We start from the raw sequence: 115,343 nt of genomic DNA, 5'->3' as shown, positions 1-115,343 counted from the left end.
CTCTAATTCTGTTGAATTAGTAAAGCAATCTCTGGCAGAGGGGGCAACCTATGTAGGTGGTGTCGATCCATACTCCGTGGATGGAGATATCGAGAAGTCACTCCAGACCATGGTCGAGCTAGCGGTAATGAATAATGCTGGCATTGATCTTCACTTACATGATGGAAAAGAAGCAGGAAAACAGACATTGTCGCGTTTGGCTGATCTCACAGAAGAAGCTGGCTTACAGGGCAAGGTGACCGTTAGTCACGCATTCTGGTTCGCAGGTGCTCCGCAGCAGGAAACAGAAGAAATGGCTACACGGATGGCATCACTTGGTATGGGTATTGCATCCACAGTTCCTATTGGAAGAATGATGATGCCATTACCGATGCTGCACAGCCAAGGTGTACAAGTGAAACTGGCAACAGACAGCCTTACGGATCACTGGTCTCCTTTTGGAAATGGAGATCAATTGGAGAAGGCGGGACGGTACGCAGAGTTATATGGGTGTAGTGATGAACGGTCACTATCGCAATCCCTTAGATTCATAACAGGAGGGATAACGCCTCTTAATCTTAAGGGTGAACAGGTATGGCCAAAAGTAGGAAACACTGCAAGCTTTGTGTTACTGCATGCCAGCTGCTCGGCCGAAGCAGTAGCAAGAAGAGCGGACCGTCAAGCGGTATGGTTCGAAGGGCGTCTCGTGAGTGGATCATTATAGGGATATGAGAGGTGGATGACATGCTCATCTCTAACCATTTACAACAGTATAAAGCAGCGATGCTCTCTCTTCCGAAGGGAACCGCGCTATCGAAAGACGATCTGCAGGTGGATGAGCTTCTAATGAAGCGAAGCGGGAAGCTTGAAATGTACTATGCACCCCACAATGAATACATCAATCCCTCTGCAAAGGTGATTATTATCGGGCTAACACCCGGTTTTACACAAATGAGAATAGCCATACAAGAAGCAGTCATTGGGTTGAAAGCCGGGTTTTCAGATGAAGAGGTATGCAGAAAAGCAAAAGAAGCGGCGAGATTCGCAGGCTCCATGAGGAGGACGTTAATTCGCATGCTAGATATACTTGGCCTTCATCAGTATTTGAACCTTACCTCTTGTGACCAATTGTTTCAGGAGCAGCAAACGAATTTGCATACCACCTCTTTACTGCGTTTTCCTGTATTTGTAGAGAAGAAAAATTATAGTGGGGCACATCCTAAGCTGCGATCAGATTCATTCCTTAGAGAATGTGCATTATTGTCGTTAGAGCAGGAGCTGGGCATCCTGAGCCAAGCTTTAATTATTCCTTTAGGAAAAACGGTGGAGGAAATGCTTCAGCTGTTGGTATCTGAGGATAAGCTCGATGATCACCGCTGTTTATGGGGATTTCCTCATCCTTCTGGAGCGAACGGACATAGATTTAAACAGTTTGCCAGCCAGCGAGATAACATGACAAAGACGCTCCAAGATCATTTATGGAACGGCTGAGTGATCAATCTTATCGCAACATTTGTTCTGGACCTCCCGTCAAGAATGATAGAGTAACACAATTTCATTCATCTCAGGAGGTATAATTCACTATGAAAACATTCAAAGTAATCGGAGCGGTTCTGGCTGGCACGCTCATAGCATCGAACGTCATCTCTGCTGCCCCAATCCAGCCAGCTCCAGTCACACCAGCGGCTAATTCCTCAGTGCCGCAGGATTCTTATGGTGGTCTAAAATATGTGCTAGTCATTGATGGTAACGGCTTCTCCCCAGTCGATGTTCCGCTATACGTAGGTTCAAGTAAGGAAGTTATGATCCCTATCCGTACAGCAACGGAAGCGCTTGGATATAAGTTAACATGGACTCAAAGCCTTCAATCGCTAGGCCTTGAGAAAGAAAGCCAGTCGATATCCTTTCAAATTGCAAAAGATGCTTACCGTAATGGCACATCAATTCATTCGCTAGGTGCTGTACCAGAGCTAAAGAACGGTAAAACCTATGTTCCATTATCTTTCTTCGAAAAAGTATTGGAGCTTGAAGTAGTCGCAGGACCAACTGGAACCATATCGATTAATTCCAAGGAACAAGGAAATGGAGAGACTGCCTCAGACACGATCAAGCAAGGATCAATCACTAGTATCTATAAGGGCGAGCAAAATGCTGAAATCGGCCTCAACGGCTATGGTCATGGCGTTCGCTTAGGCATTTCTGATGAAACGGAAATCGTATCTGCTGATAATAAGAAGCTAACCTTTGCTGATCTGCAGCTAGGCATGTCCATCGAGGTTGAGCACAGTATGGTCATGGCTATGAGCATGCCGCCATTGGCGGGCGCGATCAAGATTGTTGTGAAAGACCAAGCTCCGGATCAGCAGACCCTGGGAACGGTTGGCGTGATCGAAGAGGTTACTTCTTCAGATAATGGCATGACCCGCGTTGTAATTAAAGGCGATAAGCTCAGTGATTCTTCCTTCGAGACGATTGTTCTAAATACTACAGACACTACGACTATTCTCGGCACGAAAGATAATCAGAAGATTGCCACAAGTGAGCTGAAAAAAGGTGACAAAGTGTATGCGTTCTACGGTCCGATGTTAACCAAGAGCTTGCCACCTATCGGCCAAGCGACCAAAATCGTTGTAGAAAACTAATTTACATGAAATCGAAGAAATAACGGATGACATGGAAAAAGACCGGCGAGGTGTAGGTCAAGCTGTCTACACGGCTTAAATAGCTTTCTTTTAAAGCTACGAATTTATCACCATCACCGATGAGCAAATCTCGCTTCAGCACGGAAACCGTTAAGCTACCCAAGAAGCCGCTCAAACTGATTAACATGCCTGACAGGAAACCGAAAATTGGGTTGAGCGGCGTCAGGTAGGGATAGATCAAATAGGAGACCCCGGTTGTTACGACAAATGCACAGGCAAAACCTTCCCAGGTCAAATACGGGTTGGCAGTTGGGACCACTTTGCGCTTTCCCATATAGAGGGATGCGAGATAGTGGACCACATCATTCAGCTGTGTCAGCACTACTAGGAATAATACAAGCCCCGCCCCATACTCCGGTGTAGCAAATTGAAAATAGGCTAAGTGACTAAGTCCGAAAACCATCAGCATTAATCCCCACTGGGTTGAACTAACACTACGCAGGAAGCCAACGGTCCCTTTATTAATAAGCCTAGGTAGCGGTAGGAGTAAGAAAACATAGACTGGAATAAACACAATAAACATCCCGTACCACTCGATATAAATCCAGTAGAACTGTAGAGGAATGGATAAGTACGCCCACAGAAATAATCTGCGGTCGGATTTTCGTGACTTTATCATGGAGAAATATTCTTTGAGTGCGAAGAAGGTCAGCACCATTAGTGCCAACAGTGAGACGACTGGATTAAAGAGAGTAGCTAAACAAAAGATAAAAAGCATGCCCCACCAGGTTTTGATGCGGAAGCCGATACCCGTATAGTCTTTACTGGGCTGTAATTTGCCTATAACTACATACATCAAGTGAATGGCCGATAAGGCCGCAAAAATCAGGATTACCGTTAATAGAGAGCGGTCGATAGCTAATCACCAACTTGTCGTAGAGTAGATTCCATTAATGGGTTCATATGTTATTATGAAGGAAACGTTCAATCTTGATAAGGGGAAAATTGTAAATGGCAGATGATCCATCGGTCTTTATCTTGCTTACGAACACCGGAACGCTCTTTACGAAGCTTATCCAAGGCTACACGAGAGCTCCTTATAATCATGCCTCGATCTCCTTTAATCGGGAGCTTTCCGAGTTATATAGCTTTGGCAGAAAGCACCCAAGCAACCCTCTAAACGGAGGGTTCGTGAAGGAGAATATTAAGACGGGCACGTTCAGCAAATATCCAAATACGACGTGTGTTCTATATGAACTTCAAGTTACAGCCCGTGAAGTGGAGAAAATGGAGCGGGTACTCAAAGTCTTTATCCGAAGCCGGCAAAAGTACCTCTATAATATTCTCGGCGTGATTGGTATCGCACTGAAAGAACCTGTCGAATTCAGCAACTCCTACTTCTGCTCACAGTTTGTAGCGGAAATTCTGGAGAGGTCTGGCATTAAGCTATGGAACAAGCTGCCCGCGCTCGTAACGCCGGATGATTTTCGGCAAAGCGATCGGCTGAAGCTGATTTATCGAGGCAAATTAAGTGAGTACGAACCTAAAAGCTAAGGGAGAGTATTGGGATGAATAACAAAGAACGTTTCTCAAATCGGGTAGATTCGTATGTGAAATATCGCCCGAGTTACCCTAAAGAAGCCATTGATTATTTATACAATACGATTGGGCTAAAACCGAATTGTGATATTGCGGATATTGGCGCAGGAACAGGAATATTTTCGGCACTGCTTCTGGAGCGCGGGAGTCGTGTGACTGCCGTTGAACCAAATCCGGAAATGCGTACAGCTGCGGAGGAGATGCTCGCAAAGGATAACCATTTTCGCGCATTGCCTGGGTCTGCCGAGAAGACAGAATTGCCAGACCAGTCTGTAGACTTTATCGTATGTGCCCAGGCGTTTCACTGGTTTGATAGGGACGCAGCGCAATTAGAATTCAAGCGGATTCTTAAACCGGGTGGAAAGGCAGTTCTGATATGGAATTCTCGGCGTACTTACGGTACCCCATTCCTGGAGGAATATGAGCAGCTTGTGCAAACCTTCGGCACCGACTACACTGGGGTTAATCATAAGAACATTACCCCTGAAATCCTTAGCTCCTTTTTTAAGGCAGGGCAGATGCAAGTAGCGCACTTTAGCAATCAGCAGGTGTTTGATTTTGAGGGATTAAGCGGACGGGCGAGATCATCTTCCTACATTCCAGCCCCCGGAGATCCACGTTTCGAGAGTATGATGACGGAGCTGAGGAACCTATTTGAACGAAATAAACAGGATGATAAAGTATTTTTTGAATATGAGACCGAGGTCTATTGGGGCGAAGTATAGTATATGATCAGCATATTAAAAAGACTCAAATCCTAGTGATAACAGGGATTGAGTCTTTTTTTACTTTTAGTCATGAAAGATGAACGTAAAAGGTGGTGGATTCGCCGACCGTGCTTTTGGCGTAAATTTTTCCTTTATGTTGTTCAACGATGGATTTGGCAATCGCCAGCCCTAGGCCATAACCCCCTTGTGTACGCGCTCGGGAAGCATTCGTACGGTAGAAACGGTCAAAGATTCTCGCTAAGTGCTCCGATGCAATGCCCTCACCCGTATTGGTGACCGATAACACCATATCATTATGGTGGTTTTTAAGGGATAAAGTGACTGAGCCTTTAGGATTCGTATATTTTACAGCGTTGTCTAAAAGGATCATAATCACTTGTTTAATTTGTTCACTATTCCCTAGCACGATCAGGTTAGGTTCAATGTCATATTCAAGCGAAATATGCTTTTCGAAGATAACAGCTTCCATTGTTAAAATAATATTCTCAACCGCTTCGCTCAAATTGAATTTCGAATAGATCAGGGTCGATCTGGAATCGTCCATCTCGGTTAGGTATAGCAGATCATTGGTCAGACGGGTCATTCTCTCTGTTTCCGACTTGATATAGTGCAGCCACTTCGATTGATTGTGAATAGTATCATCACTGTTGGAGAGAAGAACATCCGCATTGGTGTTAATAATGGTCAACGGCGTCTTCAATTCATGGGAAGCATCGGCAATAAACTGCTTCTGTTTATTAAAAGCCTCCTTCACCGGTGCGATAGACCGATTAGCGAAAAACCGGCTTGTGAAGTATAAAATAATTAGCATCACCGAGCCAACTACAGAGAAGGCATAGATTAGATTGGTGAGGATTTTCTGCTGGGCAGTGATGTCCAGAAATACAAGCATCGCTCCATCATTCGTATGCTGGATGTTGAAGATCCATTTGCTGCTGTCCAAGGTGAACCTTCCGGTATCTTTATCAGCACTTAGAGCCTCTTGCAGAGCTGTAGTATAAAAATCATCATCCATCGTAAATTTGGAATCTTTCCCGATGAGGTTCGACGCTGTATCTATCTTCAGCATAAATGAGACAGACCGTTCCGGAGGTGGAGTTCCGTTATCGATACGTTTATTATCAGCATGGGGTAACTGGGAACTTCCCTTAGTTGAGCCCATTCGTCCTGTATCACCGCCGGGAGACTTGTAGTTCTCCATAATTCTGTGAAGATCCATCTGAATATTGTTTTGGACATCTTGGTACGTAATGACATAAATCGAGATGAAAGCCACCAGCATTATTACGGATATAGTTACTAGATTAACAATAAGAAATCGATTTCTGAGCTTCGTGAACATTAGGCTGTCACCTCTAATACATACCCTACATTTCTGATCGTACTAATGCGTACAGTGGAATTTAAGAAGGTCAATTTTTTTCTCAAAAAAGAAATATACACTTCTACATTGTTGTGCTCTGCCTCCGAATCAAACCCCCATAACTTCTCAATAATTTGTTCCTTGGAGGTTACGGCTTGTTTCCTCAGAATCAGAAGCTCCAATAATTCACTTTCCTTAAGATTCAGCTTGATCTCTTTGCCACCTACGGTAAGCTTCAGAGTCGATGTATTCAATTCAATATCCCCGAACTTTAAAGCATCATCTGGAATAACCTCGTTTTTACGTCTTAGTACAGCCCTTATTCGTGCCAGTAGGATCTCCGAGGAAAAAGGTTTGGCGATATAATCATCAGCCCCATAGTCTAGTCCAGTGACCATATCTGTTATCTCACCCTTTGCTGTAAGCAGGATAACGGGAGTGGATACCCCCTTCTTACGCAGCGACTTGAGGACGCTAACCCCATCCATCTCAGGCAGCATAATATCGAGCAGCAGCAAATCATAAATTCCGCTCAGTGCATAATCCAGACCCGATCTACCGTCATGGACTGCGTCCACCGAATAATTATGTTTTTTTAATATTTGAGTTAAGGCTTCGGCGAGATGAAGCTCGTCTTCTACGATTAATATTCTCATGGTTCTGCCATCCCCTACATAAAACGAGTATTTGTTATTGAGGTCATTATATCAGTATTACCTTTACTGAACCTTAATGAAGGTTGGTATAGAACTGTATTGTGAAAATTGAACAGGTGGCAAGTAACGGAGGGGAATTTTGGAACTGTAGGAGCAATAGCGTCCGCCTTTGTCTGCGGAAGTTCAACATTCACCGCAGTTACGATTTACACCTCTGTTTGTGGGATGTAAAACCATTTAAGATTCATTAAAGGTTTGGGATCTAAGATACATTCATAAGCACAAGAGACAACGATAAACAGAAAGGAATGGTCCCATATGGCGATTGAGGTATTCAACCGTTATGAGAACAAATATTTACTGGATAACGAAGCCTACTATAAATTTTATAACCAATTACTTGAATACATGGAGCTAGACGATTTCAACAAGCAGCATGAGTTTTATTCCATAACCAACTTATATTATGATACTGCGCACAATACGCTGATTCGTAACAGTCTTGCGAAGCCGAAGTACAAAGAGAAGCTGCGTTTAAGAGCTTACGGTGTGCCAAATCAAGATACAAAGGTTTATCTGGAAATCAAGAAGAAGGTGTTCGGGCTGGTGAATAAAAGAAGAACGTCGCTCAAATTGGACGAAGCTTATGCTTTTGTTGCCACAGGCAGGGAGCCAGAATTCGAGGACTACATGAACAAACAGGTGATTGAAGAGATTAAATACTTTTTAACGCGATATGAATTGCAGCCTAAAGTGTATCTGTCTTATGACCGCAAAGCGTTGTTTTGTAAAAATAATCGTGATTTAAGAATCACGTTCGATACGAATATCCGAAGTCGGCGGTACGATCTCAAGATGGAGCATGGCGTTTATGGCGAACCATTACTAGAGCCGGGTCAGTGGCTGATGGAAGTAAAGGCTGAAAATACGATTCCGGTCTGGTTAGCAAAAATGCTCTCAGAGCATCAAATGTACCGTACAAGCTTCTCCAAATACGGTAATGAATATAAAAAAATGCTGAAGAACAGTAAAACAGATCGGGGGAGTGCTCTTTATGCTTGATTCATTATTTACCGTAGCAACGAGTACAGAGCTAACGTTTATCAACGCAATTCTAACTATTTTTATAGCTATCGCCCTTGGCGGGATCATTAGCTACACCTATATGAAGACAAATTCCGGCGGGTATTCGCAAAGCTTCACACTCACGATGGTACTGCTGCCCGTAATTGTGGCCATCATCATTCTGCTTATTGGCAGTAATGTTGCCAGAGCCTTCAGTCTTGCCGGAGCATTCTCCATCATTCGGTTCAGAAGTGCGCCTGGCGATCCGAAGGATATCACCTTTGTATTGTTCACCATGGCATCAGGACTTGCCTGCGGGGTAGGTTCTTTCGGATACGCGGTGTTGTTTACCCTTATTCTGTGCGCCCTGATGTTTATTCTTAATCGGACTAATTTTGGGGTAAGAACAACATCGCAAAAAACACTAAAGGTAACTATTCCAGAGAGTCTGGGGTATGAAGAAGCCTTCGCAGAAGTTTTCAATACATTTAATGTAGGGTATGAGCTTAAGAAGATTAGAACGACTGAGCTTGGCAGTTTATATGAACTGGTCTACTCCGTTACGCTGAGTGAGGCTGTGAACCAGAAGGAGTTCCTGGATGCGATCCGTACTCGAAATGGGAATCTAGATCTCTCGTTAACCATGACTCCCACTGTAAATGACTATTAAAATGACCGGAAGGATGGATGGAATATGAAAAATTATATAACAGTCAGTAAAATAGGGATTTTGTTATTGTGTGCGGGACTCATGTCGGCTTGCAGCAATAATAATACAACAGCACAGTCTGAAGCTACGTCGAGTGAATTAACGTTGAGCCAGAGTGGAGCTGCTACTGAAGTACAATTGGCAGGTGCTAAGCTGTCGGACTTGGTAACGTTCGATGAAGACGATTCTAATACAAGTTGGACGGCGGACCAATCCACGGATATTGCCCTGGCTGGCACGAGCGCTGTTGTCGAAGGTGCGGGAGCTGAATCCAAAGATGGGTCAGTGGCGATTACTGCAGCAGGAACCTATGTGCTTTCGGGTAAGCTGAGTGATGGGCAGATCGTAATTAATAATCAGGATGACGGAATTGTACATCTGGTGCTGAACGGTGTGAACATTACGGACAGTGACAGCGCTGCAATTTATATTAAAGAAGCGGGTAAAGTGATCATTACCTTGGAGGACGGAACAGAGAACTCCGTATCGGATGGGGCAACTTATGTCTATGCTGATGACACTACAGATGAGCCTAGTGCAGCTATCTTTAGTAAAGCAGACTTAACAATCAATGGCACAGGGAAGCTGTCTGTTTCTGCTAATTATAATGATGGGATTACAAGCAAGGATGATCTCAAAATCATGAGTGGCATCCTTGAAATTCAGGCTGCTGATGACGGGATTGTCGGTAAAGATCTAGTTGCTGTGCAGGATGGAAGTATCAGCATTACAGCTGAAGGTGACGGAATCAAATCGACCAATGATACCGAAACGGATAAAGGCTTTATTGGTATCACAGCAGGAACGTTTGATATTCAGGCTGGCAATGACGGAATTCAGGCGGATACTGCACTTGTAATCGATGGCGGAACGTACACCTTGGTTACAGGCGGAGGCAACGAGAATGGTGAAGTGAAGACAGGTGATCCAGGGACAGGCATGGGCATGAGAGGTAATCGTGGACAAGGAACAGGTGGCCAAGCACCAGGAACAACAGATACATCGACATCAGAAGCAAAGCCAGAGACAATGCCGGAGGCGTCACAGCAGGAAGCGTCAACTACATCAACAACGGCAGAATCCGAAACAGTAAGCACTAAAGGGTTGAAGGCTGGAGGAGATATTAGCGTAAACAACGGAACATTTAACATTGATTCTGCTGATGATGCAGTGCACAGCAATAGCAACGTTGCGATAGCCGCTGGAGAATTTAACATCAAAACTGGCGACGATGGAATTCATGCGGATGCCTTGGTGGCGATATCCGGTGGCAAAATTGATATTACGAAGAGCTACGAAGGGATTGAAGGAGCGAACATCGCGATGTCCGGAGGCGAAGCTCACGTAGTCTCTTCTGATGATGGAGTGAATGTTGCAGGAGGTAATGATGAAGTGACTGTAGGAGGTGGCCCTCAGGAGCAGGATCAGTTCAGCGATGCTGCAGCTAATGTACTCACGATTAGCGGAGGAACATTAACGGTCGATGCCACAGGTGACGGATTGGATTCGAACGGCTCTATCGTGATGTCCGGTGGTACAGTAATTGTTAACGGACCTACTAATGGTGGAAACGGCGCTCTCGATTACGATGGCAGCTTTGAACAGAGTGGCGGTACTCTAATAGCCGCGGGAAGCTCGGGTATGGCTCAGGCAACGTCTGACACCTCCAACCAACATGCAGTCAGCATGACGTTCCCTCAGATCCAGAAGGCCGGAGCATTGGTCCATCTGGAGGATAGCGAAGGAAACACAATCCTAACCTTTGCTCCATCGAAAGATTATCAGTCGCTCGTGATGAGTTCCCCTGATTTGAAAGACGGTGGATCATACACCCTCTACTCGGGAGGTACCTCGACTGGCAGTGAAGCAAATGGATTGTATACGGATGGCGAGTATACTGGAGGAACGAAAGTAGTAACGTTTGAAATCACCAGTAGTGTAACTTGGCTGAATGAATCCGGAGTAACCACCGCGAACACCAATCAAGGCCCAGGTGGCGGTGGTGGTGGAAAAGGAAGACCATAATCTATAAAATGCATATTAAAAGCCACTCCAGCACATTGGAGTGGTTTTTTGGTGGTTGAGATAATTAGTCGCTATTAATAGAGAGCAAATTCTGCTTAATGGGTTGATTTGAAGTCTTTATGATCACATTATGTGAATTAAAAGACAGAATTTGAATCAGCTGCTCGGCCATATGGTTCGCAGTATATTTGAACCCTCCTTTTACCCATTCCATGATTAATCCAAATAGAGCATAGGCCGTATAGCTAGAAAATAATTCGATATTTATATTGTTATTAGTATGATTAACCGCGACTAAGTCCTGCTTGGTTAGCTCCTTTAAGATGTCACAAATCTTATTTTGAAACCCAGGCAGAACATTGGAATTTACAATGATGGTATAAAAATTAGAATAGGAAACGACATGCTCAAAAATTTTGATGCTAGAGGTAGTAAGCTCACTCACCATAAATTTATCGGTATGGAGATAGGGATCTTTATAAGCCTTAATTAAATCCTCCAGCACATCATCAATTAACTCATTCAGAAGTTCTTCTTTGGTTTGATAATGCTTATAGAAGGTTCCACGGTTTAAATCGGCTAGGGTAACAATATCGGTTATCGTAATGGTGCGGAAATTCTTTTTTTCCATGAGTAATATCAATGCATTTTTTAGTTCTTTCCTCGATTTACTTGTTCTTCGATTTTTAAGCAACAGAAGACCACCTAACTGTCTATTTTCTAACCCTATTTCAACACAATCCTGCTTTATATTTATTTATGAACATTTGGTGTCCCGTTTGTATATTGATAGTTAAATTGCAGATGATTAAACTTAAGTAGAATAAATTTTAATCGTTTTAGAGATTTTATATATTAATACATTATAGATAAACGTAAAGGAGACTTCCAACATGAAACTTCAAGACAGAGTTGCAGTTGTTACCGGAGCAGCATCGGGTATGGGGAAATCTATCGCAGAGTTGTACGCTAAAGAAGGTGCTAAAGTAATAGTAGCCGATCTTAACCTGGAAGGTGCGGAACAAGTCGCAGCAGGAATCGTTAGTAATGGTGGAGTAGCTAAGGCGTTAAAAGTAAATGTTGCTCTAGTCGAAGATATCAATAACATGATTGATACCGCAGTAAATGAATATGGAACGCTAGATATACTAGTGAATAATGCGGGTATTATGGATGGATTTGAGCCAGTTGGTGATATTAATGATGAGAGATGGGATCTTATCTTTGACATCAATACCAAAAGTGTAATGCGGTCCACACGTAAAGCGCTACCTATTTTCCTCGAAAAAGGAAAGGGCGTTATTGTGAATACCGCTTCTACAGGTGGCGTAAGTGGTGCTCATGCTGGAGCAACTTATACTGCCTCCAAACATGCAGTAGTAGGCTTGACAAAAAATACAGCTTTTATGTATGCCAACAAAGGCATTCGTTGTAATGCCATCGCACCAGGAGCTACTGCCACTAACATTAGTGCTTCTATGAAAAATATTAATGAGTTCGGCATGAGCCGTACTCAACTTACACAGGCTGTAATTCCTCGGGTGGGTTCACCCGAAGAAATCGCACAAGTTGCGTTGTTCCTGGCTTCCGATGACTCCAGTTTTGTAAACGGAGCAGTCCTCGCTGCCGATGCGGGATGGACTTCTGCATTCTAAAATTAGATAGCATAAAAACTCCGCTAGAGATTACTCTAGCGGAGTTTTTTATGCGCTTGATATTTCCAGGCCAACCCTTCAAAATAGAGAGAATGCTAACTATAAAGGGAGTTATATGAAATGAACGATGTTAGGGTGCGGAATCACGTGAAAGTGATTGGAGAAGGAGAACGAACCATTGTTTTTGCACATGGATTTGGGTGTGACCAGAGCATGTGGCAGTTTATTACGCCCTCTTTTGAGAAGAAATATCGAATCGTTCTATTTGATTATGTAGGCTCAGGTAACTCTGATTTAAGTGCATATACAACAGATAAATATCATACGCTCCACGGCTATGTACAGGATGTATTGGATGTCATCGAAACGTTGGAACTCAAAGATATTATTTTTATAGGTCATTCGATTAGCTCTATGATCGGGATGCTTGCTTCGATTGAGCGGCCGGATTATTTTGATAAAATGATTATGATAGGTCCTTCTTCATGTTATTTAAATGAGGGGAATACTTATTTCGGAGGCTTCGAGAAGAGTGATATTACTGAGCTTCTGGAGATGATGGAGATGAATTTCGCTGGCTGGGCTAGCTTTATGGCACCTCTTGCTATGAACAACCCTGACCCGATGTTAACGAAAGAGCTGGAGCGCAGCTTTATCTCGGCAGATCCTGTTATTGCAAGGGAATTTGCAGAAGTTACGTTCTTTTCAGATCATAGGGAAGATCTACCTAAGGCTACAATCCCTACACTTATTCTACAATGCTCGGATGACAGTATCGTACCTATAGCGGCTGGAGAATATCTACATAAACACTTGAATAATAGTACCTTCCGTTTAATGGAGGCTAAAGGGCATTACCCACACATTAGCCATCCTGAGGAGACCATCACTTTAATTAATGAATATCTTACGTAAGCTAGATGAGATTATGCTGTGTTGAAAGGATATTTAGATCATGGATGACCGATTAAGATATGCGCCTTGTGGCTATGTTTCTATTACCCATGAAGGAATAATCAAGGATGTAAATCAGACGTTTTTGGACCGTATGGGGTATAAACAGGTTGATTTGGTGCATAAGCATTTTGAATCTATCATGTCTACGGCAAACAAGCTTATTTTTCATTCATACTTCTATCCTTTTATTAATCTTAATGGACAGGTGGAAGAGTTATTTATAAATCTGAAAGATAGTGATGGTAAAGCGGTTCCCTATTTATTGAATGGCAGAAGGCTCGAGTGTGAAGGTGTAGAGGTCATTGATTGTATCCTGGTACAGATGGGAAAACGTATTGACTATGAGCTGGAGCTTCGGTCTGCCAAGAAGCAAATAGAAGTGGCTTATTGGGAAAAGGATCAGGCGCTTGCCGAGCTCAAGCGAATTCATTTAGAAATTGAACAGAAACAAGCCGAGCTGCTGGAGATGAATGCCGTTTTAGTAGAGTTATCTAATACAGATAAGCTGACTGGGCTGAAGAATAGAAGGTTTCTTCAAGAGAAGCTGGAAGAGCAAATTGTAGGGTACGGCCAAGTTCAAACAGCATTTTCGCTGTGTATTATAGATATTGATCATTTTAAAAAAGTGAACGACACCTATGGGCATCAGACAGGTGACTATGTGCTGGAGAAAATGGCGAGTATCTTGAAACTGCAATCTCGTAAAGAGGATATTGCGGCTAGATATGGCGGTGAGGAATTCATACTTCTTTTACCTAATACAGACATCTCGGAGTCAAGGACTATAGCTGAGAATTTACGGCAGTCTATCGCGTATTCAACTTGGGAAATGGGCCGGATAACGGTGAGCATTGGTGTAGCTACATTTATTCCAGCCGATTCAGAAAACACCCTGCTGCAAAAAGCTGATCAAGCGCTCTATGCCTCTAAAGAACAGGGGAGAAACCGCGTTACCCACTTCATAGATTTGAATGAAAAGCTTCTTTAACAGGGGGCTTTTTTGTTATTTATAGACGATACATCCTCTTTGCTCTAATTGCTCTAAAATGTCTGTTTCCTTCAAGCTGTGATTCCATCGGAGATCCAGTTTCTCTAATCGTTCTAGTTGTAGAAGGGAATTCGGAATTTCTTGCAGGTTATTATCTCTTAGGTCAAGCTCAACAAGGCTGCTTAATTGACCTATTTGCTCAGGCAGCTGATTCAGTTTATTTTTTCGAAGGTTCAGTTTTCTTAACTTGCTTAGTTTACCGATGGATGAAGGTAGTTCAGTGATTCGATTATCATTTAAATCAAGTATCCGAAGTTCTTCTATAGCACCCAAATGCTCGGGTAACAAGACCAGTTGATTACCATACAGATGGATCTCTCTTAGCCCTTTTATTTGTGTGATTGAATCTGGCAGACTTTCTAGCTGATTGTAATATAGCCGCAATTCAATTAGACTGCTCATTGCGCCTAAAAGAGTAGGCAGTTGCTTGAGATTATTATCTGTTACATTCAGATACTTGAGTTTCTGGAGATTACAAAGCTGCTCCGGCAGCTGCTCGAACTGATTATTACTTAGGTATAGAAAAGAATCCAACCCCCGTAGTTCTCCAATACTCTCCGGCAATACCTTGAGTTGATTATGGCCTAAATCAAGCATTCTTAAGTGAACTAAACGACCGATGTTCTCGGATAACCGTTCGATGTCATTACCCGCATAATTTAGTACCTCTAATTCATCATGAAGGAAGAGTTGATCGGGAATCTCTTTAATATGGTTGTTGTACATGCTCAGTTCTAGTAGAGGATTGCTCTCAAACACGATCTCTGGCGTTTCTGTAAGTCCTTTTCCGTCAAAATTATATCTCATAGAAGGTTCTCCTTTGTTATTGGTATTGGCAATCGTTACGATAGAATATAACAGGATAATGATTTATTATCTGTATGTTGGTATACAAAACTATGGCGTGTTTTAGAAAGGAATAATGAGATGGAAGCTTCTTTTTGGAAAAGGGGATTTCTTTGGCGATCTGGATGTGATCCATCCCTCCAATGCAAGAGTGATATCAGCGGTGGCGATGAACGATACACTACCCGTTAGTTAAGGAACAATTGATGCTGCTGCAAATGGATCGTTTATTTTTATCGAATCGGTTATTACCCGAAATGAAATTTCATGCTGCGAGAGCGCGTGCAATTTTTACTCTAAGAAGACTATACCAAATATTCGGGATAGAGGAGCAAGGCGAGATGAGGATTAATCTCCGGCTGACCCATCAGCAGTTCGCGGATATAATCGGAACGCTCAGGGAGACGGCTACCCTTGTGCTTAAAGATCTGCAAGAGCAAAAGATTATTGAGATTCAACATCAACAGTTAACCGTGTTAGACCTGTCGTACTTACTGGAGTAAACGGATTTTGATTGAGAATAGTAGTTCTGGGAGCTTTTTAAGAGAATCGAAGATGAAAGGGGTTATGAATGTGGCTTGTAATCATTGTGTAGTAAGAGAGCTGAATTTTGAAATTAAGGCTCATGGCGAGCTTAATCTAAGGATGTTACCTGAGGTTATTCATCATTTGAGTAGAAGCAATACGATACATAAGGTAGAAGAAAATGTGATTACGATTAAAGAGGCTGGGGCGCGGGATTTTCTGGATTTCTGTAATGATCATATGGCGTCGAAGCAGATTGAATTCCGTATAGATGACCAAACATGGAGACCTCTATCCGAGATGCCCACTGTACTTGATATGGAGTGGATTGATGAGGTTATCACTAAGGGGTTAGTGATTTGTCACTTCCAGCCAATCGTGAATGCAAAGGAAGAGATTTTTGCATATGAGGTCTTATCCAGATTTAAAAAAGAAGATGGAGCCCTTATCTATCCTAATGAGATCTTTACGGCGGCACGCAATCGTGGCCGTTTATATGCTTTAGACCGGTTATGTAGAATGACTGCTGTAAAATGTGCTGCACCCTTAAATAAAAAAACGTTTATTAATTTTATCCCAACGTCGATCTACGCTCCAGAGTTCTGCCTAAGATCAACAGTTGAATTGGCCAATCAATTAGGCGTAGATCCCTCTCTTTTTGTCTTTGAAGTTGTTGAGACGGAGAAAGTGGATGACCTTGCTCATTTGAAAGCTATTTTGACATATTACAAGGATCGGGGATTTGAATACGCTCTAGATGATGTTGGCGAAGGCTTCAGCACAATCGAGATGTTATTGGCACTTAAACCCCATTACATGAAGCTGGATATGAAATATGTTCAGGGTGTGTCTAGTGATCCGAGCAAGCAGAAAGTAGCAGAACAGTTTTTAGAAAAGGCATTAGAAATCCAATCCGTTCCCTTAGCAGAAGGAGTGGAATTTAGAGAGGACTTTGAATGGCTTAAGCAGAGTGGTTATCAGTTGTTTCAGGGATATTTATTTGGAAAACCTGACCCTATTCCCAAACAGTGATCCTAATGAGTAGATCTCCGTCTAGAGGATGAGATGAATTCAGGTCAGAGTCTGATTACAGGTGAGCCCCGGGGCTGTACAATTTAGGTAATTGAGAAGGGGGTCGGATGAATATGGAATGGCATAAATACATCACACGTTGGGCAGATTCCAGGGGCTGGGAAGGGCGAGAGATTGATTATCAGTGGCCTTCTCCCTCATTTCCAGTGGTAAGTATTCGCAGCAATTTAGGTCGCTACTCTGGTCAGGGTTATGGCAGCAGACCTCGTGTGAAGACAGCTGTTGGATTAATTGCTATTGGAGATATAGCTGTAGGCTTGATTTCCATAGGTGCGATAAGCGTAGGGGTTCTATCCGTGGGTGCAATATCACTAGGAATGTGGTTAGCACTTGGAGCGATAGCACTTAGCTGGCTTGGCTTCGCAGCTGGGGCGATTGCTATTGCAGGAGTGGCTGTAGGAGCGATCGCGATAGCCGAAAAAGCGTTGGGTGCTGTCGCCATAGGGGATACGGCATTTGGAGCGGTAGCCATAGGACGGATTGCTGGGGGAGCCGTAGCTATTGGACAATGGGCATATGGTCTAATCGCGGTTGGCGAGCATGGCTTTGGGTTAATTCCGATCACAGGTGATGTGTGGAATTGGTTTCGGCGACTATTTGGAGGTTGAACGCTCCTCCAGTCCTAAAGTATCACTCTTCGTCTGGGACAGTTGATAAATAATATCGATCAGTTAGAGGAAATTGATTGCAATTACCTATGTCGATCAAATATCAATTTCATACCAAATAATCATGCAATAAGATGCATAGTTATGTTAACCTTTGTAATGTAATCGAAACTTCATAGGCAAACCTATGGAAATGTAGGGACGCAAAGCTATAGGGACTAAGGTTATCACGACTATTGTCAGCCAGCTGCCAAAGAGTGTATAACGCTTTTTGTTTTTAAGGTTTAATAAAAATTAAGTCTTAATTTTTATGCAACTTTAGCTGCAATCAAGCTACTCTTTCGGGGTAGTTTTTTTTGTGCCCATTTTTAGGCATTGAAGAGATTCATATTACATCTGGGGGGTAGAAAAGATGAAAAAAATGATTGCAATCGCTACATCGGCAGCCATGTTAGCTAGCTTTTCGAGTGAGGCAGGTTATGCTTTAGCAAGTGATGTAAGCAAGGTAACTGTAGTGAACACTGTAGTACAAAGCAAGGCTGACCTAATAAGCAATGCGTCAGTTATTCCGTTTGATCTGTACGGCAAGGCTATCCTAGGCGCTTATAATGATGTTTTTAGAATGAATCCTGCGAATATTAAATCCATTACCAATAACGGTGGTAACTACTCAGGTTCACCTATAGCTAAGGCTATTGATGGCGATATGAGTACGCATTGGGAAACGGGCAAACCGAATAGTTCAACGTTTACGAATGAGGTTGTCTTTGTATTCAATGAGTCCACTGAATTAAATAGAATTGTATATGCTGCAAGACAATCCAGCGCAAAGGGTAAGGGGTTTGCCCAGGAATTTGATATTTATGGCTCAACAACGGATGCAGGCGATTATACGCTAGTATCCTCTGGAGAATATAAAGGCGGAGCAGGTGACGTAGTAGAGGTGCAGTTTGACAGGGCAACCTTTAAGAGACTTAAATTTGTCTTCAAAAAAGCTAACCAAGATTGGGCGAGTGCGGCTGAGTTTTCTTTTTACAAAGAAGATGCCGTATCCGCTAAAATGAAAAATTTATTCACAGATGACAGCTTGAGTCAAGTTAGCGCAGCATTTAATACGATGGAGAAATTAACGGCTTTAGAACAAGAAGTGCAGACACATCCACTGTACGCGCAGTTTCAAGCAGATATAGAGAATGCAAAAGTACTTCTGGAGAATCATCAAATAGAGGCAACAGCGGCTAAGGTTTCGAAGCTAAAAGGCTATGGTACAGCATATGAAAATGCCTATAGCGAAGCTTATAGAATGCCCAACTCAAACGTATCAAAAGTAACGGTGAACGGCGGAAGCTACCCAGGTACGAAACCGGAATACATGCTCGATGACCAACCGAATACACACTGGGAAACCAATAAAAACAATGACGACAGCTTCACGAATGAAGTTGTGTTTGAGTTAGCGCAAGCGAAAGTATTAGATAGAGTGGCTTTCCTGGCTAGAGATAACCGCAAAGGCTTCCCAGAGGCTTTTCAAATTTATGCATCAGAAACAAGTAAGGGAGAGACCTTCCAGCTCGTATCTAGCGGAACCGCGACTAGTACGAATGACTTTCTGGAGTTTAAATTTGAACCTACGAAGTTTAAAAGATTGAAATTCAAGTTCACAAAAGCCAATATCAACAGACCCTTTGCAGCCGAATTTAGATTTTATACAGAGGATAAAGTAAGTGAAGCTGTAAATGGTATTTTCACAGATGGCACGATGAGTGCGGTTGTTCCTGCTTATAATAGCGTCGAAGCAATCAACGAATTAGAAGAAGCGGCAAAAGTACATCCGCTCTATCCAATCCTGAAAGATTCTTTGGATTTAGCTAAGAAGCTAGTGAATGGTGAAATTCAAACCGAAGGCACCATCATTGAGGCGGAACAACGTGGAGATATGAAAAAGCATGCGCAAGAAAACCTGAGAATTGGTTTCGGTACGAACAACCAGCCTACAGGTCTCGTTGCAATGCCTGGAGATACGATCAACGTTTATGTGGACGCAGCTTCGAGCGATAAATTGCCTTCTTTAGTCTTTTCTCAACAAGAGGCGGCTTGGAACGTTTGGGCTAGCAGTGTGAAATTGCGTCCAGGTAAAAACACAATAACCGTTCCTGAATTTGCGACGAATAGTTATTATGCACATGAAGTGACTAAGGGCGGTACAGTGTATATCGTCAATCCATATACAGCGGAGGAACAAGGTAAAGCACCTATGATCCGGTTCGAGGGGCTTACCAAGATCCCTATGATGACCAAGATTACAGATCCTGAACAATTCAAAGCCTTCTTAACCACCTATAAACAAAAAATAGATGAAGATAAGGCAGCGCATCCGAATGTTCAAGATCGCAAGCTCATTGATGTGGTGGAAATGGTCAGCGATCATGTTATTTTCACAGGCACTGCGACAGAAGCTTATAACATGTTTATTACGCAAGGAAATGATCCGCTGGGTACCGTAACCGGCTATGATACTTGGATGAAGACGATCTTTGACTTCTATGGCTTGGATGGCAGTAGTGTGATTCATGATGCCAAGCTAATTCGTGAGAATATCCGATTGATGCAGCCTTATGGTGCGATGTATGCAGCGGGGGACCATACAGGGATACAACTTGGAACCGTGGGGACAATGTTAGGTGATTTTAACAAAGTCTATCCAGGCTGGGGATTGAATCATGAAATAGGGCATCGCTTGGCGATGGGCGAACGAGAATATGGTGAAGTAACCAATAATATGGTGTCTATGCTGATGTCAGTCTATGCGGACTCGATGGATACTCGTATTCCTTTTGAAAGTGATATATATAAATATGTAATCGAAGAAAATAAAGTGGTTATGAATCAGCAGGGCTTATTTGCACAGCTTGGTGCCTATTGGCAGTTAGAATTGGCGCATCCGGGTTACTGGACAGAACTGACCAAGCTGTACCGCGAGCGGAAGGTCTCCCTTCCGAACGGCGACAATTCCAAGCAGCAGTATTTGGTGGAGTTCTCCTCTGAAGTGCTGGGGTTAGACTTAAGTAGCTATTTTGCCAGACATGGCTTCACTGTGAATCCTGAAACAAAAGTGAAGTTAGCTAAATATCCAGCACCGAAAAAGCTCTGGTATTTAAACAATTCAGTGGTTCATTATGAAGGAACAGGAATAGCAGATAAGAATGTTGCGATAAAGGTTAATATCACGCCTAACACTACTGCTAAATCGAACACACTAAGCTTCAGTATGGATACGGATCTTAAGAAAGATTTCTTAGGTTATGAGGTGTATAGAGACGATAAGTTAGTAGGGTTTACAGGGACTGACCAGTTCGTGGATACGAATGTAGATAACAGCATCAATTATACGTACAAGATCGTTGGTTATGATAAGAAGCTGAACTCACTGAAGCCGGTACAGGTTAAAGCCTTCAAGCCAGCGTTATCTGTTGAAGATCAAATCACGTTAAAGCTTAATCAAGCTTTTGATCCGATGAACTATGTAAAAGCGACTAACTATCAAGGAAACGATATTACGGCTAATGTCACCCTGAAAGCAAATACCGTTGATGTAACGCAAAAAGGCGACTACGAAGTGGTGTATGAAGTGAAGAACGAAGGGGTTACAGAAACCAAAACAACACTGGTTACGGTAACGAGTGACTATGCTTATCTTTCGGATCTTAATGCCAAGTCAGTCGTTGTTGGTTGGGGTGAATTAAAGAAAGATAAAGCCGTTTCTGGTGGAATCATCAGCCTTGTTCGACAAGGGCTAGCTGCAACCTATGCCAAGGGAATCGGTGTACATGCGAACTCTGAAGTTGTTTATGATATTGAGGGTATAGGTTATGACTTCTTTGAAAGCTACATCGGGATCGATCAAGCGATGAAAGGAAAGCCATCCTCTGCAACCTTTGAAGTGTATGTAGATGGAGAGAAGAAATTCGCGAGTGATGTTTTCCGGGCAGGGACAGAGCATGAATTGGTGAAAATACCTGTGACAGGTGCGCGCGAAGTGAAGCTGGTTACCACAGATGCTACAGATGGCAATGCTTCAGATCATACGGTATGGGCCGATGCGAAGTTTACGAATACTTCAAGTAAGCCGACCATCACAGTGCCGGAAGAGACAACTTTCGTTAAGTTGAATAGTGAATTTGATATTTTGACTGATGTCATAGCCGTTGATAAGGAAGATGGTAACTTGATTGGAGCCGTTGAGGTAAACCCGAATGGTTTCACTTCAAGTAAAACAGGCACTTACACCGTCGAACTGTCAGTTACAGACCGGGATGGGAATACAGCTGTGCAGACCCGAAAGATCGTTGTGTACAGCGCTAGTAAATACTTGAGTGATACAGCTTGGCAGTCGGCAAGAACGGATTATAATGTGGTTCGTAAGGATAAGGCAAGTTCTAACAATCCGATTAAACTACTTGTAAATGGCATAACCAAAGAATTTACGAAGGGCTTAGGAACGCATGCTAACTCTGAAATTGTGTATAATCTGGCGGGTGCTAATTTCGAATATTTTGAAACATATGTAGGGGTTGACCGAAATATCCCAGAGCAAAATAATTCTAGTGTGATCTTCAAAATCTTTGCCGATGGGGCAGAAGTATATAATAGCGGACTGATGAAATTTGGCACGGAAGCTAAAATAGCTCGAATCCCTGTGAAGGGTGTAAGTGAATTGAAATTGGTATTAGATAATGCAGGTAACGGAAATGCATCAGATCACGGTGATTTCGCGGATGCGAAGTTTATGATTCTGAACAGTACGCCGGAGCTTACGATCCCTAAACCTGTATCCACCAAAGTAGGGCAAGCCATAGCCATAAACGAAAGCTATTCGGCAACGGATTCAGAAGATGGTGACTTAACGGCTCAAGTAAAGGTTACGGGTGAAGATCAGGTTAAATTCAACAAAGCTGGAAAGTATCCGATCACTTATATGGTAACCGATAGTGATGGAAATACGACCACGAAGACTAGAACTATAGCCGTAGTAGACATGACGGATTTTACGTATCTGACGGATTACGACTGGAACTCTACTCAGAACAGCTATACCGCACCTTTGAAGGACAAATCTGTTAGTGCCAATACGCTGAGATTAACAGATAAGGGCAATCAAGTGGTGTCTTACGAGAGAGGGATTGGAGCGCACTCCAACTCGACGATTGTATACGATCTAAGCGATAAGAACGCGGACTACTTCACTTCCTATGTGGGTGTAGATCGGCAAATGTACGGTACGGTTGGTTCGGTGAGCTTCGAAGTGTTCGTCGATGGAGAGAAGAAGTTTGATAGTGGACTTATGAACTCCAGAGATCCACAGAAATTTATCGAGTTAGATGTTAATGGAGCCCAAGAGCTGAAGTTAGTCGTTACAGACGGTGGAAATGGCAACGGATCTGACCATGCTACATGGGGGGGGACCAAACTACATTTCGCGAATGGAGATCACCTATTCACTGGAGATCTGGAACAAGCGATTGCTGTGGCGAAAGCAATTTCTCTTGAAGGTTTCACAGCCGAGAGTATTGCGGTGTTTACGGCCAGTCTCTCGGGTGCAGAAGCAGCTTTGGCTAATCCTTCGGTCACACAAAGTGAGGTAGATGCAGCCGTAGCGGCGTTACAACAGGCAGCAGAGGGTCTGACCGAAATAGACCTTAAGCAAGAAATCACGATTGCAGACCCATATTTAAGTGCCTCAATCAAGGCCGCACTAGGCGTATCTGGACAGCTAACGCTAGGGGACATGTATAAACTTACGACGTTAACGAGCGTAACTGGAAGAGCTAAATCTTTGGAAGGTCTTCAGTATGCTAAGAACTTAGAAACACTTAATATTGCTGGAAATGAAATTACGGATTTCTCTCCACTACAAGGATTGACTAAACTGACTAGCTTATTGGCCGACCCACAAGTGATTGAGATAGCACAATTAGAGGGTCCTGTAGTTGAATTGACCAATCTGGTGAAAGGGCTCGATGGCAGTAAAGTAATTCCTAGTTCAGCAGGGGTTAGAAACACTGGGACATTTAAAGAAATTATGTTTGATATGAATGAATGGGCAGCTAATCCAGAGGTGTTCACCCTAGATCTATCGAACGAAGAGAAGGGAACTTACATGCTAGGGGTAACTTATCAAGTTGCAGGTAATCTCGTGCAATTGATTTCTTTTATTAATAATCCTTAAATTCATAGGCACAGGAAAACAGGCGAATTGTGGTGTATTCAACCATGACTCGCCTGTTTTTTATTGAGCTTATCTAATAAGCCTCACTTTTATTTGGTGGCCGTCTGGGTAGGCGTTAAGCGCTTTTGGCTCCGCTGCTCTGCTAGTAGATGGTTCATCCATTGCTGAATACTTCTGCTCTGCACTGTTGCTAGGGTGGTGTGAGCAAGGTTGCGAGCTTCTAAAGGATCTTCAGTTAAGTTGTAGAGCTCAAACTCCTCAGGTACGGGTACTGTTTTAACTTTTGTAGTCCATTCACCGGGTTTTCCCTCCACAGGCTGGAGCGTGACATCCTGTACCCCGGGCTCACTCCAAAACTTAGGATTATCGAAATAGCGGGAAAATTTCCATAGCTCTGTCCGACCCTTTCTTTGGAGATACGTTAGAATCGTTTCAATATGGTTCGGCTGAACGACGGAGGAATAGGGTTCTCCCAAGGGATTTGTCTGATGCTGGCCGCGAGTCACATCATCGTCGGTCATGAAATAGACGGGGGCATCAGCAATCGCAGAGGAATCGTGCCCCAGTATCTGAGGTGCAAGATTACGGCCCACAAAAGGGCGGGCATCACTGAATCTATTTTGCATACGGCTCTGAAGGTTTGTGATGTCCAGATTGGCGAGCCCCAGCATAGTAGGAATCAGATCTACATGGCTTGTTAGGGCATGGGCATCCTGAGATTTGGGAAATAAGCGTCTATTATGGATGAGAAAAGGGACATGTAGAAATTCTTCGTAGGCAGAGTACCATTTTTGATGGAGATCGCCATGAGCTCCTAATAAATCTCCGTGATCGGAAGTAAAGATGACGATGGTATTGTCATAGAAAGAAGAGCGAGTTAGAGTCTCGAAGATCTTTCGCATTTGAAGGTCCGCGTTTTTTTGAAGTTGATAATACAGTTGGCGATAAAAAGGCTGGTCAATAATAGGCTGCAAGGCTTTTGGATAGAGGTCCCGGTAGCTGGCTTGGCAGCGCGGCTTGGTAGCTAATGATTCATTTTGCGTCGGAGAGGGAGCAACCTCAGGCATAGGCTCGACCTCAAACCTAAAATTAGGCAAATGTGCAGTGAGGGCTCCGTATAGAACAATATCATGTGGATTTACAAGGGAAGAGACGAGAAGCCAGGGTGGAGCGTTGTTGTTCTGGTTTTTTTGGCGATCCAGTGCTTGAATGATTTCTACAGTTTCTGCACCATATACCTCGTCGCGTCCACTTAATCCGATCGCGGCTGAGGAAGCAGAGTTTCGCGGATTTTTTCCAATCGGATCAGGTCCCACCCAACCAGAGAACCCAAAGTTATCTAAACGGTTCGCTCGTAAATAAATTTCTTCAAGCTGCCTGTCAGGGACGCCAGTCACCGAATTATAGCTGGGCAAGCTGTCATGGGTACCGGGAATGATAATATCCTCATTGGAGATATGCCACTTCCCTTTATAGTGGGTTTGGTAACCGGCTTCCCGGAAGTAGTCACCCATTGTAGGTACAGTGTTACTATCCAGCCAAAACATATTGGAATCAAAGGATTCTTTGGCAATTCCTACTGTTTGACTGACACCATGGAGCGAAGGATAGTGACCTGTAAACAGGGTTGCCCGGCTGGGACAGCAGGCCGTAGTTCCGATGTAGTGTCTGTGGAACTCAAGGCTATGGGATTTTAATAATTGCTGTGTGACTAGATTCTGACGTCGCCATTCTCTGATTTCGGGATGTTCATATATGGGGGCATATCGCTCCTCATCTACGAGAATAACAAGAAAATTGGGCCTCTCTAAACGGCGTGATGATCCTGTAGTGCCACTCATGGCAAACACATCCTTGATTAGATTATTTACTTAGACTATGTGGGTTGACTCCAAAACAGTAGCCTATCAGGAAGACCTTTTTAAAGTTTGTTTTGCAAAAAAATCCAATTTGTCATATGACAAAAGAAATGACAACGCTCACTATAAGCAGACTATTCTTTTCACTATACTTAATCAGAAGTAAATGAAATTAAATTAAATTTCTATTTTTGCTATTAAACGGTATCAAAAATATAAATATCTAGAGGTGATGCAAATGTTAGGAATCGGGTTGATCATCGTTATTATAGCTGGAGCCTATTTAATCGTTGCTTGCAACCAATTGATCATGATGCGTAATCGTGCGAAAGAGTCCTTTGCTACCATTGAAGCCTATTTACAGCAACGATTTGAGGCGCTGATGGAAGTATCGGAAATGGTTATCTTTTATGCCGTAAATGATCGTGAGACATTGGCGTTAGTGAATAGAATGCGTGCGGGCTTAAAGGATCATCAGCTACCTGTTGAGAAACTAACTAGATACGTGGAAATGGAGAAGTATCTTCATACCATAAATGTTCAGGTGGACAATTATCCCGAGCTAAAGGCTGGTGATGAGTATATTAAATTGCAACGAAGTATAAATATTTTAGAGGAAAAATTATCAGCCAGTAGACGGATCTATAATACAAATGTGACAAGCTACAATACGATAATTAGCACCTTGCCTTATCGTTTATTTGCAAGAGCTGCGGGGTTTAAATCAGAAATCTTACTCAAAATGGAGGGAGCCAAGCGGTCAGAGGTTAATTGGAAGGTATCCTAAGACGCTTTGCTCTGGAAAATTAAAGAATGCATGATTGTTTGAGGGAGTGGTTTCTATGAAAATCGTTATTGTGGATGATCATCCGTTAGTTAGAAGAGGGTTGGCATCTGTCATTTCAATGCAGCCAGGTGTGCAATTCGCTGGTGAAGCTACGAATGGTCAAGAAGCATTTGATGTGATTGAAGCGACAAAGCCGGATATTGTTCTCATTGATCTAAAGCTTGTTGATGAATCGGGCTTGGATGTCATTAAGACAGCACGTGCTCGCGGCATGGTTAGTAAGTTCATTCTGCTGACTTCCTCTGCAAGCAGAGAGGATTTTTTGAGGGCTGAAGAAGCAGAAGTAAACGGATATGTCCTAAAAGAGGCACTGCCGGAAGAGTTACTCTTTGCTATCCAGTTAGTGCATAAAGGGAGAAAGTACTATGATCCTGGTCTAATGGAAGAAAAGATGCGTATTAGCGGCAGCAGCCCGGCGGATGAATTGACATCGAAAGAGAAGGAAGTATTGATTGAACTTGGACAAGGTGCTTGCAACAGAACGATTGCTACACGTCTCTTTATCAGTGAATTTACGGTGAAGAAGCATGTCAGCCAGATTTTAGCGAAGCTGCAGGTTAATGATCGGACACAGGCGGCATTGTACGCAAACGCGATAGGGCTAACGAAATATGAAATGTCTTATGAGTAAAATATGTCATCAGCATTATATACGAGGAGGTGTCTCAGCAGCCAGTTCATAGCTCCTGGGGCACCTCCTGAATTTTTCTTTTTTGTATGTAATGTATTTAGGAAGCGGCTATGTAGTCCTCCGCATCCTTAAAGCTGATTCGTTTAAGTCCAGTTCAGTGAGTACTCACCTTTAGGTAAGTACATGAACTAAATGTGCGTACTTACGCATTTCCTTGATGTGGGTTACACTCAGTTTCAGAAACAGATACCGCTCAAGGAGGGAAAAACATATGAAAACACTTATTATCGTCACGCATCCAAACATGGACACGTCCATCGTCAATAAACGCTGGATAGAGGAGCTCCGCAAATACCCGGAAAAATATACGGTTCACGAGCTTTATAAAGCCTACCCGGATGGAAAGATCGACGTGGAAAAAGAACAACAGCTGGTTGAAGCTCATGACAAGCTGGTCTTACAGTTTCCCCTCTACTGGTGGAGTTCCCCGCCGCTGCTAAAACAATGGTTCGATGAAGTATTCACACACGGATGGGCGTACGGATCGAAGGCCAAAGCATTAATAAACAAAAAAACGGCTCTGGCCGTAACAGCCGGGGGAACGGAGCATGATTTTAGTGTGGAAGGAACCTTAGGAAAGACTCTTGAACAGTACCTGGTTCCCTTTGAAACGACTTTGTCGTACTGCAAAACTAATTACCGCTCTTTCTTTGTCTTTTATGGCGCTGAACACTATTTAGCAGATAACAGCGATTTACCACTTATTTTGGACCGCAGCGCGCAGGGGTACGTGGAGTTTCTTGACAAGCTTTAATGTAACAAAAAGAAGCAGTATTTCTATCAAAGGAAATGCTGCTTCTTTCCATGTTAAATTTGGAGCGGCTCTGTCTCCGACTTAACATCGGATACGATGTTTTCCTCTCCCCATATGCATATCATATCAAGCACGGAATAATCGCTAGAACTAGCTCCTATAGCTTCTACAGTAGGCAGATCACCAATTGCGTAGGGTAGTCTATGTAGAAAAGATACAATTTGAATCCTCCGTATTCTGGGATGATTGAGTGTTTTTTTCTATATTATCACAATGAAATTTTATAGATGTCATATGACAAAATAGATGACAAAGTTAATTACAACATAGGATTCTATGGCGAGATCAGATGATATAATGAGTATAACTACTTTTCGATATTGTGTATTCTGTCTACCTAATTGTAACTAGGGAGTGCTGTTAATGTTTGAGTTGCCAGGATACCAAACTTTAGATTTTATAGAGACTACCTCAGATATCAAGCTGTACAGACTGCTACGTCAAGAAGATGGCCTTAAGTTTATCGCCAAGACAACTACAGGCGAGTATCCAGGGTCTACTATGGTTGATGCTTTTCGTTATGAGTATGACATACTTAAGCGACTTAACGGTCGTGGAGCAATCGAGGCGTATAGTCTGGAACTCACACCGGAACGGCCAGTCCTTCTCTTGAAAAATATAGAGGGGGTGACGCTGGATCAGATACTGCATACACCTGATTCACTGGAGCTTCCAGCGCTACTTCGTATTGCCATAGCTATAGCCGATTGTCTTATGCAAATTCATCGTGAGAAAATAACACTAAATGAACTAACCCCCGCTCATCTAATCGTAAATCCTAGCACCTTTGAAGTGAAATTTATTGATATCCGTATGTCCTGTACCGAAAGTGTTTCCAGTCCTTTGTTAGCATTAAGTGGCCGACCGGATGCTTTGCTTCCTTATATATCGCCAGAACAAACGGGCAGAACAGGGGTGAACCCGGACTACCGTTCTGACTTTTATTCGCTTGGCGTTATCATGTATGAGTGCCTGTCAGGTAGTCTTCCCTTCGAACTTCATGATGTGGTTGATATTGTATATCGTCATCTTGCAGATACACCGGAGCCTATACATCGCAGGTTTCCCACTATCCCTCTATCTGTCTCAGACATTGTTGGCAAATGCATGGAGAAAATGCCTAGTGCGAGATATGCCAGCGCCTTTGGAATTAAGTCGGATCTTGAGGAATGTCTAACTCACCTAGAACAATTCGGGTACATCGAGCCTTTCTTGTTAGGAAGCTGGGATATTCCGGAGCACTGGATGGTATCGGAAAAATTCTACGGAAGACATTTTGAGAAACTTAGCTTACGAGAAGCGCTGAAACGAGCATCACAAGGTGCTGTAAAGACGGTCTGGCTTAGTGGGGAGAGTGGTATCGGCAAAACAACCTTTCTAAAAGAAACGCTTAAAAATACGATTTCTTTGGATGTTTTTTTCGCCAGAGGCAAATTTGAATCTCTACATACCTCACTTCCTTATGGCATCTGGCATCAAGTGATAGAGGAATTGGTCAGTCAACTGCTGATGGAAACGAAGCTGCAGCTGGAGGTTTGGAAGCTGCGTATTTTACAAGCGGTGGAGAATTACGGGCAGCTGCTGATCCAGTTTGTTCCTAAGCTTGAACTCTTGATTGGCCCACAGCCTTCCGTCCCTCCGTTGCCTCCGTTGGAAGCTCAGCATCGATTTCGATTAATCATGAGCCGATTTATTCAACTCTTTCCTCATGAAGATCATCCTTTGATCTTGATATTGGACAATCTGCAATGGGCGGATGAAACATCGCTGCAATATCTCATTTCGCTTATAGAAGACACGGCCACGAGTCATCTGCTAATCGTTCTATCCTATCGTGATCGGGAAATTACGAGGCTGCATCCGCTTAGTAGATTGGAAAAGCATCTGATCGACCGTAACGCAGCGATGAGCCGAATCAATTTACAAGCGCTTGAACTCACGGATATAAAACAACTGCTACTTGATGTGATGCGTTATGAAGCTGCAGACTTGGACGAGCTGGCGCGGGTGCTGCTACATAAGACTGATGGAAATCCGTTATTTATTAAGCAATTCCTTCAAGATTTAATTGATGATCAGCGGGTGGAATTTGATGAAAATATGCGAAGCTGGAAATGGGATCTCCAGCGTATTACTGAATTGAATGTTCCTGATAATGTAGCAGCATATCTAACAAGTAAATTACAGCAATTTCCTGAGCAGACGGTATATGCACTTAGTAGAGCCGCTTTACTAGGCAGCATATTTGATGTGGGTACGCTTGCCGAAATAACGGAGATTCCGATAGAAATATTGACCGAAGCGTTGGCAGTAGCTGTAAATGGACGCTTGCTACAACCTGTTAGCGGGGAGAAATATACGCATTTTAAATTCCAGCACAACCACATTCATCGGGCGGCTTATGCGCTTGTTCCCGAAGAGGAGCTCCCAGAGTTGCATTGGAGGATTGGATCACTATTGCTGGGTCGTCACCCTGATAGTGAGGGAACAGTCCTATTTGAAGCTGTCCATCATTTGAATCAGGTACTTACCTGGATAGATAACCCTGAACAGAGGCTTCAACTGGTAGAGCTGAATTTAGAGGCAGGGATAAAAGCCAAACAAACAACCGCACATGAGACAGCCTTACAATATCTGCTTCAAGCGACGGCGTTATTAGAGGAGCAGAGCTGGGAGCAGCATTATGTGCTAACCTTTCGGGTATTTCGGGAAAGGGCTGAGCTCGAATACTTATGTTCCCATTTCGGCACGACTAATGAATTATTCCATTTGTTAATCCATAAAGCTACAACAGATATGGATAAGGCTTATGTCTACGCGATGAGGGTTCAACTGGAAGCAAGTAATGATAACCATGAAGAGGTTATCTCTTTAGGGAGGCATACATTATCGTTACTGAAAGTGAAACATCAATTTGATCCGAGTTATGTTCAATTGACGCTCCAGTGGTTACGATTGCGGCGTAGGCTAAAGAAGGTTTCTATTGAGTCGCTTAAACTGTTACCTCCAATGACCGATGAAGCACGTAGAATCGCCATGTCTACTTTAGATCATTCGAGCAATTCCTGCTTCTATGTTAATCGAGAAGGTTGGCTCGCTTCTTCTCTCACCATGATTGAGTTAACGCTCGACTATGGGATGACTCCGGAGGCTTCTCTTGGATTCATAGGCTACGCCATGTTTCAATACTATTACTTCCGTAATGATGAAGAGACATTCAAATGGGCCATGCTGGCTTGCAGCTTATCAGAACCTTATCCGAAACTTCATGTGACAACCCTGTCTGCATTCGCCATGTGCTATGATAGCTGGCGGAAATATGATCCAGCTATGCTCCAAACATTTACCGAGCATGCAGGTAAAGTCGGTTTGGAATCGGGCGATCTATGGAAGGGTAACCAGAGTATACTGATCAATTGTGCTTCCCTTTTACAATTTGGTCACCCACTCGGTGATATCTATAATCGGTTAATTACTCATTCTGGAGCTTTGCTGCGCCATAACAACAGCCTCCATTGTAAGCAGGCTATCATAGCAGTGGCCATTCTTGTTCGATTGACAGGTTATCGCTCTGTGGATGATCCATTTAACATCACAGAGATTAGCGAATCTGATTTTGCACAGTCGGTTCATGGCGACACCTTTGATTTTATACAGGAAATGGTCTGGATCTATCAGTATTTGACAGGTTATATATTTGGGGAGTACAAAGAAGCCAGTGAGGCATTAGCCAAATCAGCAGCCATTATAAAATCACGTGAGGATGGGTTAGACACTCCTACACAGACCATGTACGAAGGTTTAGTTTGGGCGCAGTTGTATGAGGAATATGACGCTGAAGAGCAGCGCATATATCGGAGAAAAATGCGCGGTTGCCTGGAGAAAATGAAAAAGCTTGCTAGGCGTAGCCCGGAGAATTATCAGCATAAATATTTATTGATGAAAGCTGAGCTTACTCGTCTATCACGAGATCCTCGCCAAGCTGAAGTCTTCTATGAACAATCCATTGAGACCGCTCGTATTTACGGACATATCCATGATTTAGCATTGGCAGCGGAGTGCTATGGCAAATATGGGCTTCGCCATGGCAAATTACATCTGGCAAGAATCTATATGACGGAGGCCTACGAGGCTTATCTGCAATGGGGCGCAAAGGCTAAAGCGGATGAACTGGAGAAGCAGCACAGCTATTTGTTGCATATTAAACGCGAGCCTGGGCTCGATCGTGTGGATTCTCTTTCCGTGGTAATGTCTGCCCAAGCTTTGTCGGGTGAGATGGAGATGAGTCGATTATTGGCCACATTGATGCGAATCATGCTCCATAATGCTGGGGCCGAATATGGAGCCGTTATTTTTGATCATGATGGCAAATGGATGGTTGAAGCTTATGGTACCTCGGAAGCTCAGCATATAGAATCTGTACCGCTTGGGGAAGAATCGTCGCTGGTTCCGGCAGCAATTATAGCTTATGCGGCAAGAACACATGAGCAGGTTGTATTACATGATGCACTCAGTGAGGGAATATTTACGCGTAATACTTACGTTAGGAATCATAAACTGAAATCCGTTCTTTGTCTTCCGATCATGAATCAGAATAAATTGGTTTGCCTGCTCTATTTGGAGAATAATCTATCACCAGGTGTATTTACTCCGAGCAGGCTTGATGTGCTCAAGCTGCTTGGCTCTCAATGCGCCATTTCTATCGCCAATGCTAAGCTTTATTCAGGAATTCAATATCTTAAGAAAAATCTAGAAGACCAAGTCATAGAAAGAACCCGTAGTCTGGAGCGTTCAATGCGTGAAACGTCTGCAGCTTTGGCTGAAGCTACCGTCTTTGAGGAACGTAATCGTATTGCCCAAGAGATTCATGATATTGTCGGGCATACACTTACGTCGACGATCCTGCAGATTGAGGCTGGAAAGCGGCTACTCCATAAGAAGGACATTGACAGTGGATTTCAGCGTCTGGCTGAGGCCCAGGATCTTGTGCGGCATAGCCTGAATGAAATTCGCGGCTCCGTCCATATGCTGAAGGAGGACCGGTATTCTGATTTAACCGTTATGCTGAAGCAGCTGATTAGAGATACAGAGCGCAATACAGGCGTTGTTATCCATGCAGTTATTTATGATCTGCCGGAAGCCATGTCAACAGCCTATAAGAAGGCACTGTATCATGCTCTACAGGAGGGATTAACGAATGGAATTAGACACGGGAAAAGTACACAGTTCCATTTTAGCCTGGAGTCTGTTGGAGCGAATTTGCAGTTTAGGCTAAAAGATAGTGGGCTAGGGGCTAGTCCTATTGTGATGGGATTTGGTCTAAGAACGATGAAAGAACGGGTTGAGCAACTAGGGGGCAGCTTATCCATCGATTCAGAAATGAATGAGGGCTGTTTACTGGAGATCGATCTGCCAATGCGAAGGGTCGTGGATAGAAATGAGTAAGATTAAGATTGTAATTGCCGATGATCAATTGTTTACGCGTGAGGGACTTCGCACCATTCTAGATCTGGAAGATGATATGGAAGTGGTTGGTGCTGCCAAGAATGGGGAAGAGGCCTGCGAGATGGTGGAAGCATTCCAGCCTGATCTAGTACTTCTTGATATTCAAATGCCGGTTATGGATGGAATTAGCGCCTTGAAACGAATAAAGCAGATTCGGCCAGACATCTTTATTTTGATTCTGACTACTTTTATAGAGACTGATTATATTGTTGAGGGGATGGCCTACGGAGCGAGCGGCTATATGCTGAAGGATATGGACGCAGATAAAATGATCGCATCGATTCATGATACGTTATCCGGTCAGTTTATTCTTCCAGCTCCTGTAGCGGCTAAACTCGCAGCAAGGATGAATAGGCTAACAGAGGAGTATGAGCATTGGCAAAGATCTAGCCTAGATCGCATCAGTCTGACAGAACGGGAGGAGGAGCTGGCGCAGCTCATTATCCGGGGGCTTAACAATCGCGAAATTGCCGATACACTGCATATTGCGGAGGGGACAGCCCGTAACTATATTAGTAATCTTTATAGCAAATTAGAGGTGGTTGACCGGGCTCAAGCGATTGTGCGACTTCAAGCTATTATGTAAACCTGATTGATGCTAGCCAATTACTGTTGGAGCCAAGTAATAAAACATTGGAAAATTTCTCAGTATTCCAAATGTAACGGTCAGGATCAACATTACAGCCATAATACAATAGCTAAGTGGTTGAATACGCTTCTTTTCTGTAATCAAGTACAACATATACAAAGGTGCTAGAATAAATAGTAACGGGTTAAATCTAAACGACTGAATGAAGTCGAACTTTAATAAGGATAAGATAGCTCTTGTAATTCCACATCCCGGACAATAAAATCCGGTCCATTCATGAAACAGACAAGGAATACCCATATGGGTTAAGGGCAGCCATACAGTGAAATACAGTAAGCCAAGGAGACTTAAGGACACACTCCAAAATAGTTTGGGCTGTGTCCTCTTTTTAATCGTAAAATTATACCATTTTATTAACATCTGATTGCACCAAAGCGTATGTAACAATACCAAAACTAAAGATTGTGAGGATCACATAAAGAGCTGAATTATCGGACACGAGTTGGCCGCGTTGTCTTTGAGCTTCTGCAACATGTTTACCGATCTGGTAGGCCCAAACCAGGCTCCATATCCCGCAAGTAATCAATGTCAGAAGAAAATGCTTTCCTCCAGTAAATGTGTAGTCCCCACTTAACTTGCCTACGTCATTCGTTAGAACGATAAACCAAAATATTCCGTATATTCCACATGTAATTAATGATAATATAATGGAAAATGCGACACTCCTTTGACTAATCATTGTTCACTCTCCTATGTATTTATATGAAAATTTTACAGTATTATCATAGTCAATTGTGAAAACATATACAAGATAATATTTGGTAGTTTGTTTTCTAGGAGAAAATCAGGAAACGTGGAACAAACTTACTATCTGGATATAGTGGAATCATTACTCCATATGAAATATACTTTTAAAGATTAGCCGCAAGACAGCTAGAATTTGAACTACGATTGGAGAAAATGAAACAATGTCTAATTTACCGAACTGCCCGAAATGTAATTCTGAGTACACTTATGAAGATGGAAGTCTACTAGTCTGCCCGGAATGTGCACATGAGTGGACATTAGAATCAGAGTCTGAGAATAGTGAAAGTCAAAAGGTTATCAAAGATGCCAACGGCAACGTACTAAACGACGGCGACTCAGTAACTGTAATCAAAGACCTTAAGGTAAAAGGAAGCTCATCCGTTCTGAAGATAGGCACCAAAGTCAAAAACATCCGTTTAGTGGACGGAGATCATGATATTGATTGCAAAATTGATGGGTTTGGAGCTATGAAATTAAAATCCGAATTTGTTAAAAAGATATAAAAAAATATAAAAGAAAGAATCAGCCTACCTTCTATAGAAGCAGGGCTGATTCTTTCTTTTTTTAGGTAATGTTTAAAGGCGTGTCATCTTATGATCTCGACAATTTGGTTTCGTCCTGCATTTTTGGCTTGATATAAAGCTTTGTCCACTGATTCGAATAAATCATTTAGTTGATTGGTCGGGCTTTCTGCATACTGCTCTGCAAAATTATTAATAGACAGTAGTCCCATGCTTACAGTGATGGATACAGAATGAGCAACTTCATCCACATGTACTTTATTGGCCTCTATCATGAATTTGATATGCTCTGCCCAGAGGTTTGCTTGTGTGTGGTTCGTATTTGGTAAATAGACGATAAACTCTTCCCCACCATAGCGTGCCAGAATATCCGTCTCCCTTAGTGAATGCTTAATGACCTCCACCGTGCTGCAAATTACAACATCGCCGACTAAGTGGCCGTAATTGTCATTCACCGTTTTGAAAAAGTCGATATCCAGTAGAATGATGGCAAAAGGCTGCTTCAATATCATATTTTCTATAATCTCTCTTTCTAAGTACTGCGTTAAGTAATGACGGTTATAACAACCAGTTAAGCTGTCCGTTATGGCCATCTGCTTAAGTTTTTGGTTGGTCTGAGAAAGCTTATTCTGGATTTCAATTAATGCCAGATTACGCTCTTGCAGGATCTCGTTCTGCTGATTAGTCTCAGCAATGAGGCGATGCAGTTCACTTCTATCCTGAAAGGTGAGAATCCGTCCAACCATGATCTCGCCTACGACAATGGGTGCCGCTGTAATATTGATGTATGCTTGGAGCGAGGTGTAGAAGACTTCAACTTCGGTTCTCTCCATGGGCTGTTTAAGATATGTATGTTGAAACAATCGGAAAGCGCTGGCAGTCTGCTCCAGGGGTGTTAGCGTTGATAAGTCGAAGCGGTCACCGATCTGTAGGTTGATTTTTGGCAAAAGCGATCGATTGATCTCTACCACAGTCTCGTTATCATCAAGTACAAGAATACCTACTGTGAGTGTGTCAATGATATCCTGATGGGCAATGGTTACGAGATCAAATATTTTATCACGATGGATGGCAATGACGAAAAAGATCGCAGAGATTAGTATCCCCAGAGAGGTCATCCCCGGAATCACCGGCTGAGATTTAAACAGTACTACATTAAGAAAGACATCCAGTAATACAAATACAGTCAGCACTAGCACACCCTTAAGTACATGCGTAACCTGTTTTTTGATCCGCTGTGTGGCGTTCGATATAAGCGCTGAATAGATGATATACAGAGAAATAATAATAGTGCAGATCAAGAAGAGAATAAACAGCCAAAAAAGCGGACCATAAGATCTTTCAACATATCCACCATGCATAGGCAGTACAAAGCTTTGCTTTGGATTGACGATCACTCCTATTAAGATCAATGCTGCGACAATGTATAGGAGCAGCGTTTTCTTTTTTCGGAGAAGGTATGATTTTCCAGTTAGAAATATCGTAAAAAGAAGCCATCCAATCGTTAACAGTATCGAGTCAATAAAAGCGAGCTTCACATAAAACAATTGAACATCGGGATCAGCTGTAGTTTTGAGAGCGAATTGACAGAAGGGCCATAACATCATCGTGAAATGGAAAGTCAAGTAAACCTTATGTAAGTTAGTGATGGTTACAGTAACAAATATGTAGATGAATAGAACGAAAAGAACGAAGAATAATGATAAGTCAATCCATGTCATGATATTCAATTTGGTAACACCTTCTTATATAAAAAAATAGGTTCATCTTTATTCATTTATGCTCGAAACCTTCTCCCACTCGGTTAGCAGCTCTTGTACACTCTGTGCGGACTGTGGCTTACTGAATAAGTAACCTTGAATTTTATCGCAGCCTTGCTCCTGTAGGTAATCGAGTTGTACAGTTCGCTCTACACCTTCTGCAATAACACACATATTCATGCGTTTACCAATCATAATAATTTGTTCGACGAGAACGGCTTGATGTGTCCCTGTTCGAATGGAATCAATGAAGGACTTGTCTATTTTTAATGTCGAGATCGGCATATGAGTAAGATAGCTTAAGGAGGAATAACCTGTACCAAAGTCATCCAAGGCAATTTTGATGTTGTGAGCTCTGAGTTCAGTCAGTTTGCTGTTCACATATTCGTAAGATTCAACCAGAACACTTTCTGTGATTTCTAGCTCTAAGAATTCAGGGTCTAGCTCGTAGGCTTGCAAGGTGTCTAGCACTAACTCATTGAAATCGCTTTGCAGGAGCTGCAGCATTGAAATATTAACAGACATGGTCAGATGTGATAATCCTTGCTCATGAAGACTTTTTAAAAAGGCGCAGGCCGTTCTGAGCACCCACGCTCCAAGAGGAATAATGAGATGGGAATCTTCTGCTATTTTGATGAACTTATCCGGAGGGACCATGCCTAGTATAGGGTTATTCCAGCGCATAAGAGCCTCTAGTCCCGTCACCCTGTTCTGAGTCAGATCAATCTGGGGTTGATAGAATACTTCCAGCTCATTTTTCTCTAAAGCATTATATAACTGCTTCTCAATGTTCATTCGCTCAGTGAAGGTATCGTTGAGCAGTTGATCAAAGACAATAATTTGCCCCTTACCAGCGTCTTTGGCTTTATACATAGCGATGTCTGCGCATTTAAGGAGTTCCATAATATTACTTCCATGTTCGGGGTGAGCACTGATTCCGATGCTTAGGCTAACATGCAGCAGACTGTCATCCATCTCAATCGCATCTTTAAAACCGGCAATAATGTGGGTGGCTACGCTAGTTATACACTGACTGTTCTCAATAGAATATAAAAGTATGATGAACTCATCCCCGGCGAAACGATACACTTCCCCACTACTCCCAACCAGGGACACCAATCTCTCACTAACCTTAACAATTAGCCGGTCACCAAATTCATGGCCCATTGTATCATTTACATATTTGAAGTAATCAATGTCGATAAACATTAAGGCTGCAATGTTATTCCTTTCCAAAATGTGAGGCCCATTCTCATAAAATGCTAATTTGTTGGGCAAGCCGGTTAATAGATCATGATACGCCAGATAATGCATCCTTTCTTCATTCATGGCTAGCTTCTCTTGATTCTCAATGAGCTGATCATATTGTTGTCTGAGTTCTTCTTCCGTAGCTGTGATTTCCTCATAGGCGGCCTCTAGATTTTCGTGGGCACTCACCTTATCCCTATAGGCAAGATCCAGTTTCTTTTCGATCCTTTTAATCCGTTTCAGAGTACCTAGAATTAACGCAAAGATAAGCAAAGCTGTTATGAGGACAAAGAACCAGCCTTTAATTATATTACTAAGTCTTATCCACTCCGGATCTCGTGTAAAAGCGGAAACGGCTTTATCTGTTAAAGGGATCCATAAGCACCCTATAATAAAATATATTACGGCGATTTTTAAGGAACCCCGAACAGGATTGAAGGATTGTTTGGATATGGAATTTTTGTGTTTATTTCTTTGAAGCATATGTCCCTCCTATATTAAGCATGAGATGCGCGAGAGCTACTTGTTTTAGATCATTTCAACATATTTCATCAAAATCCTCTATTTGTCAGCGAGGTTCTGCAAATTTTAAGAATGAGTTTTTGGACAAGCTGAGGCTAGGCATTAATGCCTAGCTATGCTTGAACGTAACTTGTGTTATAATCAAACAAACAACTCGAAGAGAAAACTATAGTTAAGGGGGAATAGTAAGTGGAAATAGGTATCAGTACGTTCGTAGAAACAACACCGGATGTTCAATCAGGGGAGTTAATAAGTCATGCACAGCGATTGCGCGAGGTAGTAGAGGAGATTGTTCTTGCAGATAAGGTGGGCTTAGATATATTCGGTGTGGGTGAGCATCATCGAAAGGATTATGCTGCATCTTCTCCAGCAGTATTGCTGGCTGCGGCTGCCTCCCAGACGACACGAATTCGGCTGACCAGTGCGGTAACTGTGCTGTCCTCTGCTGATCCAGTACGTGTATTTCAGGATTTTGCAACACTTGATGGAATCTCAAATGGACGGGCAGAAATCATGGCAGGCCGGGGTTCTTTTATCGAATCTTTCCCGCTCTTTGGATATGATTTAAATGACTATGATGAGTTATTCGATGAGAAGCTGGACCTGTTGTTAAAAATAACGGCATCCGAAAAAGTAACATGGAGTGGAAATCACCGTCCAGCCATTAATAATCTGGGGATTTATCCGCGCCCTGTTCAGAATCCATTGCCCGTATGGATTGGCAGTGGAGGCAATACAGAATCTGTAATTCGTGCTGGCCTGCTCGGGCTACCACTTGTGCTCGCGATTATCGGAGGAAGTCCGTTGCAGTTTGCTCCACTGGTGAAGCTCTATAAGAAAGCGGCGGCCCAAGCAGGACATGATGTGTCGAAGCTTCCGGTTGCCTCACACTCGCACGGCTTTATTGCAGAGGATAATCAGCTTGCGGCCGATATGTTCTTCCCCTCTACGCAGGCTAGCATGAATGTGATTGGTCGTGAACGTGGCTGGGGTCATTATAGTCGGGCGAGCTTTGATGCGGCACGTAGATTTGAAGGTGCCTTATATGTAGGAGATCCAGACACCGTTGCAGAGAAGATTATTCACCTGCGCAAACACGTAGGAATTACACGCTTTATGCTGCATGTGCCGCTAGGTACGATGCCTCATAAGGATGTAATGAGAGCCATTGAGCTATTGGGGACTGAAGTAGCACCCATTGTTCGAGCTGAGATATCGAGATGGGAAGCAGAGGTCGAAGCAAAATAGGATTGACCCTTTCTAGATTAACCAGTATGATCTTACCAATTATTGTACTGATGGGAGGAGGGGACTGAAGTGGCGGATCGAATCATAGCGGACAGGCTTGAGGAATTAGGTATTGTTCTACCTAGTGCCAGTGAACCGGCGGCAAAATATGCTAACTACGTCATTGTTAATGGATTATGTTTTGTATCGGGAAAAGGCCCTGCCGGGCACCCCAAAGGCAAGCTGGGACAAGACTTCACCACCGAAGAAGGTTATCATTTTGCACGTCAGACTGGTATAGAGATCCTTGCCGTCCTTGAGTCAGCTTTAGGTTCCTTGGATAAAGTGAAGAGAGTGGTCAAAATTCAAGGATTCGTGAATGCAGATCCCTTATTCGAAGAACATCATAAAGTGCTCAATGGCTGTTCGGATTTAATGCTGGAGGTATTCGGAGACAAGGGCAGTCATGCTCGTTCGGTATTGGGCGCTGTTTCTGTAAGGGATAATCTTCCCATTATTATCGATTCTATTTTTGAAGTGGAATAACAAGAGGGCTGTGGCACCGAAAGGTGACCACAGTCCTCTTGTTTTAAAAATATTGGCTATGTTAAATCTTAATGTGGGACCGGGATTTCTTTTTCCATAACAAAATCATCCATGACGAATCCATGTCCGATATCCGCAATTTGCTCTCGTACGGTCCGGAAGCCTTTTTTCTCATATACCGCTATACTCGATTCGTTATGACGATTGACCGTCAGCCAAATATGGCTTAGGTTTCGATCTTTGCGCAGCTTCTCAAGGAATGCCAACGCTTGGCTGGCATAGCTGCGTCCCCTGTACTCCTTGCCGATATAAAACTTGCTCAAGAAGAGCTTTCCCTCTTCTTGTCTGGCCGAAATATATCCGACGCGGAGCCATCGTTATGGAGCAAGTAATATTCGTAGCCCTGATGCTGGATCTGATCCGTAATCGCTGGAACCGATTGGTACTTGTCAATCATGTAATCAATCTGCTCGATTGTAATAATGGAAACATAATATTCGCGCCATATTTCTGCCGCCAATCGCGCAACCTCAGCGGTTTCTTCCGCTGTATTCACGTGTGAAAACATAAGCCTCATGACAGGTGCCTGCCTTTCCTGGATCTTTCGCTTCATCCAATCAATAGAATATCATAAATTAATATATATAGAAGCGCTAGTCGCAACTAGCGAAGCATGAAAGGTAAGTAACGCTTCCAGTTGCTTTTGTAGGCTTCCACCAATAATTGTAACAGAACTAATTACCCTTTTTTTAGTAATAATAATTGAACATATCAATCAACGAGGTGATGACATCATGAGGATTCATAAGAAAGCAACACTACTTGTACTACTTACATCTATACTTTATACAATTCCAGCCCATGCGGCGGTGACGCCTCAGAATCAGGTTACGGGCGTTTTTCTGGATGATCGGCAGCTTGAATTAGAGGTTCAGCCCTTGCTCATAAACGGTACAACGCTTATTCCCATGCGCAAGCTGTTTGAAGAACAGGGAGCAAAGATTTCATGGAACAACGATACCAAAACAGTTAAGGCCACTAAGGGAACGCTGCTGCTGACTTATCAAATAGGAGATTTAACTGCGAACAAAAATGGACAAGTCTTAAGCTTAACCGTTCCGGGTCAGGTTGTCGGTGGAAATACGATGATGCCGCTGCGTTTTGTCAGCGAGGCTCTAGGCAGCACAGTAAAGTGGGAGGCCAACACTCGGACCGTCCGCATCTACTCAGCGATGAATTACGATACAACGATTCGTTACGGGGTTAACCTCCGCAGTTCGCCGAATTCATCGGATCAATCAGGTGTCCAGCAAATGTTGTCCGTAGGTGATAAAGTCCATATCGTTAGAGAAGTGGATGCTCTCTGGTTAGAAGTGCGGACGCAAGACAACAAGACGGGATACATATCTGCTAAACCGAAATATAGCGATTATACTAGTGAGTCGCTCGCTGAGAAGCAGGGAAACGAACTGCTTGCATACGGAGAGAAGTATCTGGGAACCCCTTATGAATTTGGTGCAGCAACAAACCAGACGTCTACCTTTGACTGTTCTTCTTTCGTAGGGCATTTATTTGAGAACGTGTTGTCGGTGGATCTGCCACGTGCCTCTTATAATCAAGCCAAAGAAGGGAAGGAAGTTGGGATCACCGAACTGCGTAAAGGTGATTTGTTATTCTTTAGTGCACGTGGCCTCGACATTGGTCATGTTGCCATGTATGCGGGGAATAATCAGATATTGCATACGTATTCGAAGGAACAAGGCGTCCATTATGAAGCCCTGAGTGAGAAGTGGAAGAAGCGTTTTGTGACGGCCCGTAGAATGTTTTGATTGGGTAGCGATTAAGCTATAATGATCACAATGAAGCAAACAGTTCTATTTATTCCTCATAGATTTCATCGAAACCACTCCATCCTAGGAGTGGTTTTTAAATTTGGGGTATAATGGATGTAGATCATATAGTATAAACCTACAGGGGTGAAATATAGATGAAGCGCATTACGATTTTGATTGCGGATGATGAGGCGGAGATTGCGGATCTTGTGGCTTTGCATTTGCAAAAAGAAGGGTATCATATCATTAAAGTATCCGATGGGCGGGCAGCGGTGCAAGCTATTGACTCCCAAACGATAGATTTGGCGATTCTCGATATTATGATGCCAGGGCTGGATGGCTATGAGGTAACCCGTCACATCCGGGAGCAGCATCATCTGCCGATTATCTTTTTAAGTGCGAAAACTTCTGATCTCGATAAGATCACGGGACTTGTCATAGGCGCAGATGATTATATGACCAAACCGTTTAATCCCATGGAGCTAGTAGCCCGCGTTAATTCTCAACTACGGCGCTCTATACAATTCAGTCAGCCCGCAGCCATTCTTAAGTCGGTCCTTGAAGTAGGTGGGCTGACGATTTCACCAGATGAGCATACCGTCACTCTTTACGGCGAGATAATAGACCTAACTCCGAAAGAGTTTGATATTCTGCATTTATTGGCAAGCCATCCTAAGCAGGTGTTTAGTGCGGAAAGTATCTTCCAGCAGGTATGGGGAGAAGCTTATTATGAAAGTGGCAACACGGTCATGGTGCATATCCGTACCTTACGCAAAAAGCTCGGTGAAGACATCAATAAGAACAAATTTATTAAGACGATCTGGGGCGTAGGATATACCTTTACTGGGTAAGACCACTGAGCTCTTATACATTTTAAGAAAAACTTTATAATTGTCCTGCCTTTTCTTTAAAGTGTCTTCGTTATTCTATTCCTATCAAGCATAAACGCTTTAAGGAAATGGGAGGACATTACGGATGAAAAAGTGGGGCTTTTTGGTGATTGTTGTGTTATTTCTCGGTTACGCTGCAGCTCGTTATTTACCGGATACGGGTAATTTAGCTGATAAGAATGATAAGGTTCAAAAAGGATCGATTAGAAATAGCGATAGTTTAAAGGTGGTTACGCAAGATCAGGTATATCAAGGGGATTTATTGCTGGTGAACAAACAATATCCGGTACATGAGGACAGTGTGAAGTCCGATATTGTAACCTTATCTGATCAGAAGGAACTGGTTCAGGGCTACGGATTACTAGATACCTCGATTCGGTTGTCTGAAAGTGTAACCCATAAATTTATTAAGATGATTAAGGCTGCTGAGAAGGATGGCGTGAATCATTTTTTAATTAGCAGCGGGTACAGAGACTTTGAGGAGCAAGAGGAATTGTATAAGGAAAAAGGTTCAGACTATGCTCTGCCAGCACAATATAGCGAACATAATCTAGGATTATCGCTGGACATCGGGTCGTCCCAATCGGAAATGAGCAAAGCACCTGAAGGCAAATGGTTGGAAAAGAATGCGTGGAAATACGGCTTTATTCTACGCTATCCGAAAGACAAAATGGAGATTACGGGGATAAAATATGAACCTTGGCACTTCCGTTATGTCGGCTTACCGCATAGTGCGATCATTTATGAGAAGGGAATTGTGCTGGAACAATATTTAGATCTTTTGAAGGAGAATAGAGAAATTTCAACGGTTGTAGACGGCAAAACATATACGGTGAACTATTATCCAGTATCAGGATATACAAGTATTAAGATTCCAAAGGAAGGGCAATATAAAACGTCGGGCGATAATATGGACGGCGTAATTGTCACTACATTTTGATGAGTACGAAGCCTAAGAGCGAGTCTACTATGAAATTATTGCTGGCAGCCGTATTTATTGTCTATATGTATTTCTTGATCCGAATTATTGTATTTAAAGGCGCACCTTTTAGCTTGCCATCACTTTGGGAACAGGCTGGGCGTATGCTTGAGCATCCCGACAGAATTTTTAATCGACAGGGCAACTATATACCTTTTAAAGAGATCTCGCGGGGGATAGAACATCTGTCACTTTCAGATCCTTTTTCATCACTTAATTTAGTGGGCAATCTTCTGGCGTTTATTCCTTTTGGAGTCATTGTACCTATGCTGTTATCGCAAAAAGAAAGGTTATTCCAAAAGGTCTTCATGCTCTCTTTTGCGCTGAGTCTGAGCTTTGAAGTTACACAATTAGTATTGTATATCGGCACCTTTGACGTAGATGATCTGATCTTAAATACTTGCGGTGGGGTAGTCGGTTACGCCATGTATAGAATGCTGGTTTCTTCTGGATTGTTTACAACTATATCGAAGCGGTGTTAGTATTTGTGGATGGTAGATATAGACAGGAAATAGAAGGGGCATGGTATGAAAAAACGTATTTCGGATATTGTTTCCATCATTGTAGGAGCATTGCTGTTCTCCTTGGCCGTTAACTTGTTTGTGATTCCGAACGAATTCGGTGAAGGCGGGGTAACGGGACTGACTATGATTACATACTATTTGTATCAATGGTCACCGGGTATTGTTAGCTTAATTCTTAATGCTTTATTATTGATTATGGGTTATAAATTTTTGGACAAAACGACGACGGTATACACGATTATTGCGGTGTTTTTTAACTCGTTATTCTTGATTCTTACGAAGAATTGGCATATCGCCAGCGATGAGTTGATCATCAATGCAATATTTGGAGGCATCTTGTCTGGTGTGGGTATCGGAATGATCATACGCGTGGGTGGGACGACCGCAGGTTCAACCATTATCGCCAGAATCTTGCATAAATTTTTGGATTGGAACGTTAGCTACGCTCTTCTTCTGGTCGATTTAGTTGTGGTATTTGCTTCGTATTTCATCATTGGTGTTCAAAGTCTGATGTTTACGATTGTGATGCTCTATATAGCGACTAAGGTGATGGACTTCATTATTGAGGGAGTGAATCCTAAGAAGGCCATTACGATTGTATCCAAGGAGCAGGACAAAATTGCTGAACAAGTGAATCGGATCATGGATAGAGGGGTCACAGTCATTTATGGCCGGGGATATTATACTAAAGAACCCAAAGAGCTGCTTTACATTGTCATTAGCAAACAGGAAGTGACCATGCTTAAGAAAATCGTAAGATCGATTGATAAAGAGGCTTTTATCGCCATTCACGATGTAAGAGATGTGTTCGGGGAAGGCTTTGTGGAACTGGCAAAATAAGAGCTAAAGTGCTGTCCGGTAGCTACCTGAGCTGCTTGGGCGGCTTTTTTTTGGTTGGGTATTCGAATGTGATAGATATCATTGCGTTTTCTGTTTGTTCACATTTTATTAAATTTTAAAGTGATTCAGCGCACACTCGCTCATTTGCAGCTTCTATATGCTTGTTATAGAGGCATTATCTAATTGCAGGAGAGAGGGTATTCATATGTTAGATCAACAAACGATTGCTATTATAAAATCAACAGTTCCTGTATTACAGGTTCATGGAACAACCATTACTATGACGTTCTATGGCATGTTATTTGAAAACCATCCAGAGCTATTAAATATATTTAATCATGCCAATCAGCGGCAAGGCAGACAGCAGACAGCGCTTGCTAACGCAGTTCTAGCAGCGGCTATGAATATTGATCAACTAGAGAATATCTTACCAGTGGTGAAACAGATTGCTGAGAAGCATCGCGCGCTAGGTGTATTGCCTGAGCATTATCCGATTGTGGGTGAGACCTTATTAGCTGCGATTGGGCAAGTGCTTGGCGATGCGGCAACACCGGAAATCATAGATGCATGGGCCAAGGCCTATGGTGTGATCGCAGATGCTTTCATTGGTGTGGAAGCAGAAAAGTATCGTGAAGCTGCGGAAGCTCCGGGGGGCTGGAGTGGATTCAGAAACTTTGTCGTCACTCGGAAGGTTAGAGAAGGTGAGCTTATTACTTCTTTTTACCTGTCTCCTGAGGATGGAGGGGAGATCTCCTCTTATGCCCCGGGTCAGTACATCACGGTTCGTGTTCAGCCTACGGGCGAGGAATATTCCCATATTCGCCACTACAGTTTGTCCAGTGCTCCGGGACAGATGTATTACCGTATCACTGTTAAACGGGAAGGCGAAGGGTTAGACAGACCCGCAGGCGTCGTATCTACTTATCTGCATGATTTCGTCCAAGTGGGCTCTATTTTAGAAGTGGGTTCTCCAGCGGGCGATTTTGTACTGGATCAGCGTAGTGATACTCCGGTGGTTCTAATCAGTGGGGGTGTGGGCTTAACCCCAATGGTAAGTATGCTGGAGACAATAATTGCTGCACAGCCAGAACGCGAGGTAACCTATATTCATGCAGCCATCAATGGAAGTTTGCATGCTATGAAAGATAGGGTGGCAGATTTAGCGCAATCTCATTCTTCTCTTCGGTCTTATGTATGTTATGAATCTCCAAACGAAGAAGAACAGTACAATAGATCTGGTTATATTGATCTTTCTTGGCTTCAAGAAATAGCAGATGTGAACTCTGAATTCTATTTCTGTGGGCCGACCCCTTTTATGAAGGTCATATATAAGGCGCTCAAGGAATGGCGGGTACCTGATGACAGAATTCATTTTGAATTTTTTGGCCCTGCCGGCAGTTTAGAAGAATAATATATAACAAAAAGCGCTTCAGCCGATTGGCTGAAGCGCTTTTTGTTTTGCTTTAGTATTTATTTGAAAGAAGCAAATGGATCGGTGCCTTTAGGCAATATTGAACTGAAATTAAAGGTGTAGGTAGGAATTCCAGCTGCATAAGGTGCGATTTCATATTGTTGATAGAAGATAGCTAAGCCACTTTCACTGACGTAGAAGGCTGGTTTATCTGTGAGTCCACCCGTTGACTCCGGAAAAGCAATATCCTTAGTGCTTGCCTTCAACATTTTATCTAGCTTTTGTTTGTAGTTTGGTTCTGCCTTTAGCAGGTCTTTAAGCTCTATCTTCTTACCATCCTTCAGCGAGAAGGTATGTCCCTCGCGCATGGTACCGCCGTGTGCTCCACCGCTGTAACCATATTGATCGACTACAATACTAAGTATGCCTTCACGGTTAAAGGTGACAACATAATTTTGAGAATAGTCATATTTATTCTCTATCGTACCATCTCTACGGCTAGACTCTTTCTCAGCCTCTGACACGAATACTTCAGCCTCTTTTTTGAAGGTAGCATTAATCGTGTTTTGCACTTCATCGGTTAGACCGCTGATTTTTGGATATTGTACTTTAATACTAGCATTCTTATTGCTCTTGTCTAAGGCAACAGAGGTGATCTTGATGTCATTCATCACCTTATTGCTAAGCTCAAGCGATTTCTGAGCTGGATTATATACGCCTTGAACACCTAAATAATCATTTAACAGCTTGAAAGGAACATATAAGCGGTCATTGATCATCTTCACTTCATGATTTCCGGTCATGCTATAAATGTAATATCCGTTTAAATCGGTACTGACGCCATAGTCAGAGACCTCCATGTTCAGCTTCGCCGAGTCACTACCTACACTGTAAGTCTTTGTGGTTGAATTGTATTGAATAGCAAGGCCGAAGGCATCACGCAATACGGTTAAAGGGATCATGGTATTTCCATCTACGATTTTTCCTTGCTGCGTTAAGACTTGGCCTTTATATTTAAGCACCACAGAAGGCTGCTGAACGGCTTGTTTAACCGTTTTCGTGGTCGTTGCAGCCTGAACAGAATTCCCTCCGATGAGTCCAGTACCTCCAAGTAATACTCCAGTTGCTAATACAGCAGACGTCCATTTCATAGTTTTGTTCATGATTTAATTTCTCCTCTCCAATGATGGGCTTATGTAGTTCATTATGATTTTTGATGTTGTCTATCACTCCTACAATTATACCTAGCCCCCCAATAGATTTGATTACAAACAGGGTTACAGTGTTGTTGCATAGACGTGCAAAAGGTATATACTTTTTAACCATTTATTAATTTTTGACACAATCATAAGGACTTTAAAGTAATTACGGTAAGCTCGGGGCGGCAATTAAAACGTATAGGCATACGAGTCACTCCAATCCCGCGTGTGGTATAGATCTGGAGTCGACTATCTGGGAGCTGGTATAGTCCGCTTGAATATTTACTGCCGTGAGGCGGAGTATACAAGGCACCTACAAAGGGGAGACGCACCTGTCCTCCGTGACTATGGCCGGACAATTGCAGATCTATGGGAAGATCACTATATTCATCAGCAAAATCAGGCTCGTGAGCAAGGAGTAGGGTACATGCCTTATCAGGGATATGGCGTAGCGCCTGATGAATATCTGCTTTGCCGACCCACGGATCATCTACTCCAGCTAGATAAAGCGCCTCCGCATCTTTTTTTAAGACAATATGTTCATTATGAAGCACGTGGAAGCCAGATTGCGCTAACCCTTTCGTTACAGCTTTCCTAGTACCAAAAGCATCGTGGTTACCTAATACAGCATATTGTCCAAAGGGTGCCCGCAACTGTGAACATAAGTCTACAGCCTCAGAAATATATTCGGTTGAATGATCTAGTAGATCCCCAGTGAAGCAGATCAGATCTGGACTTACATGTTGAATTTGCTGTACTAACTCTGTTAAGGCCTCGGACTTCGTATACACGCCTAAGTGTAAATCACTGAAATGAACGATACGAAATCTATCGAATGTTGGAGGGAGTAGAGGAAGCTTTATATCTATATGTTTAACTTCAAGCCAGTAGGGCTCGACCCAGTGAGAATAAATGCCGGTCGCACTAGCGGTTCCAAGCAGCCCGAGCGACACTTGAGCACTTTTCTTCAGAAATTGGCGTCTGCTAATAGGTTTAGTATTCATGAATCCATCCTACGGTAGAATTGTTACTTTAATATGACAATATTCATTATGTCACCCATTGTGTCGATAAACTTACATATACATTTACTTAATGGGAGATGAACAGATGAGTATTATCGATGCCTTAGTCCTCGCAGCACCTTACTTCAAAAAGCTTCACTCGCAAGATATTATGATCGGTATTACGGACAGGGAAATCTTCCAGTATTATACTCCTAGTAATGCCATTAATCTTGGATTGGTTAAAGGAAGTCCTATTCCACCTGAAGACTTAACCATTTCAAATGGATTGAAAGGTGAGGTTAGCTTTAACCGCATTCCAGCAGAAATATATGGAGCTCCTGTGATTTCAACATGTGTTCCTATATATGGAACAGATAACGAGGTAGTGGGCGTGTTCGCAATTGCTTACACACTGGAGAACGAGAATAAGCTTGAGGTATTTACAGAAGAGATTAATGGGATAAGCAATCACCTAATGGATATGGTTCAGAGCGTAGCTGCCCAATCTGAAGAATTATCGGCCACCTCTCAACAAATATTAGATAATACACGTAGAGCGGTAACGGAGTCTCAAGAAGTAAATAAGGTTACTAGCTTCATTCGTGAAATTTCTGAGCAGACGAATCTGCTAGGACTAAATGCGGCCATCGAAGCTGCGCGTGTAGGAGAGCAGGGGGCGGGCTTTGGCGTTGTGGCTAAGGAAGTACGCAAACTGTCTGTAAATACCAAAGAAGCAACCCATAATATTGAAAAATCACTCAGTGATGTTCAAAAGTCCATTAAACAAATGGAGCTGGAAATTGAAGCGATCTCCGCTTCTTCACACGCACAAGCAGAACTTGTCACCGAATTCAGCGGGGTAATTGAACGCTTGAATAAGGCCAGCAAAGAAATGACTACTTTCATGCAATCCATCATCCAGTAGGGTGTATGCATAAAGTTACTTATCCTAAACCATGCTAGAAGAGACAGGCGCATTTCAGAAGGGAGCGAATTTCATTTATGAAACAACCCGATTCCAGTCTGCAAGCGAACGACAATGTAACTCAAGCCAAAAATGCTTTAGGCAAACTTCATTTCTCTGTCTCTCAGGCGCTTAGTCATCCAACAGAACAGACTTTGGCACAGGCTGAGAACCGTTTGGCGCATACCGAACAGGCGGTGGAGCAAGCTCAGGCCTGGTTAGGCCCCCAAGGTGTGGAGTTGGCTGAAGAACTGCTGGCCGAGGATAAGAGCAGGCTTGCTGCATTGAAGACGCAAGGGAAACGTTCAGAACGCTAGATGTTCCTGCTACAACCCGTGAGGCGACTAAGCTTCACGGGTTGTTCTCATGCACTGTTTCTTTAAGGGTGTAGCTTAGGATTGAGGATGGTATACTGGATTGAAGGTTCTGGCAAGAGCTTGGATGGGGGATAAACGATATGAATGGTAAGGACATTGAAGAGTTAACCCGGCAGGCGGAGGCTTTCGTTCGACAATGTTACGCTGAACTTGATAAGACTGAAGCTGAGATGGATCATCGCATCCAAGCCGTACGAGAAGAAATTAATCAATCCGGGAGTTACACACATACAACGGAAGAGTTGGCTCATGGGGCAAGAATGGCTTGGCGAAATAATAGCCGCTGCATTGGCCGCCTCTTCTGGCAATCCATTGAGCTGATGGATGAACGTCTGGCAGAGACCGAGGAGGATATTGCTGAAGCTTTGCTGCGACATCTGGAAAAGGCGAATAATGGAGGACGCATTCGTCCACTTATCACGGTCTTCCGCAGCGGGGTAGATCCTGACCGGAGAATCCGGATTTGGAACCATCAATTGATTCGTTACGCGGGATATCCTGGTGATGCTGAACATGAACGCGCTGGTGATCCGGCATCGGATGAATTTACGAAAGTGTGCCAACAACTAGGCTGGCAGGGAACAAGGGGCGATTTTGATGTATTGCCGCTAGTGATCAGCATAGGTAATGGGCATCCCCATGTATTTCCTATTCCTCAATACCTCATTCAGGAGGTACCGTTAACGCATCCCGAAATTGAACGTTTTGCAGAGCTTCAGCTTCGCTGGTATTCTGTACCGATCATTTCGGACATGCAGTTGGAGATTGGGGGAATTCTATACCCCGCGGCTCCTTTTAACGGCTGGTACATGGAGACTGAAATAGGCTCACGTAACTTAGGGGATACTGGACGATATAACACTTTGCCGGCTGTAGCTGATCTGATGGGACTTGACCGCTCCAGTAACACAACGCTTTGGAAGGATCGGGTGCTTCTTGAGTTGAATCGTGCAGTACTGCATTCCTTTAAGCAAGCTGGGGTCAGTATCGTTGATCACCATACAGCAGCCGATCAATTTGTGAGATTCCAAGAGCAGGAGCAGGGACATGAACGTCAGGTTTCGGGACGCTGGTCATGGCTGATCCCCCCTATGTCTCCGTCGTCTACACCGATTTGGCATGACAGTAAGCTGAAAGAATATGATTACAGCCCTCGTTTCCTTTATCAGCGATCACCTGTGGCCACCTGCCCTTTTCACTAGCAATCGAATTTATGATCAAAAAAGCGCCAAGTTCCCCTTATAAGGAAACTGGCGCTTTTTAGGCTTTTAAATGATCCAGGAAAATTCGTTTGAGAAGCTCAAGCTGATCGTCGGAGTCTAGGTCCGATTCTAGCAGGAGAATATTCTTTTTCATCGTTAGTTTCCTGGAAAAGAGGGCAAAGCTATTCATAAGAGTGATCAAGGTCTCTTTCACAGGGAGACCGGCACGAATAGAACCGTCTTCCACTCCATTTTGAATGATTCTGGAGTATTCATGCCAGATCTTACGATTGAGTGCATTGAAATTCAGCACATCCTCCACAGGCTCACTCGAGTGTGAGGCGTAGCTTTCGAAATTGACCATAAAGATAATACTTAGATGATTCTGATCCAGTATAAAGAAATCAAATAATTTCTCAATCTTTTCAAGACAGGTAAGTGGCAAGTCGGCCACATATTTAAAATAATCGAGCATAGGCTCCAGCATTCGGGTGGCCACAGCCACGATGAGCTTTTCTTTTCTAGGAAAATATCGAAACAACGTCGCAATCCCTATATTTGCTTCACTCGCGACATCCTGCATCGTCGATTTTTCAATTCCTTTTTGCGAAAATACCTGTTCTGCGGCTTCGAGGATATCCAATAATCTTTGCTGCTTACCATCGGATCTTTCTTTTTCGTATCTTGTTTTAGGATTCATGAGGGATAGACCCTTCCATTTTTTGATTAGGTTCTTTAATTATTAGTATTATATCCACCGTTTATTGGATTAAGCAAGGAGTAGTTGTAGTTGTTTCATAATAATGATATGATGTATATCACAGTGATAGTGTGACTATCATCACTCGAATTATTATATCACAATACGATTATAGAGGAGACTTAATTATGAATCGTCTAACTAATAAAGTAGCAATCATTACAGGTGCAGGCAGCGGTATGGGTCGTGAAGAAGCGCTTTTGATGTCCAAAGAGGGCGCTACAGTTGTAGCAACAGATATTAACGAAGCTGCCGTACAAGCGGTTGTGAAGGAAATCGAAGCCAATGGTGGACAAGCAGCAGCTTATGCACATAATGTAGCTTCTGAAGAAGATTGGATTAAGGTTGTAGAAGATGTGGTTAGCAAGTTTGGTAAAATCGATATCCTGGTAAATAACGCAGGGATCTCTTTCCCTGTTCAATTGCTTGAATCCACTGTTGATCAATGGAACAAAGTAATGAACATTAACGTGAGCAGCGTATTCTTAGGCATGAAGCATGTTGTTCCTCAAATGCAGAACAATAAAGGCGGTTCCATCGTCAATATTTCCTCCATCGCAGGTTTGACGGGCAGCAGCGGTGCTGGCGCTTATACAGCTTCTAAAGGTGCCGTTCGTATGCTGAGTAAAGCAGCAGCTGTAGACTTTGGTAAAGATAACATTCGCGTGAACTCTGTTCACCCAGGCTTTATCGAAACCCCAATGAGTGCTGAATTTGTAAATGACGAAAGAATGCATAGCTTCTTTATGTCCCAGACTGCATTGCCACGCGTTGGACGTGCTTCTGAAGTAGCTGAAGCTGTATTATTCTTGGCTTCTGATGAAGCTTCTTACATTACAGGTGTTGAGTTGCCAGTTGATGGCGGAGTGGTAGCTAAATAATAAATTTATAAATAGGAAACACTAAGAAAGCCGTCTCATGCGTAGAATCTGTCTATGCGTAGGGCGGCTTTTTTGCACCCATTTCTACCGAACATTAGCCTACAACCCTGCATAACATATAGCACTTGTAAGTAGGAGAAGGGTGTGGTTCGGAGATGGGCATCCAATTAACAGCACTCCATTATGTATATCTGGCATTCATCGTGTTCATTATGGCACTTCTGATTAAGCGGCGGGATACAACGATGATCTGTATTGCAGGCATCTTTGTACTAGGCTGGCTCGCGACAGAAACGATTAGTGGTTCGGTCACAGGCGTATTCAACTCTTTTGTATATGCAACTAAGGAGCTAATGGGTACGATTATGATTATTTCGATCATTGTAGCCATGAGCAGAGTATTAACACGTACCGGAATAAACGAGACGATGGTTGCTCCGCTTACCCGTTTTTTACGTACGCCGTTTATGGCATTTTGGGGCATTGGCTTCATTATGATGGTAACATCATGGTTCTTCTGGCCTTCGCCAGCCGTTGCCTTGATAGGGGTTGTGCTACTGCCCGTTGCTATTCGTGTGGGATTGCCTGCACTTGGAGCAGCGATGGCGATGAATCTATTCGGTCATGGGATTGCGTTGTCGAGTGATTATATTATTCAAGGTGCACCTAAATTGACGGCAGATGCGGCAGGGCTGCCGGTAAGCAGTGTCATGGAAGCGAGTATTCCACTTGTGATCGTGATGGGTATAGTCACTACGGTAACAGCTTATTGGATGATGCGGCGGGATCAGAAGAATGGTACTTGGCGGGATGGACTTATCTCGGGGAAAAATGCCGGGAATGCGCTAGCTGCAGAGAGTGATGCGGTAGAAGATCAAGCCGTCATTCCGCCCACACTGAAGAAATGGTTGGCTATCTTGATCCCACTCTTGTTTCTAGCTGATGTAGCGGGCATGTTTCTGCTGGATTTACAGGGGGGAGACGCAACTGCTTTAGTTGGCGGGACTGCTGTATTTATCTTGGTCGTAGTAACATTGCTCGCACATCGTAATAAAGGATTGGAGCAAGTTACCGCCTATCTAATCGATGGACTTACATTTGGCTTTAAAGTATTCGGTCCAGTGATTCCGATTGCTGCATTCTTCTATTTGGGTGATTCGGCCTTTGCTGAATTGTTTGGAAAAGTTTTACCCGCTGCATCTCAGGGGATTGTTAATGATCTTGGGGTTGCTCTAGCGCATAATGTGCCACTGAATGGTGCTGTAGGTGCTGTGACCGCCACCATAACAGGAGCCATCACGGGTCTTGATGGTTCAGGGTTCTCGGGAATCTCACTTGCGGGGTCCATCGGAAAATTGTTCGCGGTGGCCACTCATTCTGACGCAGCTACTTTAACTGCACTTGGTCAGGTATCTGCCATTTGGGTGGGTGGGGGTACGTTAATCCCATGGGCATTGATCCCAGCCGCTGCGATCTGCGGTGTAAGCCCGTTTGAGCTCGCTAGACGCAATGTTAAACCGGTACTAATTGGACTGATAGTTACTACAATTGTTGCTATGTTTCTGGTGTAGACCCAGCTTAAAACATGATGGAATCCAAAAAAAGCTGCCGAGAATATTCCCGGCAGCCTTATATGTTTATCGTATACCCTTCATGAAATTCTGAATCTTCGAAGAGAACAGGAAGAGAATTAACGCGAGCACAATGGCGACTCCGCCGATGACTCCGAAGTACAGCATTTCAGTATCCGGGGTATAGAACTTCACAATCTGAGCATTGATAGCTTGCGCAGCAGCATTGGACAAGAACCACATGCTCATCATCTGAGCTGTAAAAGCAGCGGGTGCCAGTTTGGTTGTTGCCGAGAGACCAACAGGTGACAAGCATAGTTCCCCAATGACGACGATAAAGTAGCTGAGAACCAGCCATAATGGATTCACCAGTGAATGGGCTCCACCGAAGTAAGCCGGTACCAGAATCACTAGGAAGGACAGACCGGCAAACAATAAACCAAGCGAGAACTTTTGGGGAATCGTTGGTTGGCGGTTACCGAGCCTTAACCAAATCCAGGCAAATGCAGGTGCAAGGGCGATAATAAACAGTGGGTTAAGCGACTGGAACCAAGCAGGAGAAATGTGTATGCCTGCAAAATCCAACTGGGTGCGCTTATCAGCAAAGCTTGCTAGAACCGTTGAAGTTTGTTCCTGAATCGCCCAGAACATAATCGAAGCCATAAATAAAGGGATGTATGCGAGAATCCGTGATCGCTCTACAGCAGTTGTCTTGGGACTGCGGTACATCACAATAAAGTACATGGTAGGAATAAGCAGCCCTAAGACCCCTACAATTTTAATGAATGTCTCAAAAGTAAGTGCTCCAGTAAGAATGCCTATCGTAACTAATACAGCAAGCACAACTAATCCAATCCCAATCCAAGTAAACAATTTTTTCTTTTGTTCGGCTGGAATCGGGTTGTGTACAATCGTACCCGCCAGACCTAGATTTTTGGTGCGAGTCATTACGTAAACAACTAGTCCGATAAACATTCCGATTGCGGCAATCGAGAAGCCTAGATGGAAATTATTCATACCTACCGCGCCTACAATTAGTGGAGAGATGAATCCGCCGAGATTAATACCCATATAAAAAATGCTGAAAGCTGCGTCGCGGCGGTTATCTTGTTCGCTGTAGATTTCGCCTACAATACTTGATACATTGGGCTTAAGAAGTCCGGTTCCGAGCACGATCATAATCATCGAAGCAAAGAATAGCGTGGCATTTCCCGGTATCGCCAGTAAAATATGCCCGAACATAATTAGAACGCCGCCGTAAAAGACAGCCTTGGAAGTCCCGAAAATCCGATCCGCAAGCCATCCACCTATAATTCCAGACATATATACGAGTGATCCGTAGATAGACATAATCGAAAGGGCCATATCCTCTGGAAATCCGAGCCCGCCTTTGCTTACCTCATAATACATGTAGTAAACAAGGATCGCTCTCATGCCATAATAGGAAAAACGTTCCCAAAATTCAGTAAAGAAAAGTGTGAATAGTCCCTTAGGATGTCCGAAAAATCCGGTTTGCGGGACACTATCTACAATTTTTTGCCTGTCTGTTGCTGACATGAATCAAATCCTCCTAGATGCTAATTGCTCTTTTCATGAAGTTAACACAGCTCTACACTACCTTAATATTTATAATACCCTCATGAGGAAAATCACAACCCTTTGGTAAGAAGGTTCTGAATAATGTCATATTTTTTAGTAATATTTCCAGCGTGGATTATGAATTAACTTTTATTGTGAATGTCATCCAAAACAATAGAGTTTTGAAAATTATATTGTTTGGAGTTGCATTATTTCGGAGATGAGCATATACTCTGAACAAGAAAGTGATTGATCAATAACCTAATAAGATTAGGTTACGTAAGGAGATTATCATGACAACAGAATCTAGTTCCGGTCGCAAGAAATCGGATGAATCGGTCACTGTAAACCGCCGGGAACAAATCTTGGAGGCAGCGGTTATTGTGTTCGCCGAGAATGGATACTACCGAGCTACAACAGCACAGGTTGCGGAAAAGGTAGGTATTTCTCAGCCTTATGTATTCAAGGTGTTCAAGAACAAAGAAGAATTGTTTGTCGCTTCCTTAGAACGGGCTTTTGAGCGGATTATTCATTCATTTAAAGGAGTAGAAGCCCCAGCAGATCAAGTGTTGAAGGAAAGTATTAAAGTATACGAGTTGTTGATGGAGACGCATCCGAATGAGATTATTTTGCAAATTCAGGGGTTAGGGATTCGCGATGAAGTCATTCGTGAAACCATGCAAAAGGGAATGCTGGAAATTACCAACCTTGTGCACGAGAAGTTTGTCGCCGCCGGGATCGAGCAGCCTGAAGTAGAGGTAAGCACCTTTATGGCCAATGGTATGCTGTGCAATATTTCTATGGCCCTTGGAATGCCTGAGCTGAAGCCGAAACATCGGAAATAGGTGTAGAGAAGAAGATACGTTGTAACATCTAAGAGCTTAGGCTCCTAGATGTATGATTATAAGTTAGTGATTGATCAATAACAATAATAGGAGGAATGATTTATGTTAACAAAAGCGCTCGTGCTTGGTGCAACCGGGGGAACAGGGACTGTTATTATCGCTGAATTGTTAAAGAGAGGGATAGAAACGGTGGCCTTTGGACGATCGATTCCAAAGCTGGAGAAGCTTGCAACAAAGCTGGGTAATCCCGCCGCGCTTAAGCTAATGGCAGGAGACGTATTTAATGTGCAGGATATATTAGCAGCTGCACAGGATGTGGATGTTATTTTTCATAGTGCATCTGTTCCATATAATGAGATGAGTACGCGACTGTTACCCATGGGAGAGGCGGTCATGGAGGCGGCTAATACGCTGGGAATAAAGGTTGTCGCAGTGGATGGCATTTATCCTTATGGGAGAAGACAGAATGACAAGCCGATCGGCGAGGAATATCCGAAGAATCCGCATACAAAAAAAGGAAAAGTGAAACTTGAGTTTGAACGAATGTTTTTTAGCCGGCGTTGGAGTAATACACAGGGACTCATTGTCCGATTACCGGATTATTATGGACCTACTGCCAATGAGGCTTCTTATTTAGGATCGACCCTAGAGTCCATCGCTGCGGGTAAACCTGCAATATTCATTGGCAATATGAACGTTCCCCGTGAGTATGTATATTTGCCGGATGCGGCTGTCATGATTGTTGAGCTCGCTTGCAGAGAAGAGGCTTATGGTCAGAATTGGAATATTCCGGGGACAGGCACAATTTCAGGTCGAGATATCGTTAAAATAGCGCAAGTAGCACAAGGTTCCAAGAAGCCTGTTATCTCTGTAGGAAGGATTGGATTATCGCTGCTCGGCACATTCGTTCCAGTCATGAAAGAGATCGTGGAGATGCTGTATTTAACCCAGGAACCGGTGATCCTAAACGGTGGTAAATATGAGCGTAATGTGGGTCCAATTCCCACTACTCCTTTTGAGCAAGGGATAACTGAGACGGTGCTTGCTCTGATGAGTCATCAGGTCAGGGGAGAATAAAGAACAACGGTCATTGTGAAAGATAGAATAAAAGGCAAACTTATGATACTATTTACTCCTATATAGAAAGAGGACGTGAGCTAAAATGATCAACATAACTATGCCCAATGTGGATGTTCGAATTACTAAACAAATCAACCCGCAGCTAAGCAATATTTACGGATTCACTGATTTCCATCTGATTCCAAGAGATTACGGCGGCATCTTCATGTTCTACAATGACCAAGATGAGTTGTTGTTTGTAGGTAAAGCGAGAAAGCTAAGACCCAGAATCAAAAAACATTTTGAAGATACCGTATCTGATATCAAGCTGCATCGGGACGAGGTCACCAGAATTGATGTATGTTTAATCGAAAGTCCAGTTCACAGAGAGATATACGAAACCTATATCATTAATGAGCTGAAATCTAAATACAATGTAGACAAAGTAATGTTCAGATAAATATAAAGAAGAGGCGCCGTCTAATGACGGTGCTTTTTTTATGCTTGAAGAAAGCTAGGAATGAAATAAGAGCATCGGAACACACTATAAAAGATAGTTAATAGATCCTTAAAGGGAGATCGGTCATATTGAAGACTAAGTTTTTGATATTGAAGCTAACCTTACTGTGTATGTTTCTTGTGGTTAGTGTAATGCCAGTAACTGCCGATGCTGCAGCTAAAGAGAAAAAGAGCTCACACAAGCTATGCTTTACGCCCTCTGTAATAGAGCTTAAGGATAATCTCAGGAAACTATGGAGCGATCATGTGATATGGACAAAAAACTACATAGTTAGCGCTTTTGCGAATTCCGAGGATAAAGAGAAGGTACTGGCAAGGTTGCTACAGAATCAGCAGGAGATAGGGGATGTTTATAAGCCGTATTACGGTAAGGCAGTAGGGGATAAGCTAGCTCAATTATTGCGGGAGCATATCCTGATTGCCGGAAAGGTAGTTGCTGCTGCACTAGCAGGTAATCAGTCAGATTTGGAGAAATACAATAAAGAGTGGTACGACAACGCTGACGACATTGCAAAGTTCCTTAGCGCACAGAATCCCAAATATTCGTATGAACAATTGAAAGAGATGCTTCATGAACATTTGGAGCTAATAACGGATGATGTGACAGCTAGAGTTAAAAAGGATTGGGATGCCGAAGTCGTCGCCTTCGATAAAGGGCTTGAGCATATAAATATGTTTGGAGATCTACTAACCGTGGGTATTGTTAAACAATTCCCTGATAAATTCAATTAGAACCAGAGCACCCGCAAGGGTGCTTTTTTCTTGTTATAGGCAACCATTTAGGTCTTTTGATCCAATTCAAAAAGTTAGATATAAAGGCTCACTTACAGACAAGGCAAGTAAACTATAATAGACTCGTGGGCACTCGACATTTTTTGACATTTTTTTATAATTGAGGTGATAAGATCAATGATTTCTCCCTTTTTTAAAAAGAAAGATTCCGTGGATAAGCAGTCCAAACCGGGTATGGTTCAAAAGGTGCAATTATCAGAAGAGCAGGGCGAGGAAGTAGAGGAACAGATCGCTGGCGAGACTTTAGCAGGAGTGGTAACTACGGGAAAAGCTCCGCTTGATAAAAAATCACTCGATCTAATCTTCTCCGTGGAGCAGATTATTCAGGCCAGACAGCATGCCGAGACAAATATTAATGAACTTCAGGATCGGTTGACGCATTCCAGCAGCCATGTTGAACGTTTGAACCGGGACATGAAGAATCTCAATAAAGTGATTGAGGAAAGAGAGAAGAACGTTCGAGAGCTTGAGCATAAATTGATTGAGAAGAATCTAAAGGTCGATCAAGTGCTGGAAGATTATCGGGAGCTTCAGACCACCCTCACCGCAGAGATTGAAGAATTAAAAAGTACGATCGATCTGGAGCATCAAAAGTATGTAAATCTGATCCAAAAGCATAACGAAGCTCATGCAGAGAAGCTTAAAAAGATGAACGATCTGGAAGAGAAGCTCGGACGGATTGAAACTGAGAATGCGCATTTAAGACAGAAATACGATACGATCCGCCAAGAAAAAGCCTACCTCTCCGGTATGATCAGCGATTTTACCAATCGTATGACCGTCCCTTTTGGGAATGGAAGCACGCTGGCGGGAAGAAATGAAGACAACGGAGATACATAAGATTCATGGCAATGAATGAACCGAGCGCTGTTCTAATGATTGAGTTGCTGTCGCTTGAGCATGAACAGGCTGGTTATCAGATTGAGATAGGTTTAACCCGTGATATCGGGTATGCCAGACGCATGCTAACCATAGATGAATTTACATATGAACAACTAAACGCGTTGGCTCCCTATTTTGGGGAAAGAATGAGATTGTCATTGTATCCGAAGTGGGATCCTTTTCGTAATAGTTACTACAGCACACTGGTCATTATGAACCAGACCTTCAGCGAAACCCTGTATTTTGCTTGCTCTGAATATTATGTATCGCAGCTTCTTCAGTTAAAGGAATTAGACGATCCCCATGTACATGAAGAGATTGCTGTTGAAACGACATCACCCTCTATACCTCCAGCACGTAGGCTAAGAAAGAAAAACAAAAAACGGTTTGGAAGACTTGGACTGCAGAGTATTGTGCTCGCTTCTTGTTTAGTAGTTGTATTGTCTCTTCGAATGGGTGGTCAAGTTATGGATCGTGCAGAAGGGTTGAAAGGTCCCTCACTAGGCACCAGCGCTGAGGGGATCGAGAAAATGGTCTCTCTACCGTTCATTCCCCCTATTGGTAAGATAGAAACGACCCCTAGTCAGCAAGAGGAACCTACGCCTACGCCAGAAACTTCTAAGCCTTCACCAGAACCTTCAGAGCCTCCTCAAGAGCAGATGAAGCGGTATGAGGAGATTAAATTAACCGGGGATAAATACACCTATAGCCTGCCGAAGGGTTACGTAGCCTTGTCATTTGATGATGGCCCGTCGAAATATACGAAAGAAATCGTAGATATTCTAGTAGAGCATGAGGTGGCAGCCACCTTTTTATTTGTAGGGAATAAGGTCTCTCGTAATGTGGAAGCGGTTAAGTATGCGAGCGAGCATCAGATGTCGATTGGAAGTCATTCGTGGGATCATAGCAAGATGACCGACAATGGGGTTAAGGAGAATCAGAATAATTTGGCGAAGGCTAATCAGGCATTGGAGCAAATCACTCAATCGCCGATTACTGTTTTTCGGCCGCCATACGGCGCGATTAATGATAAGTTAGCAGCCAATGTGACAGAACAGCAGATGAAGGTATTGTTATGGAATCGTGATTCTGAGGATTGGAAACGAAAGACCCCAGAAGACGTCATTCAATTTGTTCATCATACTGATCCGTCCGGTGCAGTATATCTCTTTCACGAAAAGAAGATTACCGTAGAGGCATTGCCTGCTATCATTCAGTATCTAAAAGGGAAAAACATGAAATTCGTCATTTTTAAATAACATCTATGATCCATGACTGGGTCCTATCTTAGAATAAGAGTAGCTGTTACAGGGTTATGATCGCTGTGTTCAAAGGATAGGTCATGGCCCTGAACGCCACTTATTGTGATATTCGGAGAGACTAGGAAGCCATCAATTACAGCACGGAAATTTACACCTTCTGAATAAGCTACATCAAGTGTCCGGACGGACGGCACTTGAGCATCGACAGCCCATTGAAAGCCCTCCGGTTTGAAATCTTCAGGAAACTGCTGTAGCCATTCTGGCCAAGCTTGTGTAGTCTCAAAGGCCTCAGGGGTTGTGCCCGGTAAAGAATGATTCCAGTCTCCGCCTAAGATGAGGTAATTGCCTTTATCATTCTCTCTCTGAATATAAGTAGAAAGATATTCTAATTGCTGCTTACGAATCGTTCCCCCTTGATCAAAGGCTGATAAATGAAGATTGATCAGGACCAGTTCTTTCCCGTTACCGACGGGGAATCTGCTCTCCATAAAGGCGCGGTCAAGTTCAAACAGTTGACGAGGCCAGCTTTCTTTTCCCGGAAGATCATATCTAACGTTACTTGTGCTACTGAATTTAGATAAGGTTAATAAACCGCTATTTACTGAGCCCATCGGATCAAGAACGGGAATCGGTACCCAAGGCACCTTGTAGTTCGTTGCGAATACGTTGCTGTAATCAGAGAAGGTATTCGATAACAAGGAGACCTCATCTATGTGGTTGCTACGAGAAGAATTGATGTCCACCTCCTGCAACATGAATAGATCCGAGCCTGAAGTGGTCATTAGAGAGGCTATTGCCTCAAGATTTGTCTTCGTTTGTTCCTCGCTGCTTGAACGTGAATGGGTCCCGCCATCCATAAAGAAATCCTGCCCCCTATCCAGCCCGGCATAGCCAATATTAAAGGTTGTTATTACAAAAGGCTCTCCCTGCTTCATCATTTGTTCCTGATTATGGTTTACCGTTAGTGGAGTAGTCTCCTTCGGCTTATAATCGGTAATGGTAATATACAGTAAAAAGCCACCAAAGATTAAGACGGCAGCTAGAAGGGCAAAACCGATGATTTTTATTGTGGTTGAGCTCATTTAATTCGATCTCTCCTCAGATGTGATTTCATAGAACGGACTTCTAATGATGTAAACTTCGACGCTTCGCCACAACTCCCCTTGTTTAAATAAAAAAAATTTGAGACAATGAGTAGTGATGGACTGAACTTTAATGTTTTGAAAAGAGGATAACGAATGAATATGGAATCCATTTATGGATTAACTTTTGATCAACTGGCGGCATGGCTGTTAGAACGTGGACATAAAAAATTTCGAGCTACGCAGGTCTGGGATTGGCTTTATCGGAAGCGGATTACAGAATTCACGGAAATGCTCGATGTAAATAAAGAGTGTGTAGAATTATTGGGGCAGCACTATGTGATCCACACGTTGGAGGAACATGTGAAGCAGGAGTCTGCGGATGGGACGATTAAGTTCCTGTTCCGTTTGAAGGATGGCAACCTGATTGAGACGGTACTCATGAGACAGAAATACGGTTTGTCCGTATGTGTCACTACTCAGGTTGGATGTAATATCGGCTGCAGCTTTTGCGCTAGTGGACTGTTAGCGAAGAGTCGCGATCTTAGCAGCGGTGAGATTGTAGAGCAGATTATGAAGGTTCAGCAGCATTTGGATACAGCAAACCTCGAACAAAAGGTTAGTCACGTTGTAGTCATGGGAATTGGCGAACCGTTCGACAACTTCAAGAACCTGCTCAATTTCTTATCGATTATTAAGGATCACAAGGGATTAGCCATTGCAGGAAGAGGTATTACTGTATCGACGAGTGGGCTTGCTAACAAAATCGTTGAATTTGCCGATGCGAATACCCAGGTGAACTTGGCAGTTTCGCTTCACGCGCCTAATAATGAGCTGCGGACGAAGATTATGAAGATTAACAAGGCCATTCCTATTGAGAAGCTTATGGAGTCCATAGATTATTATTTGGAAAAAACAAATCGCAGAATTACGTTAGAATACATTCTGATGAAGGATGTAAATGACGGCAAGGAGCACGCGCTTGAGCTGACCGAGCTAATCGGCGACCGGCGCCAGCTTGTTAATGTGAACTTGATTCCTTATAATCCAGTCGATGAGCACAGTCAATATCAAAGAAGTGAGCGGGAGACCGTACGAGCCTTTTTTGATACCTTGAAGAAGCAGGGCGTGAGTGTAAGCACTCGTCTGGAGCATGGTGTGGATATTGATGCTGCCTGCGGACAATTGCGAAGCAAACAGATCAAGAAATCGAAAGCTATGGCTTGAGGGACGGGGCGACCCCTTCACGCAGCTTTTTGTGATACAATGACGTGGCAGGTATTAGGAAAAGAGGTTGAATGAGCAATGTTGACATTTACAAGCTACAACGTGGAGAATGTTAAAGATCCTTTTGGTATACTAACCGGTAAACGGTATGAATTCGTGGTTCAACTGGATGTTCCAGAAGATGATGAGCTCTATATAGAGAATGGAGTTTCTGCTAGGGCGATTATTAAAGTGGATGAAGATCAAGTAAGCATCGTGAGTTATGATCTACAAGAGACAACAACAGGTCAGTTGCTTGATTTTGATATGGAAGAGGACGAGGAAGCAGCATTACTCCTTTTCTGTAAAGAGCATTTGCCAGAATAATGATGCAGCATTGACATCCTTGCCCAATGTTCAATTGTGGCAGGGATTTTTATTTACGCATGAATGTGAAATATAGGTTAAACTATTATAAAGCATCCAAAATAGGAGTTGTATACATGTCTAATGAAGAAGTGTTCTTGACCAAAGAAGGATTGGCTCAATTAGAGGAAGAACTGAAGGAATTGAAGGGCCCAGGGCGCAAGGAATTGGCAGCACGGCTCAAATTGGCGATCAGCTATGGAGACTTGAAGGAAAATAGCGAGTACCATTCGGCCAAGGACGACCAATCGTTCATGGAGACTCGTATTATGATTTTGGAGAAAATGCTGACCAAAGCCAAGATCGTAGATGAGAGTCAGATGGATCTGTCAAAGGTTAGTATGGGTTGTATCGTTACCCTGAACGATATCGAATACTCCGAGAAGATTGAATATAGAATTGTAGGGGCCGCTGAAGCAGATGTCCTAAACAACAAGATTTCCTATGAAAGTCCGCTGGGCAAGGAATTGCTGGGTAAAAAAGTCGGGGATATCGTTAGTGTAAACGCACCGATGGGTATCATCAAATATGAATTGCTTGAAATCAAAATGATGTAACACATGATAAAAAAGTCTCAACTCCGTCTCAGGGGTTGGGATTTTTTTAATTATAGGTAATGGCTATTGTGTATATTGATTTCATATCTTAGACGTCTTGCTATGTTGCGCTTATAGTTTAGATTAACTTAGAGCAGAGGAGTACTGTTCATGATCCAGAGCGTGTTAACAACGTTGTATCAAGTCATCGTGCCATTATCCATTCCAGTCATTGTCGGTGCACTGCTTGGACGGTTTAAGAATCTGGATACCAAGCCGTTATTGACGCTCTATTTATACTTTTTAACGCCGGCTATTATTCTTAATACACTGGCTACGGCCGAAATTTCTATGGATGATATTTACAAGACGCTAGCCTTTTCGCTGCTAAATCTGTGCTTTTTATGGGCGATTGCAAATATCATCGGGAAATTATTGAAGCTCGGCCCCTCTGAAATATCGGGATTGACTCTGGTCTCGACATTTACGAATAGTGTGAATTATGGACTTCCCTTGGTGTTGCTGGCTTTCGGACAGCTTGGGCTCGATAAAGCTTCTGTGTATGTGATTGGGCAGATGATTATCGTGAATACTGTGGGCATTTATTTTGCGGCTAGATCGCAGTTCTCGGTGAAAAATGCTGTAAAGTCCGTGTTCTCTCTTCCTGCCATCTATGCAGCTATGCTAGCACTTTTTCTTAGAATATTTGACCTGCATTTACCTTCTGAGCTTGCTACAGGGGTCTCCATGGTTGCCGGAGGTTATTCACCAGTCGTACTGGCGATTCTGGGAGCACAGATGGTCAAAGTACGAACCATGCCATCTGAACGCAAGGGCCAGTCTGTTTTTTGGACAGGGATGATCATTCGATTAATCTTAGCTCCACTAGTGGCATACCTCGGATTATCTATTCTGCATATGGATGGTATTTTATTCTCTGTACTGCTGATTCTGACCTCCATGCCAGTTGCCGTCAACGCTGTGGTATTAGCGGAGCGATTTGAAGCCTCTCCAGAGCTGGTATCCAAATGTATTTTATGGACGACGCTTGCTTCGTTTCTTGTGTTGCCGATCCTTATTGTGCTAGTGCAAGGTGCGTAAAGACAAAAAAGACCCTATCTTTCAGAAATGAAAGATAGGGTCTTTCTTACTGTTACTTAACCTAGTGGTTGATCTCTTAGAAGTCGAAGTTATCAGGGTCAGGACCTACCCGTTGATCTTGGTTCAGGGCGTTGATTAGATTCATATCCTCTTCTGTTAACAGAAAATCAAACACATCTACGTTTTCGATGATCCGGTGCTCTTTAGTAGACTTTGGAATAGTAATAATTCCACGCTGCAGGTCCCAACGGATAATCACTTGAGCTACGGATTTACTGTGTTTAGCTGCTATTTGTTTCAGTACAGGCTGATCCAACAATTGCCCTTGCATTAATGGAGACCAAGCCTCCAATTGAATTCCTTGTTCCTGGCAGAAGCTAAGGAGTGCTTGCTGACTCAAATAAGGGTGGAGCTCTACTTGGTTTACCATCGGCTTAATTTCCGCATTCTTCATCACCTCTTCAAGATGATGGATCTGGAAATTGCTGACCCCAATCGCTTTTACGCGTCCCTCTTTATACAAGGTTTCAAGTGCTCTCCATGTCTCTTTATATTTTCCTTTTACAGGCCAGTGGATAAGATATAGATCAAGGTATTCAAGTCCAAGCTTAGCTAGGCTAGTCTCGTAGGCGGCAATGGTTTCTTCGTAGCCCATATCTGCAGTCCAGACCTTTGAAGTTACGAAGAGCTCTTCTCTGGACAGGTTGTTGTCCTGCAAAGCTTCTTTAATTGCTTGACCTACGCCAGTCTCATTGTCGTAAATCGCTGCTGTGTCGATGCTGCGGTAGCCATGTGCAATAGCAGATTTGACTGCTTGGATCAGCTCAGAGCCTTCTTCAACTTTAAATACGCCGAGCCCTAGCCAAGGCATATTTACCCCGTTGTGTAATGTAGTTGTGTCCTGTAGATGTTGAGCCATAATAAAATTACCTCCTGAGATATTTAAAAGTTTGATTGGTATGTTAATGCAAGGTTGATTAAGCAGCCTCCGACTGGAGAAGAGTCTCATCTTTCTTCTCCAGCGCACGACTCCAAGCGGTTAGGAATACAGCGGATAGAACCATTATAGCACCCACCCAAGTGGTATGAATCAGTCCCATATGATCCGTGACGATACCGCCAAGATAAGCCCCAATGGCAATACCGGCGTTAAAAGCAGCAATATTCAGCGCAGATGCTACATCTCGCGCACTCGGTACATATCGATCTGCAAGTGTAACTACGTGTACTTGTAGCCCAGGTACGTTCATGAAGGCTAACAGACCCATAAAGAAAATCGTAAGTAGTGCAGCCACTTTAAAGGGAGCGGTAAAGGTTAAGACGAACAGTACAACAGCTTGTATAGCAAACATGTAGAACAGGGCATTCATAGGGTTACGGTTAGCTAATTTGCCTCCAATGACGTTGCCGATGGCGATCGCTATACCATAGACAAGAAGAATGATGGCAACGGTACTCTCTTTGAAACCGCTGATTTCATTAAGAAGTGGAGATAAATAAGTAAAGACTACAAAGGTACCTCCATACCCTAAAGCAGTGATTGCGAAGGCGAGTAGTAACCGTCCGTTCGTCACGAGTTTGACTTGTTCACGAAGCGGTGTTCGGGTTCCTTTGCGCAGTCCTGTGGCAGGGACCAAGAACAGGTTGCCAATGAGCGCTATAAGACCGATGGCAATAATGGCAATGAATGCAGCCCTCCAGCCTAACTGTTGCCCTAGAAAGGTACCCAGTGGCACACCAGTAACAGTAGCTACGGTAAGTCCTGTGAACATGATCGCAATAGCACTGGCTTTACGATTCTCAGGCACGAGGTCGGCGGCAGTGGTCGAAGCAATCGACATGAACAGACCATGCGAAAGGGCAGATATTACTCTAGCTATTAGCAGAATTGTAATACTGTCGGCAGCCGCGGCAAGGCTATTGCCGATAATAAATACAATCATAATGATAAGCAATAATGTTTTGCGCGATACCGCGGTGGTCAGCGACGTTAAGATTGGGGCGCCAAAGGTTACCCCTAAAGCGTACAAAGTAACAGTTAATCCAGCTGTGGTCAGCGGTATATTCAGGTCATCAGCGATTAAAGGCAGCAGCCCTACACTGATAAACTCGGTGGTTCCGATCGCAAAGGCGCTAATGGCTAAAGCCAGGAGTGCCAGGGTACTTCTTTTTTGGTTTAACAACATGTCTCTCACTCCTACACTCTGATAATCACCGGCCGGTAAGTGCAATTATGAAGGCATGAGTCATTTAAGTATAGTACGTACTTTAAAGTGCTATAGGTACTAAAAAGTACCTATAAGAAATCACCTAAGGATATTGTCATCCATTCCTGGGAAATTATCCGCAAAAAAGCGTTAGGTCTCCTTCAGTTGAAGGGAATACCAACGCTTTGATGATTGATCTATTGTGTTCAGTTTGTTATTCGAAGCTGTATTTGATTCCCCATTGTTCTCTAACATTACTCATAATCTCCATGACATCTAAGGAGAGCTTGAGGGTTTCCTGGTTGCCGTTTGCCGTGATATAGCGCTGCATATCCTCGATTTCGTATTGCAGCGCTTTGGAAGTATCGCCGGCTTCAATCGTTTCTAGGGTGCCATCTAAATATTGAATTGTAGCTGTAGAGGCCCGCGGAAAATTGTCTACGGTAATAAAGCCAAGTTCTCCAGCAACGATGCCGCGTTTAGGCATTTTGGAGCGCATCGTAAGGGAGATGACTGCCATTTCATCCGCATCATTGTTCAGAATGATTCCGGATTGTTCATCGACACCTGTCTCGAAACGTTTCACCGTCGTAAGAATCTCATATGGCTGTTTGGACAGAAAGAATCTTGTGAAGGATAAGGCATACGTCCCAATATCCAGCAGTGCTCCGCCCGCCAGATCTTTGCTAAAGAAACGGTTGTTCACATCATATTCTTTATGGCTGCCAAAGGAGACCTGCACCATTTTGAGGCGTCCGATCTTACCTTCATCCACGATTAGCCGTAGCTTTTTGTACAGTGGCATATGGTAGATGGTCATCGCCTCTGCGACGACTAAGCTTTTTTGTTTAGCAAGCTCGGCGATTTCCTGCAGCTGTCTGCTATTTACGGTGATCGCCTTTTCACAGAGGACATGTTTGTTATTCTGCAAGCTTTCTATGATGTATTCGTAGTGGTTACTATGTGGTGTTGAGATGTAGACGACATCAATTTCAGGATCTTGCAGCATTTCGCTGTAATTGCCATAAGCCTTCTCCGCTCCATATTGGCTTGCGAACGCTTGGGCTTTCTCTAAGGTCCGTGATCCTACCGCATATAAAGTTCCACCGATGTCATTTAGAGCAGCCGCAAATTCAGTAGCGATACTTCCCGGGCCGATGATGGCCCATTTCAGATTGTTCATGGATAGCACCTCTCCTGTTTTGATTGTTTGATTAAAAAATTGATATATAGCACATTTGTGCAATATAATAAAAAGTGTGCAAAAATAATCGTCTACAGTATAACGAGGGGTTCTGAATCCGTCAAATCCTTGTAGAAAGCGGGGAGTACTATCATGGATCGAAAAGAGGACAAGAAGCTGCTCATTAAGATTGCACAAATGTATTATGAGCAGAATTTAACGCAAAGTGAAATTTCGAATAAACTTGGCATATATCGCACTACCATTAGTAGGATGCTGAAGAGAGTCCGTGAAGAAGGTATCGTTACGATCACCATCAATTATGATATCGGCGATCATTGTACACTGGAGCAGGAACTGAAAGAACGATTCGGGCTGAAGGAAGCCATTGTTGTAGAGGTAGATCCAGCCCAATCCGGGGTGATCAAACGCAAAGCTATTGGACGGGCTTGTGCAAAATGGCTGGAGAAAGTGCTTCAACCAAAAGATATGGTAGGCTTCTCTTGGGGAAGCAGCTTAGCTGCGGTTGTAGAGAATCTGACCCTCGCACAGAGACCTTTTGTAACCTGTGTACCTACGGTGGGCGGTCCATCTGGAAAGATGGAGAGCGGATACCATGTAAATAATATCTGCTATCAAGCAGCTTTAAAGTGGGGTGCACGCTCATTAATGATTGACGTCCCAGCTATCACGGAGCAAAAGGAGACCCGGGATCAGTTGATGCGTTCGCAGTATTACCAGACCATTGCCAAGGCATGGGATCAGCTGGACATCGCTGTATTCGGCATTGGATCACCGGAAATTAAAGGTGAAGAGGCTTGGCGTGGATTTTATGGCGATGCTGTGATTGATGAGCTGGAGAGCGGGAGAGTAGCAGGTGATATTTGCTCACGTTTCTATGATGGCAATGGATTGCCTGTGCGTACAGCAATATCGGATCGAACGCTGACCATAGAGCTGGAGCAGATTAAGCGGGCGAGGTACGCTATTGGTGTAGCGGAATCGTTGGAGAAGGTCTCGGGGATCTTGGGTGCGCTGAATGGCGGGTATATGAATGTACTCGTAACAACCGAAGAGACGGCGCAGAAGATCTTGGAGTAACCACTACTAAATGTAAACCATTGAATTTCGTGAAAATAACCTGAAAATGGTATGCGGAATACTGAAAATTTTGCTTGTAAGCACCCGACAGAGCGTGTAAGATATACAAGGTATTCATATCGAACATTAAAAACAAACTCATATAATCTTGGGAATATGGCCCATAAGTTTCTACCGGATAACCATCGTAATTATCCGACTATGAGTGAAATAGCGCATCTAGGGTTCCGCTTTCTTCTTTGGAGGAAAGGTCTGGACCGAGCGATGCGGACACTATGCAGTGTTACACCACTAAGGGACAAAAGCCCAGAAGGACAGATTCACTTGAGAGAAACGACTCAAGGGATTTGTCCTTTTTTTGTTTTTTTAATGAAGAAGGAGAGATCAGTTCACGATGAAAGTACTTCAAGAGCGTATTAGACAAGAGGGTCTTATTTTATCAGATACGGTACTAAAGGTAGATTCATTTCTGAATCATCAGGTCGATACGGAGCTTGCGCTGCAAATCGGTCAAGAGTTCAAAAAATTGTTCGGTCATCAACCGATCACAAAAGTAATTACTATTGAAGCTAGTGGAATTCAGTTCGCCATGGCTACTGCGATTGCATTAGGTGTACCGTTTATTTATGCGAAGAAAAAGAAAGCAGTCACCCTCGCGGAGGCGGTCTATTCAGCGCCTGTACATTCCTTTACACGCCAAGAGGACTATCTGGTAAGCGTCTCTCAGAAATATCTTGGACCGGATGACAAAGTGCTTATTGTGGATGATTTCCTCGCTACTGGTGCTGCACTTGTAGGACTGGTTGATATCGTGAAAGAGGCTGGAGCAGAGCTCCTTGGTGTCGGTTGTGTGATTGAAAAGAGCTTCCAAGAAGGCCGGAGCCTTCTGGAGAACAGAGGCATAGAAGTCCATGCCTTGGCCCGTATTGCATCTATGTCACCAGGTGAAATTCACTTCATTGATAATGAAAGCTCATTAGAGAAAATCAAGGAGAGTGCGGGATGTTAAGCAAGCAAAAGGTATTTACGTTAGGCCTTCAGCATGTACTAGCCATGTATGCCGGAGCAGTTATCGTACCGCTGATTGTTGGGGGCGCCTTGAAGCTGAATGGGACTCAGATGGCCTACCTTATCGCAGCCGATTTGTTCACTTGCGGATTGGCTACCCTACTGCAAATTATGGGTACCAAGTATTTTGGTAGCAGGCTTCCGGTTATTCTTGGATGTACCTTTACAGCGGTTGGTCCGATTATCGCGATTGCCTCGACACATAATCTGGCGACTGCGTACGGTGCGATCATTATTTCCGGTCTGTTCGTTGTTCTCGCGGCCCCGCTTTATGGGAAGCTGCTGAAGTTCTTCCCAACCATTGTAACAGGTTCTGTCGTGACTATTATCGGCCTATCTCTTATTCCAGTAGCCATGAATAACGTTGCTGGCGGAGAAGGCAGCGCTGATTTTGGACAACCGCGCAATTTGCTGCTTGCCCTAATTACACTGCTTGTCATTCTAGCAGTTAACCGTTTCGCAACAGGATTTCTACGCTCCATATCTGTTCTGGTAGGTTTAGTGGTGGGTACTGCGATTGCTTATGGAATGGGCATCGTTAACTTTTCTACAGTAGGTGAAGCTTCTTGGGTGAGCATCGCACAGCCGTTCTACTTCGGATGGCCTGAGTTCAGTCTTACTGCAATCTTCACCATGATCATCGTTAATATTGTTAGTATGGTGGAGTCTACTGGGGTTTATTTTGCCGTAGGTAAAGTAATTGATCAGAAGGTTGAACAGAAGCAGATCGTGAACGGACTACGTTCCGAAGGTGTAGCTATCATGCTGGGTGGAATCTTCAATGCCTTCCCATACACTGCTTTTTCTCAAAATGTAGGCTTGATTTCGCTGTCTCGCATTAAGACTCGTAATGTTATTTTTGCCGCTGGCGGGATCATGATTGTACTAGGACTATTGCCTAAGCTGGCTGCCTTGACGACGATTGTACCGAATGCCGTACTTGGTGGAGCTATGATTGTCATGTTCGGTTCGGTGGCCGTTTCCGGAATATCCATTCTATCTGATGTGGATTTGCGTAAGGACGGTAATCTACTGATTGCCGCTTGCAGTATTGCTGTTGGCTTAGGCTCAGCGACACTTCCAGCTATGTTCGCAGAGCTGCCTGAATTTGCTCGGATGCTGCTGCAGAACGGTATCGTATCCGGTTCGCTTACAGCGATTCTACTAAACATTGTGCTCTCCAAGACAAAGGATGAGGTGCAGGTAGAGGATAATACTGTACCCGTACTCGCTAAGGAGTCTCAAGTCTCCTAAACTTTATTGGATTGATGAAAAGGCTCAGACTAGGTGAAGTACAAACCTAGACTACCTGCAAAAACGAAATAAAAGATCTGACCCGGCTTCATGCACGGGTCAGATCTTTTTTTAAATATAATAATATATTATTCCACGCTTAAAAAAATCCTTATATTTTCTCCAGAAACGATTAACGGTTACTATGTTTGATTAATATCCCTATATTACGCGCGGTGCGCTCCATGTTGAAGGAAGCATCGGTGAGCGCTTTATCAAGCGTACAAACCCCTGGCACGATGGAGAAGAACATATCAATACCATGCTCGTACACAGCTTCTACGCCAGTACCTAGAGAACCCGCTAAGGCAATAACAGGTACACCAGCGGCTTGTGCTACCTTGGCAACACCAATCGGTGTTTTGCCATAGACGGTTTGGCTATCCATCCCACCTTCACCTGTGATGACATAATCCGCATCTTTCACTTTATCCGCAAGATTCATGGCATCGACGACGATGTTTACGCCTCGCTTCAGCTGGGCTCCTAGGAAGGCCATCACGCCAGCACCTAGTCCACCTGCTGCACCGGCACCTGCTGTATCGTTCACTTCTTTACCGAGATCGCGTGCAATGATGTTTGCGAAATGTGCAAGATTTGCATCCAATTGCTTCACCATCTCAGGTGTTGCCCCCTTTTGCGGGCCGAAGATGGCGGATGCTCCACGCTCCCCAGTTAACGGATTGTCCACATCACATGCAGCTACTACCTGGAGACCTTGAAGCCTCGGATCTATATGAGCACTATCAATACGAGTAACTTCACTCAGCGACCCTCCACCATATCCAATCTCCGTTCCATCTTCTCGCAAGAAGCGGAATCCAAGTGCTTGTGCCATGCCTACACCACCATCATTCGTCGCACTGCCACCGAGACCCATAATAATGGAACGTACGCCTGCATTCAGCGCATGAACGATGAGCTCCCCGGTACCCTTTGTTGTGGTGATCAACGGATTACGATCTTCCTTCGCTACAAGTTCAAGTCCAGAAGCAGCTGCCATTTCGATAATCGCGGTTTTTCCATCTCCCATAATGCCATAAAATGCATTCACAGGGTGACCAAGCGGCCCTGTTACGTCACATTGTACAATTCGTCCGCCTGTCGCATCGACGAGCGATTGAACCGTACCTTCGCCGCCATCTGCCATCGGAACCTTAATATATTCTGCATCGGGAAAAGAGGAGCGAAGTCCTCGTTCTATGGCCTCACAGGCTTCCATTGCTGTCATACTTTCTTTAAATGAATCTGGCGCCAATACAAACTTCATGCTCTCCACTTCCTTTTGTGTTGTTCATGCTCAAATAATTGTTATACGAACCATTGGAATACACCGAATACTAATGTCGATACGATGGCTAGTGTTAGACCAACTGCAGTTTCATAAGGAATCAATTTGAGACGTTCTTTCATCTGCATGTTCACACTACCACCTGTTGCATGGAAGAAGCTACCGTGAGGCATGTGGTCGAATACAGTCGCACCCGCGTGAATCATTGCCCCCGCTCCTAGCGAAGCTACGCCAAGTCCCATGATGGTGGAGCCGAACACAGAGCTCGCTACGGCTGTACCTGCTGTTGTCGATGCTGTTGCAAGAGACATTAATGCACCACTGATTGGAGCAAGCAAGTATGCCGGTAGGCCAGATGCCGTAAGACCATCGATAATAACATCCTTCAATTGCGAATTCGCAATGATACCAGCTAGTGTACCTGTCCCGATTAACATGATGGCTACACCAGTCATTTTACCAAGACCAAATATAGCAAACTCATTTAACTTCTTAAATCTTCCCATTGCAATGGCGCCTATGATACCTCCAACTGGAAGTGCGATTACTGGATCGATGACGATGCCTGCAATTGGACGAAGGGATAACAAGATAATGGCTACAAGTGGAGCTAGAAAGGCTGTAAAGAAGCTTGGAAGCTGCTCATTCGGATTATTCGTCACCTCAGAGGCTTCGACCTTACTACCTTTATTGTTTAAACGCTTTGCGATGAAGTACGTTACGATAATTCCGAACACGGCTGGAATTATACCTGCTACCATCAACGAGGTTAATGGAATGTGAAGTGCATCTGATGCTGCAATTGCATTCGGGTTTGGTGACATGATGTTACCGGCCTTCCCGCCACCAATCATAGCGATCAGGATTGCCAATTTCGAAAGATTTGCACGTTGTGCAATAGCTAATGCAATGGGCGCTACAGTAATAACTGCTACATCCACGAATACACCGACCGCTGTAAGAACCATTGTTGCTAAGGCTAATGCGAGTAATGCTCGTGTCTCGCCGGCCTTCTGAACCAGCGTTTCTGCAATCTTTTTCGCCGCGCCTGATTCAATCAATACACCTGCTAACACACCTGCTGCCAAGATACGAAGCACGGCAGGAATCATCCCTTTGGCACCATCCATCATCAGCGTAATGGTATCCACCATACTCACACCGCCGATTAAACCACCTACTAGCGCACCAATCATCATGCCGTAGGCTGGCGGTACTTTTTTCAATATTAGAACGATTGCCACAACCAATGCAGCTAAAGCACCTAAAACGCTTACACTCACTGTCATGAGTAATTCCTCCCAGTTTTACACAGAATGTATAGGTAGATATGTGGTTTGAGCTCATACCTATACTTTAGCGATATTTTGTAAGCGTTTCATTAGGCGGACAAATAAACATTTCGCAATGGTTAATGTCTTTTTTTGTGCAAATGAACATATTGCCTCCTATTCATCACGGGACATACCAGAATGATCCAACAAATATAACCAACGCGCACTCATGAGTAGGAATAGCTCCTGATAATTTCTTGGATCTTTCCCTGTGAGCTCGGTTATACGCTGGAGTCGGTAACGTAAGGTATTCCGATGAATACGCAGTCGTTCAGCTATATGCTGTTGCTCTCCATTTTCGAGGTAAAATAGAACTAATGTCTGCTGAAGCTCGCCACTACGATCCTCCTCCATAAAATGCGCCCATAGCTGCAGCAGCTCCTCCGACATCCAATTCTGCACACTTGGAACGGCCATCGTCTCCAGTTGCAGATCCGTTGCATAATAAACCGGCTCATCCGGATATATTGCATAGCCTGCACGCATCGTATCTTCTGCGGATTGAATGGACTTCATCATCCCTTGAATCCCTGTAAAAGGTTTGCCTACAGCGATACGTAGTGGAGAAATCTCCTTTACATCTAACCAACGTCTTATCTGGTGAATGCCTTCACATATATCTGTATGTGGCTTCCGCTCGTGGAGATGGTCCTTGATCAGAATAACTTGTCTGGCATTACGAATGGTAATCAATTGAACAGCCGGGCGTCCTTCCAATACATCAGCTACCCGCTTCATTGTCACCATGAGCTCCTCTTCATTACGATCAATGAATTCAATGATGCATGCGATATGTGGCTTATCCACTTGAAAATCAATCTGCTGTGCTTGATGTCGCAAGTTCTGCACGTTCGCCTCAGCGCCATTCATCACCGCGAGCAGGAAATTCTCCTTCATTCGTTTGTCCCATTGTGCCTGCTCTAACAGCTTCATATGCTCAAGATACATTTCTGCCGTCATCTTCACCAATTCACCATACTTCGTCACTTCTTTGGGGTCCCCTGTAATCCCGATAACACCAACAATCTCATTCTCAAACTCAATAACCAGGTTCGTTCCAGGCAATACCCCCTGCAATCTAGCAGCGCTCTCTTGATCAATCTCGAATCTGCCACGACGCTCGATCGCGAGTAATGCTCCCTCATGTGATTGCCCTAATCGCTTACCATCTCCAGATCCAATAATTCGTCCTCGCTTGTCCATAACATTGACGTTGTACCCAATCACATGCATCGTACGTCGAACAATTTCCATCGCGATTTCTTTGGTCAAGCCCCTCATGGCTACTACCCCCTATTTAGAAAGTCTCTATGCAAGTCCTTGTTAATTTCATGCGCGATATAATATACCTTTAAGATCTTATCATTAGCACAAGATGAGCTTGATTGAAACACTACTAGTATATATTGCGGAGAATGGAGATCATAATCGAACTGGTATGTGGAATGATGTGGCGGAAATAAACCCCTATTCTAATTGCCAACCTCTTTTTATAGGCATAAAATTAGTTGAGCAGGTATAGATAAATTAGGACAGGGATGGAGTAGGAATGAATGAGAAAGTAGTAATGAATGATAAAATTGTCATGCCATTATGGACGATGTGCCTCTTTATTGTAGTGATGAACACAACGATGTTTAATGTATCGCTTCCATCTATTATTCAGGATCTCCAAATTTCTGCTGACCTAGGCTCATGGGTCATTTCCAGCTATTCGATTGGATATGCGTTGTCGACGGTGATTTATAGCCGGTTATCCGACTTGGTGCCGGTTCGCAAGCTCTTGACCATTGGTTTAATTACGCTTGGGACGGCATCAGTGTTTGGATTGTTCGCACATGACTTTAATATGCTATTAATTACGAGAATCGTGCAATCTGCAGGCGCCGGATCTATGGCAGGATTGGGGCTTGTACTGGCCAGCCGCTATGTTCCGATTGAAAGACGCGGCGCTGCTATTGCGATGATCTCGGCGGGTAGTGCAATGGCCTTTGGTTTAGGTCCTATTGTCGGAGGCGTGATCAGCCAGTACTTTGGCTGGAATGGATTGTTCGGAATTACTTGCCTAGTGCTTATCGTGCTGCCGGTGCTGCTGCGGTTATTGCCTAAGGAAAAGCCACAGCCTGCAAGCTTTGACATCCTAGGAGCGGCGCTGACCGTTGTAAATGCGGCAAGTTTACTGGTAGCTGTAACTACCCAGTCGCTTGTATGGCTAGTGGTGGGTGTAGCGTCTATTATCGTGCATGCCGTACATCTGAAGAAGGCCAAGGAATCATTCATTAATCCGCAGCTGCTTGCCATGCCAGGTTACTTGAAACTGGTTGCCGTAGGCTTTTGTATTCTGGTGCTGAACCTGGGGAACCTGTTCCTGATGCCGCTTGCGCTCGCTAATCTGTTCGGTAAATCAGCGCTGATGATTGGTTTGTATATCGCACCGGGAGCGCTATTATCTGCATTTCTGACCCGGTATGTGGGACGTTTTATTGATCGTTACGGTAATATCCGCTTCTTATTGATTGGACATTGTATACTTGCAGTCGTTATGGCTGTGTTTGCTATGAATCTTTCTGTATCACCTAAAGTACTACTGCTAGGTTATCTATGTTTCTCTCCCGCCTTCTCAGCTACGATGGCATCCTTAAATAATGAAGCTCCTATCGTTCTTCCAAGGACTTGGATTGGTTCTGGCATGGGGCTTTTACAACTGGTTCAATTCTTCGGAGGCTCTGTATCTGTTGCAGTCTGCGGGCTTTTACTGCATGCTCAGCGTGATATCTCCCCTGCAAAAGCATATCAGCATGTATACGGCGTGTTGCTCCTCGTTAGCTTGTGCTCGTTAGGAATTCTTCTTTTATATAGACGTTCTAACGCCAAGAGTAAGGTTGGGCAGTCTACGCACGCCTAGAACTGAAACGAAAAGGTAATAAAGACGTATCAGATGCTATAGCAGAACTAAGGAAGGAATGGTAATAATGGACAATGGGATGAATGTAATCTTATTTGAAAAAATGCCGGAAGGCGGGCTGCGAGTCATTGAGGAACGCACGTGGAGCATGAATATGATTGCAGCACTAGAGCATGTCAATTATATTGTGGTGGGCAGTGTTGAATATGAAACGGTTGAAGGACGGCTGAATGTAGATGAAGGTAAGCTGGAGCTTTTACTTGTTCCGATGCACAACGAATGATTGAGATAAGGGAAGGAGAACCTTACGATGTCTAAAGATGAAAAGGATAAGGAATTAGCGGTATCCAAATTATTCACCTCTGAGGGTAAGCCCATTCGAGTATTATCTACTTCGCTAGGCATAGCTTTGTTAGCGAACGCTATGTTTATTCCTGGCGGCGCAGGGGCTAGCGCAAATACTTCTGGAGATGAACCACAGCTAGTGTCCTGGTCTACCGAAGAGGTTAAAGCCTATTTTGACAAAAATGTGGATTGGAATATTCCATATCCGGAAGGTGCACAAGAGGTAGAACAGGAAGGCCAAGGTGTTGTAACCAATAATGGAACGACGGTAGTGAATAACTATGGTGGATATCATTCAGGTTTTGGATGGGATGACTTGCTGCTGTATCACATGCTGTTTAACAGTGGTGGCAATTACTCTTCCAGAGGATGGTCTAAGGACCGCCCAACTTATTATGGAGGCACGAGAACAACTTATAAGCCACCTACCTATAGCAGTGAGAAGTTCCAGAATAAGAAGGTTCCGGGTTCTGTTGTAAAGCCCAAAACATCGACTTCCTCCACAGGCTCCATTACGAGAAGAGGTTCTTCTTCAAAAAATGGAATCGGTGGCACTTCCAGCGGATTAAACTCATCGAAGAACTCTAAATCCAGCTCAGGATCGAAGTCCTCTTCGAGATCAGGCTCAAGTAAGAGTGGTTTTGGCGGATGAGTGAGCAGCAGAGTGTATTTGAAATTCTAGATCAGTCTGAGCTTGAAAGAGGTCCGCGGGTCAAAGCGTTGTATGAGCTTGGGTTCACTTGGGCGGATCTTGAGGATGAAGAGTACTGGTTGGATGCGATTGCTCTAATGCAAAGGGACACTTATAAGGAGCTTGAAGATGCCTCATCAAAACTTTGGGCTATCCTCGATAAAGCGGTTCGCTATGTTCATCTAAAGCGCGATTTGTATGAACTGCTTGGGATTCCCCCTGTACTTTGGGAGATGCTTGACGATTGTCCGATGCCAGAAGAAGGATTCATTAGTCGGTATGCCAGATTCGACTTTGCCATAGCCCATGATGGGACGATTAAACTGCTCGAACTGAATGCGGATACCCCAACAGGTTATGTGGAAGCCTCGATAGCTACACCATGGATCTGTGAGCAAGCTGGAATGCAGAGTCCTAATCAAGGGATGAAGGAACAGGTTGCGGCAGCCTGGCAGGAGGAACGTCCGGATACCGCAGCTTGTGTCGCTTATGGGTCTCATCTTGAAGATTCAGGTACGATCGAAGCATTAGTGAAGCACAGTGGTCTCGATATCCAGTGTGTGGATTGCCTTGATTTATGGGTCGATAATGGAATTCTCAAGGATGGGGAAGACCGCGTGATTGAGCGGATGTTCGCCTTATATCCTAAAGAGTGGATGGCTGTTGATGAAGGCGGGGATGCCCTCGCCTATGCGGTAGAGCAAGGAAATCTTCAGCTCTTTAATGGTCCTCATAGTATATTGCTTCAATCCAAGGGGCTGGTTGCAGCGGTGTGGGGAATGTATGAGCTGGGCCTGTTATTCGACAAGGAAGAGCGGGAGACGATCTCGCGCTATATTTTACCTACTTATAATAAGCCTGTATTCTCAGGGAACTTTGTGTCCAAATCTGTTTTTGGTCGTGAAGGGGGTTCGGTGCGCATGTTTGATGATAGCGGTGCGCTAGAGCTTGAAGATGAAGACGGTTATGACAGTAGTCAGCTCTTCCCCACTGTGTATCAAAAAAGAGCCGATTTAGCACGGATAACGACTTCAAAGGGTGAATTTCATCTGCTGACAGGCATGTTCGTGATTAACGGGGAGCCTTGTGGTATGCTCGGCCGAGCGGGCGGATTGATTACAGGCAATGCCAGTCATTTTATTGCGTTGGGAGTGAGATAATTGGATAAGAGCAAGAAAGCCCGAATCGGAGTCTTATGTATGATGCTTTTGACGGTACTGTTACTAAGCGCATGTTCCAGTAATCAGGGCAGTGTATTTGATTCAGGAACAGCTGGAACCTCAGATAGTGTAGCACGGGTACCGTGGGACTATCGGGTGGTAGAGAGTACCGTAGGGGATTTAATTGGGAGTGACATGACGGTTTTGCCGGATAATGAACTGCTCCCGAATGATGGGAATTATGCTACTGGCGATAAAATTTGGACACTTCAGTTCATGGACGCCGAGTTAATCACGGATGCTGATCAGAAGAATGAAGTTCGCCTGTCTTCATGGAGCACGATTAAGTCTTATGCAGATGAAAAAACGGCAGCAGAGGATCTTACTAATCTTAAAGTATCGGTAACCACTGATGTTGATCTTGTAGGAGTATACAAGACTAAGTATAAGGATAAGACAAGAAACTTTGCGGTGCTTGAGCTCCCTTCAGGTAATCGGATTAAGCAGCCGATTGATGATGAACGCTATACTGCATTAGAGAAAAAGAAGACCGCTTCCGTAGTCCTTGAGGAAGTACATGATTTTGCCGATTATGATTCGGCGTATGCGAAATTTCGGGGGTGGGCGAAGTGACGATGGTGGTTAATTTGGTAGTGAGTGTGTTTGTGATTATTCTTTTGCAAGTGTTAGGCATGGTGATCTTTGGTTTGATGACTCCGTTTAAAGATATGGAGGAGCTGAAGAAAGGCAATGTGGCTGTAGCTTTGGCTTTAGGCGGCAAGTTTCTGGCAACAGCCATTATTATTGGTGTAGCGGCGTATACGAATACCTCCATTCTGCACATGATCATTTGGTTTGCGGTAGGTTATGTGTGCTTGATAGCGGCTTATTGGATCTTTGAATTGGCAACCCCAACCTTTAAGATTTCAGAGCATCTGGAGAAAGGGAATGTGGCTGTAGGCACTATGCTTTGCTTGGTATTTATTGGGACTGCATTTGCGATTAGCAGTTTGATTGTTTAGTTTCAACTTGAAAAAGGATAATGACAAAGGTTGCCCCGATCCATCCGTCGAGCGGCAGCCTATATTTCTCGCATAAACGCTTGCTTACTGTCCTTAAAGGACGCCGAAGGCATGTTAGCTTGATGTGAAGAAGGGGTGGGCAGATGCATCTGTTTCTGAGAATTTCCACCAAGATGATGCGGTTACGTAAACGGACGATAGGGTTAATCATTCTGATCTTTATAATTCTTAGTGCGTCGATTGCTTACCTGATCGAACCCGGTACGTTTCATAGTTGGTTTAATGCATTTTATTGGGTCATGACAACGATGGCGACTGTAGGGTATGGGGATTATTTTGCAGAGACCGTAGTTGGAAAGCTGTTTACCATGTTTCTATATATCTTTGGTATCGGTCTCCTCAGCTTGGTTATTGGTAAGGTCATTGACTCCATTGCGGAGGTGCAGAGAAGGAGAGGAGCGGGAACGTTGAGCTTTCGGGGAAAGGATCATGTGATTCTAATTAATTGGAGTAAGAAAGCACAAGCTGCCGTAGAGGAGATTCTATGCTATTCGCCGAAATGCCATATTGTTATCATTGATGAGGTAGGCGCGCATCCCTTGGAGCATATGGAGCAAGTCCACTTTATAAGTGGTGATGCCTCCAGTGATGACATTCTGCTTAAGGCTAACATCCATGAAGCAAGAGCAGCCATTGTGTTCGGGGACACAAGGATTGATGAAGCATCGCTGATCGACGGCAAATCTTTGTTAATTGCCTCTAGCATTGAGCGCATTGCGCCACAAGTACATACGACTGTAGAAATAATGCAAGAGAAGAATATACAGAATTTCAGGCATGTTCAGGTAAACGAGTTCGTTCTTTCGCATGATGCCATCTCCAGACTGGCTGTTCGTTCTGCACTGCAAGAGGGTAACTCTGAGGTGATAACGCAGCTGCTGAGCCGTAAATATGGTGATGATATTTATGAGATTCCAGTGAATACTGCGTGGAAGACTTATGGGGACGCGTTTCAGAACCTGCTTCTGCAAGGTGCAACCTTATTGGCGGATCGTAGCGATCTAAGTATCAATCGAAAGCTGGATCAGGTTATTCCTAAGGATGCTAGATTGTATGTTGTTTCCGATGAAGCGACGTATCGTAGGATTAAGGGTTAGGTCAGAATTAGATGGAATAGGCGGATTTTCGGGAGCTGAGGCTTCGCGGAATTCTGTCTTTTTTTGTTTGCCAATCTTTCCTTAAGGGTAAGAGATACATGATAATATCTACTTTACCTTTGGAAGGAGCCATTGTTAATGAGTGAACATCAAAAAGTGAACGGAAACAGCAAGAATGAGCAATTGGAACAGTTTCGCAGTAAGGATGAAGGTCACACCTTAACAACGAACCAGGGTTTAAAAGTATCAGAGGACGAGTTCTCCTTAAAAGCGGGTGATCGGGGCCCAACCTTATTGGAAGACTTTCATTTCCGGGAAAAAATGACGCATTTCGATCATGAACGAATCCCTGAGCGAATCGTGCATGCACGTGGATTTGCTGCTCATGGTGAGTTTGAATTATATAAATCACTGAAAGAATATACGAAGGCGAAATTCCTTCAAGATCCCTCCGTGAAGACACCGGTGTTTGTCCGGTTCTCTACGGTAGCCGGATCACGGGGATCAGCCGAGACGGTGCGGGATGCCCGCGGATTCTCTACCAAATTTTATACTGAGGAAGGGAATTACGATCTAGTCGGAAATAATATGCCCGTCTTTTTTATCCAGGATGCGATCAAGTTCCCAGATTTAGTACATGCGCTTAAGCCTGAGCCGCACAATGAAATGCCTCAGGCCGCATCGGCTCACGATACCTTTTGGGATTTCATAGCCAATAACCAAGAATCGGCCCATATGGCAATGTGGCTGATGTCGGACCGTGCTATTCCACGAAGCTTCAGAATGATGGAAGGGTTTGGGGTGCATACTTTCAGGTTGATTAATGAGCAGGGAAAAGCCCACTTTGTTAAATTCCACTGGAAACCGGTGCTCGGTGTACACTCTTTGGTGTGGGACGAAGCTCAGAAAATATCGGGTGCGGACCCTGACTTTCATCGCCGTGATTTATGGGAATCGATTGAAGCCGGCAACTTTCCGGAATATGAGCTGGGCATTCAGCTTCTAAGTGAAGAAGATGAATTTAAGTTTGAATTTGACGTGCTGGATCCTACAAAGCTATGGCCAGAGGAAGATGTACCTGTACAGATTGTTGGGAAAATGACCTTGAACCGCAACGTGGATAATGTTTTCGCCGAAACGGAGCAGGTAGCTTTCCACCCTGGACATGTGGTTCCAGGCATCGATTTCACCAATGATCCACTGCTTCAGGGCAGATTGTTCTCTTATACGGATACTCAGCTAATTCGGCTTGGCGGCCCGAACTTCCATGAGTTGCCGATCAATAGACCGGTATGTCCTTTCCATAACAACCAGCGTGACGGGTATGGACGGCAGACGATTAATCAGGGTTCAGTGAGCTATCATAATAATTCGCTTGCTAACAATACGCCCGCACCTGCAACAGAGGCTGAAGGTGGTTATGTACATTATCAGGAGAAGGTGGAAGGTCGTAAGGTGCGTAGCCGGAGCAAAAGCTTTGAAGACCATTTTTCACAAGCCAAGCTGTTCTGGAACAGCATGAGTACTCCAGAAAAAACGCATATTATTGAAGCCTATTCATTCGAGCTCGGGAAGGTAAAGAGTAAGTCAGTCCGGCAGCAGGTTGTAGATATGCTCGGGAACGTTACGTTAGAGCTTGCTGTGCCTGTAGCAAAGGCTATTGGGGCGAAGCCTCCGATAACAGGCGGTTCCGAGGTGACTCAAGCCTCCCCGGCACTAAGCCAGGTAAATACGAAGAAGCACCCAAACACACGTAAAATAGGGGTGATTATAGGCGACGGATTTGATGAAGTCTTGGTGATGCCTGTCCTGGATACGCTTATGAGAGCCGGGATCCAGCCGGAAATAATTAGCGATAAGCTTGGATTTATTAAAGGCTCAAAGGGGACAGAGCTTGAAGTCATTCATACCTTATCCACGACAGATTCGGTCCTCTTTGATGCGATTTATGCAGCTGGTGGAAATTCGGAACGTAAGAAATTCCATAAGGATACGGCGCAATTCCTGAACCAAGCCTATTCTCACTTTAAGCCCATCGCTGTGACTACTGAGAATGCTAAACTACTTGAAACGGCCGAGCATAGAAGCAGTCCGGGTGTAATCATTGGAGATGGCGGAGAGGTGTTTGCTGCCAGCCTTGTCGCGGCAATTACTGCCCATCGTTTTTGGGAACGTATGATTGAATAAATAACTGATACAGAGGGGATATCCCGTTCGCCAAAGGCGTAAGGATATCTCTTTTTTGTCCAAGAATAGATACATAACGCTTACAGTTGATTTAACATTTTGTTGTATATTACCGTTATAGATAATACTAGGCAGTAAACAGAATAGGAGAATATTAAAAGGAGGTGATCACTTGAGGAAAATAATCATTGCTGCACTAGCGATATTTGCAGGCATTATAGGGTTAACGGCATGCGAAAAAACGGCAGCACCGAATCCGTCCAATAGTGCTCATACTAATTCTCCAGCACCAGTAGATTCAGAAAATGATACCAAGGTAACCCAGACGCAGGAAGTAACTGACTTAGAGCAGTTTATTACCTCGAAACTCACAGGTGAGCACGGTGTATATACTAATCATATTGAAACAGATCAGTCGGCGGAAGCGGCGAGTGGATACGAAGTTCTGAGTGAATCGGCATCTCTCCGGATGCTGGCAGCTGTGCGTAGCGGCCAACAAGAGAGATTTGCAGAACAATGGCAACTAGCCAAGCAAACCTTTGATATCAAGAGCGGTTTCAGCTACCGTTATAGTCCTAAACAGCAGAAGCTATACCCCTTGAATGCTGCCGTTGATGATTTGCGCATGATTCAAGCTCTTTATGAGGCAGGGGAGAAGTTCGGCGATAAACGCTATACAGCTGAAGCGGATAAATATGGCCAAAGATTTTATGATTATAATGTAAAAGACGGAAAACTTTATGATTTCTACGATATGGAATATTCTTCAACAAACACATTCGTCACTTTGTGTTATATTAATTTGGGCACTTTGCGAAAATTGTCGATTCCTAGCCAATTTAGTAAGAAACTGACGAATGATATGAACGTAATATTGGAAAACGGATATTTATCGGATGAATTCCCCTTTTATGAGACACGGTTTAATTATGAGACCGGAAAATATAGTTCGGAAAACATCAATACAGTAGAGTCGCTTTTATCCATTCTAGCCTTAGCTGAGGTGGGCCAGCAGAAAGCCACCAGCATTGATTTTATCAAAAGGCAGGTCGAAGCTGGAACGTTGTATGGGCAATATTCGAGAGAAGGTAAGCCATTGAGCGATATCCGGTCCACAGCCATTTATGCCATTACGGCTATGATCGGCGCAGAAATCGGCGATGAATCTCTCCACCACAAAAGCATTGAAAGAATGAACGAGTTCAGAGTAACAGATGTGGATAGCCCACTGTACGGAGGATTCGGTGATATGGCTAGCGGCCAAGCTTATTCTTTTGACAACCTGATGGCATTACTGGCCTATGTCTATTAACTTAAACTTAATGTATTGAAGGTGAACCTGCATGATGGACAATACGGTGAAAACACCTCTAAGGCAAAGCATAACACTTGCTAATTTTTCGGTTTCTCCTGCATTTCTTGCTGCATTTGGAGTGCTGCTTATTACCATCATCGCGCTGTTCACAGCTCCGTATGTCGGAGTGGCGGATAACGGTGACTTTTTCCGTAGCATTTATAGTAATGGACTCTATTTCAATCTGCCGGATTATGATAGTCAGTACTTTGGTTATTTTGTGAAGCAATATGGGATCTTTCAATATTTTAATGAGAATGGTGCAATGTTATTTTCCTCTCAGTCCTTATTTATCAAGCTGGCTATAGGACTTAACAAGTTGTTCTTCAGTAGTGAGGTATTCGACATCCGCTTTCAAGCGGCAATTTATACGATTCTATATGTAATCGCAATTTACTTATTAATAGAGGCTATTACATGGAAGATGTCCCGAACACAGGGATTCATCATTGCAGGTGTTGCCGTTTTTATATTCGGAGATACCGGGTATACGGCTTATTTTAACTCCTTTTACGGCGAGAGCGTTGTGATGATTACGACGATCTTCATGTTCGCTTCATGGCTGATGTTATATCGAAAAAGATTCAATGACTACGCGATGCTGGCCCTATTCGTAATTAGCACGCTGATCCTGACTACTTCTAAGCAGCAGAATGCGCCAGTGGGGATGATCATTGCTGTTCTGGCATGTTCACTGCTTTGGATTCGTAGAGACAGGATATTTCGGATCCTGACAATGGCGTCTCTTGCTCTAATGCTGTTCGCAGGTGTGTTCACGTATTTGAATATCTCAAACGAGTTCGTAAACATTAACCAGTTTCATGCCATGACCCGAGGGGTGCTGAAGGAATCACCTGATCCAGAAGCAGCTTTAAAAGCGTTAGGGATGGATGAGCAATTCGCCATTCTGAAGAACAGCATTCACTATGAGAAGTACGTGACCATAGACGTGAATTCACCACTTCTCGAGGAGAATTTCTACAGTCGTTATGGATTTGTATCCATCCTTAAATATTATTTAACGAACCCAGACCAGCTTAATTCGATTCTTAATGTAGCTGCTCAAAGTGCATTCTCGATTAAGCCTGCGGCTATGGGGAATTTCGAGCATTCCGTTGGTAAGGAGTTTCGAGCACAGTGTCACTTTTTCACCGGATACAGCCAACTGAAACAAACGCTGGCCCCGCGAACATTCGGGTTCATCTTTCTCTGGATGGTGCTTGTTATCGGTCTCTACATGCCTTCCTTTGTAAAAGCGATCATGTCCCGTGATTTCAGAGGTATGCAGCGAATGGTATTGATTGTCGCTTCGATTGGCATTGGGCTTTCGGGTATTTTTGTATCGATTATCGGGGCAGGCGATGCCGATATTTCCAAGCATGAGTTCTTATTTACATTATCCTTTGACTTAGTCACTTTTCTGACCCTATCCAGTGTGATTGGGCGTAGAGTTTCTAAAAACAGTAATCAGGTTAAGCAGGTTAGAAAAAGCACCCCTTCTAGCCCGTATACAAAGCCTCAAAAGGATGTGAGTGTGTGAGTATCAGAGGAGTATTAAACGGTATATTGCTACTGACGTTGACCCTAACGACCCTTCTGATTCCCGTCACACCTGTCCAATCTGCTGCTTCTCCACAGCAGGTTCTACTACTCTATGACAGCCTCGCTAAGGGGACAACGAAGGAAGGCAACGTGATTGAACTCCAGCGACTGCTGGCGGCTTATTCCATGAAGGTCACACTTAGAAGTCTGGATCAATATGAGCAAGGGATGCTGGGGCATTACTCCAAGGTGATTATGGTCCGTAATGCAGCGGACATTGTGATGACTAATCCAATCTATGATGAGGATTGGGAGCATTATCAGGGACAGTATTTGCACATCGGGTACAGCCCTCCAGCCTCGCTGAAAAAGAAACTACAGTTAACCACAGATGTCATGTATGACGCGAATCCATCTATCCAGATCGGACAGTTCTCGGGAATTTCACTTCAGGTACAGGATATGCTCTATATAGCCGGAAGTCAGGGAACCCAGTCCCTTGGAAAGCTGACCTTCCAGGATGATAGCCTGCAAGCACCTTATGCAGTGAGTAAAGAGGGTGCTGCTTATGTTCCGTATTTTGAACAAGGCAATGTCAGTGCACTAGCGATGGGGTATGTTTTGAAGGATTGGCTTCATATCAACGCAACGCCTAAAGTGTATCTTGCGATCAAAGAGATCTATCCCTTCTCTGATCTGGGATTGCTGACAGAGACTGCGGAGCGGCTGTATCAAATGGGGGTTCCTTTTCTCGCAAGTGTGCGGCCAGTGTTCAGCAATACCGATTATCCGGCCATGCAGCGTTATCTGGTAGCCATCAAAAGAGTGCAATCGAATAATGGCAGCATTCTGGTCAATGCCCCTATTGCGATGCATTCAACGAGTACTAGTAATAAGGATCATTCACTTCAGGCGAAGATGGACGCGTTCATTAATCTGCTGGTACACAACAAGATTGGGCCGCTTGGAATCGGAGCACAAATGCACTGGGCGTATGACAAGGAATACTCGGAGGCGGGGATGGGGTTTTTCGATTCTGTGATCCTGTATCCGGATGAAAATGTTGATTATATGGAGCAGAGCGACACCTCCAAGTCCTTTCCATCCTCTTTATATAGTGTGCCGATTAATTTTTTGCAGGATTTGCAAACATCCAATAATGTGATGCCAGAACTGCCGATGGACACGGTAATCACTGTGGATATGCCTAAGGATAAGGAAGAACTTGAGGAAATGCTGAAGATGCTGGCACAATACTGGGTTTCTTTTGCGGATTATAAACAAGAAAGGCATGAGGTTGTTACAGACGTCAATACGATCACTTCATCAGAAGGAGTGATTTCTATTAATGGACAACCCCTGAGTCTGAATTATACGCCAGAAACAGTGAATAGCGATTATCGGTATACAGAAGAGCAGAAGAAGAGCTTTACGACGCTTTTTAATATACAGAATCAGTTCTTTATAGTTGCGATAATGATTTCTCTGTTGCTATTTGGCGGATTAATGATCATCGGATACCGAATGTATAGGAAAAAGTATTTGAAATGAGACAACTAATCGTGATTTGGAGGATCCTATGACGATTTCAGACATACTGATGGTAATTGCAGTGATCTGTATCTGGTCTTTATTGCTGGTGAATGTAACCCTCATTATCGCAGGCTATTTATATTACATTAAATCTGAAAATGAGGACATACCAGAGATAGAGGGCGAATATCCTTTGGTTTCAATTATGGTTCCTGCTCACAATGAGGGGGTAGTCATCTGTAAGACGGTGGAGTCTCTACTAGCGCTTGATTATCCGGAAGATCGATATGAGATTATTGTGATTAATGATAATTCCTCTGATAACAGTGCTGAACTGCTGGCCGGTATCCAAAACCGAAATCCGGGGCGTCAGCTGATCGTCATAAATACGGATGCGATTACTGGTGGCAAAGGGAAATCGAATGCACTGAATATAGGCTTCACCCATTGCAAAGGGCAGTTCATTGCGATTTATGATGCAGACAATACACCTGAAAAAACGGCTTTACGTTATCTGGTCGCTGAGATCATGAATGATTCTAGCCTAGGTGCAGTAATCGGTAAGTTTAGAACCCGTAACCGTAACGCAAGCCTGCTTACCCGGTTTATTAATATTGAGACGTTGTCCTTTCAATGGATGGCACAAGCGGGACGCTGGAAGCTGTTCAAGTTATGCACCATTCCCGGCACTAATTTTATTATGCGCAGGTCTATCGTAGAAAGTATCGGTGGCTGGGATGTTAAAGCGATAGCCGAAGATACAGAAATCAGCTTCAGAATATATATGATGGGTTATCGGATCAAGTTCCAGCCGAAATCGGTCACATGGGAGCAAGAGCCACAGACCTTAAAAGTCTGGTTCAAGCAGCGAACGCGCTGGGCTAAGGGCAACATTTATGTCATTGTCAAAAATATCCCCCTGCTGTTCGATAAATCCGCCGCAAAAGTCCGGTTCGATATTCTTTATTTTTTAGCTATTTATTTCTTATTGCTGATGTCATTAATCACCTCGGATGTGCTGCTCATCCTGCATGCTTTGGGCTATGTACATACTACTATTGCTGGGCTTAGCAATTTTCTCTGGCTGCTCGCCATCATTCTGTTCGTTGTAGGTACTTTCATAACGCTGACGACAGAGAAGGGCGAGATGAGCTTGTCCAATTTATGGATCGTAATGTTGATGTACATCTCTTATTGTCAGCTGTGGATGGTTGTCGCGGCTTACGGATTATATCTTTACGCCAAAGATCTCATCTTCAAAAGAGAAGCAAAGTGGTATAAGACTGAACGCTATTAATAACGAACAAAGAAGTACTATGAGAAATATGTGATCACAGGAGAAACAGAACATGATGATGAAAAAACAAATGGTTATACTGTTAACCTGCCTCTCTCTTTTTCTAATTCAATTGAATGTTGCAGCCGCCGAGGCTCCGTCTCAGGATACTAGATTAACCTACACAACCTCTTTCACAGGAACAGATACTGCGTTAAAGGGTTCAAGTGCCCAGCAGCAATATTTTGAGGTCATGGATTATTGGAATGTGAATGAGATCAGAATTAACCTGCACTTTCAAATTTCGCAAATTACCAAGGAGCAGATGTCTAGCGTTACCTTAACGCTAAATGGCAGCCCATTCTACACATTTAGACCTTCTCTAAAAGATAATGGGGAACAACAGCTGGTCCTTCAGGCACCTAAAGGGTTTCTAAAAAAAGGAACCAATACGCTTGGGATTCAGGGGTATTTGCAGTCAAACTATACAGATGAACAATCTTGTTCTGTCGATTATGATTTTGATAATTGGCTGCATCTGTTTAATACATCCAGTATTAGTGTGATGTATACGCCGAAGCCCTTGACTGGGGGGATTAGTGACTTTAGCGAGCGCTTCTCTGGCGTTGATACCTTAACGAAGAATCATAGTGTTCTGACCGTACCGGATAAAAGCACAGGGGCAGAATTGGAGTCGGCTACTTATGCGCTTTCCGGACTTGTGAAGGGGAATACATTGGACAATAGAACGATTCCAATGCTTCCCTACCGGTCAGATGCGGTGAAGAATAAAGCTGCGGTTGTACTGGTAGCTATGTATGACCGAGTACCAAGCGGGCTAAAGGCTCAGCTAAGCACCTCTGAAGATTTAAGTACACATGCACTGCTGCAGTTAGTGAATAAGGATACTCAGCCCACACTTGTCGTAACCTCGAAGGATGAGAACTTACTGATTAAAGCAGGCCGTTTTGTTGCGAATGAAGAGTTATTGGGTCAAATCAGCAGTGATTTAAAGGTGGTCGATGATGCTACAGAAGTATCTGCACCCCCCCTTTCGATTAGCTCCAATATTACGTTTACAGAAACGGGTGATAAACTCACTGGGGCACGTCATCAGGAGCAGACATACTTTGTTTCACTGCCCTCTAACCGCTCGATTGCAGATTCAGGCAGAATCAGATTGGATTTCCGTTATGCACAGAATTTAGATTTCGACCGTTCACTAGTGACTGTCAGCATCAACAACACACCCATTGGCAGCAAGAAGCTGACCAAAGAGCTGGCGAATGGCGATAAGCTGGATCTTCCAGTTCCCCAAAGCTTGAATATCTCTGGTAATTTCACGGTAACTGTAGCCTTTGATTTGGAGCTGAAGGGAGCCGAATGTACTTTAGATAAGGAACAAATGCCGTGGGCGTATATCAGTAAAGATTCTGTAATGCGTCTTAATACTAAGGATCGTACGGATCTTTTGTTTAATAACTATCCGTATCCGTTCATACGCGACGGGCTTTACAATCAAGTAGCAGTTGTGCTGCCGCAAGAAATGGATGATTACGCATATTTGAGTTTAGCTAATGTATTTAATCTTCTGGGAAAATACGCTAGCGGAAATATAGGCAACATTCAGTTCTACACGGATAACATTAGCGCGGATCATTTGAAGAATAATAATGTTATCGCCATAGGCACGTATAAGAATAATAAGATCATCCGTGATCATAATGATAAGCTCTATTTTCAATATAACGGGAACGGAACAGCGATTCGCTCCAATGAGAAGATGAGTATTGAAGATCATTACGGTGCTCAAATCGGTACACTGCAGCTGATTGAATCGCCATTTGAGGCGGGACGGGGGCTGCTTGCTGTTACGGGAGTGGGCTCTGAAGAGTACTATTTGGCGTCGAAGTTGATTGCAACAGAGCGGGACAAATGGAAGGTGTTTGGCGATGGGGTAATCGTTGATAAGGACGGTAATGTCAATGCGCGCACCGTTTCAAGATCATTACTGGAGCAGCAGAGGATTCCGTGGTCAAAAAAATAACGGAACGAACGGACGTGCTGAGTTTCATAATCGTAATTATGCTGGTTCTGACACTGGTGATTCTATCGCTGATCCTGCTGCTTCGTAAACATATGAAGAAACGTGGTGATAAGCGTGAGACGTAATCGCAGCGGGTTAGTTTCAGATATCGCTCTCTTATCGTTCCTGGTGCTTCTTTTTATTTGTATTGTCTTCATTTCAGGGGCACCCGATGATTATATCCAGAATATTATCATTTTAAATGTGGCCTTTATTCTGGCGATTGTTACCTATTTTACAACGGTAACTGCAGGGCTGGTCTTGAACCTGGTGTTTATATTTACTTACGGCTTCTACACGATGTATCAGACGATATCTTTGGGAGAGACAATTGGACTGAATACTTACTTCTGGCTAATTATGACCCCATTGTTAACAGTGGTACTGTGGATATTTACACTAAGTAATCGTGAGCTGCAGGCTGAGAATCAGCGTTTGGAGAAAAAGACTGCCAATATGGCCATCATCGACGAGAACACAGATCTGCGTAACAGTATTTCTTTTCAGAAGGATGCTGCCTTATTTACAGGCATTTCGACTCGATATCAGATTCCGCTCACACTGCTTGTAGTGAAAGTGAAATACTGGAATGAGATTAGACGTATTATTCCCGAAGATAAGCTGGCTGAGGCCATTCATGACGTATCTCAGCTCAGTCAGGCCAGCATTCGTACCAATGATGCATTGTATTTACTGGACAAAGATGACGCAACATGGGGCCTTCTGCTGTTCACCGACAGCGATGGAGCAAAAATCGTAATTGAGCGGATTAAACTGAAGCTTCAAGAGCTTAATGACACTGAATTTGTCAAAAAGTATAAAGTCAGCCTTGGTCTCAAAATAGGTGCTGTAGAATATCAAGCCAGTACTATTGAGAACCCGTTAGATTTTATTGTTCAGGCTAAAAAACAATTAGAGTATGATGTATAAGTCAGTTGAACGTAAGGGAATATAAGGAATATCGGATATTAGTTGACTTTACATGTCGATTTCACGTATGATGGAGTGGTGGTCTAAATCGTAAGATTTACGAATTTTCCTACGTTTATTAGGTTATACTTATAGATAAACCTACAGATCATTTGGTTAATTTACCATAAAGGCTCCACTAATTTGTTCAGAAGGAGGACGATCAGAATGAGAGAAGGCATACATCCAAAGTTCAACAAGGTTATTTTCATGGATGCAAGCGTAGGCTTCAAATTCTTGAGTGCATCTACAAAATCATCCAATGAAACAATGGAATGGGAAGATGGTAACACTTATCCTGTTATCCGCGTGGACGCAAGTTCCGCATCCCACCCATTTTACACTGGTAAACAAAGAGATACAGAACAAGGCGGCCGTGTTGACAAGTTCAAACAACGTCTTGCACAAAAGAAATAAGCATTCATACGGTTTAAAAAGGGACAACCCATTTAGAAGCGATCGCTTCAGGGATGTCCCTTTTTTGTGTTCAGGCATGTTAGAATGAAATGGCATTGATAAATTTCGATAGTGGCAGGGGAGCGATCAGTAGTGGAAAATGAAATAAAAGTAGATACCGTCCTGAAGAGCGAGGACGTTCTGGAGTTTAACCTATGGTTTAGCTTAAATAGCCGAATTATACTTAACTCTTTCAGTGTGGTTGCTTATTTTGTGATTTTACTGTTAATTACTAAGGATTACAGTACTACAAGTATTTCAATCCTTGCTGGGACTGCTGTGATTCTTGCCGCTGTTTTATGGTATATGACCAAATCAAGCTTGACCAAAAAATCTAAAAAAGCCTTCGCTACAGACAGCCTGGCTCAGCAGCCTCAGAGTTATTCCATATCAGATGAGGGCATAAAATACGTATCCGAGGCAGGTTCCGGGCAAGTGAAATGGGAAGAGATACATAAAATAGGTGAAACAATGAACTTGTTCGTTTTTTTTGTGTCTTCCAATAGAGCACTGATTATCCCTAAACGTTACTTTCAGTCGGTACAAGATAAAACAGCCTTTAAGGACTTGGCCAGAAAATATATGTTCTCCCATCGAGTGAAGTTCAAATCGTAAGGTGTACAGATGTACTGGTATTTGTTGATTCATTTGTAGGATTGATTAGGATATAATGATAGGAGCGACTTGAAAAATAGGAGAAATATGGCATGCCGTGGATTCAAGGATATCCGTATTACTTATTAATGGGTAGTGTTCTAAGCTTTTACATGGGCATCAGCTCCTATCGACATCGAAAGTCGGCAGGAAGACGCTATTTATGGATCTTAATGCTGCTGGTCAGCCTCATATTTATTGCAACAGCGGGAGAGATTTTGTCATCCTCTTTTCAGGCTAAGCTGTGGTGGAAGAATATGCAGCAGGCTCCGCTTTTTTTAAGTGCGTTATTTACTTATGCTGTCGTTAAAGAATATGTGACTCCTTCCGCGGAGCGTCTGCCAGTAAAGCTTGCTATTTTCTCGATTCCAATTGCTTTGGACGTACTGCTTATTTTTACGGATACTTATCATCATCTAATGCGTAGTGAAGTGGGCATGGCCACTGTTGCGGGTGTTAGTGGAATTACTGTAAAGCCTACGCTTCTTAGCATGGCTTTTATTGCTTATGATCAGCTATTTGGTCTATATGCGGTCTGCTTGCTAGCTGTTTCCTTAATGAATAGACCGAGAGCTTTTTTACGACGTGCTTTCTTACTGTTTGCTGGGCTGCTTGTTCCGGTCATCTCTGTTTTTTTACTTCCCTTGTTGAAGATCACGCTTACAGGCTTTACGGCCTTCACTTATCTACCCGCAATTATAGCGGCTTATTTGTGTTTATTCATTGACTCCAAATCTACGATCTATCCTTTAACTAAAATCAAAATCCTGGAGCATATGAAAGACGGCGTAGTTTTGACAGACCGGAATGATAGAATCATTGGTATAAATGAGGCTGCAACCTCCATTTTATTTGAGATTACCGGGATACCGAATGAGACCTGGATGGGGAAAAATATTGATCTTTTTATGAGGCATCACAAGGACATTGGTGCTCATTATAGTCAAAGGACAGAAGGACAGTTTGAGATTATATGTACTGGAATAAGAGAGGTTTGTTATGGGGTTTCCTTGATAGCGACTGAACTTCACGCAACAGAGAACAAGGGGATGCTAATTGTTTTTAGTGATCATAGTGAAAAGAAGCGGTATGAACGTGAATTGGTCTATCAAGCAACGATAGATGATTTGACTGGACTTTATAATCGCAGGCATTTTATGCAAATGGTGCAAAACCAAACGATTCCGGACGGACTAGGACTGGCACTGTTGTTATTTGATATCGATGACTTTAAGTTAATTAATGATACCTATGGTCATTTAGCAGGAGATCAGGCATTAGTTGATTTCTCGAATAAAATACTTCAGGTGTACCAAAACAAGGGCATTGCCGGAAGAGTCGGGGGCGAGGAGTTTGCTGTATGCTTTTTTGCTGAGGATAAACGTGCAGCCTTGATGGAAGCAGAGGGTTTTCGCACTACGATGAGTGATTATAAAATAATTTTGAATGAACACGATAGCATTCAGCTTACCGCTAGCATCGGAATTTCTTTTACAATGCGTAGAGAGGTGACTTTCGAGGATTTGTATCGGGAAGCGGATGAAGCGTTATATCGTTCCAAGAAATCGGGCAAGAATAGAGTAACGCTGGGTCGTGAGCCCATTTTAAGAGAAGCGGTGAAGGGATAAAGAGGTGTTCTAATGAATCTGACAATTGATGAAGTGATGAGTAAGCTTGAAGAGATGGGTACAGAGCAGACGAAACGCACCTTCGTACGACATGGTGCTGAGGAGCCTTTATTCGGAGTGAAGGTAGGCGATCTGAAGAAGCTGGTTAAGATCGTGAAGAAAGACCAGAGTCTGGTTAAGGCTTTGTACCAGACGGGGAATTATGATGCAATGTATCTGGCAGGAATTACGGTTGATCCTAAGCATCTTACGAAGGAAGAGCTTCAGAACTGGGTGTCAGCGGCTTACTGTTATGCTTTGGCGGAATATACGGTAGCGTCTGTCGCTGCAGAGAGCCCTTACGCTCTAGAACTTGCAAGAGAATGGATTTCTTCATCAGATGAAATGGTGGCCGCCTGTGGCTGGAGTACTTATGGGAATTACATTTCAGTTACGCCGGATGATCTGCTAGATATCGCTGAGATTAGAGAGCTGCTACAACAAATACAATCTACCATTCATCAGGAACAGAATCGAGTTCGTTACACTATGAATATGTTTGTAATTATTTCCGGCAGCAGCGTAACCGAACTGCATGATGAGGCAACGCAGATTGCTGCAAGCATTGGAAAGGTCCAGGTACAAATGGGACAAACCGCATGTAAAGTACCGCTGGCTGTAGATTATATTGCTAAGGTTGAACAGGCTGGAAAGCTTGGTGTGAAGAAGAAGACTTGTATTTGTTAATTTAGCTAGTGTAGTATCGCCTTCAAGTAGTCACTCCATTTCCCCTCATATTCTATTGAGGAGCGAGTGAACTTGGAGGCTTTTTATGGCAAATAAAAAGTGTTTCAATGGTATCCAAAAGTGTTTAATTTACAAGCAGTAAAAATTCACATAGATGTCTCGATAGGGTATTGGAGCAGGAGAAAGAGCTATTAATACAAGGATTTAGGCAAAGAGCTAGTTAGATGACAGGACGGAGGCACTTTGTGAAAAAACACCGATTTACTTTGCAGTATAAAATACTATCCGTTACAGTGTTGATTGTGATCTGTCTATTAGGATTTGTTATGATCATGCATGATAGAATTAATACGCTACAGCGGGAAACCAGCTTTATTTCCCATCAGGACCGAGAGATAGCTAGTTTGGCTAACAAGATCGAGAAGAACATTCTTGATATGGAAACAGGACAACGAGGTTATATTATCACCGGCGATGACAAATATCTGGAGCCCTATAATTTAGGAAAAGCACAATGGAAGGCGAGCTATGATAAGCTCTCTTTGCTGAATGCTAATGATTCCTTGCAACTCCAGCGTCTGGTGGACATCGAAAATAGTATCCAGCATTGGATCAAGCAATCCGGGGATTATGTAATAGAATTGAAAAAAGAGGGACAGGAAGCGGAAATCTTACGATATTTCAATTCGGATGATGGCAAGGATCAAATGGACCAGATTCGTAGTCAGTTCAGTACTTACCGTGAGACGATGAATGAGAACACTAATACTCTGATAGCTGAACAGGCAGATCGAAACAAATTGCTGCTAGAGTTCCTTTATATTGCTTGGGCGATTATTGCTATTACCTCAGTGGTCGCTTCGTGGATCATTTCACGTGCTATCGTTAGTACGATTCGCAAGGTTACCCATACGATTGCTGGCTTAGATTCCTCTGTTGATATGAAGACAAGAGTGGAGATTACCACGAATGATGAAATCAGGGATCTCAGCGTCGCTACGAATCATCTGATAGATATGCAACAAGAGCGGATATGGATTAAGGATCATGCTAACGATTTATTGTCAAGGTATCAGGGCATCACACTTGTCTCACAACTGGGGGACATTTTTTTAAGTAAAACGGCAGAAGTTATTGATTATCCATACAGTGCCTTATATATACGGACACAAGAACATGATCAAGACTTGTTAAATAGAACCTCCACGTTTGGTGGAAGCAGCAACATTACAGATCATCGGACATTTCAAATCGGAGAAGGTTTGGTTGGTCAATGCGCTAAAGAGGCGCGCTTGATGCATATACAGGATCTTCCGGAGAATTATATCAATATTCAGTCTGGGCTGGGCGTTTCTGCGCCGAAATCTCTTTTATTATTTCCGGTTTCTTTTTCAGATGAAGTAGTTGCTGTGGTGGAAATTGCGACCTTCTCTCCTCTTACGGAGCGGCAGATTGAATTTTTGGATTCTATTTCAGATGCATTCGGCGCTGCAATCAACAGTACGATCAGCAGTATGAGGATTGATCAGCTTCTGGAACAATCCCAGCGCTTAAATGAAGAACTTCAGGTGTATACCGAAGAATTACAAACCCAATCTGAGGAGCTGCAAATCCAGACAGAGTCGCTACATGCAACGAATAGAAAGTTGGAGGAGAAGAACCTCTTAGCCGAGCGAAAGTCATTTGAGGCTGAACAAGCTCAAATCGAGCTTGCTCAATCTGCGGAGTTATTGCGGCAAAGCTCTCAATATAAATCGGAGTTCTTGGCCAATATGTCTCATGAACTCCGAACCCCGCTTAACGGCATATTGTTACTCTCCGAATTTCTCATAGAGAATCAGTCGGGAGCTTTAAGCGAGGAGGATATTGAATTTTCACAAGCTATACATTCTTCTGGACAAGATCTGCTGAGGCTGATTAACGATATTTTGGATTTGTCCAAGGTTGAGGCAGGGAAGCTGAATATTGAAATTGAAGCAATAAATCTAACGGAGATCCCGGAGGCAATGCTTCAGAGCTTCAACCAGCTTTCTCGAAAAAAAGAGATTCCTTTCCATATACAAATCGGGGAGGGCTTGCCTACACTATTTTATTCGGATGCTCAAAGGGTACGGCAAATTATTATAAATCTGCTGTCCAATGCGTTTAAGTTTACAGCTAAAGGCTCAGTAATTCTTGAAATACGCTTAGCGACTAAAGACGAGTTAGTGAAATTAGGCAATTTGGAAACAGGGTTATTTATTGCTTTCGCCATCAAAGATACTGGAATTGGGATCCCCTATGCGAAGCAGTCCATTATTTTCGAAGCTTTTCAACAGGCGGATGGAAATACAGAACGTCAATATGGTGGAACTGGGCTTGGGTTATCCATATCCAGAGAACTGGCAATACTGCTCGGCGGTAGAATTACAGTGGAGAGTCAGGTAGGAATGGGTAGTGTCTTTACGGTGTATTTGCCATTAAAGCTTCAGGATCCTAGTCTTGAAGAAACCACTGAGAAAGTTGTAGATCTTAGTCATGAGGAAGAAGGTTCGGTTGCTCTTGCCGCTGCAACCAGTGAGAATATTAGTAGCGATTTCACCTCGCTAAATCATAAGCATGTTCTAATTGTGGATGATGATGAGCGGAATCTGTTCGCGCTGTCTAACATGTTAAGGAAGCGTGGACTGCAAGTGACTACAGCTGCGGATGGAGAGAGAGGCATACATGCGCTGGAGCAATCTGCATCCATAGACATCGTTCTTATGGATATCATGATGCCGGTAATGAACGGCTATGAGGCTATCAATCGAATCAGAGAAATACCAACAAAGAAGGTAATTCCAATTATTGCGCTGACTGCGAAAGCGCTGAAGGAAGATAAGGCGAAAATCTTACAAGCGGGAGCAACAGATTATCTCAGCAAGCCCATTAACTTAGAACGTTTATTAGCTTTGATGCAATTGCTCTTAACTAGTGATTCATAGAGTGATAGATTCTAGAAAAATCAAACAAGCGCGCGCCAATACTTCATTGGCGCGCGCTTGTTTAGTTTATGACAAATGTCCATTAATAACGTTATTCTTCTTATTGTTGAACGGAATCTACTACGACTTTAGCAGCTGTACCGATTGGTGGCAGGCTCTTAGTCAGCATAGGGCTGTAGAATCCTATAACCTTTGCACCTTTTACAAGTTCGCTGCTGTTTACAGCTTTGCCATCGGTATTGATTAGCGCGGTATCTTTGCTAATGCGAAGTACTACTTCTTGTTGTGACTGTTCGTTCAGGCCACTGCCTTTAACGGTGATGCTGATGTTTCCTTCATCGTCTTTTTGAACTTCTTCAATGGTACCAGCAGTACCCAAAAGATCATTCTGTTTCTGCTCATCTAAAACAGTGATCTTGTAAGTTGGAGTTTGAGGTGGCAGGCTCATGGTCATGATCATGGAATGCTCTGCTTTTACGGTCATACCGATATGAAGATCTTTCAGCGCAAGCTTTGTACCGTCTGCCATTTCGATAGTCGTATCCTCACCTACATTCAGTACGATGCCATCTGTGCCTACACCCTGGATCTGAACGGATTGGTATTTGCCCTCATTATTGACAGCTGTAATCACGCCAGTCTTGGTCATATGCTCTTCCTGATTAGCAGCAGTGATCACGATGGAATCTCCCTTCACTGTCATGTTATGGTGGATAATTTCACTTACAAAGGAAGCTGGAACATATAAAATGGAGTCAACCAATTGTGGTGCAGTTCCAAGCGTAGTATTCATTTTATTAATGCTATAGCGATCTTCTCCGGCTTTCACTGTAGTGAACACAGCACCATTGATAAGATCAACGGATTTAGTTTGTCCATTCCAAGTTAGTTCAAAGCCCAGTGCTTCAGTAACCGAACGAAGTGGCACCATAGGCTCTTTGCCATTTGTAGTTTGGAAGCCTGTTTCTTTCAGGGCGGAACCGTTGATTTCAATCGCAAATGTTTTTGGGTTAGCGCTAACCGTAGTTTGAGCAGCATTATTTTTTGCGGAAGTTGTGGTAGGTGCAGCATAGGCTGCTCCAGTTGAAAGTGCTAGGGACAAAGTTAAAAGAACTGTGCTTGTTTTTAAAATGTTGTTCATAGTTGTAAGCTCCTTTTTTAAAAAACTTTTGTTAGTCTTGTTATTATTCAGACGGGACATCCCTCCAATATGTTGCAGCTTTTTATAATTGGCTCGTGATATTCATTTACCCAAATCCTAAAAAAAGAATAAGAGACCCTTCCAATTGTAGTAATATGTAATTATTAACAATCGCTCACATTAGGAGGCGCTATGGAGTCATTCAAAGATCGACTTAGATTCATGAAGGTCCAGCAGGACGGGCTTATTAAGGAATATGAAGCTCTGATTGCGGAATATGAAAGTCACGATCTGGTCAACGAGAATGAACACTTGAAGAAGGAATATGAGAAACATAAGCTTGCTCTAGTAGATTTAAAGACTCAGGTAGGGAAGCTTCAAGAAGAGAATGTAGAGCTAAAAGTTACACTAACGGAACAAATCTTAAATGAGAAACTTGGTATTCTTAGCTTGTCGAGACAGAAGCTGCAGACTTATTTTTCCTCTAAAAGCCTTACCCATACGGACCGGCTGACGGCTTTTGAGATGGAGACGAAGCGTCATATTCAGCAGCTGTATCAAACAGCCGCGAGGCAGCTGGGTGAGGATAAAGCGGATTTATCCAGCCAGATTGGAGCGTTGTCGGTGGAGTTAAATGAGCGTGTACTAGCGCAGCGACAAAGACTGAGGGAATCCGAGATTGCTCTGAACTCCAGAATGGATAACGGATTACATGATTTTGCCTCAGAAGAGATCAGTGAAGAAGTATTGGAACGCCGAAGAAAACAAAATCAGATCGAAATGAAAATTGGACTAGGTTGGATTAACAAGCTTGGGATCCTGCTACTGATCTTGGCCGTGGGAGCGGCATTCAGATACTCCTATTCCAATTGGTTCACCGGGTATATGAAAGGGGGAGCCTTTTTCCTACTGGGTTTACTGATGTTAGGGGGCGGGGAGTGGCTATATCGCAAAGGAAAAGGGACGTTCGCTTTAGGGCTGCTTGGCGGCGGAATTTCAGTGCTGTACGGCTCTATTTTCTATAGCTATTTTTTACTGGATATTATCAGTATTTATGTAGGGCTTTCCTTATCGGTGCTCGTCACTTTGACTGCGGTGCTCCTGTCTTTAAGGTATGAATCACGAAGTATTTGTGCTTTGGGCTTAATCGGAGGGTACCTGCCACTATATTCTTATCTGGGGGCTTTCGGTCTTTCGGGCAATGCAGTTTATGTGGCAATGGGCTACTTGTTTCTTCTGAATTTATTCATTCTACTAATCTCCTTCCGCAAACGCTGGAACGTGGTTAATTACATCAGCTACTTATTTAATACACCCTCTATGCTGATATTAATAGCGTTATCGGATAGCAACGGCATGAATATGATTTATGCGGTGCTGACATTTGCGATGTATTTGGGTATTACGTTATGGTACCCGTTCAAGTATCGCTCCAAGTTGTCTTGGTGGGATTTCTCTCTACTGGGATGCAATACGTTTATTAGCTGTCTTACCTTGTATCTTCTATTTCTCGATGCAGGGCTCAAGGCTTACAATGGTGCGCTGGCGCTGCTATTCTGTCTGCTGTATCTGGGTCTTGGAAGAGGAATTGAGAAGCTTATGCCACAGGAAAAAGAAAGCATGCTGCTGTTCTACGCTACTTCGCTGACCTTCGGTATTCTGATGATTCCGTTCCAATTCGGAGCAGCTTGGTGGTCCATAGGCTGGTTGATCGAAGGTGTCGTTCTTACCCTGTTTGGTAATCTAAATCGGTTTAAGGGGATGGAAAGAGCGGGCTGGGCGATTTTGACATTGTGCCTTGTGATGTTCTTCGGTTTAAATGTACCGATACAGCTCAGTATAGCCAATGAATGGCTGAATACCACAGACGCCTATTTTCCGCTAAAATATGTCTTCATTACTGCAGGCATGCTGATTATCGCTGTATGGTACGCCGTTAAGCATAATCGAAAGGATGTCCTACAGCGCAGTGAGCCTTACGAAATCACCTTAGCCCTGTGGTTTAAATACGCAGCATTATTGAATTTTTGGATCTATGGTTTATATGAATCGAGAAGACTGTATCGTCTCGCTGTACCGGAGGATTTCTCGCATAGAACCTTCTATAATTTGCTGCTGTCCGCTCTGTTAACTATTATTCTGGCCTATGTATTGCCAAAGGTGAAGGTGCTTTATGACACGATTGTTAAGTATTTTGTGAGACTTCTCTTTGGGATCGGATATGCTATTTGTTTGGTGATTACAGTAGGCTTGCCAAGCCTGCAGAATGATCTTTCACGTAATACCGGGGCTGATTATATCGCACTGGGTATACTCATTATCTTCAATATTTTCGTGTGGTTTAGCGGACGTGATCTGCTGATCACCTTGCTTAAACGTGAGTATAAAAGTATGGAAATTTATCCTGTCTTCATGGGGGTATATCTGCTCGGAATCATCACCGCTTTTCTGGGGGTACAGCTGCAATTAAACGATGCGGGATTAATATTTAGTCTTGTGTATCTGTTGATAGCAGTTCTGTTCATCATGTACGGCTTCCGCAAAAGATATGTGTATATCCGGCGCTTCGGCCTTGGATTAACGCTTCTGGCGACAGGTAAGCTGCTGCTATACGATCTGGGACTACTGAATACCGGAAGTAAGATTATCGCCTATGCCAGCTTTGGGATTTGCCTGCTCGGGATCTCCTATCTCTATCAAAAGGTATCAAACAAAATGGAGGAGGGGCAGGCAGCGACGGAGAATGTGACTAAGGGGTAGAGGTTAGAACTCATAGTTGAATTAAAAAGTCCCCGTCCCCGGCTGCTTACTCTCCGGTTACGGGGACTTCGTATGATCACAACGCCGTTTGTTTATACTTGATTAGATTACGCCTTCAGCCAACATAGCATCGGCTACTTTTTTGAATCCAGCGATGTTTGCTCCTGCAACGAGGTTGCCGGACTGTCCATACTGCTCGGATGCATCTACAGACTGTTGATAAATGGAAACCATGATCTCATGCAGCTTCGTATCAACATCTTCAAAGCTCCAGGACATACGCATGCTGTTTTGTGCCATTTCAAGTGCAGATACAGCTACACCGCCAGCATTAGCTGCTTTGGCAGGTGCGAATAGCACGCCAGCTTGTTGGAACTGGTGAATAGCTTCAAGGGTGGATGGCATGTTGGCGCCTTCGCCCACTGCTTTAACACCATTTTCAATCAGTTTCAATGCCATGGCTTCATCAATCTCATTCTGAGTAGCACTCGGAAGGGCGATATCACAAGGAATAGTCCAAATTTGCGTGGAATCTTCGGTATACACAGCGTTAGGGTGTTCATTCACATATTCACTAATCCGTTTTCTTTCGACTTCTTTCAGGCGGCGGACAGTTTCGAGGTTAATGCCGTTTTCGTCATAGATATATCCAGCCGAGTCACTACAAGCTACGACTGTTGCACCTAGCTGTACAGCTTTTTCAATCGCATAGATCGCTACGTTACCAGAACCGGAAACAACAACGCGACTTCCTTCAAAGGAAAGGCCTTTTGCTTTTAGCATCTCGTTTACGAAATAAACTGTACCGTAACCAGTAGCTTCTGTCCGAGCCTGACTTCCGCCGTAACCAATACCTTTACCAGTCAATACGCCAGCCGGATATCCTCCGCGGATCCGCTTGTATTGTCCGTACATGTAGCCAATCTCACGACCACCTACACCGATATCTCCTGCAGGAACGTCTTGGTCAGGACCGATGTAATTTTGCAATTCAGTCATGAAGCTTTGTGCAAAACGCATGATTTCGCCTTCGGATTTTCCTTTAGGATCAAAGTCGGATCCACCTTTACCTCCGCCGATGTGTTGGCCGGTAAGAGCGTTTTTGAAGATTTGCTCGAAGCCGAGGAATTTGATAATACTAGCATTAACGGATGGGTGAAAACGAAGTCCACCTTTGTAAGGTCCAATGGCACTGCTGAACTGTACACGATATCCACGGTTAACTCTGACCTTGCCTTGATCATCTGTCCAAGGAACACGGAACATAATCAAACGTTCTGGTTCAACCAATCTTTCCAGAATGGCATTTTCCTGATACTTAGGTTCAGCAGCCAGGATTGGAAGCAAAGATTCAAGGATTTCCTTTACAGCCTGATGGAATTCGGGCTCGAAAGGATTACGCGCAACAACCTGTGCGTATACGTCTTCAATATAACGATGTGCCTTGTTGCTGTTTGTGTCTAATTGCTGGGTAGATACAGAGCTCATGAATTCAACCGCCTTTTCTAGTATTCAATTTGGTCCAACACTTTTTTTATATTTTGGCACAAGTCAATGTTCCTCACAACTGTTTTTATTAAATAACTTACTTGAAGTGGAATGTTGTAGAGCCTGTGGTAGCAAGAAAAGTGTGAACAAACCGTGGTATACTTCGCGTAATGACGCGTTAAAGCGCGAAATATGCTACAATGGATGTGTAATCATTGTAGGGAGATGAAATTTAAAAAATGAGTGACAAATTAAACGAGCAGGAATTAGTAACCGTATTATCTGCCAAAACCAAATTAGATCCTAAACTAATTCGTTTAGTGTTGAAGCATGAACAGACCTTTATCAATAACGCCAAGGCCAATGCCAAAGGCGAGGTAGACATCGACAATGATGATCTAGTTGACTATGTTGTTGCCCAGCGTGATGTGAAGCTGGATGAAATCACAGTGGAGACGATTCTTGATGCGGAGATGGATTATTTAATGGATAAAGGGTTGGCAGGATACATCGATTAACCCTTGCACATTTCCGGCTCTAAAGCCTTTAATATAAGAGGATATAGAGCCGGAATTAAAAAAGTAGGCATTTACATTGCATTCAATGATTTAGTGTGGTACAATGAAGTTAATCATAAATTTAACCCTTAATTCACATATTGTAAAAGGTTATCATTTGTGCGTATGAGTCCTTTTCCAATGTGTGAATTTTTATTTGTTCGTACACTACGTAGGAATAAAAGGACATGTGTTAAATAAAATATTGGAGGTAATATCATGCAAACAGGTACAGTTAAATGGTTTAATGCAGACAAAGGATTTGGTTTTATCGAGGTTGAAGGTGGAAGCGACGTATTCGTACACTTCTCCGCAATCACAGGCGACGGATTTAAATCTTTGGACGAAGGCCAACGCGTTGAGTTCAACGTAACTCAAGGCGCTCGTGGACCACAAGCCGAAAACGTTGTAAAACTGTAATTCGAAAATTAGGCTGCCCTTAACTCAAGTTGAGGGCAGCTTTTTTATTTTCATCTTATGAATCTGCCCCTAATAGGGTGGCGAAATCGTCTCGATTCGATCCAAGGAGGGGTACTTATGTATTTTCGTAAAAAAGCACTGGAGGATCTTCCGCAGGAAGACACAGCCATTTGGTCTTGTACCAAGGAAGGTTGCACCGGTTGGATGCGCGATAATTTTGCATTTCAGTATGTACCTACCTGCTGGCAATGTAACTCTCCCATGACGAGAAGTATGAAGATACTGCCAATGCTTGTGAACACGAATTCAGATATGAAGGCTATGAAGAAAGGCATCACGATTAAGTAACAGCCTTTACTAAAACCATGCTAGAGATGGTTAAATAGAAGCAGCTAACATACTCAAACAGCTGGACCCTTGATGGTGGGCAGCTGTTTTTTTGTTGGAGTATTTTATTTCTGTTCGAGCAATTTTTCCCAGTCGGTTAAGATGGTGTTCTCTGAAAGATGTTTCAAATGTTCAGGAACCTCTACATGGCACATTAATTCCAGGCTGTTTCCGTCCGGGTCATTGAAGTACACAGAAGCATTCCCTTGATAAGCTCGAATAAAAGGCTCAACAGAAGTTCGATTACGGAACGGTACAGCGTCTACCCCAATAGATTCCAGCCATTGCAGTGATTGCTTCAGATCGTCATAAGTTACGCGGAAGGCAATATGCCTTAAAGATGGGTGGTATGGCGTTTCTACTTCCTTTCCTTCCCAAATGCCGATCCAACTCCGGCCTTTCTCAATCCAGAAGAATGCAGTTTCCTCATCCCGCCAGGCCATTTTTAATCCCAATCGCTCATAAAATTCGATAGATACCTCAAGATTACTTACTGGTAAATGTGCTTCGTATAGTCCTTTTATCATATTCTCGACTCCTCGTGCAGGCTTAGCCTGAATTTTATCAATAACTACCAGGTTCTTCCGTGTACCAGTTCCCATTCTTTCCAGGGTACCATTCCTAGCTCAGGTCTGGGCGGATCAGGCAGTACAGCTAGGAACTCTAAGGAATGACCGTCTGGATCACTGAAATACACGGATACGGCTGGCATCCAGCCAAATACATACAATTGTCCCTTATCATCATCGAGGAAGTTGGAGGCTTCAATCCCCTTTGCCCTAAGGTAGGATACTGACTGCTTCAAATCCTCAAGCGTTACTTGGAAAGCAAAGTGCTGACGCACAACCTCGGAAGGTGTCTTCTCCCAAATCCCCAGCATGGCCTGATTACGTTCTTCTCCAATCCAGTAAAATCGCCGTTTACGGCCTTCAGTATTCTCCGAATGGGCTAAGGGTAGTCCCAGAACATGTTCATAGAAATGAGCAGATTGTTCTAGGTTAGTCACGTTCAGATGGGTTTCAAACAGTCCTTTGATCATAGGGCGGCACCTGCCGGGCTACTGATTTTGCGAGCTAAATTTAGGAATGATTCTAAGACTAGGCGAATGCGATCTTCAATTTCTTGACCACCCTCGTACCCGTCGTATTCAACCTCGAACCGCTTGCGCTGCATCCCGCCGATGGAGATCCAGTCTGGCGTATTAATCCCATGTAGGTTGCGTACAACCGCCTGCAATTGAAGTAATGAGCTTACACCTACAGCTCCGCCTGCAGAGCTAGCGGACAATACCACTTTGCCGTTGAAGTGCGTCTGGCCTAGATGGTCGAGAGCGTTTTTCATCACGCCGCTCATGGAGCCGTGGTATTCCGGGGTAATCAGGATGATTGCGTTCGCAGTTAGCATCTCTTGCTGGAGGGCGCTTAGATGCTCATGCTCCGAGTAAGACTCATCTGGTGAATAAAAGGGCAGTGGGCGTTTATGGAGATTAAACAGGGTAACTTGTTCGCCTTGCTGATTAATAAAATGTGCGGCATGCTCTGCCAGCTTCGTGCTGGTCGCTTCTTTTCGATTGCTGCCTGTCAGGATCATGACTTTCATCGGTATCCACTCCTATGTGAGGTCAATTGCTATAAACCAATGATAATTGAATCGACCTCTGTTAACATCAGCACAAGGGATGAACCTGCATAGCAAAGACGCTCAGCCATTGTGCTGAGCGTCTAAGTCTAAAGTTGTAGATGAGCTGTGGCACTATGAGTTGTAGCCGTTTTTCAATGCAAAAATGGCAGCTTGAGTCCGATCCGATAAGTTCAACTTTCCAAGTACATGACTGACATGAGTCTTAACAGTCTTCTCGGTGATGACCAGCTTACTGGCAATCTCTTTGTTGCTCATACCTAATGCAATGAGGTCTAACACTTCCTGCTCTCGCGGGGTAAGAAGCTCAGATGCGGTGATTGTAGCTGATGTTGTACTGGGTCCGTTCAGATCCGGATTGCTAACATCCAGTTGTTCTGGTGTAGAAGCTGCCATTAGATTCATCAGTTGACTGGCAGCTTCGGAATGCAGCTCAACTTGACCACTGTGTACCTTGCGGATGGCGACAACCAGCGCTTCTGGTTCTATGTCTTTTAGCAAATATCCTTTGATCCCTACACGGATAGCAGGGAGTACATGGTCTTGATCAGAAAAGGAGGTCAACACAATGATTTTGACCTGTGGATGGGAGATCCGAAGCTGTTTAGCTGTCTCGATGCCGTTCATAACGGGCATGTGCAAATCCATTAATATGATATCCGGCTGGAGCTCAGCCGTTCTCTCTAGTGCCTCGCGGCCGTTCGACGCTTCTCCGATAACCTTAATGTCCGGTTGTGTCGAGAGAAACACTTGGAGCCCTCGACGAACCATTGCATGATCGTCAACCAGTAATAAACCTATTATCATTTGTGATCACCCGACTTCATGTGGATTGGAGGGGGAAAGGGATGGTTACCTCAACCGTTGTGCCTTGATGCTCTTCGCTCTGGATATGAATATGGCCGTAGAGTGCCTCAGCTCTTTCCTTCATAATATGTAGGCCGAGAGATTCATTGGTGTCTGTGTTACTGCGCCGTTTGGCACCGCCCTTACCCTGATCGGAAATGCTCAGTATCACCTCGGTAGCGTTCAAATGTAGAGTTACTTCAGCTTTAGAAGCTCCGGAGTGCTTACGTACATTATTAAGTGCTTCTTGACCAATGCGCAGGAGTCCTTCTTCCACATTGCGGGGAAGTTCAAGTACACCGCTGCGTTGACTCTGTATCAACAGCCCTAGTTGCTGACCATGAGCCTGCAGCGCGGTCAATAACCCGGCTTCCAGTCCTGCAGGGCGAAGCTGCATGATTAAAGCGCGCATTTCTTTGAGTGCAGATTGAGAGAGCTCTTGAATATCGCGGACAGCCTCAGCAGCCGGATGGGAGGTGTGCTCTTGCTTTAGTATCCTTTCTACACCTTTAGCCGTCATCGAGAGGGAGAACAGAATCTGGTTCACCGAGTCGTGAAGGTCACGGGCCAGTCGATTCCGCTCGTCCAGACGCGCGATTTCGCGGCGCTTTTCTCCGAGCTGTACACTTTCCAGTGTAGCTGAAATGTGCTCGGCAATCGCTTCGAGTACTTCTCCATCTGCGGTAGCGGAGGCGAGTGCTTTAGGCGAGGTGATAAGTAGAATGGCTGAGCCATGTGCAGTAATCTGCCGAAAGGGGGCGGCAAGCATTATAACTCGCTCTGTAACAGGCTGTTCGGAACAGCATGAGTTCGTAATTTCCTGTTCTTCGTCAGAGGTTAATGCCTCGAAGCGCTGTCCTTTCGCAATATTCCTTAGACGATTCTTAAAGGAATCCGAGAGCTCAAAAGGAGCTAGTTCAGGTGTTATATTAGCTGCATGAGCGGCTGCGTGTACTTCGAATTTGCCTTCATGCTGTCCAATAATCGCTGCAAAAGGCCAATCGAAATATTGGGCAATCAGTGCGGTGGTTTTCTCCGCCAAAATGCTTGGGGAGGTACATTCACTAGCCGTTAGATTCAAAGCGGCGCTGAATTCACCTAATTTGGCGTACAGATTGGCACGGCGCTGCTCGGTGCTATATAACTGCATGCGTTCAATGGCACTGCCGATTTGCAAGGCCACGGATTGCAGTAGAGCCAGCTCGCTGTCGGGGTAATGTGCTTTGCCCGGTGCAGCTACATTCATAAGTCCTAAGTAGCGATTGCCTGAATGCAGCGGGATAGTGGCGTGGTGGGTGATCCCTAATGTATCGCCCCAGTTATTTTGCCTGGCATTACTGAGCCGCTTGCAGTTTAGAATGTTAACAGCCTGCTCTAGCCGTCCGTCCCATAGGCGATCTAAGCACCAGCAGCTTCCACACTGCATCGGCTGTTTATTGTCCCGTTGCAGAGCTGGCGGTAAACCCCGATCTGCGGCGAATTCATACTCCATATTCTCTTCACTCAGGAAGATCCAGCCTGCCGTATTTCCTGTCAGATCTAACAGCTTGCCCATAACTGTATCGAGCATCGGTTTGAGCTCATTGGAACTGTTTAAGGTCTCCGCAATCGTCTTGAGCGTCAATAACTCGTGGATTCCGGTTTCTTCCGGCATGAGGTTCTCCCCCTTTAAATTAATTAGGTTCTATCTATTGTAACGTAGAATGCTTTGTTCATTCTAAAATTTATGTAATCATGAAGCGTTAAAAAAGGTGGACCCTTAAGATCTGGTCTGACCTTAGAGAACCACCTAAATAAATTCGTTAATTTACAGCTGCAGGGGTATTGGAAGATGTGACATGTTCTACATCATCGTGCTGAATCAGTCCATGTTTCTCCCAAGCTCGACTCTTCCAGCGGAAATACATAATGACAGCTCTTGTCCACTCATCAGCCGCAGTGGCAATCCACACACCGGCCAATCCCAGATTAAGCTGGAATACCAGGAAATAGCCAAGGGGTAAGCTCATGCAGACCATGGAGATCAGTCCCATATATACTGGAAACTTCGCATCGCCCGAGGCGCGTAGTGAGTTAATGATGACCAAATTAGTTGTGCGACCGGTCTCTAGGAAGAAACTAAGCAGTATAACCTGAGCCCCCATCAGAATAATGTTCTCGTTGTCTGTGAAGAGGCCAAATAGTGGTACCCGGAAGACGATCACAAGAGCATCTATTACTACTGTGACCAGAAGTGCCCACTTCACACTGGTGAATACACGCTTATAGGCTTCCTTGGGGCGCCTGGCTCCCACCAGATGTCCTACGATAATGGAGGTTCCCATGGAGACGGCTACACTAAATAAATAAATGTAATTGGAAATGTTGAGCGCGTATTGACGAGTGGCCATAGCCTCGGCGCCCAGATAGGTAATATACAGCGTGAATACGAGCTGACAAGATTGATAAATAATCGACTCAAACGCGGACGGGATGCCGATTTTGAGAATTTGCTGCACATACTTTTTGGAAAGATGAATGTAGTAGGTTAACTTTACCCGTACCTCCATCACTCTGTAGAGCAGTAAGAAGAAAATAATAAGACAGATAAACCGACTGACAACCGTTGAGATAGCTGCACCTTCGACACCTAACGCTGGAAGTCCGAAATGACCATAGATGAGTAAGTAGTTACCCACCACGTGAATGATGTTCATCAGCAAGGATACGACCATGGTCTGTTTAGTGAAACCGTGCGTACGGATTGTGGTCGCCAGAGCATTGATTAATGCTTGGAGAAAAATACCGCCCCCGACAATATGTATATAGGATTTAGCGTAAACGAGAATATCCCCTTTTACATTCAGAGCAGTTAGTAGAGTTCCTCCGAATATTAGCAAAAACGTACTTAGGACAATTCCTACTAACAGGTTTAGGGTAATGGCATTGCCGGTCACTTGAGCGGCTTCCAGAGGTTTTTTGGAACCGAGGTATTGGGAGACCACAATTGCTGCGCCGTTACCAATTACACTGAGAACTAAAATAGCCATTGTGATAATCTGATTCGCTGCGCCAACGCCTGATACGGCATCGTCCGATACGGAGCTAATCATAAAAGTATCCACACTGCCCATGAGCATAAATAGGAACAGTTCCAGGAATATCGGCCAAGTTAGTTTTACAAGGTTAAATTCTTGGTGATTATTGTGCTTCATTGTACACCTTCTTACATCATGATTAAATTCCTGTTATTCCATAAACAAACTGTAATGTTAGCACAGCTTTCATGAAAATGCAGTACTTTTACAAAAATATGACAAAAGGTTATGGATTAGAGCAGAAATAAAGTCAGTAGGAGTACATTAGTATCCTCCAGGTAACTACATCACAATAAAGTGCCTACTTCCCTTAAGGAGTGTAAGGCTCTACAATTTGTACATGACTTACAAAAATATATAAATAAGGAGTGCACATAAATATGAAATTGCAATTAGCGTTAGATCTTGTAGATATTGCAGGAGCGAAAGAGATTGTCTCAGAGGTTGCTGAATATATAGATATTGTTGAAATTGGAACGCCTATCGTTATAAATGAAGGGCTGCACGCAGTGAAGGCTATCAAAGAAGCTTTTCCTTCTTTGACAGTGTTGGCTGACCTGAAAATCATGGACGCAGGCGGTTATGAAGTGATGAAGGCTGTGGAAGCAGGCGCGGATATTGTTACAGTACTTGGTGTTTCTGATGATGCTACCATTAGAGGTGCAGTGGAGGAAGCGAAAAAAACCAATAAAGAGATTCTGGTTGACCTGATTAATGTGAAGGATATTAAAGTTAGAGCGGCTGAAGTAGACGCACTTGGTGTAGACTATGTCTGCGTACACTCTGGCTATGACCATCAAGCGGAAGGTAAAAATTCCTTTGCAGATTTGAATGCAATTAAAAGTGTGGTTAAGCAGGCTAAAACCGCTATCGCAGGGGGAATCAAGCTAAGTACACTTCCGGAAGTTATCGCAGCGAATCCTGATCTTGTAATTGTAGGTGGCGGCATCACAGGCGAGACTGATCAAAAGGCTGCTGCGGCAGAAATGAAACGCCTAGTTAGTCAGGCTTAAGATTACAATGGACACAATGGAATATGCGCAGCAAATTATATTGGAGCTTCAGCGCTCCATTTCTCAGCTTGATCATCAAGAGGCTGAGCGAATGGCTGAACTCCTTCTTCAGTCGAATAAGGTATTTGTGGCCGGGGCTGGTAGATCAGGATTAATGGGACGAGCTTTTGCAATGCGACTCATGCATGTCGGTAAAGAAGCGTACGTCGTGGGAGAAACGGTAACCCCGGGTATCGAGCCTGGTGATGTGCTTGTGCTCGGTTCCGGTTCAGGTGAGACGAAGGGGCTGATCTCTATGGCCGAGAAGGCCAAAGGAGTGGGTGCGGAGGTTATTGCCGTTACGATCACGCCAGATTCGACTGTAGGGCGTTTAGCGAGCTATACAGTGAAGCTGCCAGGATCTCCAAAAGATCAGGCTGATGGAAGCTACAACACAATCCAGCCGATGGCATCCTTATTTGAACAGACGATGTTGGTCTTCTATGATGCGGTTATTCTGCGAATGATGGAGAAAACGGGGCAGACGACTAAGATGATGTTCGGCAAACATGCTAATTTAGAGTGAGAGTACAGAAACGGATGCCTTCCTAGAAAGGAGGTTATTCGTTTTTGTGTTAATATAAAAGTTTACAAGCTGCATAGAAATAATAACGTTCCAAGCTAATTAATAGGTGTGTGTAGGATGACAACAGGAGAGAGGAGGCACTTTAGTTATGGCAACCGAGATTAAAGATCGCATCAACTTGAAGGAAATTAACTGCGAGAAGGAACTGACGCTTGCGGTGATTGGAGGCAAATGGAAGCTGATAATCCTGTGGCATCTTGGGCTTGAAGGGACAAAGCGGTTCAGTGAGCTGAAGAAGCTAATTCCTCATATCACGCAAAAAATGTTGACCAATCAGCTTCGAGAGCTTGAAGAAGATCAGTTGGTTCTTCGGAAAGTGTATGCCGAAGTTCCTCCAAAAGTAGAGTATTCTCTGACTTCATATGGACAGAGTCTGCTTCCCGTCCTTCGATTGATGTATGATTGGGGTAAGAATTACGGGGAAAACGTGATCTGGAAAGACACGCCGCCGGAAGAAAGATGCTAATCAAATAGACTTTGAACATTAATAATCCCTGAGAGGTCTGAATCGACCTTTTTCAGGGATTTTTTGTATTCATTATGGAGTGACGTGAATTACGTTTTAGGCTTTTTGTTCGAACAGCTTTGCGATCTCGACGATTACGTTCACCGCTTTTTCCATGTTGTCAGCAGAGGCGTATTCGAATTTGCCGTGGAAATTTTCGCCCCCCGTGAAAATATTAGGTGTAGGCAACCCCATGTAGGAAAGCTGTGAGCCATCTGTTCCCCCGCGAATCGGGCGGATGATCGGTGTGATGCTCAGATTCTCCATCGCCTCATGGGCAATATCGACAATATGACGCACCGGTTCGATTTTTTCGCGCATGTTGTAATATTGGTCTTTCATTTCAAGCACGATGTTCTCTTCACCAT

General features: G+C 43.6%; 105 protein-coding genes, 1 pseudogene and 2 riboswitches (2 of these 108 cut by a window edge). Of the genes and pseudogenes, 74 read left to right on the top strand and 32 right to left on the bottom strand.

Translation table 11 applies throughout. The features are described 5' to 3' along the window. From CA600_RS00760 to CA600_RS00750, 3 genes are all read left to right on the top strand, one after another. Positions 1-703, top strand: the 3' portion of a protein-coding gene (locus CA600_RS00760; protein ID WP_094868441.1) for an amidohydrolase. The gene continues 521 nt to the left of window position 1, outside the view; 703 of the gene's 1,224 nt are visible here — the last part of the coding sequence; the start codon falls outside the window, past its left edge; its stop codon occupies positions 701-703. 20 nt (positions 704-723) lie between these two features. Then, positions 724-1,470 (top strand): uracil-DNA glycosylase family protein, encoded by a 747-nt coding sequence (locus tag CA600_RS00755; RefSeq protein ID WP_094868440.1) that lies wholly within the window; start codon positions 724-726, stop codon positions 1,468-1,470. 92 nt (positions 1,471-1,562) lie between these two features. Next, the gene (locus CA600_RS00750) at positions 1,563-2,621 is read left to right on the top strand and encodes a copper amine oxidase N-terminal domain-containing protein (protein ID WP_094868439.1); all 1,059 of its coding nucleotides are present in this window, start codon (positions 1,563-1,565) and stop codon (positions 2,619-2,621) included. Between the two features lies 1 nt (position 2,622). Here the strand turns inward: CA600_RS00750 and CA600_RS00745 are convergent, their stop codons facing one another. Continuing rightward, complete coding sequence (locus tag CA600_RS00745) at positions 2,623-3,537, bottom strand: phosphatidate cytidylyltransferase (protein WP_042192888.1); 915 nt, start codon at positions 3,535-3,537, stop codon at positions 2,623-2,625. 95 nt (positions 3,538-3,632) lie between these two features. On the opposite strand from CA600_RS00745, the gene CA600_RS00740 reads away from it, so the two are divergent. Both CA600_RS00740 and CA600_RS00735 read left to right on the top strand, forming a co-directional pair. Then, entirely contained in the window at positions 3,633-4,175 is a 543-nt protein-coding gene (locus CA600_RS00740) for a hypothetical protein (RefSeq protein WP_094868438.1), read from the top strand. Positions 4,176-4,189: 14 nt separating this feature from the next. Further along, positions 4,190-4,945, top strand: a complete 756-nt coding sequence (locus CA600_RS00735; protein WP_094868437.1) for a class I SAM-dependent methyltransferase — start codon at positions 4,190-4,192, stop codon at positions 4,943-4,945. Positions 4,946-5,015: 70 nt separating this feature from the next. On the opposite strand, the gene CA600_RS00730 is transcribed toward CA600_RS00735, so the two are convergent. Next, a complete protein-coding gene (locus CA600_RS00730) occupies positions 5,016-6,290 on the bottom strand; it encodes a sensor histidine kinase (RefSeq protein ID WP_094868436.1) in 1,275 nt (424 codons plus the stop codon). Then, positions 6,290-6,967, bottom strand: coding sequence for a response regulator transcription factor (locus CA600_RS00725; RefSeq protein WP_094868435.1), 678 nt, complete (start codon positions 6,965-6,967; stop codon positions 6,290-6,292). The genes CA600_RS00730 and CA600_RS00725 overlap by 1 nt, the downstream gene beginning before the upstream one ends. 318 nt (positions 6,968-7,285) lie before the next feature. On the opposite strand from CA600_RS00725, the gene CA600_RS00720 reads away from it, so the two are divergent. Genes CA600_RS00720 through CA600_RS00710 form a run of 3 tightly spaced genes read left to right on the top strand, consistent with a single transcriptional unit; the run spans position 7,286 to position 10,766 of the window. After that, the gene (locus CA600_RS00720) at positions 7,286-8,029 is read left to right on the top strand and encodes a polyphosphate polymerase domain-containing protein (protein WP_094868434.1); all 744 of its coding nucleotides are present in this window, start codon (positions 7,286-7,288) and stop codon (positions 8,027-8,029) included. Beyond that, entirely contained in the window at positions 8,022-8,702 is a 681-nt protein-coding gene (locus CA600_RS00715) for a DUF4956 domain-containing protein (protein ID WP_094868433.1), read from the top strand. The genes CA600_RS00720 and CA600_RS00715 overlap by 8 nt, the downstream gene beginning before the upstream one ends. Positions 8,703-8,726: 24 nt before the next feature. Beyond that, the gene (locus CA600_RS00710; protein ID WP_094868432.1) at positions 8,727-10,766 is read left to right on the top strand and encodes a carbohydrate-binding domain-containing protein; all 2,040 of its coding nucleotides are present in this window, start codon (positions 8,727-8,729) and stop codon (positions 10,764-10,766) included. Positions 10,767-10,830: 64 nt separating this feature from the next. On the opposite strand, the gene CA600_RS00705 is transcribed toward CA600_RS00710, so the two are convergent. Beyond that, positions 10,831-11,460 carry a TetR/AcrR family transcriptional regulator gene (locus CA600_RS00705; protein ID WP_256989669.1) on the bottom strand — a complete coding sequence of 210 codons (630 nt, stop codon included), beginning with the start codon at positions 11,458-11,460 and terminating at the stop codon, positions 10,831-10,833. A gap of 199 nt (positions 11,461-11,659) precedes the next feature. On the opposite strand from CA600_RS00705, the gene CA600_RS00700 reads away from it, so the two are divergent. From CA600_RS00700 to CA600_RS00690, 3 genes are all read left to right on the top strand, one after another. Then, entirely contained in the window at positions 11,660-12,421 is a 762-nt protein-coding gene (locus tag CA600_RS00700) for an SDR family oxidoreductase (protein WP_042131593.1), read from the top strand. A gap of 120 nt (positions 12,422-12,541) precedes the next feature. Further along, a complete protein-coding gene (locus CA600_RS00695; protein ID WP_094868431.1) occupies positions 12,542-13,336 on the top strand; it encodes an alpha/beta fold hydrolase in 795 nt (264 codons plus the stop codon). A 40-nt stretch (positions 13,337-13,376) separates the two neighbouring features. After that, a complete protein-coding gene (locus CA600_RS00690; protein WP_094868430.1) occupies positions 13,377-14,366 on the top strand; it encodes a sensor domain-containing diguanylate cyclase in 990 nt (329 codons plus the stop codon). Positions 14,367-14,381: 15 nt separating this feature from the next. Here CA600_RS00690 and CA600_RS00685 read toward each other — a convergent pair whose 3' ends face one another. Next, a complete protein-coding gene (locus tag CA600_RS00685; RefSeq protein WP_094868429.1) occupies positions 14,382-15,233 on the bottom strand; it encodes a leucine-rich repeat domain-containing protein in 852 nt (283 codons plus the stop codon). A 245-nt stretch (positions 15,234-15,478) separates the two neighbouring features. On the opposite strand from CA600_RS00685, the gene CA600_RS31060 reads away from it, so the two are divergent. The 4 genes from CA600_RS31060 (at position 15,479) to CA600_RS00665 (ending at position 23,723) form a co-directional block, all read left to right on the top strand. Continuing rightward, a complete protein-coding gene (locus tag CA600_RS31060; protein ID WP_094868428.1) occupies positions 15,479-15,775 on the top strand; it encodes a helix-turn-helix domain-containing protein in 297 nt (98 codons plus the stop codon). Between the two features lie 52 nt (positions 15,776-15,827). After that, positions 15,828-16,829, top strand: coding sequence for an EAL domain-containing protein (locus CA600_RS00675; protein WP_306440366.1), 1,002 nt, complete (start codon positions 15,828-15,830; stop codon positions 16,827-16,829). Positions 16,830-16,942: 113 nt separating this feature from the next. Then, entirely contained in the window at positions 16,943-17,497 is a 555-nt protein-coding gene (locus tag CA600_RS00670) for a hypothetical protein (protein ID WP_094868427.1), read from the top strand. A gap of 168 nt (positions 17,498-17,665) precedes the next feature. Beyond that, positions 17,666-17,752: riboswitch (cyclic di-GMP riboswitch) on the top strand. A 157-nt stretch (positions 17,753-17,909) separates the two neighbouring features. Then, positions 17,910-23,723, top strand: coding sequence for an NPCBM/NEW2 domain-containing protein (locus tag CA600_RS00665; RefSeq protein WP_094868426.1), 5,814 nt, complete (start codon positions 17,910-17,912; stop codon positions 23,721-23,723). 89 nt (positions 23,724-23,812) lie between these two features. Here the strand turns inward: CA600_RS00665 and CA600_RS00660 are convergent, their stop codons facing one another. After that, positions 23,813-25,564, bottom strand: a complete 1,752-nt coding sequence (locus CA600_RS00660) for a sulfatase-like hydrolase/transferase (protein WP_094868425.1) — start codon at positions 25,562-25,564, stop codon at positions 23,813-23,815. Between the two features lie 256 nt (positions 25,565-25,820). On the opposite strand from CA600_RS00660, the gene CA600_RS00655 reads away from it, so the two are divergent. The 5 genes from CA600_RS00655 (at position 25,821) to CA600_RS00635 (ending at position 34,025) form a co-directional block, all read left to right on the top strand. Further along, positions 25,821-26,369, top strand: coding sequence for a LemA family protein (locus CA600_RS00655; protein WP_179281471.1), 549 nt, complete (start codon positions 25,821-25,823; stop codon positions 26,367-26,369). A gap of 55 nt (positions 26,370-26,424) precedes the next feature. Beyond that, positions 26,425-27,060 carry a response regulator gene (locus CA600_RS00650; RefSeq protein ID WP_094868423.1) on the top strand — a complete coding sequence of 212 codons (636 nt, stop codon included), beginning with the start codon at positions 26,425-26,427 and terminating at the stop codon, positions 27,058-27,060. Between the two features lie 271 nt (positions 27,061-27,331). Beyond that, a complete protein-coding gene (locus CA600_RS00645; protein WP_094868422.1) occupies positions 27,332-27,874 on the top strand; it encodes an NAD(P)H-dependent oxidoreductase in 543 nt (180 codons plus the stop codon). 423 nt (positions 27,875-28,297) lie between these two features. Continuing rightward, the gene (locus tag CA600_RS00640; protein ID WP_094868421.1) at positions 28,298-33,379 is read left to right on the top strand and encodes an AAA family ATPase; all 5,082 of its coding nucleotides are present in this window, start codon (positions 28,298-28,300) and stop codon (positions 33,377-33,379) included. Next, positions 33,372-34,025 (top strand): response regulator, encoded by a 654-nt coding sequence (locus CA600_RS00635; RefSeq protein WP_094868420.1) that lies wholly within the window; start codon positions 33,372-33,374, stop codon positions 34,023-34,025. Before CA600_RS00640 ends, CA600_RS00635 begins: the two co-directional genes overlap by 8 nt. A gap of 12 nt (positions 34,026-34,037) precedes the next feature. On the opposite strand, the gene CA600_RS00630 is transcribed toward CA600_RS00635, so the two are convergent. Both CA600_RS00630 and CA600_RS00625 read right to left on the bottom strand, forming a co-directional pair. Next, complete coding sequence (locus tag CA600_RS00630) at positions 34,038-34,328, bottom strand: DUF2752 domain-containing protein (protein WP_256989672.1); 291 nt, start codon at positions 34,326-34,328, stop codon at positions 34,038-34,040. Between the two features lie 100 nt (positions 34,329-34,428). Next, on the bottom strand, positions 34,429-34,767 hold the full coding sequence (locus CA600_RS00625; protein ID WP_094868418.1) for a DUF4234 domain-containing protein: 339 nt from the start codon (positions 34,765-34,767) through the stop codon (positions 34,429-34,431). 229 nt (positions 34,768-34,996) lie between these two features. Here CA600_RS00625 and CA600_RS00620 point away from each other — a divergent pair, with 229 nt between their 5' ends. After that, positions 34,997-35,338, top strand: coding sequence for a zinc ribbon domain-containing protein YjdM (locus tag CA600_RS00620; protein WP_094868417.1), 342 nt, complete (start codon positions 34,997-34,999; stop codon positions 35,336-35,338). Between the two features lie 83 nt (positions 35,339-35,421). On the opposite strand, the gene CA600_RS00615 is transcribed toward CA600_RS00620, so the two are convergent. Together CA600_RS00615 and CA600_RS00610 are read right to left on the bottom strand one after the other, a co-directional pair. Further along, positions 35,422-37,077 (bottom strand): histidine kinase N-terminal 7TM domain-containing diguanylate cyclase, encoded by a 1,656-nt coding sequence (locus CA600_RS00615; RefSeq protein ID WP_094868496.1) that lies wholly within the window; start codon positions 37,075-37,077, stop codon positions 35,422-35,424. Positions 37,078-37,125: 48 nt separating this feature from the next. After that, positions 37,126-38,847, bottom strand: coding sequence for a putative bifunctional diguanylate cyclase/phosphodiesterase (locus CA600_RS00610; protein ID WP_094868416.1), 1,722 nt, complete (start codon positions 38,845-38,847; stop codon positions 37,126-37,128). A gap of 228 nt (positions 38,848-39,075) precedes the next feature. Between CA600_RS00610 and CA600_RS00605 the strand changes: the two genes are divergently transcribed. Both CA600_RS00605 and CA600_RS00600 read left to right on the top strand, forming a co-directional pair. Continuing rightward, positions 39,076-40,134, top strand: coding sequence for an LLM class flavin-dependent oxidoreductase (locus CA600_RS00605; protein WP_042192850.1), 1,059 nt, complete (start codon positions 39,076-39,078; stop codon positions 40,132-40,134). Between the two features lie 69 nt (positions 40,135-40,203). Further along, a complete protein-coding gene (locus CA600_RS00600) occupies positions 40,204-40,659 on the top strand; it encodes a RidA family protein (protein WP_256989668.1) in 456 nt (151 codons plus the stop codon). 68 nt (positions 40,660-40,727) lie between these two features. On the opposite strand, the gene CA600_RS31640 is transcribed toward CA600_RS00600, so the two are convergent. Both CA600_RS31640 and CA600_RS31635 read right to left on the bottom strand, forming a co-directional pair. Further along, a complete protein-coding gene (locus CA600_RS31640) occupies positions 40,728-40,982 on the bottom strand; it encodes a GNAT family N-acetyltransferase (protein ID WP_256989667.1) in 255 nt (84 codons plus the stop codon). Next, on the bottom strand, positions 40,979-41,236 hold the full coding sequence (locus CA600_RS31635) for a hypothetical protein (RefSeq protein ID WP_256989666.1): 258 nt from the start codon (positions 41,234-41,236) through the stop codon (positions 40,979-40,981). Before CA600_RS31635 ends, CA600_RS31640 begins: the two co-directional genes overlap by 4 nt. A gap of 217 nt (positions 41,237-41,453) precedes the next feature. Between CA600_RS31635 and CA600_RS00590 the strand changes: the two genes are divergently transcribed. The 6 genes and pseudogenes from CA600_RS00590 (at position 41,454) to hmpA (ending at position 47,135) form a co-directional block, all read left to right on the top strand. Then, entirely contained in the window at positions 41,454-42,488 is a 1,035-nt protein-coding gene (locus tag CA600_RS00590; protein WP_094868415.1) for a C40 family peptidase, read from the top strand. 158 nt (positions 42,489-42,646) lie between these two features. Next, a complete protein-coding gene (locus CA600_RS00585; protein WP_094868414.1) occupies positions 42,647-43,342 on the top strand; it encodes a response regulator transcription factor in 696 nt (231 codons plus the stop codon). 124 nt (positions 43,343-43,466) lie between these two features. Then, a pseudogene (locus CA600_RS00580) lies at positions 43,467-44,124 on the top strand (M15 family metallopeptidase); the annotation flags it as partial. A gap of 226 nt (positions 44,125-44,350) precedes the next feature. Further along, positions 44,351-44,842 carry a VanZ family protein gene (locus CA600_RS00575; protein WP_179281470.1) on the top strand — a complete coding sequence of 164 codons (492 nt, stop codon included), beginning with the start codon at positions 44,351-44,353 and terminating at the stop codon, positions 44,840-44,842. A 45-nt stretch (positions 44,843-44,887) separates the two neighbouring features. Continuing rightward, entirely contained in the window at positions 44,888-45,724 is an 837-nt protein-coding gene (locus tag CA600_RS00570; RefSeq protein ID WP_094868411.1) for a YitT family protein, read from the top strand. A 205-nt stretch (positions 45,725-45,929) separates the two neighbouring features. Continuing rightward, positions 45,930-47,135, top strand: a complete 1,206-nt coding sequence (gene hmpA, locus CA600_RS00565) for an NO-inducible flavohemoprotein (protein WP_094868410.1) — start codon at positions 45,930-45,932, stop codon at positions 47,133-47,135. A 59-nt stretch (positions 47,136-47,194) separates the two neighbouring features. On the opposite strand, the gene CA600_RS00560 is transcribed toward hmpA, so the two are convergent. Then, positions 47,195-48,298 (bottom strand): PdaC/SigV domain-containing protein, encoded by a 1,104-nt coding sequence (locus tag CA600_RS00560; protein WP_094868409.1) that lies wholly within the window; start codon positions 48,296-48,298, stop codon positions 47,195-47,197. Between the two features lie 182 nt (positions 48,299-48,480). Next, complete coding sequence (locus CA600_RS00555; RefSeq protein ID WP_094868408.1) at positions 48,481-49,338, bottom strand: metallophosphoesterase; 858 nt, start codon at positions 49,336-49,338, stop codon at positions 48,481-48,483. Positions 49,339-49,429: 91 nt separating this feature from the next. Between CA600_RS00555 and CA600_RS00550 the strand changes: the two genes are divergently transcribed. The 3 genes from CA600_RS00550 to CA600_RS00540 all read left to right on the top strand — a co-directional run bounded on the left by CA600_RS00550 (position 49,430) and on the right by CA600_RS00540 (position 51,884). After that, the gene (locus CA600_RS00550) at positions 49,430-50,266 is read left to right on the top strand and encodes a methyl-accepting chemotaxis protein (protein ID WP_441339138.1); all 837 of its coding nucleotides are present in this window, start codon (positions 49,430-49,432) and stop codon (positions 50,264-50,266) included. A 77-nt stretch (positions 50,267-50,343) separates the two neighbouring features. Next, positions 50,344-50,622 (top strand): hypothetical protein, encoded by a 279-nt coding sequence (locus CA600_RS00545; RefSeq protein ID WP_094868406.1) that lies wholly within the window; start codon positions 50,344-50,346, stop codon positions 50,620-50,622. A 140-nt stretch (positions 50,623-50,762) separates the two neighbouring features. Continuing rightward, positions 50,763-51,884 carry a nitric oxide synthase oxygenase gene (locus tag CA600_RS00540; protein ID WP_094868405.1) on the top strand — a complete coding sequence of 374 codons (1,122 nt, stop codon included), beginning with the start codon at positions 50,763-50,765 and terminating at the stop codon, positions 51,882-51,884. Between the two features lie 58 nt (positions 51,885-51,942). Here the strand turns inward: CA600_RS00540 and CA600_RS00535 are convergent, their stop codons facing one another. Next, complete coding sequence (locus CA600_RS00535) at positions 51,943-52,584, bottom strand: TetR/AcrR family transcriptional regulator (RefSeq protein ID WP_094868404.1); 642 nt, start codon at positions 52,582-52,584, stop codon at positions 51,943-51,945. A gap of 188 nt (positions 52,585-52,772) precedes the next feature. Here CA600_RS00535 and CA600_RS00530 point away from each other — a divergent pair, with 188 nt between their 5' ends. Beyond that, the gene (locus tag CA600_RS00530; RefSeq protein ID WP_094868403.1) at positions 52,773-53,525 is read left to right on the top strand and encodes an SDR family NAD(P)-dependent oxidoreductase; all 753 of its coding nucleotides are present in this window, start codon (positions 52,773-52,775) and stop codon (positions 53,523-53,525) included. Between the two features lie 155 nt (positions 53,526-53,680). Next, a complete protein-coding gene (locus CA600_RS00525) occupies positions 53,681-55,096 on the top strand; it encodes a hypothetical protein (protein WP_094868402.1) in 1,416 nt (471 codons plus the stop codon). A gap of 66 nt (positions 55,097-55,162) precedes the next feature. Here the strand turns inward: CA600_RS00525 and CA600_RS00520 are convergent, their stop codons facing one another. Further along, complete coding sequence (locus CA600_RS00520) at positions 55,163-56,653, bottom strand: peptide MFS transporter (protein ID WP_094868401.1); 1,491 nt, start codon at positions 56,651-56,653, stop codon at positions 55,163-55,165. A 314-nt stretch (positions 56,654-56,967) separates the two neighbouring features. On the opposite strand from CA600_RS00520, the gene CA600_RS00515 reads away from it, so the two are divergent. From CA600_RS00515 to CA600_RS00490, 6 genes are all read left to right on the top strand, one after another. Next, positions 56,968-57,519 (top strand): TetR/AcrR family transcriptional regulator, encoded by a 552-nt coding sequence (locus CA600_RS00515; RefSeq protein ID WP_094868400.1) that lies wholly within the window; start codon positions 56,968-56,970, stop codon positions 57,517-57,519. Between the two features lie 102 nt (positions 57,520-57,621). Continuing rightward, positions 57,622-58,596, top strand: a complete 975-nt coding sequence (locus CA600_RS00510; RefSeq protein WP_094868399.1) for an NAD-dependent epimerase/dehydratase family protein — start codon at positions 57,622-57,624, stop codon at positions 58,594-58,596. A gap of 85 nt (positions 58,597-58,681) precedes the next feature. Further along, positions 58,682-59,038: a nucleotide excision repair endonuclease gene (locus CA600_RS00505; protein ID WP_094868398.1), complete on the top strand. Its 357-nt coding sequence runs from the start codon at positions 58,682-58,684 to the stop codon at positions 59,036-59,038. Between the two features lie 128 nt (positions 59,039-59,166). After that, the gene (locus CA600_RS00500) at positions 59,167-59,829 is read left to right on the top strand and encodes a glycosyltransferase (protein ID WP_094868397.1); all 663 of its coding nucleotides are present in this window, start codon (positions 59,167-59,169) and stop codon (positions 59,827-59,829) included. A 177-nt stretch (positions 59,830-60,006) separates the two neighbouring features. Continuing rightward, on the top strand, positions 60,007-60,729 hold the full coding sequence (locus CA600_RS00495; protein ID WP_094868396.1) for a hypothetical protein: 723 nt from the start codon (positions 60,007-60,009) through the stop codon (positions 60,727-60,729). A gap of 5 nt (positions 60,730-60,734) precedes the next feature. After that, positions 60,735-62,030 (top strand): polysaccharide deacetylase family protein, encoded by a 1,296-nt coding sequence (locus CA600_RS00490; protein ID WP_094868395.1) that lies wholly within the window; start codon positions 60,735-60,737, stop codon positions 62,028-62,030. A gap of 23 nt (positions 62,031-62,053) precedes the next feature. Here CA600_RS00490 and CA600_RS00485 read toward each other — a convergent pair whose 3' ends face one another. Then, the gene (locus tag CA600_RS00485) at positions 62,054-63,115 is read right to left on the bottom strand and encodes an endonuclease/exonuclease/phosphatase family protein (protein ID WP_094868394.1); all 1,062 of its coding nucleotides are present in this window, start codon (positions 63,113-63,115) and stop codon (positions 62,054-62,056) included. A 156-nt stretch (positions 63,116-63,271) separates the two neighbouring features. Here CA600_RS00485 and rlmN point away from each other — a divergent pair, with 156 nt between their 5' ends. The 4 genes from rlmN (at position 63,272) to CA600_RS00465 (ending at position 66,384) form a co-directional block, all read left to right on the top strand. Beyond that, the gene (rlmN, locus tag CA600_RS00480; protein WP_094868393.1) at positions 63,272-64,342 is read left to right on the top strand and encodes a 23S rRNA (adenine(2503)-C(2))-methyltransferase RlmN; all 1,071 of its coding nucleotides are present in this window, start codon (positions 63,272-63,274) and stop codon (positions 64,340-64,342) included. 78 nt (positions 64,343-64,420) lie between these two features. Further along, complete coding sequence (locus CA600_RS00475; RefSeq protein ID WP_094868392.1) at positions 64,421-64,708, top strand: DUF6509 family protein; 288 nt, start codon at positions 64,421-64,423, stop codon at positions 64,706-64,708. 116 nt (positions 64,709-64,824) lie between these two features. After that, positions 64,825-65,304 (top strand): transcription elongation factor GreA, encoded by a 480-nt coding sequence (gene greA, locus CA600_RS00470; RefSeq protein WP_042131553.1) that lies wholly within the window; start codon positions 64,825-64,827, stop codon positions 65,302-65,304. Between the two features lie 150 nt (positions 65,305-65,454). Beyond that, positions 65,455-66,384 carry an AEC family transporter gene (locus tag CA600_RS00465; RefSeq protein ID WP_094868391.1) on the top strand — a complete coding sequence of 310 codons (930 nt, stop codon included), beginning with the start codon at positions 65,455-65,457 and terminating at the stop codon, positions 66,382-66,384. 76 nt (positions 66,385-66,460) lie between these two features. On the opposite strand, the gene CA600_RS00460 is transcribed toward CA600_RS00465, so the two are convergent. From CA600_RS00460 to CA600_RS00450, 3 genes are all read right to left on the bottom strand, one after another. Further along, a complete protein-coding gene (locus CA600_RS00460) occupies positions 66,461-67,303 on the bottom strand; it encodes an aldo/keto reductase (RefSeq protein WP_094868390.1) in 843 nt (280 codons plus the stop codon). 58 nt (positions 67,304-67,361) lie between these two features. Further along, entirely contained in the window at positions 67,362-68,570 is a 1,209-nt protein-coding gene (locus CA600_RS00455; protein ID WP_094868389.1) for an MFS transporter, read from the bottom strand. Positions 68,571-68,805: 235 nt separating this feature from the next. Further along, positions 68,806-69,774, bottom strand: a complete 969-nt coding sequence (locus tag CA600_RS00450; protein WP_094868388.1) for a Gfo/Idh/MocA family protein — start codon at positions 69,772-69,774, stop codon at positions 68,806-68,808. Positions 69,775-69,927: 153 nt separating this feature from the next. Here CA600_RS00450 and CA600_RS00445 point away from each other — a divergent pair, with 153 nt between their 5' ends. The 3 genes from CA600_RS00445 to CA600_RS00435 all read left to right on the top strand — a co-directional run bounded on the left by CA600_RS00445 (position 69,928) and on the right by CA600_RS00435 (position 73,197). After that, positions 69,928-70,875: a sugar-binding transcriptional regulator gene (locus CA600_RS00445; RefSeq protein WP_094868387.1), complete on the top strand. Its 948-nt coding sequence runs from the start codon at positions 69,928-69,930 to the stop codon at positions 70,873-70,875. A 118-nt stretch (positions 70,876-70,993) separates the two neighbouring features. Continuing rightward, a riboswitch (purine riboswitch) is annotated at positions 70,994-71,097 on the top strand. 172 nt (positions 71,098-71,269) lie between these two features. Next, entirely contained in the window at positions 71,270-71,884 is a 615-nt protein-coding gene (locus tag CA600_RS00440; protein WP_094868386.1) for a xanthine phosphoribosyltransferase, read from the top strand. Next, positions 71,878-73,197, top strand: a complete 1,320-nt coding sequence (locus CA600_RS00435; RefSeq protein ID WP_094868385.1) for a nucleobase:cation symporter-2 family protein — start codon at positions 71,878-71,880, stop codon at positions 73,195-73,197. The genes CA600_RS00440 and CA600_RS00435 overlap by 7 nt, the downstream gene beginning before the upstream one ends. Positions 73,198-73,369: 172 nt before the next feature. Here CA600_RS00435 and CA600_RS00430 read toward each other — a convergent pair whose 3' ends face one another. The 3 genes from CA600_RS00430 to CA600_RS00420 form a co-directional block, all read right to left on the bottom strand. Continuing rightward, positions 73,370-74,506 carry a glycerate kinase gene (locus CA600_RS00430; RefSeq protein WP_094868384.1) on the bottom strand — a complete coding sequence of 379 codons (1,137 nt, stop codon included), beginning with the start codon at positions 74,504-74,506 and terminating at the stop codon, positions 73,370-73,372. 41 nt (positions 74,507-74,547) lie between these two features. Next, positions 74,548-75,816, bottom strand: a complete 1,269-nt coding sequence (locus tag CA600_RS00425; protein WP_094868383.1) for a GntP family permease — start codon at positions 75,814-75,816, stop codon at positions 74,548-74,550. Positions 75,817-75,975: 159 nt separating this feature from the next. Beyond that, positions 75,976-77,142, bottom strand: a complete 1,167-nt coding sequence (locus CA600_RS00420; RefSeq protein WP_094868382.1) for a sugar diacid recognition domain-containing protein — start codon at positions 77,140-77,142, stop codon at positions 75,976-75,978. 268 nt (positions 77,143-77,410) lie between these two features. Between CA600_RS00420 and CA600_RS00415 the strand changes: the two genes are divergently transcribed. The 20 genes from CA600_RS00415 (at position 77,411) to CA600_RS00325 (ending at position 100,518) form a co-directional block, all read left to right on the top strand. Beyond that, entirely contained in the window at positions 77,411-78,766 is a 1,356-nt protein-coding gene (locus tag CA600_RS00415) for an MFS transporter (RefSeq protein WP_256989665.1), read from the top strand. 67 nt (positions 78,767-78,833) lie between these two features. Further along, the gene (locus CA600_RS00410) at positions 78,834-79,049 is read left to right on the top strand and encodes a hypothetical protein (RefSeq protein ID WP_042192779.1); all 216 of its coding nucleotides are present in this window, start codon (positions 78,834-78,836) and stop codon (positions 79,047-79,049) included. Between the two features lie 27 nt (positions 79,050-79,076). Next, complete coding sequence (locus tag CA600_RS00405) at positions 79,077-79,763, top strand: hypothetical protein (RefSeq protein ID WP_094868381.1); 687 nt, start codon at positions 79,077-79,079, stop codon at positions 79,761-79,763. After that, on the top strand, positions 79,760-80,962 hold the full coding sequence (locus CA600_RS00400; protein ID WP_094868380.1) for a glutathionylspermidine synthase family protein: 1,203 nt from the start codon (positions 79,760-79,762) through the stop codon (positions 80,960-80,962). Before CA600_RS00405 ends, CA600_RS00400 begins: the two co-directional genes overlap by 4 nt. Positions 80,963-81,001: 39 nt before the next feature. Then, positions 81,002-81,595: a hypothetical protein gene (locus tag CA600_RS00395; protein WP_179283576.1), complete on the top strand. Its 594-nt coding sequence runs from the start codon at positions 81,002-81,004 to the stop codon at positions 81,593-81,595. Then, positions 81,592-81,984: a DUF350 domain-containing protein gene (locus CA600_RS00390; protein ID WP_042192771.1), complete on the top strand. Its 393-nt coding sequence runs from the start codon at positions 81,592-81,594 to the stop codon at positions 81,982-81,984. The genes CA600_RS00395 and CA600_RS00390 overlap by 4 nt, the downstream gene beginning before the upstream one ends. 143 nt (positions 81,985-82,127) lie before the next feature. Next, entirely contained in the window at positions 82,128-83,141 is a 1,014-nt protein-coding gene (locus CA600_RS00385; protein ID WP_094868378.1) for a potassium channel protein, read from the top strand. A gap of 138 nt (positions 83,142-83,279) precedes the next feature. Continuing rightward, entirely contained in the window at positions 83,280-85,328 is a 2,049-nt protein-coding gene (locus CA600_RS00380) for a catalase (protein WP_094868377.1), read from the top strand. A 172-nt stretch (positions 85,329-85,500) separates the two neighbouring features. Beyond that, the gene (locus CA600_RS00375) at positions 85,501-86,640 is read left to right on the top strand and encodes a glycosyl hydrolase family 8 (protein WP_094868376.1); all 1,140 of its coding nucleotides are present in this window, start codon (positions 85,501-85,503) and stop codon (positions 86,638-86,640) included. A gap of 31 nt (positions 86,641-86,671) precedes the next feature. Then, entirely contained in the window at positions 86,672-88,222 is a 1,551-nt protein-coding gene (gene wsfD, locus CA600_RS00370; protein WP_179281469.1) for a glycan biosynthesis hexose transferase WsfD, read from the top strand. Then, positions 88,219-89,775: a hypothetical protein gene (locus CA600_RS00365; RefSeq protein WP_094868375.1), complete on the top strand. Its 1,557-nt coding sequence runs from the start codon at positions 88,219-88,221 to the stop codon at positions 89,773-89,775. The genes wsfD and CA600_RS00365 overlap by 4 nt, the downstream gene beginning before the upstream one ends. Positions 89,776-89,803: 28 nt before the next feature. Continuing rightward, positions 89,804-91,054 (top strand): glycosyltransferase family 2 protein, encoded by a 1,251-nt coding sequence (locus CA600_RS00360; protein ID WP_094868374.1) that lies wholly within the window; start codon positions 89,804-89,806, stop codon positions 91,052-91,054. A 52-nt stretch (positions 91,055-91,106) separates the two neighbouring features. Beyond that, positions 91,107-93,080, top strand: a complete 1,974-nt coding sequence (locus CA600_RS00355) for a cellulose biosynthesis cyclic di-GMP-binding regulatory protein BcsB (RefSeq protein ID WP_256989664.1) — start codon at positions 91,107-91,109, stop codon at positions 93,078-93,080. Beyond that, a complete protein-coding gene (locus CA600_RS31630) occupies positions 93,065-93,205 on the top strand; it encodes a hypothetical protein (RefSeq protein ID WP_256989663.1) in 141 nt (46 codons plus the stop codon). The genes CA600_RS00355 and CA600_RS31630 overlap by 16 nt, the downstream gene beginning before the upstream one ends. Next, entirely contained in the window at positions 93,195-94,049 is an 855-nt protein-coding gene (locus CA600_RS00350) for a diguanylate cyclase domain-containing protein (protein WP_094868373.1), read from the top strand. The genes CA600_RS31630 and CA600_RS00350 overlap by 11 nt, the downstream gene beginning before the upstream one ends. A 207-nt stretch (positions 94,050-94,256) precedes the next feature. Next, positions 94,257-94,505 carry a type B 50S ribosomal protein L31 gene (locus CA600_RS00345; RefSeq protein WP_094868372.1) on the top strand — a complete coding sequence of 83 codons (249 nt, stop codon included), beginning with the start codon at positions 94,257-94,259 and terminating at the stop codon, positions 94,503-94,505. 132 nt (positions 94,506-94,637) lie between these two features. After that, positions 94,638-95,159 carry a YcxB family protein gene (locus CA600_RS00340; RefSeq protein ID WP_094868371.1) on the top strand — a complete coding sequence of 174 codons (522 nt, stop codon included), beginning with the start codon at positions 94,638-94,640 and terminating at the stop codon, positions 95,157-95,159. A gap of 92 nt (positions 95,160-95,251) precedes the next feature. Beyond that, complete coding sequence (locus CA600_RS00335) at positions 95,252-96,826, top strand: sensor domain-containing diguanylate cyclase (protein WP_094868370.1); 1,575 nt, start codon at positions 95,252-95,254, stop codon at positions 96,824-96,826. Positions 96,827-96,844: 18 nt separating this feature from the next. Beyond that, a complete protein-coding gene (locus CA600_RS00330) occupies positions 96,845-97,552 on the top strand; it encodes a DNA alkylation repair protein (protein ID WP_094868493.1) in 708 nt (235 codons plus the stop codon). 245 nt (positions 97,553-97,797) lie between these two features. Further along, positions 97,798-100,518, top strand: coding sequence for a CHASE3 domain-containing protein (locus CA600_RS00325; protein WP_179281468.1), 2,721 nt, complete (start codon positions 97,798-97,800; stop codon positions 100,516-100,518). A 100-nt stretch (positions 100,519-100,618) separates the two neighbouring features. On the opposite strand, the gene CA600_RS00320 is transcribed toward CA600_RS00325, so the two are convergent. Beyond that, entirely contained in the window at positions 100,619-101,659 is a 1,041-nt protein-coding gene (locus CA600_RS00320) for a stalk domain-containing protein (RefSeq protein WP_094868368.1), read from the bottom strand. Between the two features lie 192 nt (positions 101,660-101,851). On the opposite strand from CA600_RS00320, the gene CA600_RS00315 reads away from it, so the two are divergent. Next, complete coding sequence (locus CA600_RS00315; RefSeq protein ID WP_094868367.1) at positions 101,852-104,419, top strand: DUF2339 domain-containing protein; 2,568 nt, start codon at positions 101,852-101,854, stop codon at positions 104,417-104,419. Between the two features lie 102 nt (positions 104,420-104,521). Here the strand turns inward: CA600_RS00315 and gdhA are convergent, their stop codons facing one another. After that, entirely contained in the window at positions 104,522-105,907 is a 1,386-nt protein-coding gene (gene gdhA, locus CA600_RS00310; protein WP_094868366.1) for an NADP-specific glutamate dehydrogenase, read from the bottom strand. Between the two features lie 239 nt (positions 105,908-106,146). On the opposite strand from gdhA, the gene CA600_RS00305 reads away from it, so the two are divergent. The 3 genes from CA600_RS00305 (at position 106,147) to CA600_RS00295 (ending at position 107,232) form a co-directional block, all read left to right on the top strand. Beyond that, positions 106,147-106,425, top strand: coding sequence for a hypothetical protein (locus tag CA600_RS00305; RefSeq protein ID WP_094868365.1), 279 nt, complete (start codon positions 106,147-106,149; stop codon positions 106,423-106,425). A gap of 258 nt (positions 106,426-106,683) precedes the next feature. Beyond that, positions 106,684-106,884: a cold-shock protein gene (locus CA600_RS00300; protein ID WP_019914790.1), complete on the top strand. Its 201-nt coding sequence runs from the start codon at positions 106,684-106,686 to the stop codon at positions 106,882-106,884. A 117-nt stretch (positions 106,885-107,001) separates the two neighbouring features. Then, positions 107,002-107,232: a cold-shock protein gene (locus CA600_RS00295; RefSeq protein WP_042131520.1), complete on the top strand. Its 231-nt coding sequence runs from the start codon at positions 107,002-107,004 to the stop codon at positions 107,230-107,232. A 104-nt stretch (positions 107,233-107,336) separates the two neighbouring features. Here the strand turns inward: CA600_RS00295 and CA600_RS00290 are convergent, their stop codons facing one another. From CA600_RS00290 to CA600_RS00265, 6 genes are all read right to left on the bottom strand, one after another. Continuing rightward, the gene (locus CA600_RS00290) at positions 107,337-107,798 is read right to left on the bottom strand and encodes a VOC family protein (protein ID WP_094868364.1); all 462 of its coding nucleotides are present in this window, start codon (positions 107,796-107,798) and stop codon (positions 107,337-107,339) included. Positions 107,799-107,842: 44 nt separating this feature from the next. After that, positions 107,843-108,310, bottom strand: a complete 468-nt coding sequence (locus CA600_RS00285; protein ID WP_094868363.1) for a VOC family protein — start codon at positions 108,308-108,310, stop codon at positions 107,843-107,845. Beyond that, positions 108,307-108,870, bottom strand: coding sequence for an NADPH-dependent FMN reductase (locus CA600_RS00280; RefSeq protein WP_094868362.1), 564 nt, complete (start codon positions 108,868-108,870; stop codon positions 108,307-108,309). The genes CA600_RS00285 and CA600_RS00280 overlap by 4 nt, the downstream gene beginning before the upstream one ends. 153 nt (positions 108,871-109,023) lie before the next feature. Beyond that, the gene (locus CA600_RS00275) at positions 109,024-109,716 is read right to left on the bottom strand and encodes a response regulator (protein ID WP_256989662.1); all 693 of its coding nucleotides are present in this window, start codon (positions 109,714-109,716) and stop codon (positions 109,024-109,026) included. A gap of 16 nt (positions 109,717-109,732) precedes the next feature. Next, positions 109,733-111,409, bottom strand: a complete 1,677-nt coding sequence (locus CA600_RS00270) for a GAF domain-containing sensor histidine kinase (RefSeq protein ID WP_094868361.1) — start codon at positions 111,407-111,409, stop codon at positions 109,733-109,735. 148 nt (positions 111,410-111,557) lie between these two features. Next, on the bottom strand, positions 111,558-112,949 hold the full coding sequence (locus CA600_RS00265) for an MATE family efflux transporter (protein WP_094868360.1): 1,392 nt from the start codon (positions 112,947-112,949) through the stop codon (positions 111,558-111,560). 263 nt (positions 112,950-113,212) lie between these two features. Between CA600_RS00265 and hxlA the strand changes: the two genes are divergently transcribed. The 3 genes from hxlA to CA600_RS00250 all read left to right on the top strand — a co-directional run bounded on the left by hxlA (position 113,213) and on the right by CA600_RS00250 (position 114,936). After that, entirely contained in the window at positions 113,213-113,845 is a 633-nt protein-coding gene (hxlA, locus tag CA600_RS00260) for a 3-hexulose-6-phosphate synthase (protein WP_094868359.1), read from the top strand. Between the two features lie 7 nt (positions 113,846-113,852). Next, on the top strand, positions 113,853-114,410 hold the full coding sequence (gene hxlB, locus CA600_RS00255; RefSeq protein ID WP_094868358.1) for a 6-phospho-3-hexuloisomerase: 558 nt from the start codon (positions 113,853-113,855) through the stop codon (positions 114,408-114,410). A 148-nt stretch (positions 114,411-114,558) separates the two neighbouring features. Beyond that, positions 114,559-114,936 carry a winged helix-turn-helix transcriptional regulator gene (locus CA600_RS00250; protein ID WP_036682121.1) on the top strand — a complete coding sequence of 126 codons (378 nt, stop codon included), beginning with the start codon at positions 114,559-114,561 and terminating at the stop codon, positions 114,934-114,936. A gap of 96 nt (positions 114,937-115,032) precedes the next feature. Here CA600_RS00250 and pepT read toward each other — a convergent pair whose 3' ends face one another. After that, positions 115,033-115,343, bottom strand: the 3' end of a protein-coding gene (gene pepT, locus CA600_RS00245; protein ID WP_094868357.1) for a peptidase T. The gene runs 922 nt beyond the window's last position; the window shows 311 of its 1,233 coding nt (coding positions 923-1,233); its start codon lies off the right edge, out of view; it ends in the stop codon at positions 115,033-115,035.

The organism is Paenibacillus sp. VTT E-133280, assembly GCF_002264385.1.
Taxonomy (GTDB): Bacteria; Bacillota; Bacilli; order Paenibacillales; family Paenibacillaceae; genus Paenibacillus_AQ; species Paenibacillus_AQ nitricinens.
This window is presented reverse-complemented; position numbering and strand designations above follow the sequence as displayed.

Excerpts from the sequence above, each read along its gene's own strand:
- CA600_RS00620 (WP_094868417.1), top strand. The coding sequence starts at position 34,997 with ATGTCTAATTTACCGAACTGCCCGAAATGTAATTCTGAGTACACTTAT.
- CA600_RS00730 (WP_094868436.1), bottom strand. The coding sequence starts at position 6,290 with ATGTTCACGAAGCTCAGAAATCGATTTCTTATTGTTAATCTAGTAACT.
- CA600_RS00430 (WP_094868384.1), bottom strand. The coding sequence starts at position 74,506 with ATGAAGTTTGTATTGGCGCCAGATTCATTTAAAGAAAGTATGACAGCA.
- CA600_RS00635 (WP_094868420.1), top strand. The coding sequence starts at position 33,372 with ATGAGTAAGATTAAGATTGTAATTGCCGATGATCAATTGTTTACGCGT.
- CA600_RS00750 (WP_094868439.1), top strand. The coding sequence starts at position 1,563 with ATGAAAACATTCAAAGTAATCGGAGCGGTTCTGGCTGGCACGCTCATA.
- CA600_RS00270 (WP_094868361.1), bottom strand. The coding sequence starts at position 111,409 with ATGCCGGAAGAAACCGGAATCCACGAGTTATTGACGCTCAAGACGATT.
- wsfD (WP_179281469.1), top strand. The coding sequence starts at position 86,672 with ATGATGGACAATACGGTGAAAACACCTCTAAGGCAAAGCATAACACTT.
- rlmN (WP_094868393.1), top strand. The coding sequence starts at position 63,272 with ATGAATATGGAATCCATTTATGGATTAACTTTTGATCAACTGGCGGCA.
- CA600_RS00290 (WP_094868364.1), bottom strand. The coding sequence starts at position 107,798 with ATGATAAAAGGACTATACGAAGCACATTTACCAGTAAGTAATCTTGAG.
- CA600_RS00505 (WP_094868398.1), top strand. The coding sequence starts at position 58,682 with ATGATCAACATAACTATGCCCAATGTGGATGTTCGAATTACTAAACAA.
- CA600_RS00645 (WP_094868422.1), top strand. The coding sequence starts at position 27,332 with ATGAAAACACTTATTATCGTCACGCATCCAAACATGGACACGTCCATC.
- CA600_RS00360 (WP_094868374.1), top strand. The coding sequence starts at position 89,804 with ATGACGATTTCAGACATACTGATGGTAATTGCAGTGATCTGTATCTGG.
- CA600_RS00420 (WP_094868382.1), bottom strand. The coding sequence starts at position 77,142 with ATGAGGGGCTTGACCAAAGAAATCGCGATGGAAATTGTTCGACGTACG.
- CA600_RS00385 (WP_094868378.1), top strand. The coding sequence starts at position 82,128 with ATGCATCTGTTTCTGAGAATTTCCACCAAGATGATGCGGTTACGTAAA.
- CA600_RS00460 (WP_094868390.1), bottom strand. The coding sequence starts at position 67,303 with ATGGCTCAACATCTACAGGACACAACTACATTACACAACGGGGTAAAT.
- CA600_RS00425 (WP_094868383.1), bottom strand. The coding sequence starts at position 75,816 with ATGACAGTGAGTGTAAGCGTTTTAGGTGCTTTAGCTGCATTGGTTGTG.
- CA600_RS00530 (WP_094868403.1), top strand. The coding sequence starts at position 52,773 with ATGAATCGTCTAACTAATAAAGTAGCAATCATTACAGGTGCAGGCAGC.
- CA600_RS00735 (WP_094868437.1), top strand. The coding sequence starts at position 4,190 with ATGAATAACAAAGAACGTTTCTCAAATCGGGTAGATTCGTATGTGAAA.
- CA600_RS00625 (WP_094868418.1), bottom strand. The coding sequence starts at position 34,767 with ATGATTAGTCAAAGGAGTGTCGCATTTTCCATTATATTATCATTAATT.
- CA600_RS00630 (WP_256989672.1), bottom strand. The coding sequence starts at position 34,328 with ATGGGTATTCCTTGTCTGTTTCATGAATGGACCGGATTTTATTGTCCG.
- hmpA (WP_094868410.1), top strand. The coding sequence starts at position 45,930 with ATGTTAGATCAACAAACGATTGCTATTATAAAATCAACAGTTCCTGTA.
- CA600_RS00560 (WP_094868409.1), bottom strand. The coding sequence starts at position 48,298 with ATGAACAAAACTATGAAATGGACGTCTGCTGTATTAGCAACTGGAGTA.
- CA600_RS00670 (WP_094868427.1), top strand. The coding sequence starts at position 16,943 with ATGGAATGGCATAAATACATCACACGTTGGGCAGATTCCAGGGGCTGG.
- CA600_RS31635 (WP_256989666.1), bottom strand. The coding sequence starts at position 41,236 with ATGAGGCTTATGTTTTCACACGTGAATACAGCGGAAGAAACCGCTGAG.
- CA600_RS00690 (WP_094868430.1), top strand. The coding sequence starts at position 13,377 with ATGGATGACCGATTAAGATATGCGCCTTGTGGCTATGTTTCTATTACC.
- CA600_RS00665 (WP_094868426.1), top strand. The coding sequence starts at position 17,910 with ATGAAAAAAATGATTGCAATCGCTACATCGGCAGCCATGTTAGCTAGC.
- CA600_RS00610 (WP_094868416.1), bottom strand. The coding sequence starts at position 38,847 with ATGCTTCAAAGAAATAAACACAAAAATTCCATATCCAAACAATCCTTC.
- CA600_RS00540 (WP_094868405.1), top strand. The coding sequence starts at position 50,763 with ATGAATGGTAAGGACATTGAAGAGTTAACCCGGCAGGCGGAGGCTTTC.
- CA600_RS00380 (WP_094868377.1), top strand. The coding sequence starts at position 83,280 with ATGAGTGAACATCAAAAAGTGAACGGAAACAGCAAGAATGAGCAATTG.
- CA600_RS00515 (WP_094868400.1), top strand. The coding sequence starts at position 56,968 with ATGACAACAGAATCTAGTTCCGGTCGCAAGAAATCGGATGAATCGGTC.
- CA600_RS00300 (WP_019914790.1), top strand. The coding sequence starts at position 106,684 with ATGCAAACAGGTACAGTTAAATGGTTTAATGCAGACAAAGGATTTGGT.
- CA600_RS00400 (WP_094868380.1), top strand. The coding sequence starts at position 79,760 with ATGAGTGAGCAGCAGAGTGTATTTGAAATTCTAGATCAGTCTGAGCTT.
- CA600_RS00455 (WP_094868389.1), bottom strand. The coding sequence starts at position 68,570 with ATGTTGTTAAACCAAAAAAGAAGTACCCTGGCACTCCTGGCTTTAGCC.
- CA600_RS00755 (WP_094868440.1), top strand. The coding sequence starts at position 724 with ATGCTCATCTCTAACCATTTACAACAGTATAAAGCAGCGATGCTCTCT.
- CA600_RS00355 (WP_256989664.1), top strand. The coding sequence starts at position 91,107 with ATGATGATGAAAAAACAAATGGTTATACTGTTAACCTGCCTCTCTCTT.
- CA600_RS00440 (WP_094868386.1), top strand. The coding sequence starts at position 71,270 with ATGAAAGTACTTCAAGAGCGTATTAGACAAGAGGGTCTTATTTTATCA.
- CA600_RS00585 (WP_094868414.1), top strand. The coding sequence starts at position 42,647 with ATGAAGCGCATTACGATTTTGATTGCGGATGATGAGGCGGAGATTGCG.
- CA600_RS00335 (WP_094868370.1), top strand. The coding sequence starts at position 95,252 with ATGCCGTGGATTCAAGGATATCCGTATTACTTATTAATGGGTAGTGTT.
- CA600_RS00710 (WP_094868432.1), top strand. The coding sequence starts at position 8,727 with ATGAAAAATTATATAACAGTCAGTAAAATAGGGATTTTGTTATTGTGT.
- CA600_RS00570 (WP_094868411.1), top strand. The coding sequence starts at position 44,888 with ATGAAAAAACGTATTTCGGATATTGTTTCCATCATTGTAGGAGCATTG.
- CA600_RS00695 (WP_094868431.1), top strand. The coding sequence starts at position 12,542 with ATGAACGATGTTAGGGTGCGGAATCACGTGAAAGTGATTGGAGAAGGA.
- CA600_RS00305 (WP_094868365.1), top strand. The coding sequence starts at position 106,147 with ATGAGTGACAAATTAAACGAGCAGGAATTAGTAACCGTATTATCTGCC.
- CA600_RS00315 (WP_094868367.1), top strand. The coding sequence starts at position 101,852 with ATGGAGTCATTCAAAGATCGACTTAGATTCATGAAGGTCCAGCAGGAC.
- CA600_RS00740 (WP_094868438.1), top strand. The coding sequence starts at position 3,633 with ATGGCAGATGATCCATCGGTCTTTATCTTGCTTACGAACACCGGAACG.
- CA600_RS00485 (WP_094868394.1), bottom strand. The coding sequence starts at position 63,115 with ATGAGCTCAACCACAATAAAAATCATCGGTTTTGCCCTTCTAGCTGCC.
- CA600_RS00410 (WP_042192779.1), top strand. The coding sequence starts at position 78,834 with ATGGACAATGGGATGAATGTAATCTTATTTGAAAAAATGCCGGAAGGC.
- CA600_RS00395 (WP_179283576.1), top strand. The coding sequence starts at position 81,002 with ATGATGCTTTTGACGGTACTGTTACTAAGCGCATGTTCCAGTAATCAG.
- CA600_RS00700 (WP_042131593.1), top strand. The coding sequence starts at position 11,660 with ATGAAACTTCAAGACAGAGTTGCAGTTGTTACCGGAGCAGCATCGGGT.
- CA600_RS00575 (WP_179281470.1), top strand. The coding sequence starts at position 44,351 with ATGAAATTATTGCTGGCAGCCGTATTTATTGTCTATATGTATTTCTTG.
- CA600_RS00650 (WP_094868423.1), top strand. The coding sequence starts at position 26,425 with ATGAAAATCGTTATTGTGGATGATCATCCGTTAGTTAGAAGAGGGTTG.
- CA600_RS00450 (WP_094868388.1), bottom strand. The coding sequence starts at position 69,774 with ATGAACAATCTGAAATGGGCCATCATCGGCCCGGGAAGTATCGCTACT.
- CA600_RS31060 (WP_094868428.1), top strand. The coding sequence starts at position 15,479 with ATGCTGCTGCAAATGGATCGTTTATTTTTATCGAATCGGTTATTACCC.
- CA600_RS00490 (WP_094868395.1), top strand. The coding sequence starts at position 60,735 with ATGGCAATGAATGAACCGAGCGCTGTTCTAATGATTGAGTTGCTGTCG.
- CA600_RS00525 (WP_094868402.1), top strand. The coding sequence starts at position 53,681 with ATGGGCATCCAATTAACAGCACTCCATTATGTATATCTGGCATTCATC.
- CA600_RS00685 (WP_094868429.1), bottom strand. The coding sequence starts at position 15,233 with ATGAGATATAATTTTGACGGAAAAGGACTTACAGAAACGCCAGAGATC.
- CA600_RS00250 (WP_036682121.1), top strand. The coding sequence starts at position 114,559 with ATGGCAACCGAGATTAAAGATCGCATCAACTTGAAGGAAATTAACTGC.
- CA600_RS00435 (WP_094868385.1), top strand. The coding sequence starts at position 71,878 with ATGTTAAGCAAGCAAAAGGTATTTACGTTAGGCCTTCAGCATGTACTA.
- CA600_RS00550 (WP_441339138.1), top strand. The coding sequence starts at position 49,430 with ATGGGAGATGAACAGATGAGTATTATCGATGCCTTAGTCCTCGCAGCA.
- hxlA (WP_094868359.1), top strand. The coding sequence starts at position 113,213 with ATGAAATTGCAATTAGCGTTAGATCTTGTAGATATTGCAGGAGCGAAA.
- greA (WP_042131553.1), top strand. The coding sequence starts at position 64,825 with ATGTCTAATGAAGAAGTGTTCTTGACCAAAGAAGGATTGGCTCAATTA.
- CA600_RS00495 (WP_094868396.1), top strand. The coding sequence starts at position 60,007 with ATGATTTCTCCCTTTTTTAAAAAGAAAGATTCCGTGGATAAGCAGTCC.
- CA600_RS00520 (WP_094868401.1), bottom strand. The coding sequence starts at position 56,653 with ATGTCAGCAACAGACAGGCAAAAAATTGTAGATAGTGTCCCGCAAACC.
- CA600_RS00660 (WP_094868425.1), bottom strand. The coding sequence starts at position 25,564 with ATGAGTGGCACTACAGGATCATCACGCCGTTTAGAGAGGCCCAATTTT.
- CA600_RS00475 (WP_094868392.1), top strand. The coding sequence starts at position 64,421 with ATGTTGACATTTACAAGCTACAACGTGGAGAATGTTAAAGATCCTTTT.
- CA600_RS00545 (WP_094868406.1), top strand. The coding sequence starts at position 50,344 with ATGAAACAACCCGATTCCAGTCTGCAAGCGAACGACAATGTAACTCAA.
- hxlB (WP_094868358.1), top strand. The coding sequence starts at position 113,853 with ATGGACACAATGGAATATGCGCAGCAAATTATATTGGAGCTTCAGCGC.
- CA600_RS00320 (WP_094868368.1), bottom strand. The coding sequence starts at position 101,659 with ATGAACAACATTTTAAAAACAAGCACAGTTCTTTTAACTTTGTCCCTA.
- CA600_RS00265 (WP_094868360.1), bottom strand. The coding sequence starts at position 112,949 with ATGAAGCACAATAATCACCAAGAATTTAACCTTGTAAAACTAACTTGG.
- CA600_RS00725 (WP_094868435.1), bottom strand. The coding sequence starts at position 6,967 with ATGAGAATATTAATCGTAGAAGACGAGCTTCATCTCGCCGAAGCCTTA.
- CA600_RS00280 (WP_094868362.1), bottom strand. The coding sequence starts at position 108,870 with ATGAAAGTCATGATCCTGACAGGCAGCAATCGAAAAGAAGCGACCAGC.
- CA600_RS00345 (WP_094868372.1), top strand. The coding sequence starts at position 94,257 with ATGAGAGAAGGCATACATCCAAAGTTCAACAAGGTTATTTTCATGGAT.
- CA600_RS00465 (WP_094868391.1), top strand. The coding sequence starts at position 65,455 with ATGATCCAGAGCGTGTTAACAACGTTGTATCAAGTCATCGTGCCATTA.
- CA600_RS00555 (WP_094868408.1), bottom strand. The coding sequence starts at position 49,338 with ATGAATACTAAACCTATTAGCAGACGCCAATTTCTGAAGAAAAGTGCT.
- CA600_RS00285 (WP_094868363.1), bottom strand. The coding sequence starts at position 108,310 with ATGATCAAAGGACTGTTTGAAACCCATCTGAACGTGACTAACCTAGAA.
- CA600_RS00415 (WP_256989665.1), top strand. The coding sequence starts at position 77,411 with ATGAATGAGAAAGTAGTAATGAATGATAAAATTGTCATGCCATTATGG.
- CA600_RS00590 (WP_094868415.1), top strand. The coding sequence starts at position 41,454 with ATGAGGATTCATAAGAAAGCAACACTACTTGTACTACTTACATCTATA.
- gdhA (WP_094868366.1), bottom strand. The coding sequence starts at position 105,907 with ATGAGCTCTGTATCTACCCAGCAATTAGACACAAACAGCAACAAGGCA.
- CA600_RS00405 (WP_094868381.1), top strand. The coding sequence starts at position 79,077 with ATGTCTAAAGATGAAAAGGATAAGGAATTAGCGGTATCCAAATTATTC.
- CA600_RS00615 (WP_094868496.1), bottom strand. The coding sequence starts at position 37,077 with ATGACATGGATTGACTTATCATTATTCTTCGTTCTTTTCGTTCTATTC.
- CA600_RS00675 (WP_306440366.1), top strand. The coding sequence starts at position 15,828 with ATGAAAGGGGTTATGAATGTGGCTTGTAATCATTGTGTAGTAAGAGAG.
- CA600_RS00275 (WP_256989662.1), bottom strand. The coding sequence starts at position 109,716 with ATGATAATAGGTTTATTACTGGTTGACGATCATGCAATGGTTCGTCGA.
- CA600_RS00510 (WP_094868399.1), top strand. The coding sequence starts at position 57,622 with ATGTTAACAAAAGCGCTCGTGCTTGGTGCAACCGGGGGAACAGGGACT.
- CA600_RS00655 (WP_179281471.1), top strand. The coding sequence starts at position 25,821 with ATGTTAGGAATCGGGTTGATCATCGTTATTATAGCTGGAGCCTATTTA.
- CA600_RS00640 (WP_094868421.1), top strand. The coding sequence starts at position 28,298 with ATGTTTGAGTTGCCAGGATACCAAACTTTAGATTTTATAGAGACTACC.
- CA600_RS00445 (WP_094868387.1), top strand. The coding sequence starts at position 69,928 with ATGGATCGAAAAGAGGACAAGAAGCTGCTCATTAAGATTGCACAAATG.
- CA600_RS00715 (WP_094868433.1), top strand. The coding sequence starts at position 8,022 with ATGCTTGATTCATTATTTACCGTAGCAACGAGTACAGAGCTAACGTTT.
- CA600_RS00720 (WP_094868434.1), top strand. The coding sequence starts at position 7,286 with ATGGCGATTGAGGTATTCAACCGTTATGAGAACAAATATTTACTGGAT.
- CA600_RS00295 (WP_042131520.1), top strand. The coding sequence starts at position 107,002 with ATGTATTTTCGTAAAAAAGCACTGGAGGATCTTCCGCAGGAAGACACA.
- CA600_RS00535 (WP_094868404.1), bottom strand. The coding sequence starts at position 52,584 with ATGAATCCTAAAACAAGATACGAAAAAGAAAGATCCGATGGTAAGCAG.